General features: G+C 58.5%; 99 protein-coding genes and 3 pseudogenes. 51 read left to right on the top strand and 51 right to left on the bottom strand.

What is annotated here, in order from left to right; genetic code table 11:
* Nucleotides 1–352 (top strand): annotated as a pseudogene (locus E1297_RS30960) (long-chain fatty acid--CoA ligase); the annotation flags it as partial.
* 400 nt (nt 353–752) lie between these two features.
* On the opposite strand, the gene E1297_RS30955 reads toward E1297_RS30960, so the two are convergent.
* The 5 genes from E1297_RS30955 to E1297_RS30935 all read right to left on the bottom strand — a co-directional run bounded on the left by E1297_RS30955 (nt 753) and on the right by E1297_RS30935 (nt 7,340).
* Nucleotides 753–2,534: an alkyl sulfatase dimerization domain-containing protein gene (locus tag E1297_RS30955; RefSeq protein ID WP_155144848.1), complete on the bottom strand. Its 1,782-nt coding sequence runs from the start codon at nt 2,532–2,534 to the stop codon at nt 753–755.
* A gap of 19 nt (nt 2,535–2,553) precedes the next feature.
* On the bottom strand, nt 2,554–4,215 hold the full coding sequence (locus E1297_RS30950; protein WP_209016096.1) for an aldehyde dehydrogenase family protein: 1,662 nt from the start codon (nt 4,213–4,215) through the stop codon (nt 2,554–2,556).
* Nucleotides 4,208–5,824, bottom strand: a complete 1,617-nt coding sequence (locus tag E1297_RS30945; protein WP_155144847.1) for a GMC family oxidoreductase — start codon at nt 5,822–5,824, stop codon at nt 4,208–4,210. The genes E1297_RS30950 and E1297_RS30945 overlap by 8 nt, the downstream gene beginning before the upstream one ends.
* A gap of 33 nt (nt 5,825–5,857) precedes the next feature.
* Complete coding sequence (locus tag E1297_RS30940) at nt 5,858–7,015, bottom strand: outer membrane protein transport protein (RefSeq protein ID WP_155144846.1); 1,158 nt, start codon at nt 7,013–7,015, stop codon at nt 5,858–5,860.
* A gap of 103 nt (nt 7,016–7,118) precedes the next feature.
* Nucleotides 7,119–7,340, bottom strand: a complete 222-nt coding sequence (locus tag E1297_RS30935; RefSeq protein ID WP_155144845.1) for a hypothetical protein — start codon at nt 7,338–7,340, stop codon at nt 7,119–7,121.
* 463 nt (nt 7,341–7,803) lie between these two features.
* Here E1297_RS30935 and E1297_RS30930 point away from each other — a divergent pair, with 463 nt between their 5' ends.
* From E1297_RS30930 to tssH, 20 genes are all read left to right on the top strand, one after another.
* Nucleotides 7,804–9,306, top strand: coding sequence for a class I adenylate-forming enzyme family protein (locus tag E1297_RS30930; RefSeq protein WP_155144844.1), 1,503 nt, complete (start codon nt 7,804–7,806; stop codon nt 9,304–9,306).
* 104 nt (nt 9,307–9,410) lie between these two features.
* The gene (locus E1297_RS30925) at nt 9,411–10,139 is read left to right on the top strand and encodes an IclR family transcriptional regulator (protein ID WP_155144843.1); all 729 of its coding nucleotides are present in this window, start codon (nt 9,411–9,413) and stop codon (nt 10,137–10,139) included.
* A 19-nt stretch (nt 10,140–10,158) separates the two neighbouring features.
* Nucleotides 10,159–12,219 (top strand): 3-hydroxyacyl-CoA dehydrogenase NAD-binding domain-containing protein, encoded by a 2,061-nt coding sequence (locus E1297_RS30920; RefSeq protein WP_155144842.1) that lies wholly within the window; start codon nt 10,159–10,161, stop codon nt 12,217–12,219.
* A gap of 2 nt (nt 12,220–12,221) precedes the next feature.
* The gene (locus E1297_RS30915) at nt 12,222–13,409 is read left to right on the top strand and encodes an acyl-CoA dehydrogenase family protein (protein WP_155144841.1); all 1,188 of its coding nucleotides are present in this window, start codon (nt 12,222–12,224) and stop codon (nt 13,407–13,409) included.
* A gap of 3 nt (nt 13,410–13,412) precedes the next feature.
* Nucleotides 13,413–14,474 carry an acyl-CoA dehydrogenase family protein gene (locus tag E1297_RS30910; protein WP_155144840.1) on the top strand — a complete coding sequence of 354 codons (1,062 nt, stop codon included), beginning with the start codon at nt 13,413–13,415 and terminating at the stop codon, nt 14,472–14,474.
* A gap of 78 nt (nt 14,475–14,552) precedes the next feature.
* Nucleotides 14,553–16,154: a GMC family oxidoreductase gene (locus tag E1297_RS30905; RefSeq protein WP_155144839.1), complete on the top strand. Its 1,602-nt coding sequence runs from the start codon at nt 14,553–14,555 to the stop codon at nt 16,152–16,154.
* 607 nt (nt 16,155–16,761) lie between these two features.
* Nucleotides 16,762–17,709, top strand: coding sequence for a hypothetical protein (locus tag E1297_RS30900; RefSeq protein WP_155144838.1), 948 nt, complete (start codon nt 16,762–16,764; stop codon nt 17,707–17,709).
* 135 nt (nt 17,710–17,844) lie between these two features.
* Nucleotides 17,845–19,122: a hypothetical protein gene (locus E1297_RS30895; RefSeq protein ID WP_155144837.1), complete on the top strand. Its 1,278-nt coding sequence runs from the start codon at nt 17,845–17,847 to the stop codon at nt 19,120–19,122.
* Nucleotides 19,123–19,202: 80 nt separating this feature from the next.
* Nucleotides 19,203–19,535, top strand: a complete 333-nt coding sequence (locus E1297_RS30890; protein ID WP_155144836.1) for a hypothetical protein — start codon at nt 19,203–19,205, stop codon at nt 19,533–19,535.
* A 404-nt stretch (nt 19,536–19,939) separates the two neighbouring features.
* Nucleotides 19,940–20,941 carry a peptidoglycan-binding protein gene (locus E1297_RS30885; protein WP_155144835.1) on the top strand — a complete coding sequence of 334 codons (1,002 nt, stop codon included), beginning with the start codon at nt 19,940–19,942 and terminating at the stop codon, nt 20,939–20,941.
* Nucleotides 20,942–21,006: 65 nt separating this feature from the next.
* The gene (locus E1297_RS30880) at nt 21,007–21,879 is read left to right on the top strand and encodes a DUF3365 domain-containing protein (protein WP_155144834.1); all 873 of its coding nucleotides are present in this window, start codon (nt 21,007–21,009) and stop codon (nt 21,877–21,879) included.
* Nucleotides 21,872–23,230 (top strand): serine/threonine-protein kinase, encoded by a 1,359-nt coding sequence (locus E1297_RS30875; RefSeq protein WP_155144833.1) that lies wholly within the window; start codon nt 21,872–21,874, stop codon nt 23,228–23,230. Before E1297_RS30880 ends, E1297_RS30875 begins: the two co-directional genes overlap by 8 nt.
* Before the next feature lie 39 nt (nt 23,231–23,269).
* Complete coding sequence (gene tssA / locus E1297_RS30870; protein ID WP_155144832.1) at nt 23,270–24,313, top strand: type VI secretion system protein TssA; 1,044 nt, start codon at nt 23,270–23,272, stop codon at nt 24,311–24,313.
* A 332-nt stretch (nt 24,314–24,645) separates the two neighbouring features.
* Nucleotides 24,646–25,164 (top strand): type VI secretion system contractile sheath small subunit, encoded by a 519-nt coding sequence (gene tssB, locus E1297_RS30865; protein WP_155144831.1) that lies wholly within the window; start codon nt 24,646–24,648, stop codon nt 25,162–25,164.
* Nucleotides 25,165–25,176: 12 nt separating this feature from the next.
* Complete coding sequence (gene tssC / locus E1297_RS30860) at nt 25,177–26,670, top strand: type VI secretion system contractile sheath large subunit (RefSeq protein ID WP_209016101.1); 1,494 nt, start codon at nt 25,177–25,179, stop codon at nt 26,668–26,670.
* 61 nt (nt 26,671–26,731) lie between these two features.
* Nucleotides 26,732–27,268, top strand: coding sequence for a type VI secretion system tube protein Hcp (locus E1297_RS30855; protein ID WP_155144829.1), 537 nt, complete (start codon nt 26,732–26,734; stop codon nt 27,266–27,268).
* A 93-nt stretch (nt 27,269–27,361) separates the two neighbouring features.
* Nucleotides 27,362–27,859, top strand: coding sequence for a type VI secretion system baseplate subunit TssE (gene tssE / locus E1297_RS30850; protein ID WP_155144828.1), 498 nt, complete (start codon nt 27,362–27,364; stop codon nt 27,857–27,859).
* Nucleotides 27,860–27,865: 6 nt separating this feature from the next.
* Complete coding sequence (gene tssF, locus E1297_RS30845; RefSeq protein ID WP_155144827.1) at nt 27,866–29,740, top strand: type VI secretion system baseplate subunit TssF; 1,875 nt, start codon at nt 27,866–27,868, stop codon at nt 29,738–29,740.
* Nucleotides 29,704–30,720 carry a type VI secretion system baseplate subunit TssG gene (tssG, locus tag E1297_RS30840; RefSeq protein WP_155144826.1) on the top strand — a complete coding sequence of 339 codons (1,017 nt, stop codon included), beginning with the start codon at nt 29,704–29,706 and terminating at the stop codon, nt 30,718–30,720. Before tssF ends, tssG begins: the two co-directional genes overlap by 37 nt.
* A 25-nt stretch (nt 30,721–30,745) precedes the next feature.
* Nucleotides 30,746–33,454, top strand: coding sequence for a type VI secretion system ATPase TssH (gene tssH, locus E1297_RS30835; RefSeq protein WP_155144825.1), 2,709 nt, complete (start codon nt 30,746–30,748; stop codon nt 33,452–33,454).
* An 89-nt stretch (nt 33,455–33,543) separates the two neighbouring features.
* Here the strand turns inward: tssH and E1297_RS30830 are convergent.
* The 5 genes and pseudogenes from E1297_RS30830 to E1297_RS30810 all read right to left on the bottom strand — a co-directional run.
* Nucleotides 33,544–33,750: pseudogene (locus E1297_RS30830) on the bottom strand (IS3 family transposase); the annotation flags it as partial.
* Nucleotides 33,662–34,063 carry a DDE-type integrase/transposase/recombinase gene (locus tag E1297_RS51350; protein ID WP_368669751.1) on the bottom strand — a complete coding sequence of 134 codons (402 nt, stop codon included), beginning with the start codon at nt 34,061–34,063 and terminating at the stop codon, nt 33,662–33,664. The gene E1297_RS51350 and the pseudogene E1297_RS30830, both read right to left, overlap by 89 nt.
* 9 nt (nt 34,064–34,072) lie before the next feature.
* Nucleotides 34,073–34,498, bottom strand: a complete 426-nt coding sequence (locus E1297_RS30820; protein ID WP_155144823.1) for an IS3 family transposase — start codon at nt 34,496–34,498, stop codon at nt 34,073–34,075.
* A gap of 300 nt (nt 34,499–34,798) precedes the next feature.
* Nucleotides 34,799–35,494: a guanylate kinase gene (gene gmk, locus E1297_RS30815; RefSeq protein ID WP_155144822.1), complete on the bottom strand. Its 696-nt coding sequence runs from the start codon at nt 35,492–35,494 to the stop codon at nt 34,799–34,801.
* Between the two features lie 118 nt (nt 35,495–35,612).
* On the bottom strand, nt 35,613–36,320 hold the full coding sequence (locus E1297_RS30810) for a glutathione S-transferase family protein (protein WP_155144821.1): 708 nt from the start codon (nt 36,318–36,320) through the stop codon (nt 35,613–35,615).
* 249 nt (nt 36,321–36,569) lie between these two features.
* On the opposite strand from E1297_RS30810, the gene E1297_RS30805 reads away from it, so the two are divergent.
* Nucleotides 36,570–36,872 carry a helix-turn-helix domain-containing protein gene (locus E1297_RS30805; RefSeq protein WP_244327948.1) on the top strand — a complete coding sequence of 101 codons (303 nt, stop codon included), beginning with the start codon at nt 36,570–36,572 and terminating at the stop codon, nt 36,870–36,872.
* Nucleotides 36,873–36,953: 81 nt separating this feature from the next.
* On the opposite strand, the gene E1297_RS30800 is transcribed toward E1297_RS30805, so the two are convergent.
* The 6 genes from E1297_RS30800 to fabD form a co-directional block, all read right to left on the bottom strand.
* A complete protein-coding gene (locus E1297_RS30800) occupies nt 36,954–37,847 on the bottom strand; it encodes a YicC/YloC family endoribonuclease (protein ID WP_155144819.1) in 894 nt (297 codons plus the stop codon).
* Nucleotides 37,848–37,951: 104 nt separating this feature from the next.
* Nucleotides 37,952–39,064, bottom strand: a complete 1,113-nt coding sequence (gene mltG / locus E1297_RS30795) for an endolytic transglycosylase MltG (RefSeq protein WP_155144818.1) — start codon at nt 39,062–39,064, stop codon at nt 37,952–37,954.
* Between the two features lie 129 nt (nt 39,065–39,193).
* The gene (fabF, locus tag E1297_RS30790; protein WP_155144817.1) at nt 39,194–40,459 is read right to left on the bottom strand and encodes a beta-ketoacyl-ACP synthase II; all 1,266 of its coding nucleotides are present in this window, start codon (nt 40,457–40,459) and stop codon (nt 39,194–39,196) included.
* Between the two features lie 69 nt (nt 40,460–40,528).
* Nucleotides 40,529–40,765 (bottom strand): acyl carrier protein, encoded by a 237-nt coding sequence (locus E1297_RS30785; RefSeq protein ID WP_155144816.1) that lies wholly within the window; start codon nt 40,763–40,765, stop codon nt 40,529–40,531.
* A gap of 249 nt (nt 40,766–41,014) precedes the next feature.
* Complete coding sequence (gene fabG, locus E1297_RS30780; RefSeq protein ID WP_155144854.1) at nt 41,015–41,752, bottom strand: 3-oxoacyl-[acyl-carrier-protein] reductase; 738 nt, start codon at nt 41,750–41,752, stop codon at nt 41,015–41,017.
* Between the two features lie 34 nt (nt 41,753–41,786).
* A complete protein-coding gene (fabD, locus tag E1297_RS30775) occupies nt 41,787–42,749 on the bottom strand; it encodes an ACP S-malonyltransferase (RefSeq protein ID WP_155144815.1) in 963 nt (320 codons plus the stop codon).
* A 477-nt stretch (nt 42,750–43,226) separates the two neighbouring features.
* Here fabD and rpsF point away from each other — a divergent pair, with 477 nt between their 5' ends.
* From rpsF to E1297_RS30730, 9 genes are all read left to right on the top strand, one after another.
* Nucleotides 43,227–43,649: a 30S ribosomal protein S6 gene (gene rpsF, locus E1297_RS30770; RefSeq protein ID WP_155144814.1), complete on the top strand. Its 423-nt coding sequence runs from the start codon at nt 43,227–43,229 to the stop codon at nt 43,647–43,649.
* 6 nt (nt 43,650–43,655) lie between these two features.
* On the top strand, nt 43,656–43,904 hold the full coding sequence (gene rpsR, locus E1297_RS30765; protein WP_155144813.1) for a 30S ribosomal protein S18: 249 nt from the start codon (nt 43,656–43,658) through the stop codon (nt 43,902–43,904).
* Nucleotides 43,905–44,015: 111 nt separating this feature from the next.
* The gene (rplI, locus tag E1297_RS30760; RefSeq protein WP_155144812.1) at nt 44,016–44,597 is read left to right on the top strand and encodes a 50S ribosomal protein L9; all 582 of its coding nucleotides are present in this window, start codon (nt 44,016–44,018) and stop codon (nt 44,595–44,597) included.
* Nucleotides 44,598–45,008: 411 nt separating this feature from the next.
* Entirely contained in the window at nt 45,009–46,493 is a 1,485-nt protein-coding gene (locus E1297_RS30755; protein WP_155144811.1) for a replicative DNA helicase, read from the top strand.
* A gap of 147 nt (nt 46,494–46,640) precedes the next feature.
* Nucleotides 46,641–47,810, top strand: a complete 1,170-nt coding sequence (gene alr / locus E1297_RS30750; RefSeq protein WP_244327947.1) for an alanine racemase — start codon at nt 46,641–46,643, stop codon at nt 47,808–47,810.
* Nucleotides 47,811–47,826: 16 nt separating this feature from the next.
* Nucleotides 47,827–49,221 (top strand): DNA repair protein RadA, encoded by a 1,395-nt coding sequence (gene radA, locus E1297_RS30745; RefSeq protein ID WP_155144809.1) that lies wholly within the window; start codon nt 47,827–47,829, stop codon nt 49,219–49,221.
* Nucleotides 49,222–49,284: 63 nt separating this feature from the next.
* Nucleotides 49,285–49,896 (top strand): CvpA family protein, encoded by a 612-nt coding sequence (locus E1297_RS30740; RefSeq protein ID WP_155144808.1) that lies wholly within the window; start codon nt 49,285–49,287, stop codon nt 49,894–49,896.
* Between the two features lie 125 nt (nt 49,897–50,021).
* Nucleotides 50,022–51,494: an amidophosphoribosyltransferase gene (gene purF, locus E1297_RS30735; protein WP_155144807.1), complete on the top strand. Its 1,473-nt coding sequence runs from the start codon at nt 50,022–50,024 to the stop codon at nt 51,492–51,494.
* 12 nt (nt 51,495–51,506) lie between these two features.
* Nucleotides 51,507–52,250, top strand: a complete 744-nt coding sequence (locus tag E1297_RS30730) for an SDR family NAD(P)-dependent oxidoreductase (RefSeq protein WP_155144806.1) — start codon at nt 51,507–51,509, stop codon at nt 52,248–52,250.
* A gap of 60 nt (nt 52,251–52,310) precedes the next feature.
* Here the strand turns inward: E1297_RS30730 and E1297_RS30725 are convergent, their stop codons facing one another.
* The 10 genes from E1297_RS30725 to E1297_RS30680 all read right to left on the bottom strand — a co-directional run bounded on the left by E1297_RS30725 (nt 52,311) and on the right by E1297_RS30680 (nt 63,714).
* Nucleotides 52,311–53,468 carry a nucleoside hydrolase gene (locus E1297_RS30725; RefSeq protein ID WP_155144805.1) on the bottom strand — a complete coding sequence of 386 codons (1,158 nt, stop codon included), beginning with the start codon at nt 53,466–53,468 and terminating at the stop codon, nt 52,311–52,313.
* A 176-nt stretch (nt 53,469–53,644) separates the two neighbouring features.
* Nucleotides 53,645–54,436: an inositol monophosphatase family protein gene (locus tag E1297_RS30720; protein ID WP_155144804.1), complete on the bottom strand. Its 792-nt coding sequence runs from the start codon at nt 54,434–54,436 to the stop codon at nt 53,645–53,647.
* 117 nt (nt 54,437–54,553) lie between these two features.
* A complete protein-coding gene (der, locus tag E1297_RS30715) occupies nt 54,554–55,969 on the bottom strand; it encodes a ribosome biogenesis GTPase Der (protein WP_368669748.1) in 1,416 nt (471 codons plus the stop codon).
* A gap of 38 nt (nt 55,970–56,007) precedes the next feature.
* Complete coding sequence (locus tag E1297_RS30710) at nt 56,008–57,363, bottom strand: PQQ-binding-like beta-propeller repeat protein (protein ID WP_155144802.1); 1,356 nt, start codon at nt 57,361–57,363, stop codon at nt 56,008–56,010.
* On the bottom strand, nt 57,363–58,046 hold the full coding sequence (locus tag E1297_RS30705) for a tetratricopeptide repeat protein (protein WP_155144801.1): 684 nt from the start codon (nt 58,044–58,046) through the stop codon (nt 57,363–57,365). The genes E1297_RS30710 and E1297_RS30705 overlap by 1 nt, the downstream gene beginning before the upstream one ends.
* A gap of 162 nt (nt 58,047–58,208) precedes the next feature.
* The gene (locus E1297_RS30700) at nt 58,209–58,787 is read right to left on the bottom strand and encodes an NnrU family protein (RefSeq protein ID WP_155144800.1); all 579 of its coding nucleotides are present in this window, start codon (nt 58,785–58,787) and stop codon (nt 58,209–58,211) included.
* A 303-nt stretch (nt 58,788–59,090) separates the two neighbouring features.
* Nucleotides 59,091–59,810 (bottom strand): TfuA-like protein, encoded by a 720-nt coding sequence (locus E1297_RS30695; RefSeq protein ID WP_155144799.1) that lies wholly within the window; start codon nt 59,808–59,810, stop codon nt 59,091–59,093.
* Nucleotides 59,807–60,985 (bottom strand): YcaO-like family protein, encoded by a 1,179-nt coding sequence (locus tag E1297_RS30690; RefSeq protein ID WP_155144798.1) that lies wholly within the window; start codon nt 60,983–60,985, stop codon nt 59,807–59,809. Before E1297_RS30690 ends, E1297_RS30695 begins: the two co-directional genes overlap by 4 nt.
* A gap of 361 nt (nt 60,986–61,346) precedes the next feature.
* A complete protein-coding gene (locus E1297_RS30685; RefSeq protein WP_155144797.1) occupies nt 61,347–61,760 on the bottom strand; it encodes a hypothetical protein in 414 nt (137 codons plus the stop codon).
* Nucleotides 61,761–61,782: 22 nt separating this feature from the next.
* Nucleotides 61,783–63,714 carry a BTAD domain-containing putative transcriptional regulator gene (locus tag E1297_RS30680; RefSeq protein WP_196223446.1) on the bottom strand — a complete coding sequence of 644 codons (1,932 nt, stop codon included), beginning with the start codon at nt 63,712–63,714 and terminating at the stop codon, nt 61,783–61,785.
* A gap of 526 nt (nt 63,715–64,240) precedes the next feature.
* Between E1297_RS30680 and E1297_RS30675 the strand changes: the two genes are divergently transcribed.
* Nucleotides 64,241–65,557: a diguanylate cyclase gene (locus tag E1297_RS30675; protein WP_196223445.1), complete on the top strand. Its 1,317-nt coding sequence runs from the start codon at nt 64,241–64,243 to the stop codon at nt 65,555–65,557.
* A gap of 92 nt (nt 65,558–65,649) precedes the next feature.
* Entirely contained in the window at nt 65,650–66,582 is a 933-nt protein-coding gene (locus E1297_RS30670; RefSeq protein ID WP_196223444.1) for an MBL fold metallo-hydrolase, read from the top strand.
* Nucleotides 66,583–66,654: 72 nt separating this feature from the next.
* Here the strand turns inward: E1297_RS30670 and E1297_RS30665 are convergent, their stop codons facing one another.
* Both E1297_RS30665 and E1297_RS30660 read right to left on the bottom strand, forming a co-directional pair.
* Nucleotides 66,655–67,788 carry a Gfo/Idh/MocA family protein gene (locus E1297_RS30665; protein WP_155144793.1) on the bottom strand — a complete coding sequence of 378 codons (1,134 nt, stop codon included), beginning with the start codon at nt 67,786–67,788 and terminating at the stop codon, nt 66,655–66,657.
* A 9-nt stretch (nt 67,789–67,797) separates the two neighbouring features.
* The gene (locus tag E1297_RS30660; RefSeq protein ID WP_155144792.1) at nt 67,798–68,544 is read right to left on the bottom strand and encodes a sugar phosphate isomerase/epimerase; all 747 of its coding nucleotides are present in this window, start codon (nt 68,542–68,544) and stop codon (nt 67,798–67,800) included.
* Nucleotides 68,545–68,712: 168 nt separating this feature from the next.
* On the opposite strand from E1297_RS30660, the gene E1297_RS30655 reads away from it, so the two are divergent.
* From E1297_RS30655 to E1297_RS30645, 3 genes are read left to right on the top strand one after another with little or no spacing between them, the layout of a single operon-like run.
* Nucleotides 68,713–69,738 carry a LacI family transcriptional regulator gene (locus E1297_RS30655; RefSeq protein WP_155144791.1) on the top strand — a complete coding sequence of 342 codons (1,026 nt, stop codon included), beginning with the start codon at nt 68,713–68,715 and terminating at the stop codon, nt 69,736–69,738.
* 28 nt (nt 69,739–69,766) lie between these two features.
* Nucleotides 69,767–70,828: a sugar phosphate isomerase/epimerase gene (locus E1297_RS30650; RefSeq protein WP_155144790.1), complete on the top strand. Its 1,062-nt coding sequence runs from the start codon at nt 69,767–69,769 to the stop codon at nt 70,826–70,828.
* A gap of 25 nt (nt 70,829–70,853) precedes the next feature.
* The gene (locus E1297_RS30645; protein ID WP_155144789.1) at nt 70,854–72,026 is read left to right on the top strand and encodes a Gfo/Idh/MocA family protein; all 1,173 of its coding nucleotides are present in this window, start codon (nt 70,854–70,856) and stop codon (nt 72,024–72,026) included.
* Between the two features lie 91 nt (nt 72,027–72,117).
* On the opposite strand, the gene E1297_RS30640 is transcribed toward E1297_RS30645, so the two are convergent.
* Nucleotides 72,118–73,092, bottom strand: coding sequence for an NAD(P)/FAD-dependent oxidoreductase (locus E1297_RS30640; protein ID WP_155144788.1), 975 nt, complete (start codon nt 73,090–73,092; stop codon nt 72,118–72,120).
* 205 nt (nt 73,093–73,297) lie between these two features.
* Here E1297_RS30640 and E1297_RS30635 point away from each other — a divergent pair, with 205 nt between their 5' ends.
* Nucleotides 73,298–73,825 carry a glutathione peroxidase gene (locus E1297_RS30635; RefSeq protein WP_209016095.1) on the top strand — a complete coding sequence of 176 codons (528 nt, stop codon included), beginning with the start codon at nt 73,298–73,300 and terminating at the stop codon, nt 73,823–73,825.
* A 15-nt stretch (nt 73,826–73,840) separates the two neighbouring features.
* On the top strand, nt 73,841–74,338 hold the full coding sequence (locus E1297_RS30630; RefSeq protein WP_155144787.1) for a DUF3429 domain-containing protein: 498 nt from the start codon (nt 73,841–73,843) through the stop codon (nt 74,336–74,338).
* An 11-nt stretch (nt 74,339–74,349) separates the two neighbouring features.
* On the opposite strand, the gene E1297_RS30625 is transcribed toward E1297_RS30630, so the two are convergent.
* From E1297_RS30625 to E1297_RS30605, 5 genes are all read right to left on the bottom strand, one after another.
* A complete protein-coding gene (locus E1297_RS30625; protein ID WP_368669747.1) occupies nt 74,350–74,688 on the bottom strand; it encodes a transcriptional repressor in 339 nt (112 codons plus the stop codon).
* 109 nt (nt 74,689–74,797) lie between these two features.
* Nucleotides 74,798–75,595, bottom strand: coding sequence for a metal ABC transporter permease (locus tag E1297_RS30620; protein ID WP_155144785.1), 798 nt, complete (start codon nt 75,593–75,595; stop codon nt 74,798–74,800).
* Nucleotides 75,585–76,427, bottom strand: a complete 843-nt coding sequence (locus E1297_RS30615) for a metal ABC transporter ATP-binding protein (protein ID WP_155144784.1) — start codon at nt 76,425–76,427, stop codon at nt 75,585–75,587. Before E1297_RS30615 ends, E1297_RS30620 begins: the two co-directional genes overlap by 11 nt.
* Before the next feature lie 315 nt (nt 76,428–76,742).
* On the bottom strand, nt 76,743–77,672 hold the full coding sequence (gene pcaQ / locus E1297_RS30610; RefSeq protein WP_155144783.1) for a pca operon transcription factor PcaQ: 930 nt from the start codon (nt 77,670–77,672) through the stop codon (nt 76,743–76,745).
* A 25-nt stretch (nt 77,673–77,697) separates the two neighbouring features.
* A complete protein-coding gene (locus tag E1297_RS30605; protein ID WP_155144782.1) occupies nt 77,698–77,931 on the bottom strand; it encodes a hypothetical protein in 234 nt (77 codons plus the stop codon).
* 152 nt (nt 77,932–78,083) lie between these two features.
* Here E1297_RS30605 and pcaF point away from each other — a divergent pair, with 152 nt between their 5' ends.
* Together pcaF and E1297_RS30595 are read left to right on the top strand one after the other, a co-directional pair.
* Nucleotides 78,084–79,289 carry a 3-oxoadipyl-CoA thiolase gene (gene pcaF, locus E1297_RS30600; protein ID WP_155144781.1) on the top strand — a complete coding sequence of 402 codons (1,206 nt, stop codon included), beginning with the start codon at nt 78,084–78,086 and terminating at the stop codon, nt 79,287–79,289.
* A gap of 466 nt (nt 79,290–79,755) precedes the next feature.
* Nucleotides 79,756–82,332, top strand: a complete 2,577-nt coding sequence (locus E1297_RS30595) for a plasma-membrane proton-efflux P-type ATPase (RefSeq protein ID WP_155144780.1) — start codon at nt 79,756–79,758, stop codon at nt 82,330–82,332.
* 179 nt (nt 82,333–82,511) lie between these two features.
* Here E1297_RS30595 and E1297_RS30590 read toward each other — a convergent pair whose 3' ends face one another.
* A complete protein-coding gene (locus tag E1297_RS30590; protein WP_155144779.1) occupies nt 82,512–82,877 on the bottom strand; it encodes a hypothetical protein in 366 nt (121 codons plus the stop codon).
* A 335-nt stretch (nt 82,878–83,212) separates the two neighbouring features.
* On the opposite strand from E1297_RS30590, the gene E1297_RS30585 reads away from it, so the two are divergent.
* The 4 genes from E1297_RS30585 to E1297_RS30570 all read left to right on the top strand — a co-directional run bounded on the left by E1297_RS30585 (nt 83,213) and on the right by E1297_RS30570 (nt 90,120).
* Complete coding sequence (locus E1297_RS30585; protein WP_155144778.1) at nt 83,213–83,764, top strand: PadR family transcriptional regulator; 552 nt, start codon at nt 83,213–83,215, stop codon at nt 83,762–83,764.
* 19 nt (nt 83,765–83,783) lie between these two features.
* Nucleotides 83,784–84,884 carry an efflux RND transporter periplasmic adaptor subunit gene (locus E1297_RS30580; protein WP_155144777.1) on the top strand — a complete coding sequence of 367 codons (1,101 nt, stop codon included), beginning with the start codon at nt 83,784–83,786 and terminating at the stop codon, nt 84,882–84,884.
* Nucleotides 84,884–88,456 carry an efflux RND transporter permease subunit gene (locus E1297_RS30575; protein ID WP_155144852.1) on the top strand — a complete coding sequence of 1,191 codons (3,573 nt, stop codon included), beginning with the start codon at nt 84,884–84,886 and terminating at the stop codon, nt 88,454–88,456. The genes E1297_RS30580 and E1297_RS30575 overlap by 1 nt, the downstream gene beginning before the upstream one ends.
* A 188-nt stretch (nt 88,457–88,644) precedes the next feature.
* Nucleotides 88,645–90,120 (top strand): NCS1 family nucleobase:cation symporter-1, encoded by a 1,476-nt coding sequence (locus E1297_RS30570; protein ID WP_155144776.1) that lies wholly within the window; start codon nt 88,645–88,647, stop codon nt 90,118–90,120.
* A gap of 7 nt (nt 90,121–90,127) precedes the next feature.
* Here E1297_RS30570 and pssA read toward each other — a convergent pair whose 3' ends face one another.
* The 3 genes from pssA to E1297_RS30555 all read right to left on the bottom strand — a co-directional run bounded on the left by pssA (nt 90,128) and on the right by E1297_RS30555 (nt 92,829).
* Complete coding sequence (gene pssA / locus E1297_RS30565; RefSeq protein WP_368669750.1) at nt 90,128–91,003, bottom strand: CDP-diacylglycerol--serine O-phosphatidyltransferase; 876 nt, start codon at nt 91,001–91,003, stop codon at nt 90,128–90,130.
* Nucleotides 91,004–91,033: 30 nt separating this feature from the next.
* A complete protein-coding gene (locus E1297_RS30560) occupies nt 91,034–91,738 on the bottom strand; it encodes a phosphatidylserine decarboxylase (protein ID WP_155144774.1) in 705 nt (234 codons plus the stop codon).
* Nucleotides 91,739–91,875: 137 nt separating this feature from the next.
* Nucleotides 91,876–92,829 (bottom strand): LysR family transcriptional regulator, encoded by a 954-nt coding sequence (locus tag E1297_RS30555; RefSeq protein ID WP_155144773.1) that lies wholly within the window; start codon nt 92,827–92,829, stop codon nt 91,876–91,878.
* Between the two features lie 96 nt (nt 92,830–92,925).
* Between E1297_RS30555 and E1297_RS30550 the strand changes: the two genes are divergently transcribed.
* Nucleotides 92,926–93,120, top strand: a complete 195-nt coding sequence (locus tag E1297_RS30550) for a hypothetical protein (RefSeq protein ID WP_155144772.1) — start codon at nt 92,926–92,928, stop codon at nt 93,118–93,120.
* A gap of 32 nt (nt 93,121–93,152) precedes the next feature.
* Here the strand turns inward: E1297_RS30550 and E1297_RS30545 are convergent, their stop codons facing one another.
* The 3 genes from E1297_RS30545 to E1297_RS30535 all read right to left on the bottom strand — a co-directional run bounded on the left by E1297_RS30545 (nt 93,153) and on the right by E1297_RS30535 (nt 97,065).
* Nucleotides 93,153–95,072 (bottom strand): ABC transporter ATP-binding protein/permease, encoded by a 1,920-nt coding sequence (locus E1297_RS30545; RefSeq protein WP_368669749.1) that lies wholly within the window; start codon nt 95,070–95,072, stop codon nt 93,153–93,155.
* 68 nt (nt 95,073–95,140) lie between these two features.
* Nucleotides 95,141–95,530 (bottom strand): helix-turn-helix transcriptional regulator, encoded by a 390-nt coding sequence (locus E1297_RS30540; protein ID WP_155144770.1) that lies wholly within the window; start codon nt 95,528–95,530, stop codon nt 95,141–95,143.
* A 116-nt stretch (nt 95,531–95,646) separates the two neighbouring features.
* Nucleotides 95,647–97,065 (bottom strand): LysM peptidoglycan-binding domain-containing protein, encoded by a 1,419-nt coding sequence (locus tag E1297_RS30535; protein ID WP_155144769.1) that lies wholly within the window; start codon nt 97,063–97,065, stop codon nt 95,647–95,649.
* A 213-nt stretch (nt 97,066–97,278) separates the two neighbouring features.
* On the opposite strand from E1297_RS30535, the gene E1297_RS30530 reads away from it, so the two are divergent.
* On the top strand, nt 97,279–97,902 hold the full coding sequence (locus E1297_RS30530; protein ID WP_155144768.1) for a TIGR00730 family Rossman fold protein: 624 nt from the start codon (nt 97,279–97,281) through the stop codon (nt 97,900–97,902).
* A 35-nt stretch (nt 97,903–97,937) separates the two neighbouring features.
* On the opposite strand, the gene rarD (E1297_RS30525) is transcribed toward E1297_RS30530, so the two are convergent.
* The 6 genes from rarD (E1297_RS30525) to cysS all read right to left on the bottom strand — a co-directional run bounded on the left by rarD (E1297_RS30525) (nt 97,938) and on the right by cysS (nt 104,400).
* Entirely contained in the window at nt 97,938–98,891 is a 954-nt protein-coding gene (gene rarD / locus E1297_RS30525; RefSeq protein WP_155144767.1) for an EamA family transporter RarD, read from the bottom strand.
* 398 nt (nt 98,892–99,289) lie between these two features.
* The gene (rarD, locus tag E1297_RS30520; protein ID WP_155144766.1) at nt 99,290–100,216 is read right to left on the bottom strand and encodes an EamA family transporter RarD; all 927 of its coding nucleotides are present in this window, start codon (nt 100,214–100,216) and stop codon (nt 99,290–99,292) included.
* A gap of 47 nt (nt 100,217–100,263) precedes the next feature.
* The gene (gene cimA / locus E1297_RS30515) at nt 100,264–101,868 is read right to left on the bottom strand and encodes a citramalate synthase (protein WP_155144765.1); all 1,605 of its coding nucleotides are present in this window, start codon (nt 101,866–101,868) and stop codon (nt 100,264–100,266) included.
* On the bottom strand, nt 101,865–102,353 hold the full coding sequence (locus E1297_RS30510) for a GFA family protein (protein WP_155144764.1): 489 nt from the start codon (nt 102,351–102,353) through the stop codon (nt 101,865–101,867). The genes cimA and E1297_RS30510 overlap by 4 nt, the downstream gene beginning before the upstream one ends.
* 26 nt (nt 102,354–102,379) lie before the next feature.
* Nucleotides 102,380–102,856 (bottom strand): GFA family protein, encoded by a 477-nt coding sequence (locus tag E1297_RS30505; RefSeq protein WP_155144763.1) that lies wholly within the window; start codon nt 102,854–102,856, stop codon nt 102,380–102,382.
* Nucleotides 102,857–102,972: 116 nt separating this feature from the next.
* Nucleotides 102,973–104,400 carry a cysteine--tRNA ligase gene (gene cysS, locus E1297_RS30500; protein WP_155144762.1) on the bottom strand — a complete coding sequence of 476 codons (1,428 nt, stop codon included), beginning with the start codon at nt 104,398–104,400 and terminating at the stop codon, nt 102,973–102,975.
* A 441-nt stretch (nt 104,401–104,841) separates the two neighbouring features.
* Between cysS and E1297_RS30495 the strand changes: the two genes are divergently transcribed.
* From E1297_RS30495 to E1297_RS30480, 4 genes are all read left to right on the top strand, one after another.
* A complete protein-coding gene (locus E1297_RS30495) occupies nt 104,842–105,537 on the top strand; it encodes a phosphatase PAP2 family protein (protein WP_155144761.1) in 696 nt (231 codons plus the stop codon).
* A 208-nt stretch (nt 105,538–105,745) separates the two neighbouring features.
* Nucleotides 105,746–107,407 carry a murein L,D-transpeptidase gene (locus E1297_RS30490; RefSeq protein WP_209016092.1) on the top strand — a complete coding sequence of 554 codons (1,662 nt, stop codon included), beginning with the start codon at nt 105,746–105,748 and terminating at the stop codon, nt 107,405–107,407.
* Nucleotides 107,408–107,545: 138 nt separating this feature from the next.
* Nucleotides 107,546–107,734: a sugar transporter gene (locus E1297_RS30485; protein ID WP_155144760.1), complete on the top strand. Its 189-nt coding sequence runs from the start codon at nt 107,546–107,548 to the stop codon at nt 107,732–107,734.
* 145 nt (nt 107,735–107,879) lie between these two features.
* Nucleotides 107,880–108,227 (top strand): helix-turn-helix transcriptional regulator, encoded by a 348-nt coding sequence (locus E1297_RS30480; protein WP_209016091.1) that lies wholly within the window; start codon nt 107,880–107,882, stop codon nt 108,225–108,227.
* A 50-nt stretch (nt 108,228–108,277) separates the two neighbouring features.
* On the opposite strand, the gene E1297_RS30475 is transcribed toward E1297_RS30480, so the two are convergent.
* The 3 genes and pseudogenes from E1297_RS30475 to E1297_RS30465 form a co-directional block, all read right to left on the bottom strand.
* Nucleotides 108,278–108,790, bottom strand: a complete 513-nt coding sequence (locus E1297_RS30475; protein ID WP_155144759.1) for a CreA family protein — start codon at nt 108,788–108,790, stop codon at nt 108,278–108,280.
* A gap of 579 nt (nt 108,791–109,369) precedes the next feature.
* Nucleotides 109,370–110,317, bottom strand: a pseudogene (locus E1297_RS30470) (MBL fold metallo-hydrolase); the annotation flags it as partial.
* Nucleotides 110,318–110,366: 49 nt separating this feature from the next.
* Nucleotides 110,367–110,657, bottom strand: a complete 291-nt coding sequence (locus tag E1297_RS30465) for a hypothetical protein (protein WP_155144758.1) — start codon at nt 110,655–110,657, stop codon at nt 110,367–110,369.
* Nucleotides 110,658–110,691: 34 nt separating this feature from the next.
* Between E1297_RS30465 and E1297_RS30460 the strand changes: the two genes are divergently transcribed.
* Nucleotides 110,692–111,216: a MarR family winged helix-turn-helix transcriptional regulator gene (locus E1297_RS30460; RefSeq protein WP_244327946.1), complete on the top strand. Its 525-nt coding sequence runs from the start codon at nt 110,692–110,694 to the stop codon at nt 111,214–111,216.
* Between the two features lie 63 nt (nt 111,217–111,279).
* Here E1297_RS30460 and gltX read toward each other — a convergent pair whose 3' ends face one another.
* Nucleotides 111,280–112,644, bottom strand: coding sequence for a glutamate--tRNA ligase (gene gltX, locus E1297_RS30455; protein WP_155144757.1), 1,365 nt, complete (start codon nt 112,642–112,644; stop codon nt 111,280–111,282).
* Between the last annotated feature and the right edge of the window lie 257 nt (nt 112,645–112,901).

Genomic DNA, 112,901 nt, shown 5'->3' with positions numbered 1-112,901 from the left:
GGTCGACCGCATCAAGGACCTGATCCTGTGTTCAGGCTATAACGTCTATCCGCGTGTGATCGAGGAAGCAATCTATCAGCATGCAGCAGTCGCCGAGACCATCGTGATTGCGGTTCCCGACGACTATCGCGGCCAGGCACCAAAAGCCTTCATGAAGCTGAAAGACGGTCACAGCCTGACGGGAGAGGAACTGAAGAAGTTTCTGAAAGAACACCTGTCACCCATTGAAATGCCACGTGATTTCGAGTTCCGGGACGAGCTGCCGAAAACCATGGTTGGCAAACTCTCCAAGAAGGAGCTGGTCGAGGAAGAAGCCGCCAAACGCGCAGCAACCCTGGCAAAAAGCGCCTAGCGCATTGTCAGCCGAACTGGCCACCTGAAAATGGCCCAGAGACCGGACGGCCCGGTCTTTGGGCAACACTGCAAAAGACAAAAAGGGCAAACATCAGTGCCTTACCGCACAGGCCAAGCATTTGCCGTTTCAAATGCAGACTTCTGCCAGTTAGCAACCTCTATTCACAAAATGAGTGAAGGAACAACGGAACGCCTTTCGAATCGGCTTCCGTCTTGAAAAATCTCTTTATTATTTTAATTTAAAATATTGTTTATATTGAATATTCTTCAAAAACTATAAACTCAATACCATGTCCGATGACCGTTGACGACCATCCCGGAGACCTCTGATATCGGAACGGCGCTCCATTCATAAGATCACCGGCCGGAATGGCGCATGATACCGGCCGGTTCCTTGCTCAAACGGGTGGATTGAAATGGCCCAGGAAAGCATTGAGATCGCTGATGCTGCCTTCGACCTCCATATCGCCGCTCAGCAACAGCTTTGCCGGATTGAGCCGTCCGACAGCCATGCCCGCGAATGTATCCGTCGTCGTCACCAAAGTGCCGATACGATCGTCGGCCAACCCGTCTTCGACAAACGAGATGCCACGGCGAATACGGACCGTCAGCGGGCGGTCATCGGTAAAGCCGAAGCCATAAGCAACTTCCTGGTCCAGCAACTCCTCCGATTTGACGTTTACGGTCAGCGCGGACAGGAAATTGCGGATCGGAATGCCGTAGATCACCTCGTCAGGGGTATTGGCGACCACCGCACCAGGGATCTGGAACCCTTCGGCTTCCGCCGCACTGGTGAGGAAATAGTTCCGGCCCGACGAGGAGGTTTCCTGAGCCGCCAAGGCGCGCAAAGCTTCCACTTTCAGCGCGACAGCGTTTTCATCCTGAAGACGCTCGAGCTGAGAGGCGAGCTTGAGTGCCCAGGAGGGCTCTCCCGTGTCGAGCGCCTTGCGCGCCGCAGCGACCATGCCTTCGGTACCGCCTGCCATGTCCGCCATCAATTCGGCTTCCCGTTGCCTGGGAACCGGCAGGAGATCCACCGGATCGCCCGAGAACCAGCCAAGCGTTCCGGAGAAGATCGACCGGGCAGACCATTCAACGCGCCCGTAAAACTCCTGCAAGTAGGGTGCATTGGCCAAATGCGGCGGCAGCTTGATCCGTTCGGCGATGTCGTCAGGGGTCAGCCCCTCGTTGATCATGCGGATTGTTGCATCATAGACATACTGGATCGCATCCCGGTAATTGCGGAGCTGCTCTTCAATGACCTCCGCACCGTAGACGGGCGCCGAATGATGGGGAACCATGACTTCGGCGTCGTAGCGCCGCATCTTGTCGATGGACTCGGCCCAAAGCCTCGGATCACGATAAGGCGTACCGCGAATGGTATAGAGGTTGGGAAAGGCGTGGTAATAGTTGTCGGCCGGAAGCAGGACCTTGCGTTCCGGCAAATAGATCATCAACTGGTCGGAGGTCTCGCCCGGCGCATGTTCGATGACCACCGTCTCGCCCGCTATGTTCACCTCGAGATACTCGCCGATGATGTCGGTGGGCGCGACGAAGAAGATCCCGTCCTGATCGTCATTCAACAGGCGCGGCCCGATGCCGTTGTTCGAGAAGACATCGTCCGGAAGATAATTGCCGAACATGCGCATGGCACGCTGGGCGGTAATGGGCGCCAGAACGTTGATGACTTCGTGAACGCGGTCTTCCGTTGTCACCTGGGCCCAGATTCTCGGGGCCGTTTCCTGGCTTTCGACGAACACACCGGCCCCGAACACATGGTCTGCATGGTTATGGGTGTAGATGATGTCGGTGATGTCTTTTCCGGTCCGCGCACGCAGGTCATTCACCCAGGGCAACAAACCTTCCGCCGCACGGATGGACTCCAGCGTATCGACCATGATCAGCCCGTCCGGGGCCTCGATCATCACGACATTCGCCAAGCCGTAGCCAATCGCCACATAAACCCCGGGAGCAGGCTCCTCTACCCGCTTTTCAAAGATCTTTGTGTGCTCGGCAACGTCAGGGCGTGCCGTTACATCGGCAACTTGCGCAAAGGCCTTGCTCTTGCGCTCAAACCCGCCGCCGCCGGATTTCAGCCAGGCGTATCCACCCGCACCCAGTCCGGCGCCGGTCAGGACAACACCACTCGCGAACCCCGCAAGAAAGTATCTTCTATTCATTATGTGACTTCCTCCCTCGTCACGCCCGCATGCTTGCGGTTAGTATTTTTATGAGTTCCAGCGGTGACTTCGCCGCTTCGAACTTCGTCACCGCGCGTCCCGCCTTGAGTGCTTGCCTGTGGGTCACGAACCAGGGCGGCATCGGTCTTTGACGGAACGGTGCCCAGAGCACCGTGCGCTCCGCCGCATCGAACATCATGGCATTGTGCACTTTACCGATCCCGCTCTCGGCATTGTCGAGGCTGTGGCCGGGAAAGGCTCCCCAGGCCGCCCCCGGCATCGCAAAGGCCGCACCTGCCCATGTGTTGATCGCGATGGTTCCATAGCGCAGCTGGCCAATCAGTTGTTCGAACCTTTCCTCCCCGATCTCCATGACCGATTTTGGATGCACAATGATGTTGGCACCAAGCGTTCCATAGAGACTGTCATTGGCATAATTTATGGCGGTTTCAAGGAAAGCTTCGGGCGATGGTGCGGGCAGCCGCGTTGCTGTCAACACCGGGCCGAAGACTTCGGTCCGCTCGAATGGCTCCGCGGTTCCCGGCTGAAACGTCACGACCGCACGCAAGCCGGTATCCTGATCGCCAGCACCAACTCCGAATGCGGCCGCACGGCTTGCAGCCCCCGGATAGTAGGCCGGCCGTTCCGGGGCTGCTTTCATTTGCTGTTCGACAGCCTTTAGAAGAGCCTCGGATGTGTCCCAGCCATCCGGCAGGATCAACACCTGACAGGCGACACAGACATGACCCGAATTTTGGAGTTTTTGCGTGGCGATATGCGCGGCATGATAGGCGATATCGCTCTTGCTCCAGGGGCCCGGCACCACGATCGTGGGCCCGACACCGCCAAGTTCGCTTTCGATAGGCCGGGGATTCCTTGGCGTACCCGCAGCCTTGTTGCGCGCGGCCTCTTCGCCTGCCCCCCAGACAATCAGGTCATGCACGGCCTGACTGCCGGTAATGAACAGGGTTTCGACGTCCGGGTGCGTGCACAAGTATTCCCCGACCTCCGCGCCTCCGGCCACAATGGCGAGCACATTGCGATCAATCAGCGGGCGCAGTGCGGCTTCGAGATAGGGCTTCAGATAGGCATTCACCGGATTGAGCTTCAGCAGCACAACCTCGTTTTCAAAAAACAGCTTGTGCAGGCAATCCAGCGGCGCGATGGAAGACACATTGCCCGCCCCCAGAACGACGCAAAGCCGGGGCGCCGGCGGATTGCGGAACGCCCCGGCCACATGACCGGCCAGAGTGTCCCGCGTGACATGCGGCTCCATCCAGACATCCATCCGGGTTCCGGGCAGGATCAGTTTGTCCATGAACTTTTCCGGAAACACCTGCGCGGCAACCTGGCCATTGGGCAACTCGCGGAGGCGTATCCCCTCCATCGCCCGGCCGGTCGCAGCCTTGCGCACTCTGGAGCCCAGCTTCCTGGCATAGGAAATCAGAACATATGGCCCCGTTAGCCATTCTTCACCGGCAAGCGGAGACCACGAGGGGATGCGTTTGCCGCGTGCACTGGCTTCCGCCCACCCTTCGGCAATTGCCGCCGTTGCCGCACTGATTTCGAAGAGCAACCGGGACCGCTCGTCCCAGGATGTCGCAGCCCAATCGGCCTTTGCCGCTTGAAGCCGCGAAATCACCGCATCCATCTGTTCGCTCGGGAAGCCCGGATTATCCAACAGCGTTCTCCTTGATAATCATGTCAGCCGCCTTTTCCGCGATCATCATGGTCGGCGCGTTGGTATTGCCGCCGATCAAACGCGGCATGACCGATGCATCGACGACACGAAGGCCCTTGACGCCATGGACCCGGAGCCGGGAATCCACGACAGCCATCGGGTCCTTGCCCATCTTGCAGGTTCCGACGGGGTGATAAATTGTATCGGCATATTGGCGGATATAGGCTGCCCAGTCGGCATCGGTCTCGACGTCCCTGGAATACATTTCCTCGCCGCGATAAGGATCAAACACGTTGCTCGCCAGAACTTGCCGGGCCAGCCGGGCGCCCTTGATCATCAACTCCATGTCCCGCTCGTCGGTCAGATACCCCATGTCGATCCCGGGCGCGCTCAGAGGATCACCATCCAGCAGGAAAACTTCTCCGGCCGAATGCGGTCTCAGCGCGCAGACATGCAGTGAATAGCCATAGCCCAAATGCGGTGTGCGGCCGTGATTGTCCAGAATGCCGATAGTGAAATGCATCTGCAGATCAGGGCGTTCCAGACCGGGCTCCGATTTGACAAATGCCCCGGCTTCGGCCAGCGGCGATGTCAAAAGCCCGGTTCCGTTGCAGATGAAGGGTTTGACCGCCTTGGCCATGTTCCAGAGGCCGCTTGCGCCAAGCCCGACAAGGCTCCTGTCGGGGGAGCGGAAGTTCAGGACAACATCCAGATGGTCCTGAAGGTTCTGCCCGACCCCGGGCAGATCAGTCTTGACCGGAATGCCGTGGCGTTCGAGCTCGTGCCCGGGCCCGATCCCGGAAAGCATCAGGATCTGAGGCGACTGAAGTGCACCGGCGCTGACTATAATCTCCCTTGCCGCCTCGACTTGCCGGGGTTTTCCGTTCTGCAGGAAACGGACGCGGGCCGCGCGCCCCTCTTCGATATCGATGCCGGTAACACGTGCTTTCGTGAGCACCGACAAGTTGGCACGATCTATGACCGGCACAAGATAGGCGGCAGCAGCAGAGCACCTCTCGCCCCTGCGGTCGCCGGAATGGTGATGGGTCACCTGATAGAGACCGGCCCCTTCCTGGACCGGACCGTTAAAGTCGTCATTTGCCGGGATTTGCAATTCCGTTGCCGCCCTGACGAAGGCCTTGCTGATCGGATGCGGCGCGTTTTGATTGGCAACCTGCAAAGGTCCATCGCCGCCATGCAATGCATCGCTGCCCCGCTGGTTGTTCTCGGATTTCTTGAAATAGGGCGCGACATCCGCCCAGGACCAGCCGCTGCAGCCGAGATCTGCCCAGTCGTCATAATCGTTTTGATGGCCCCGCACATAAAGCGAGGCGTTGATCGCGCTGGAACCACCGAGGCATTTGCCCCGGGGCTGATATCCTTCGCGTCCGTTCAGTCCGGGCTGAGGGGTTGTCTGGAACTGCCAGTTGTTGTGTCCGATCAATCCGGGAACGGTCGCCGCGATGCCGAGCTGGGCGCGCACGGTAATGTCTGACCCGGTTCCCCCTGCTTCCAGCAGGCAGACACGTGTCCGGCCATCGTCCGTCAGCCGGCGTGCAAGAACACAACCGGCCGACCCTCCTCCTACGATGACATAATCAAATAGCATGATGCCTGCCTTGAGCCATTCACTCCCAGCTAACTACCAATTGAACCCGACATCGAGGCCGAAACTCACAGCACCGCTGTCGGTGAAACTCCCGTTCGTGACGGTGGTCGCATCATCCAGCCAGCTATAGGCCCCGCCGGCTGCGATATGAAGCTTGTCGGTTGCCTGATAGCGAACGCCCACACCCCAGCTCTTGCGATCCTCATAAGGCGAGAAACTCCCTGTCGGGCTTTCGTCTCCAACCTGCCATTGGAAGCTGGTCGACAGAAACAGGTCTTCGGTAAAATTCCGTCCAATGCCGATCGTGTACAAACTCACGTCAGGAAAGTCGGTAAAAGCGGTTCCCGCAATATCAATATTGGCGTTCGACCACTGGGAATAGCGATAGCTGCCAAAAAGAAGCGTTTCGGGCATGACACCGACCTGAAAGGCCAGTTGGATCTGATGCGGTGACCTGAAGGTGGCATCATAAGACCCCCCCGTATCATCGCTGGACAGGGTGGTATCGTTTTTGACTGCGGAGGTGTATGTCAAAGCGACCCGCATCGCGATTTCCTTGCGCTCATAGGCAATCCCCGCGAGATATCCGAGCGCAAAGTCATTTTCATCGGCATCTAAAGTGTCGTAAATTCCGATCTGATTGATCTCGTTCCCTGCGAAATAGTCCTGGAGGTACCCAGACAAGGTGCCGCGAAATCGCTGAATACGCGGCCCGCCGTAGATACTAAAACGGTCATTGAACTTGTAGCGCGCAAAAAAGGTCAGGGCATCCGATTGCACGTCAATGCTGGCGCCGGACAAGACCAAGTCAAATGGAGCAAGAACCGTCCCTACGGGCGTTACCAAAGGCACCTGCACTGCCATGTTGTCGGAGTAAGCGACGTTAATACCGTGTGGCTGCCCGAAATCGACCGCAAAGGACCATTTGTCCGTGATGTCCATTTTGAAGGCGGCACCAAAACGGTTGTAGCTTTTGAAAATGTCGCCTGCATATACATCCCCCAAGGCGCCCGCGTCGACCGTCCCGGAGGTAAACGGGTTAACTGTCGCGTAGCGGAACTCGAAGTAGCGTCCGTCTTTGAAAAGAAAGGTCGGCGGGATCGAAATCCGGTCCAGGCCATTGGCCTGTGCTGTACCGGCTCCCGACAGGACGGCTACAGAAGCAAAAACTGCTGCAAGTGTATTCCTCATTAATCACTCCCCCCTCGGGACCGGATTTCGGCTTCACTGCGAATATCCGTTCCCAGATTGGTCATTGCTGATTGACTGCTCCCGCCGGCATCTGTCCCGGCAATCAAGGGCATGCCATTTCAAGCCGCCTTGCATGGGCTTCCAGCAAACGGGCAAACGCTGCCACGTCCTGGTAAACCGGGTCTCCCGTTCCGGTTTTCCTGCTGTCGTGCCGGGCTCCTAATTCCTCCACCAGCCCGGCACACACCCAATACAATTGCTGCTTGTTGATACTTGCAACAATCACCAATAGCTGCAAGCGTATTTCCAAGTTCAGCATCAGCATAAACGCAAGCTCTCACACTCCTTCTGCGAGCGTTTCGCTGTCCTTCTGAAAGTTTCTGCCAGAATCGGAATTATATGTCAATTTGCGGTTTATAATTCCGCAATGCGGAACAATTTTCGCCTTATTTGTTTTATTTCCCGCCGGCTTCCGCGATTTTTACCGTGCCAAAATCTGCATGTGGCTCTGCTCGATTCGCCTTTGTTTCCGGCTCATTCTCCAGAACTTGAATGCGACAGCCCGACTTCCAGGGTCCGCGTTGACCACCCGCCAACGCAACCGGCGGACATAACCGGCCAGAACACGCTCAAGTCTAGGTTGCAGCACGCCCGGGAGATTCGGACAGGTCCGTAAAACATGATGAAAAAACGATATGTTTTATAATGCGGAACACCATCCCGCAAATTGACATGCGTTTTTTGATCTGGCAGGAATTGGACAAGGAAACAGAAACGCGGAGGGAGGAATGCGGCGACTTCACGAACTCGTTGACACGAGACCGGGTGATGCACTTGCGATCGTTGACATCGACGGAACCCGTTTGACCTATTCCGACATGCAGCAAGCCGGAGCCGGTATTGCCGGCATGCTCAGCGCACATGGCGTACGGGCCGGTGACCGGGTCATTCTGCTCGCAGAAAACTGCGCGGTCTATGTCGCCGCCATTCTGGCACTGAGCAGGCTGAGCGCCTGGATTGTTCCGCTGAATGCGAGAGCATCCGCGCAGGAAGTCGATCATGTGATCGCCCACTCCGGCGCGCGCTGCGTCCTTGCAACCACGGCTGCCTCTCCGGCGGCGCTTGCCCATGTAAAGCGCCTCGGCGCAACATCCATCGGCAAGACCGTTGCCGGAGAAGCCGTCGTATCGCCAGTTGTCGAGGTGGAAGTCGAGCCGGTTACAGACAGCGCTGATCAGGTCGCGGCATTGCTCTACACCTCCGGGACAAGCGGAGCCCCGAAAGGGGTGATGCTGACCCACGAGAATTTGCTGGCTTCCGCCACCTCCGGCGTCAAGGCACGCGGGATCAGGCCGACGGATCAAATGCTGCTGGTGTTGCCAGGAACCCATGTTTATGCCTTTTCCGGTGCCTTTTTGGGAATGTTCACCGCTGGCGGCAGCATTCGTTTCCTGCCGCGTTTCGACCCTGCTCTGGTGCTCCAGGCGTTTCAGCAAGACGTCACACTGTTTCCCGCAGTCCCTCAAATGTATGCATTGATCCTGAAGCATTGCCGCGAGCACGGAATTCAGGAGATGAAAACAGGCTTGCGTTATATGTCTTCAGGCGGATCGCCGCTTGATCCGGGCTGGAAGAAGATGATCGAGCACATTTTCAAGCTGCCCATGCACAATGGCTACGGACTGACGGAGGCTTCTCCCGGTGTTGCTGCAACACGGATGGAAAATCCGCCGAAGGACGAGTGCGTCGGCCCGCCGATGCCCGGCATCGAAGTCAAGTTGCGCAACCGGAACGATGAAAACATCGGCGAATTGCTGGTGCGCGGCAAGAACATCATGAAGGGCTACTACAAAAACCCCGGGGCCACTGCCGAGGCGATGACCGAAGACGGGTTCCTGTGCACCGGTGACCTTGCCAGGATCGAGGAAGACGGCTCGATCTACATCGTCGGGCGTTGCAAGGAGCTTATCATTCATTCAGGCTTCAACGTTTATCCGCCCGAAGTCGAAGCCGCGCTGAATGCCCATCCTGCCGTTGTGCAGGCCGCCGTTGTCGGACGGGAAAGGGACGGCAATGAAGATGTTCTCGCCTTTGTCACTCTAAGGACCCAGGCAACCTCAGACGACCTCAAGGCGTTCCTGAGCGAAAAACTGGTTGGCTACAAGGTGCCGCATCACATCGTCATTGTTTCGGAACTGCCGCAGGCAGCGACCGGAAAAATCCTCAAGAACAAGCTGGCCGAAACCTTTGCCGGCGAACTCAAGACACTGGACGGGATCCAGTTTGCATAACGGCGAAAGTCATCGCGGGAAACGGACGCGAAGCGCTTCGCTTTCCCGGTTTCGCCCAATTATACGATGTCGATTTCAGTTGATCAGACATCGCAGGAGTAAAAATGACAGAAAAACCCGACAGAGATCGCCGGTTTGCCTCCACCCTCGCGAAAGGCTTGCGGATCATGCAAGTCTTCAAGCCGAGCGATCAGTCGCTTGGGAACAGGGAATTGGCACGCCGCACCGGCATGCCGCCTTCGACCGTGTCGCGATTGACGTTCACGCTGGCATCCCTCGGGTTTCTTGAGCAGCTGCATCCATCCGAGACCTACCGTCTGGGACCGTCCGTGATGGCACTCGGGTATACGGCCAGGGCCGGTCTTTCCTTCCTGCCCATGGCTGAAATCACCATGCAGCAACTGGCCGATGATACCGGTGTTCTGGTCGCCCTGACCATGCGTGACCAGAACGCGGTGATGTTTACCAGATGCTGGCGGCCGCGGCATGCGCCGTCAATCTGGCTCAGCGAGGGGCACAGGATTCCTTTTGAAGGCACGGCCCCGGGACGGGCGATTGTCGCGGCCCGCAACGGCAATGGGGACCTGACCGACGCCCAGAAAGCGGATCGTGACCGATTGGAAGCCGTCGGTTTCCTGTCCGCATTCGGCGCATGGAACCCGGAAGTGAACGGCTGCGCGGTCCCGTTTCAAAGCGATGCCGGGACCGAGCCCTTCGCCTTCATTTGCGGTGCCATGGCCGAAGTGCTGAACGAGAAACGGATTGAAGAAGAAGTCGGGCCAATGCTGCGCGACCGCGTGCAAACACTCAGGCAAAGCCTAGGCTATCAATAAGGACAAAGTGGGGAGAAACATGACCGAAGTCGCCGTGCGAAGAGAGGCAGATATTGCGCTGATCTGCCTGAACAACCCTCCAGTCAATGCGGCCAGTTTCGCACTCCGCAAAGGCTTGTCGGATGCTGTCGGGGAGCTGGGGGCGGACAGCACGGTCAAGGCCATCGCGCTTTATGCGGCGGGGCGTACTTTTGTCTCCGGTGCCGATATCAAGGAATTCGGCAAGCCGCTGCAATATCCGATCCTGCCGGAGGTCTGTAGCACCCTGGAAAAGTGCCCCAAGCCGATTGTCTGTGTGTTGCATGGCAACGCCCTTGGCGGCGGGCTGGAGATCGCGCTGGCGTGCCATGCCCGTGTCGGCATCACGGGTGTGAAACTCGGTCTTCCCGAAGTCAATCTGGGTCTTCTGCCAGGCGCGGGCGGAACCCAGCGGCTTCCGCGTCTGGTCGACGGACACACAGCCCTGACCATGATCACAACCGGCAAGCCGGTGTCCGCCGAGGCAGCCCTCGACGCGGGGCTTCTGGATGATGTGCGTGAGGGCGCGCCGGAAGAAATCGCCCTCGCCTGCGCCAGGGACGTGGCTGCCGGAACACTTGCAACGAAGGTGACCGCAGAGCAGGCCAACAGGCTCACGCAAGAGACCATCGGCCAGTTCCGGACCAAGGCCCGCAGCGAGGTGGCAGAGCGCGCGATCAAGGCCGCGGAAGCCGCCGGCCTGCCGCTGGAAGAAGGTCTCAAGATCGAACGCGCCCTGTTCAAGGAAGCTATGGCCAGCGATGTTCACAAGGGCATGAAACATGCCTTTTTCGCTGAACGGGCGGTTGCAAAGATCCCCGAAGCCGATGCACAGCCACGGGAGCTGAAGTCCGCAGGCGTCATAGGTGGTGGTACGATGGGATCGGGCATCGCGACGGCGATGCTGCTTGCCAAAATGCCGGTTGTTCTGATTGAAATGCAAGAAGAGCGCGTTGAGTTTGCAAAGCAAACCATCGCAAAGAACCTGGACGGAGCGGTCAAGCGCGGGAAACTGAGCGAGGCCGGGCGCGACGGGCTTTTGGCCATGGTGACCTGCACCACCGACATGCAGGCACTCGCCGGGGTGGACATCGTGGTTGAAGCCGTGTTCGAAAGCATGGCGGTCAAGCTCGACGTCTTTGGCGAGCTCGACAAGATCTGCAAGCCCGGCGCGATCCTGGCCACCAACACGTCCTACCTGAATGTCGATGAAATCGCGCAGGCCACCGGCCGTCCGGAGGACGTGATCGGCCTGCACTTCTTCTCTCCGGCCCATGTCATGCGGTTGTTGGAAGTGGTTGTCGGCAAGGACACCGCCCCGGAAATCGTCGCGACAAGCTTCCGGCTCGCCAAGCGCCTGCGCAAGATTGCGGTCCGCTCTGAAGTCTGCGACGGCTTTATCGGCAACCGGATCCTCGCCCATTACCGCAAGTCGGCCAACTACATGCAACTGGATGGTGCACCGTTTGAGCAGATCGACAGCGCGCTGGAAAAATTCGGTTTTGCCATGGGCCCCTTTGCCGTTGGCGATCTGGCCGGTCTGGACATCGGATGGGCCACCCGCAAGCGTCAGGCAGAGTTCCGCCCGCCCGAGGAGCGCTATGTCGAAGTCGGCGACCGGGTGTGCGAACAGGGATGGTTCGGCCGCAAGACCGGCATGGGCTTTTATGTCTATGACGGCAAGGACCGGACGGTGAACCCTGCGGTTCACGAATTTGCGGAAAATGAGCGCGAGGCCAAGGGAATTGCGGCTCAGGAATTTGACGATCAGGAAATCGTGGACCGTTACATGGCGGCGATGGTCGTTGAATCGGCCCGTGTGGTCGAGGAAAAAATCGCTCTGCGCCCGATCGATGTCGATGCCGTCTTTCTGTTCGGCTACGGCTTCCCGCGCCACTGGGGCGGCCCGCTGCAATATGCCGACATGACCGGTCTGGATGTTCTGGTTGAGCGTATCGAAAATTACTCAAAAGAAGACCCGTTCTACTGGCAGGTGCCCGGTCTCCTGCGTGAACTGGCCGAAACCGGAAAGACTTTCAACGATCTGAACAAGGGCGCCTGATTATGGATCTGCGTTATACAGCGGAAGAAGAGGCATTCCGCACCGAAGTCCGTGAATTCCTCGCCGAAAACCTGCCGGATGACCTCGCGGCCAAGGGCCGCAATGGTGTCAAGCTGACCAAGGCGGAGATGGAAGGCTGGCACGCCAAACTCCAGAGCCGGAACTGGCTCGCCGTCACCTGGCCGGTTGACTATGGCGGATCCGGCTGGACTGCGGTCCAGCGCCACATCTTCGAAGAGGAATGCGCCCTCGCCAACGCACCAAAGGTCGTCCCGTTCGGTGTCGGCATGCTCGGGCCTGTCCTGCTGAAATTTGGCACAGAAGAGCAAAAGCAGGAGATCCTGCCCCGTATTCTCAACGGAGCCGACTGGTGGTGTCAGGGCTATTCCGAACCCGGTGCCGGGTCCGACCTTGCCAGCCTGAAAACCCGCGCCGTGCGCGAAGGCGAGGACTATGTCATCAACGGGCAAAAGACCTGGACCACACTCGGCCAGCATGCCAACAGGATCTTCTGCCTTGTCCGCACATCGACCGAAGGCAAACCCCAGGAAGGCATAAGCTTTGTTTTGATCGACATGGACACACCCGGTGTTGAACTGCGTCCGATACGGCTGCTTGAGGGCGGGTACGAGGTAAACGAGATCTTCTTAACCGACGTGCGTGTTCCAGTGTCGAATCTCGTCGGCGAGGAAAACAAGGGCTGGACCATCGCCAAATACCTGCTGACCCACGAGCGCACCAATATCGCAGGTGTTGGCAATTCGACAAAGGATCTGGAAAAACTCAGGACCCTTGCACAGCACATGGTCCGCAACGGCAAGCCGCTGGCGCAGGACCCGGTATTCATGTCCGAGGTGGCCGAGGTTGAAATTGATCTGGAGGCCATGCGTGTCCTGAATTTGCGGGCGCTGTCAGCAGCCAAGGATGGTGCGGCACCGGGCAGGGAAAGTTCCATGCTGAAAATCAAGGGAACGGTGATCCGCCAGCGTATCCAGAGCCTGACCCGCTCGGCGCTCGGCGCTGCCGCGGCCCCCTTCCCGGCGTCAGACCTGCCCGAGAACGCACGCACCGTGCCGGAAGACGCAGCAGATGCTGCCGCAGACTACTTCAACCATCGCAAGCTCTCGATCTTTGGCGGATCGAACGAGATCCAGCGTAACATCATCGCCAAAGACCTGTTCGGAGCCTGAGCCATGGATTTCAACCTGACCGAAGACCGGCAGATTCTGTCCGACACCGTGCGCCGCTACCTTGCGGATCAATACGGTTTCGAATTCCGCAATTCCGTGATTGAAAAAGCCCCTTATCACGCGCCTGAAAAATGGGCCGAACTGGCCGAGTTGGGTTTGGTCGGAGCCTTTGTCCCGGAAGACCGGGGCGGTTTTGGCGGCAGCGCTTTCGACATCACGACGGTGTTTGAAGAGATCGGCCGCGGGCTTTGCCCGGAGCCCTTGCTGGGCGCGCTGATGGCGGTCCGGGCGGCGGCGGCGTGCGGCGCGGACGCGCTGGTCGAAGCGCAAATCGCCGGAACGAAGCGCCTGACATTTGCCGTGTCCGAAACGGAAGCCGGCGAAACACTGGATTTGCTTCGCACGGTGGCAGGCAAATCGGGGGACGGCTGGGTTCTGAACGGCCGCAAGACAGTCGTTTACGGCCTCCCCGGTGCAACCGGCGCCCTGGTGGCCGCGCGCACTGAGGCCGGCATCGGTCTGTTTCTGGTCGAAGATCCGGTAACCATCGACTATGCCGTGATCGACGGAGGCGGCGCAGGCGAGCTTATTCTTGAAAACACCCCGGCAACCTGCCTGAAGGAAAACGCAGCAGGCATCATCGAGGCGGCGTTGAATGCAGGCCGTCTGGCCTTGTGCTCAGAAGCGGTTGGCGTCATGGAAACGCTGGTTGCCATGACGGTCGACTACCTGAAGACCCGGCGACAGTTCGGCCGCCCGATCGCAACCTTTCAGGCCTTGCAGCACCGGGCCGTCGACATGGCCATCGAAATCGAGCAGTGCCGTTCGATCACCATTCTCGCGGCCAGCAAGCTGGATGGCCATGAGGCGGGTCGCTTTGTCTCCATGGCCAAAAACCTGATTGGCCGGACGTGCACACTGGTCAGCGAAGAGTCGATCCAGATGCATGGCGGGATCGGCATGACCTGGGAATATCCGGGATCGCACTACGCCAAGCGCCTGACCATGATCGATCACCAGCTGGGTGACCGCTACGCCCATCTGAACCGTGTCATGGCGGCCTGATTTCGGCCCGACCTAAAATGGAATGGACGTGCCCTCGCCCGCGTAAACCGCGAAGGGCACAACACGCGGAGGCTCCCGTTGCAGTTTGACTACGTGATTGTCGGAGGTGGATCTGCAGGCGCGACACTGGCTGCCCGCCTGAGTGAAGATCCGAAAAAAACGGTCTGCTTGCTGGAAGCCGGTGGCGAGGGCAAGAACCTGTCCATACGGGTTCCGGCGCTTGTGCCTGTTGCTCTTTTGAGCGGCAAGGAACTCAACTGGGGCTACAAGACGGTTCGTCAGCCGGCGCTGAACAACCGCAGGACCGGTCAACCCCGTGGAAGGGGCTTGGGCGGGTCGTCTAATGTCAACGCCATGGTCTATATCAGGGGGCATCGGAAGGACTATGACGGCTGGGCCGATCTGGGATGTCCCGGCTGGGCGTATGAGGACGTGCTGCCCTATTTCCGCAAGTCGGAAAACAACATGCGCGGCGGCAACGCTTTTCATGGCGACAGCGGGCCACTTCATGTCGCCGATCCTGCCTATACGACCCCGATCAGTCTGGATTTCGTGGGTGCCTGCAACGAAAACCAGATCGGCCCGAACGATGATTTCAACGGCGCCCGGCTGGATGGGGCCGGGCTTTTTCAGGTTACCCAGTTTCATGGCGCAAGGCGTGGCGAACGGTGTTCGGCCGCTGCCGGTTATTTGCACCCGGTCACAAACCGGCCCAACCTGCATGTCGAAACCTACGCACAGGCGGGACGGATCCTGTTTGAGGACCGCAAGGCCAAGTCGGTTGAATATCGAAAGGATGGCGAGACCCGGACCGTTTCCGCGCTCAGCGAAGTCATCCTTTGTTGCGGCAGCTTCACCTCTCCTACCCTGTTGATGCAGTCAGGGATCGGGAATGCCGGCCATCTCAAGGAATTCGGCATCACGTCCCTGGCGCATCTTCCTGAAGTTGGCGAAAACCTGCAAGACCATCCCGACATGACCATCGGCTACAAGGTCAATGACACGGAAGTCATGGGGGCTTCGATCCAGACCGCCCTGCGCGGCCTCAAGGGCCTTTGGGAGTATCGCCGCAAGGGCACGGGGTTTTGGGCTGCCAACATCGCCGAGGCAGGAGCCTTCTTTTCCGTCGGCGAAGAGGCCTCGGACTGGCCGGATGTCCAGCTGCATTTTTCGACCGTCTATGTTCAAAATCATCGCGGCAAATGGATGAGGGGACACAATGTCTGCAGCCACGCCTGCATCCTGCGTCCCGAAAGCCGGGGCACGGTGACAATCGGATCCGCAGACCCCGCCGAACCGCCGGTCATTGATCCGGGTTTTCTTGGAAGTGAAACCGATGAACGCAACATGCTGAAGGCGGTCAAGAAACTGCGCCAGATCATGGGCAGCAAGCCGATCTCCGCGAAGATCGTCAAGGACATGACGACCGGCCATGTCACAAATGACGAGGAGCTGATGGACGTGATCCGGAGTGCGACCACCACCATCTATCATCCCGTCGGCACTTGCCGGATGGGCTCCGACGAGAGTTCCGTTGTCGATACGGAACTCCGGGTTCGCGGGGTCGATGGCTTGCGTGTTGTTGACGCCTCGATCATGCCCCGGATTGTCAGCGGCAACACAAATGCGCCCACCATCATGATTGCGGAAAAGGCAGCCGACATGATCCACGCCTCCTGAGCCGCCTGAACATCAAGCTGACAATCAAACGCACCCGGTTGACCGCAAAACACCCGTCTGCCGTCTCTTCTGTACTGAAATGAACCCGCCGGTCGAAACCGATCAGGCGGGTTTTCATTTGTTCCGCGATCATCTTGCCAGAGCGCGGGAGTAACCCCTCTCCGGACAGCCGAAGCAATCAAATGAACCCAATGCGTGCATTTTGGCACCCAGACTCCAGAAGTTACAATTCACGCTCATTGATTGCTTAACTCACCAATCCGATCAAAAGAACATGGTTCGAGTTATGCAGCCCAACCTTTCCGGGGGCATCGCAATGGAAGCCGAAAAAAACACGGAATTGAAGGACCTCTTGAACGCAGCAAGAAAACGCAGCCTCGCGTTTGGTCTCTGCATTGGCAAAAAGCCCGAAGATACAGTCTTTCTCATCCACCGCAGCAAATCCGCGCCGGCTCTTCTGAAACAGGCAAAACAGCAAGGAAATACAAGCCGGCTGGCGAAAGGCCGGGTTACAGTCAAGGGCAGCATGGCCACCTTGACTTGTGAAGACGCCGTTCCCTCCGGACTTTCCAAACATGTTCAAAGATACCTCAAAAAATGCCGCGTCATGATGAAAGTCATCATCGCGGACGCCGATGGCAACGAGATTGAACACTCGGAAGATCCGGAAGACGAAGCCGATGGCGCTATTTCCGCCAACAAGAGCGAAAGTGCCTTGGCAGAACGCTGGGCAAAAATCAGGACCGCTTTCGCGCCCATGGTCAAGGCCCATGGAGAAGCTGGTGCTTCGAATGCGCAAAAAGTCCTCAGCGCATGGTCAGCGGCCATCAAGGCGGCTGAGGCCGGGCGCTATCAGGACGCTCTACAAGTGGCCGCGCGGCTGAAACCGGTGCTGGGTGGTTCCGGCAAACCGGATCCGAAAGCAGCGGCCTGGACACGGCTGGAACCGAACTACACCCGCCGGGTCAACGATCTGGAAAAAGAGGGATCCGGCGCTGCGGCAAAAATCGCAGCGGCCTGGTCAGCGGCACGGAAGGCAGCACAATCCGGCGATTTTGCAAAAGCCCTGATCATTGCCGCAAAACTGAAGCCCCATTTGACGGCACCACCCGCAAATGCCGTGAATGACGGCCTTTCGAGTTTGGCCAAAGAAGCAGCGGCAACAATTCCGGCCGGCATCGTTCAAAAACGCAAGTTCATGATTGATCGTTGGTCCAGGGTCCCGGGCGAGTTGCGCGAAGGGATCAGCGCCCTCGCTGCCGCCGTTCCCAAAATTGCACCATGGGAAGACGCCGGTGCCGTCAGCCGCCTCGTTGAAGACCATTTTGGCGGCATTGCAGACCGGATGCGCAACGACATCGGCGCATCCTTCGACCAGGATGTCAACGCCGGCGACAGCAGCTATGCAGCAACGAAAAGCACAATTTCCGGGCTGCAATCCGCTCTTGAAGCAGACCCGTTGCTCTCGGAACTGAAGAAAGGGCTGGTCACCTCCGGCGCGCCTTTCCTCAACGCCTTTGAGCAGGCTCTTGCGGAAATTGACGCAGCCCTTTGATCCGCTGGCGTGACACCGGGAACGATAGACCGCCACAAGCCGAGCGCCTCCCAAACTCCCCCCCGGATGGTGTCACCAAGACGCCGAGAAGCTTCCGGGTTCGACCTGATTTCAGAGACTATCCGGAGCACACCAATGGCAACGCTGAATGACGTCACCCAGCTTTACGATTTGATCAAGACCGCGCGGCCGGATCTCGCCAAAAAACTGAAAGACATCATTGATGCCCAGAGTTTTTTTGCGCAATTTGGAAAAGGTGCCGGAGAAGATCTGACTCCGGCACAGACGGTGATTTTCGAAACAGTTCGAGCGGACTGGAATTACGATCAAACAAAGCAGCCGAGCGAAGCTGCCAAGTCTCTTGCGCGGATCATCCACGCGGCGGGGGGAGCCCCGCGCACCCCGCCAGTTCCTGTCCTTGCGACCGCTGGCGGCAGCACCGGACATACCGCTGGGACCGGCGCCGGGGAACGTGAGGAGACACCGTCACCGATTGCCGATCTGGTTGCCAACTGCTCTCATGACATGCTCAAGGGCTTTTCGCTTTCAGAAAAGCTGCGGGCCCTGGAGATGGTCCGCGAACAATCCGCAGGCCCCCTCGGCAGCAAGGAACTTGTCATACTGCGCAAGATTTACCGCTGCATGGATCTGGATCCGGGATTTGTGGCCGATGACAAGCACCGTTTTGAGGGTGCCGCGAAAAACGTCGAGGCCGCACTGACACTAAAGGAAAGCCCTGAGCGTGAGACAATCAGCAACTGGGACGATGCTTACGCGCCGACAGGGCATACTCTCCGGCAGCGGACACAATCCAAGAAAGCCAAGCAGAAGGCCGCCCGGGCCCATATGGCCAATGACAATATCGATTGGGGCGACCTCGACAATGACACTCAGTTGCCCGCCGCCCTGAAGGCGGATCTTCTGGCAAAAAAACAGGTCGCCGAAAGGATCGTGGCCGAGCAGTGCGCAGCTTTCGGCATCCATCCCCCTCCCCCAATCGTTTTCACCAAGCCTGACGCACCTGGCAATGACAACAGCGTTTCAAGGGGGCTGTACGAACGCGTCAGCGGCACCATTCAACTCAATCCGGACCCGCAGGGGGCATTTGGCGATTTTGCCGATTTCGTGAACACGATGATGCACGAATGCGCCCACTTCTACCAGCATTGCCTGGTCAAACAGCTGGAGGACGACAGGCTTGAGAAAACGGACCCGCGCTACCTGCAGGCGAAAGTCTTTCAGATCAACTTTCTCGAAGGCGGCTACGTCCGGCCGGATCAAGACTGCGCCGACTACAAAAAACAGCCGGTTGAAGACCATTCAAATCTGGTTGGACGCGCAGCACAAGGGATCGGTGCCGCGATCCAAAAGCAGATCAGTGAAGAAGAACTCAATGACTTTTTCAAAGACTGATGCACGTGCTTCAACAGAACTGCAAAACCAAGATACCGGATCGTGCAAATCCACACCGAATATCCAGGAGATGAAATCAAATGACCGGGACAACACTTCGGATCAAGGGACTCGGCAATGCGGCGACCGCCAACCGCGAAATCGGCCGCTTGCTGTTTGGCGGGGCTGGTCATCTTGACCTAGTCGATGCAGATCCGGCTCATGCGTCAACCTTGAACTGGATCATCAAGGACACGAACGCCCGCACGGCACTCCGCCTTGAGGCACCGCCGCCGCCGGGCGCTGCCCAATTCAGTCTTTATGCGGTGGACGTCGACCGCTCCTCGCCCGATTTGCTCGCCTACATGATCCGGTTTCTCGACGAGTATCATGGAGTGACTGTCGAGATCCTTGATGAGAATGGCAAGAACTAGCCCTTCAACCGGACGCCCAAAGACATCGGCCCCTCCACGGTCTCCCGTGTGTTGTCCTGATGGTTTTCGCTGCGAATACACCCCACGAAGGCAAGCGACTGGTGAGTGAACCCATCACACTCGGTTTGGCACTCCGCTGACATCATGTGCCGGCGCATTTTATTGTCTGACTGGAACAACGCTGCCGGAATAGTTTTCGCGGCCATCTGATCAACACGTTTTCCGGGCCGTCCTCAGACCGGCTTTGGATAGGAAAATGCGCAGCAGTGCGTTCCGGGACATCTTTTTCCGGACCGAGATGAACCCAGGGGGATCCTGCAGGCACCCAAGTGATGAAGGTGCCAACGTCCCTCTCCGGACAAGGATCGGCGCCAAACCTCCAATTCAGAAAAGGACCATGAGTAATGGCGCGGGTCTTTCTATTCCTTTTTGCGCTTCTGTTGGCATTTCAGCCGGCCTCAGCACAGTCAAGCAGGCTCGTCGCTCTTGTTGTCACCGTGGGGGATGGCGAAAAGCGCGCCGACGCAATTCAGGCCGGACTTGTCGAACTGGGCGCCGAGACCTTGCGTGCCGACGAACCGCGGAATGCAGAGTTGCGCTCCATTCTGGCACGTCTTGCCCGGGAAGCTGCTTCCGCGCGCGCGACGCTTGTTTATCTGGACGCTCCCGTTGTCGACTATGAGGGGCGGTCCTTTGTTCTCCCCGCCGGAGCCGTTCTGGAGCGCGCCGAAGACCTGTTCACCCAGGCAATCCCGATCCAGGCGTTTTCCAGGTCCGCAGCCCAGGCCGATGAAGGCGGGCTGGTCATCGCGACGGTCAATGGCGCCATACAGTTTCTGCCGGACGGCATGACCCTGACACGCAGCGCGCCACAGCCGTCCCAAGGCGCCGCCCCGGTGGTTCTCAGCGACAGCATCGGATTTAACGGCGTGCGCGTCACTTTCGCAAAAGCGCTTCGTCAGCAAGACGTGGAAATCGGAGCAATGCTGGGCCGGATGCAGCAGCTGGAGCGTGTCACCCTTTCCGGACTGCCGGAATTCCCGGTTTATCTGCGGAAAGCGGCCAGTCCGGACAAATTCGATGTGGCTCCTGAAACGGCCATCGCCGTTGCCGGTCCGCAAACAACGCTGGAAACGGCCGCGGTTGAGACCAGCACGCCCCGGTCCGAGGATAAGACGCAAGCGTCTGAAACACTTGAAGAGCTCGAAATCCTTGAAAACTCGCTGTCGCGGGCGGCCAAACGCACCTTGCAGAGAAAGTTGCGGGATCAAGGCTTCTACAAGGGATTTGTCGACGGGATTTTCGGGCCGCAAACCCGGGCAGCCATCCGCGCCTTTCAATCAAACCGTTCCGAACAAGACACCGGCTTTCTCAGCCGCCGGCAGCTGCTGGATCTGAGCAGCTGAAACACACGCACAGCCCCGGCAAGCGGCTGCGTCGCGTCCGATATATCAAAGCAAGGATCTGACCCATGGGTCTGCGTTTCAAATACAACATTGTTCTGCTCTTCGCCTGCATCCTCGGGGTCATCGCGGCGACCGGTGTCTCCTACTTCATCGTCCAGAAGTCCGCCGTGGAGGAAATCCACCAATCGATCAACCTGGTGCGGGCCAACGCAAACGCTGTGCGCTCCTATACGGTCGGCAGCATCACGCCGCTGTTGTCCGACGACAATGACATCCTGTTTTTGCCCGAGACGGTGACCTCCTATGCTGCCCGTACGGTGTTTGCGAAGTTCAAGAGCCAGTTCCCGGAGTTCAGCTACAAGGAAGCAGCGCTCAATCCGACGAACCCGGCAGATCTGCCGAACGAGCTGGAAAAGTCGCTGATCGACAAGCTGCGGGCCGATCCTTCACTGGATCAGATATCGACCATTGTCGACAAGGATGAAGGCCGTTTCCTGACCGTCGCCTTCCCGGTCACCATCAAGCAGGAAGGATGCCTTCAGTGCCATTCGACGCCAGAGGCGGCACCACCTGCGATGGTTGACCTGTATGGTCCGGACAACGGATTCGGGTGGCAACTGGGAGAAACCGTCGGTGCCCAGATCATTTCGGCTCCCATGTCGATCGCCAACCGGCGTGCACAGGAAACCGGCCTCATTCTGGTCGCCGGATTCACCGTTGTGTTCCTGCTCGTCTTCATCATTACCAACATCATGCTCGGACGCATCGTGATCCGGCCAGTCCGGCGCATGTCCCGCTCGGCGGAAAAAGTCAGCATGGGCGACTTCTCGGAGCCGGAATACCACAAGCCCGGACGTGACGAGATTTCCTCACTTTCGGTTTCGATCAACCGTCTGCGCCGCAGCCTCGAACGCGCAATGAGCATGATCGATGACTGATCCAACCATTGTCACAACCGGCGGCGGAGCACGCCGGATGATCGGCAAATACCAGATCGAGGGGGTCCTTGGGGAAGGTGCCATGGGCCTGGTCTATGCCGGCCAGGATCCGGATATCGACCGCCCCGTTGCCATCAAGACGATCCACAAGCACCTGATCAACGCAGCCGGGAACGAGGATTGGCTGCAGCGCTTTGCAAGGGAAGCGCGCGCCGCCGGGCGGGTTCTTCATCCGAACCTTGTCACCATCTTCGAATACCTTCAGGAAGATGGCATCCCATTTCTGGTCATGGAACGGATCCGCTCCATCACACTGGAAGACCGGATTGCCGGGGATACACCTCTCGCTCTCGGGGAAGTTCATGCGATCACCGGACAGGTTCTGGCGGGGCTCTCCTGCATTCACGACGCGGGCATCGTTCATCGCGACCTGAAACCGGCCAATGTCATGCTGGCAGACGGCGGCACGGTCAAGCTGACGGATTTCGGCATTGCCCGCCTCACCTCCATGGAGGCGACCGGCGCAGGGATGATCGGAACCCCGGCCTATATGGCGCCTGAACAGCTCACCGGACAGGACGTCGACGGGCGGGCCGACATTTATGCCTGCGGGGTGACGCTCTATGAAATGCTGACCGGACGCAAACCCTACAAGGGCGGCGGCATCGAGGCCCTGTTCGACGCCCTCAGGAATGGCGAGGTTACGCGGCCGGGCGAAATCGTGCCAACACTCCCGGAGGCGCTGGACGATATTGTTCTGAAGGCCATGCATGTCGAGCCGGACAAGCGGTTTGAAAATGCACTGGAGATGCGTGCCGCGCTGGCCGGAGTACTACCGGCAGCCGATGCCACGGGCTTGATCAATATCCTTCCGTCAGCGCGCCCGCGGCATCAGCCGCCGGGGTCCGATCCGATGTCCGCGACCATGCTCGACCGGATGAGTTCTCAGACGCTGCGCAAGGTTGAACAGCATCTGACCACCAGTCTTGGCCCCATGGGCCGGATCATCGTGCGCCGGGCGGCTGCCGGAGCCACAAGCCCCGAACAGTTGATCGAAAATGTCCTCACGGACATCGAAGAGGGCCCGGAAAAACAACAGCTCAAACTGGCAATCGAGCGCGCCTTGTCTGATGCGCCACTCGCAAGCTCCGAGACTGTCTCCGAAGACCAGCTGAAGCAGCTCTGTGACCTGCTGAAGCCCCATCTCGGCCCGATTGCGCGGGTTCTGGTCAGCAGACTCGCCCGCAAGGCCGCCTCGCCCGGTGCATTGGCTGCCCTGCTCGCCGAACACATCGACAATCCGTCCGAACGCTCGCAATTCGTGAACGCCGCCGAGGAAAAACTCCGGTGACGGCACTTGCAAAACACACCGGATATTGAAGGAAACACAATGCTCGACCTGGACAGCCTGCTGCAATGCTTCGGCGAGGACACCCCATGCGGCGAAGACCTTGAGTACGACCCGGAATTCACCGACCTGGAACTTGCAAACCAGCCCGGCGAGGAAAAGGTCTCTGGCGATGCTGTCATCCCGGCCGAAGAGCCGGACTTTGCGGCGGTCAAGAGCGCTGCAATTGCACTGCTCGGCAGAACAAAGGATCTGCGTGTTGCCGCTATCCTCGCGAACGCGTCACTGAAAACGGATGGATTGCCGGCATTTGCCGAAACGCTCCGCTATGTTCGGCGCTGCCTCGAAAAGCATTGGGAACACGTTCATCCGCAGCTTGATCCGGATGACGACGACGACCCCACAATCCGCATCAACGCTGTTCTCGGACTGGCAGACCGCGCAAGCATCCTGTCATCCTTGCGCGGTGCCGCCTTGACCGAAAGCCGCGCATTCGGGCGGTTTGGCTTGCGTGACGTCCTCATTGCAGACGGAGAACTCTCCCCCCCATCGGAAACCGCCGACGTTCCGACGCCACAGGTCATCGCCGCAGCGTTCCAGGATACCGATCCCGACCATCTGGCGGCATTGTCACAGACGGTTCGCGGCTGCCTTGATGAAGCCAAAGCGATCGCGGCGGTATTTGACGACAGGATTGGAGCGCATGGACCGGACCTCGATCCGCTCGTCAACATGCTCCACGATATTGCCCGGCGGCTGGAGCCCTATCTAACCGACGAGGCCACGGCTTCGCCCATTGCCCCCTCGACACCGGTTGAACCCATGCAAGCACATGCGGTGATCCCTGCCAGTCCGGCTTTAGCAGCCCCGGGGGCAATCAACTCGCCCGAGGACGTCAAGCGGATAATTGACAAGATCGTCGATTATTACGCCCGCAATGAACCGTCCAGCCCGGTCCCTCTGCTGCTGACCAGGGCCCGGCGTCTCGTCTCGGCGGATTTCTTCACCATCATGAAGGACATGGCGCCGCAGGGCGTCGAGAACGTTTCGCTCATCGGCGGGATCGACGAGGACGCCGACGACTAATACCAACCGCCCGAATTATTGGCCCTTTCGATGGGAGCAAGGCAATTGCCGGCAAGGCGCGTCGCGCAGCGCGGCCTCTATGGCCGGGAAAGCGGTGCAACGACGACCGGCAGCTGCCCTGCCCCCACCGCAGGCCCGGTTTTCCGAAGGTTCGGACGGCGCACAGCTTCCCGAACGATGCCCCGCATCGGTCTTCGAAACTCTCCAGGCCGAACCGGCGGAAATCAAGGTCAAAAGCGTCAATAATTCGGGCGGTTGGTATAATTCCCCCACAGCGCAAACCTTCTCTCCCGTCCAAGGCACTCAAGGACAGAAAACACGGGAAATTCACCATGGCGCAGAGCAGTCAAAAGTTTATCGCGCGCAACCGCGCACCACGCGTACAGATCGAATACGACGTGGAACTCTACGGCGCTGAAAAGACCGTCGAGCTTCCCTTTGTCGTCGGGGTCATGTCCGACCTGTCCGGAAAGTCTCAGGAACCGCTTCCGGCGGTTGCCGACCGGAAGTTTCTGGAGATCGACGTCGACAATTTCGATGACCGCATGAAGTCCCTGAAACCGCGGGCAGCCTTCGCAATCCCGAACACGCTGACCGGCGAAGGCAACCTTTCAGTCGACATCACACTGGACAGCATGGACGACTTTTCACCGGCAGCCATTGCCCGAAAGGTCGAGCCGCTGAGGAAGCTGCTCGAGGCGCGGACCCAGCTTTCAAATCTGACGACCTACATGGACGGCAAGACCGGCGCCGAAGACCTGATGGCCCGGATCATTCAGGATCCGGCCCTTTTGAAGGCTCTTGCCGCCGCCCCTGCTACCACTGCCGATCATGCCGAGAGCGAGGACTAAGCCATGAGCGAGATGACATCACCTGTGCCCGCAGCTGCTCCGGCCACCGAAACCACATTTGCTTCTCCGGAATTTGCCGCCCTGCTGCAAAAGGAGTTCCGGCCGAAATCGGACCAGGCAAAGTCGGCAGTTGAAAGTGCCGTACGGACCCTTGCCGAACAAGCACTTCAAAACCAGTCGCTCGTTTCTGACGACGCGCTGCGCTCGATCGAGAGCATCATCGCGGAACTGGATCGCAAACTCACCGAACAGGTAAACCTGATCCTTCATCACGCGGACTTTCAGAAAATCGAAAGTGCCTGGCGCGGCCTGCACTTCCTGGTCAACAACACCGAAACGGACGAAATGTTGAAGATCCGGGTCCTCAACATTTCCAAAAAGGACCTGTCGAAGACCCTGCGCAAGTACAAGGGGACGGCGTGGGACCAGTCTCCGGTCTTCAAGAAACTCTATGAAGAAGAATACGGCCAGTTCGGCGGCGAACCCTATGGCTGTCTGGTCGGCGATTATCATTTCGACCACAGTCCGAAGGACGTTGAGCTGCTCGGGGAAATGTCCAAAGTGGCGGCCTCCGCCCATGCGCCGTTCATCACCGGAGCCAACCCGTCGCTGTTCCAGATGGACAGCTGGTCGGAACTCGCCAATCCGCGCGATCTGACAAAGATCTTCCAGACCCCCGAATATGCCGCCTGGCGATCCCTGCGCGAAAGCGAGGACAGCCGGTATCTCGGCCTTGCCATGCCCCGGTTTCTCGGCCGCCTGCCCTATGGCGAAAAGACCGACCCGGTGGAAGACTTCGCTTTTGAAGAAGACACGGAAGGTGCATCGTCAGACCGCTACAGCTGGATCAATGCCGCCTATGGCATGGCCCGCAACATCACCCGTTCCTACAAGGAATATGGCTGGTGCACCCGCATCCGTGGTGTTGAATCGGGCGGTATCGTGGACGGTCTTCCGACCCACAGCTTTCCGACGGATGATGGCGGCATCGACATGAAATGCCCGACCGAGATCGCAATTTCGGACCGTCGCGAGGCCGAACTTGCCAAGAACGGCATGATGCCGCTGATTCACCGGAAAAACTCGGATGTCGCCGCTTTCATCGGCGCGCAGTCCCTGCAGAAGCCGGCCGAATATGATGATCCGGATGCCACCGCGAATGCCAATCTGGCCGCCCGGTTGCCCTATCTTTTCGCGACCTGCCGCTTCGCCCACTACCTGAAGTGCATTGTGCGCGACAAGGTCGGCTCTTTCCGCGAACGCGATGACATGCAGCAGTGGCTCCAGAACTGGATCAACAACTATGTCGATTTCAACGCGGAAACCTCCCCTGAGGAAGTAAAGGCGCGTCATCCGCTCGCCGCAGCCGAAGTTCAGGTACAGGAAGTCGAAGGCAATCCCGGATACTACACATCGCAATTCTTCCTGCGCCCCCATTACCAGCTTGAAGGATTGTCCGTGTCACTCCGCCTTGTCTCAAAACTTCCCTCGCAAAAGAGCGAATAAAGACAGGCCGCTCCGGCTTCGGTCTCCAGCAAAACAGTCCAAGACTTGAAAGGAACCCAAAATGGCGTTTGACGCTTTCCTCTATTTTCCCAACGCAGCCACGCTCAAGGGCGAAACCCAAGATGACGAGATGGCCGCCAAAAACGCATTTGAGCTGCGCAGTTTCGAGTTTGGCGCCGAAAACAATGTGAACATCGGGTCTGAAACCGGCGGGGCCGGGTCCGCCGGCAAGGCAACCTTCAAGGACTTCACCATCAAGAAGCGGACCGACACAGCTTCCTGCGGCCTGTTTCACACATTGGTCACCGGCAACCATGCTACTGAAGCCATTATCGAACTGCGCCGCTCCGGCGGGTCCTCGGACCGCTCGGGCGCGACCTTCATGAAATTCCATTTCAAGATGGTCATGGTCAAGGACATGTCGTGGAACGGTCAGGAAGGTGACGACATTCTGGAAGAAGACATCACCTTCGAATACGGCGCCATCAAGATCGAGTACTTCAAGCAGAACAAGGACGGCAAACTGCAAAAGGCGTCCGGCGCACAGGGCGAAGTCAAGTGGAGCCGTGTGAAAAACAAGGCCGACTACGCTGTCTGATTGCAGTTTTTGTTTTTCTGCTCCCGTTCCCGAGCGCGGCCCGGCCGCGCCCGGAGAACCTCCTTATACCGTTGAGATGATGTGAGCCAAGCCATGGTTGACCGCATGCTTGCAGAGCGCCTGCAGCCGTCGCTCCTGGACCGGCTCACGGACGATTTTCCGGACGACGTTACGGAAGCCGGGTCTCATCGGGTGATCGACATCAACCGGTTGCGGGAGATCATCCAGAGAGACCTCGCATGGCTGCTCAACACGGCAAATATCGCAAGCGACCATGATCTGGCACCCTATCCGAATATTGCCAGGTCGGTGATCAACTACGGCATTCCGGGCCTGACCGGCGCTGTCCACACAGCCAACCGGGCCGCCGAGATCCGGCAGGCCATTCACGAAGCCATCCGCAACTTCGAGCCGCGCATCCTGCCCGAAGCGCTTGAGGTGTCGATCAATCACGAAAAGACCAGCAGCGGCAGCGTGATCGCATTCGACATCAGCGGCGAACTCTGGGCCGAGCCGCTTCCGATCGAGATCTATCTGCGCACGGCCCTCGACGTGACCACCGGTCAGGTCACTCTCAACAGGCAAAGGTAACCGGACATGGATACGAGACTGCTGCGCCACTACGAAGAAGAGCTCGACTACATCCGGGAGATGGGGGCCGAGTTTTCCGAGGCGTATCCGAAGATCGCCTCCCGGCTCGGCATGAAGCAGATCGAGGTGCTGGACCCTTACGTCGAGCGCCTGCTGGAGGGCTTTGCGTTCCTGTCGGCCCGCGTCCAGCTCGAACTGCAGATGCAGTATCCCGCGTTTACGCAGAACCTTCTGGAAATCGTCTATCCGCACTTCCTTGCGCCAACGCCGTCCATGACGATCGTGAGATTGACACCCGACGCGGCACAAGGTGGCATCTCGGAGGGCTACACGGTGCCTCGCGGCACAACCCTGCGTGGGCGCCTGCTCAAGGGAGAGACCACCGCCTGCCAGTTCACCACATCCCAGGATGTCACCCTGTGGCCGATAGAACTGGCGGAGGTTGAGTATGTCGAAGGACGCAGTGAGCTTGTAGCTGCCGGCCTTGCAAAAGGAAACTCCGCCAAGGCGGCAATTCGCCTGCGGATCCGCCGCAATGATGGTGGTCCTCTCAGTGAGCTGCCGCTTGACACGCTGACCCTCTATCTCTCGGGCGCCGGATCGGAGCCTTGGCGTCTCTACGAGGCCCTGACGGGAAAAAGTGCCGGAATTGCAGGTCGGTCGACAAATCGCAGGGAGGATTGGACAGTCCCTCTTGGCCAAAAGATCAATGCGCGCGGCTTTGAGCCGGAGGAAGCGCTTTTGCCCGTTCCCGGCCAGTCTTTTGAAGGCTACCGCTTGCTGCAAGAGTATTTTGCAATGCCGCAGCGGTTTTTCTTTGTGGATCTGGCGGGCCTGCGTCCGGCGCTGAGCCGGGCTGCCGGTGACGATCTGGATCTCTATGTGCTCCTGACAGACGAGTATCCGGCGTTGAAGGCGATCGGCACGGGCAGTTTTGAATTCCATGCTGTTCCGGCCATCAATCTCTTCACCAAACGCTGCGACCGTGTGCATATCTCGGGCACGGAAGTTGACCATCACGTGACTGTCGACCGCATGGCGCCTCTGGATTATGAAATCTACCAGCTAAACGAAGTGGTTGGCATTTCCGGGGATGGCACGGCGGACACGGCCTTCCGGCCCTTTTACAGCTCTCAGGATTTCACGCCCCACGGCGATAGCAATCAAGCCTATTACGCGGTCCGGCGCAGGTTGCGTCAACGCTCGGAAAAGCAGCGGCTGAAGGGCGGACGGACATCCTATCTCGGCACGGACATCTTCCTGTCCCTCTGCGACCGGTCGCAGGCGCCTTATCCGGGCGATGTCCAGCAATTGGCGGTCACCGCAATTTGCACGAACAGGGACCTGCCCCTGCTGACCCCCATTGGAACCGGAGAGACGGATTTTGTGCTTCCCGATGGCGGTCCGGTTTCGGAAGTGCGGGCGATCGTCCCACCGACGCGTCCAAACCATTGTCTGGCAGATGGCTCCAGGGCGTGGCAGCTGGTCAGCCATCTCAGCCTGAATTACCTCTCCATCGCGGATGCAGACCGCGGGTCGGGCGCCAGCGCCTTGAAGGAACTGATCGGCCTCTACACACCGCTGGGCGAGGCCGGATCCAGCAAACAGATGGAAGGGCTGCTGTCTGTGACCTCACGCCCTGTCGTCCGGCGGATCAGCGGAGAGGTCCTGTCGACCGCCGTGCGGGGGCTGGAAGTCCGTGTCGGCGTCGATGAAACCTGTTTCGAGGGGGCAGGCTGCTATCTGTTCGGAGCGGTTCTGGAGAACTTCTTTGCCAAATATGTTGCACTGAACAGCTTCACTGAAACCGTCCTTCACTCAAAGCAACGCGGAGACATCGCCAGATGGCCAGCACGGAGCGGGAAACGGATCCTGATCTGAGCCGAATTGATGCGCTCAGCCAGTCTCCGCAGACATTTCACTTGTTCCAGGCATTGCGTCTCATTGAGGTGGCCCACGCCGACCGGCCGCGTCTTGGCCGATCGCAGCGCCCGTCCGAGGACCCTGTCCGGTTGGCTCAAGCTCCGGACCTTGCCTTCCCGGCCTCGACCGTGGCCGCCTTCGACACCGATCCGGACACCGGTCGCCATACACTCAGCCAACACGTCTATGGTCTTTTCGGGCCGAATGGCGCCCTGCCCCTGCATCTGACCGAACATGCGCGCGACCGGTTGCGGAACCACCGCGACCCGACATTCACCGCCTTTGCCGACATGTTCCATCACCGGATGATCTCCCTGCTCTACCGGGCCTGGACGACGGGACAGCCCGCGCCTTCCTTCGACAGGCCGGACGATGATCCCTTCGGGCGTGCGGTCGATGCGCTTGCGGGTTTCTCGGGACAGGGCTTTGAGTACCGCGATGCCATGCCGGATGTTGCCAAACGCCACTTTGCCGGGTTGCTCGCCTCCGGGCCGCGCAGTGAAGCCGGACTGACAGCCATTTTGAAACAGTTCTTCAAAGCCGAGATCTCGATCGAGAGTTTTGTCGGCACCTGGCTTCATCTGGAGCCCGACGATCGGGGCCGCTTGGGAAACTCCGCTCTTGGGGGGCAGGCCTGTCTCGGAGAGAAGGTCTGGTCGCGCGAGGCCAAGTTCCGGATCAAGATCGGCCCGTTGCCGCTTGACGACTACAAGCGCCTCCTGCCCGGCGGGCACAGCCTCAAGCGCCTGGCTGCAATCATCCGCAACTATGCGGGCGACACGCTCGAATGGGAAGCAAACCTTGTTCTCAAGCAGGATGCAGTCCCGCCAACAGTGCTGGGCACCTGCGGAGAACTCGGACGGCTCGCCTGGATCGGGAAACGTCCGGCAGCCGATGCCGATGACCTCAATTTGCAGGCGCATGAAAACGCTGCCTAAACGCCAAAAAATCAGGAATTTCACCATGACAGATATCAGCCGTGTTGCCCTGTTTGGCAAACTGAACCAGCTGGCCTATCAATCGATCGAAAGCGCAACCGTGTTCTGCAAGATGCGCGGTAACGCCTATGTTGAACTGGCGCACTGGATCCATCAGATCCTGCAGCAGCAAGACAGCGACCTGCACCATCTGGCCGCCCACTACGATCTTGACCCATCAAGGCTCGCCGCCGATCTGACCCGCTGTCTCGACACCCTGCCCCGCGGCGCAACCTCGATCTCCGATCTGTCGCCGCATCTGGAAGAGGCAACCGAGCGCGCATGGGTCTATGCATCCTTGTTGTTCGGGAAAAGCGAGGTCCGCACCGGCCATCTTGTCGTCGGCCTCCTCAAGACGCAGTCCTTGCGCAATCAGTTGATAGCCATGTCTCAGGAATTCGGAAAAATCCGGATCGATGACCTTTGCCGGAATTTCGCGGCCCGCGCCGCAGGATCTCCGGAAAATGACCGGGCTCCCAAGGACGGCAACGCCAATGCTCAAACGGAACCAACCGGAATCCCACCTTCTGCACCGGCCCAGCTTGGGGGCGGCCATGCGCTTGCCCGTTTCTGCAGCGACCTGACCGAAAAGGCCGGCTCAGGCGACATCGACCCGATCGTCGGACGCGACGCAGAGATCCGGCAGATGATCGACATTCTGATGCGACGGCGCCAGAACAACCCGATCCTCACGGGCGAAGCGGGCGTTGGCAAGACCGCAGCCGTCGAGGGCCTTGCACTGCGCATTGTGCGCAAGGACGTCCCGCCAGCCCTGCGCAATGCCCGCCTTCTGGCTCTGGATGTGGGGCTCTTGCAGGCTGGCGCATCGATGAAGGGCGAGTTTGAAAACCGGCTCCGCAGCGTTCTCGAAGACGTGCAGGCAAGTCCGGTGCCGGTGGTTCTCTTCGTGGACGAGACACACACGCTTGTGGGCGCCGGTGGCGCGGAAGGAACCGGAGATGCGGCCAATCTCCTGAAACCGGCGCTGGCCCGTGGAACCTTGCGCACCATTGGTGCCACCACATGGAGCGAATACAAAAAGCATATCGAAAAAGATCCGGCCCTGACCCGCCGGTTCCAGGTGGTGCAAGTGGCAGAACCCGATGAAGCCCGTGCCGTCATGATGATACGTGGAACGGCCTCGTCTCTTGAAAGTCACCACAAGGTCCAGATCCTGGACGAGGCACTGGAAGCTTCAGTCAAGCTTTCCGCCCGCTATATCCCTGCGCGCCAGCTCCCGGACAAGGCTGTCAGCGTTCTCGACACGGCCTGTGCCCGCGTGGCCATCAGCCTGCATGCGCAACCTGCCCCCCTTGATGACTGCCAGCGCCGGATCGATGCCCTGAAGACGGAGCTCGACATCATCTCCCGGGACGAGACGGCCGGTGCCCGTGTCGCCGAACGCCGTGAGCGCGCTGCAGCCGGCCTTGCGGAAGAAACCGGACGGCTGGACACGCTCATCAAGCGCTGGGACGCGGAAAAGACCGCGGTCAACGGGATCCTCGACCTCAGGGCGAAGCTCCGCGCGCTCGGTGCGGCACCGGATCAGGAGCCGGAAAAACCGAACGAGGTATCTCCTCCGGCGTCCGCCGGATCCGCGGCAGCCCAAGCCGACTTGTTCGCGGAATTGAGGGCCAAGATGAAGGAATTGAACAGCTTGCAGGATGACGACCCGCTCGTCCTGCCCATCGTCGATGCCGCGGTCGTTGCATCTGTCATCTCGGACTGGACCGGTATTCCGGTCGGCCGGATGGTCAAGGACGAGATCCGTACGGTGCTCAACCTCGCACGCCACCTGTCAAAACGCGTGATCGGACAGGATCACGCCATGGAGATGATTGCCAGGCGGGTCAAGGCTGCACGGGCCGGGCTCGACAACCCGTCAAAACCGGTCGGTGTCTTTCTGCTTGCCGGGACGTCCGGCGTCGGCAAGACCGAAACCGCGCTTGCGCTCGCCGAAACGCTTTATGGCGGTGAGCAAAATGTCATCACCATCAATATGTCCGAGTATCAGGAGGCCCATACCGTTTCCAGCCTCAAAGGCGCGCCTCCGGGCTATGTCGGTTATGGCGAGGGCGGTGTGCTGACGGAAGCCGTGAGGCGAAAGCCCTATTCGGTCATCCTGCTGGACGAGGTGGAAAAGGCCCATCCCGATGTGCACGAGGTTTTTTTCCAGGTGTTCGACAAAGGACAAATGGAGGACGGAGAAGGCCGGATGATCGATTTCCGCAACACGCTCATCCTGCTGACCTCCAATGTGGGATCGGATGTGATTATGGATCTGTGTTCGGGGTCCGCCTTGACGCCGGAGCCGGATAGCCTTGCGAAAGCCCTTCGCGGGCCCCTGATGCAAGTTTTTCCGCCAGCTCTTCTGGGACGCATGGTAACAATCCCTTATTACCCTTTGAGCCGGGACATGATCTCGCAAATCACCCGGTTGCAGCTCGAGCGGATCAAGAAACGGGTGGAAGACACGTATGATGTCCCGTTCAGCTACAGCGATGGCGTGGTGGACACCATTGTCGCCCGCTGTCAGGACGTTGAGAGCGGCGGCCGGATGATAGACGCCATCATCACCAACACCATGCTGCCAGCGATCTCGACCGAATTCCTGAGCCGTAAAATGGAAGATGCCGCGATCTCATCTGTCGGCATAGACATCTCTGCAGGCGAGTTCACCTATCAAATCACCTGATAACCTCGTTTTACAGATTTCAGGACTGATGTTTCTGTAATATTGCGGCTTGACCTTGCCCCGTAATCCCGGACCAGTGACATATTCGGTTATGCTGCCATCGTGATTGCCAAGCCCATCCTTGCCTGAGCCGGCGTACTATATCCGATGCTCGAATGCCGTCGCTGGCGATTGTAGGCGATTTCGATGTATTCGAAGAGGGTGGCGTCAGCTTCTCGTCTGGTCCTGAACCGGGTGCGGCGCACCATCTCGGTCTTGAGTGCAGCGAAGAAACTCTCCATGGGTGCATTGCCGAGACAGTTTCCGTTTCGGGCTCATCGATGCGGTCATCCCGTTGAGATTGATCAGCTTTTGATACGCACCACAAGCGTATTGGGCGCCGCGGTCCGAGTGATGGATCAAGCCTTTTGTGGGACGGCGGCTCATGATCGCCCTTTTCAAACGATCTGACATCGACCACCCTACAACCTCCATGGTCCATAGATCTTTGACTGCCACCTGAAAGAACCGGCTCTCATCCGTGGAAATATGTGAAATATCAGCCAGCCAGAAGGTGTCGGGAGCCGTAGTATCGAAGTTCCTGTCGAGAAGTTTGTTGCGATGCCGTATCCTGGGCGGCTATCCGTGGTCATCGGCATTGCCACGCTTGCGTATGGGCGGTCGAATATCTTTCTCTGTCATGAGCTTGGCCACTAATCTGCGGGCGCCCCGGTAACCAAGGCCGCATAGCTTGGAATGGATACGCGATGCTCCGCAGCGCTGTTCGCTCTCGTTAAAGATCGATTTGATTTCATCAATCAGGGCATCGCGCCGGGCAGCACGTGCTCCCCGTTCAGCGGGAGTGCGCTGCCAACTGTGAAACCGGCTCCGGCTGACACCAAGCACACGGCAGTACAGGCGGGTCGAATGATTGCCAACATGGGCAGCGATGAACGCGAGCTTCGCAATCACGTTTTCGCTGCCATTTTGCGAAAAAGCGGATGCATCGCGCATCACTTCGTTCTCTTCCTTCAGCCGCTTGTTGTCACGGCGCAGTTGCGCCAACTCAGCTGCCGCAACTTTGCTCTGACCAAAAGCCGCAGCGAAACCGGCAATCGACAGATCAATGTGCCAGCTCTTCAGCTAACCTCTCGCCGCACCCAGTTCACCGGCAAGACTAGCAAATTTAACCCAGTTATCGGACAAACGGGCCACCGACTGCTCCTTGTACTCAGGCGTGAACCGCCGTCTCGTTTGTTACGTCGTCTGCGTCTCCGTTCCAGAGGGTACTATAACCACCGGGTCCGGGATCACGGGGAAAGTCAAACAAACCGAACATGATAGCCACCTCACCGTCACCGCCGGTCAGTCCGTTGCTTTCAGGGCCTGTTTCAAGTCGCCGACCATGCCGTCAATCAGGGGCGCAATCGCGGGTGAGCGGAACTGCTTGTGGCGCTCTGCCCGCAGGATCGCCCGAACGCTTTGAAACGCGCGCTCCAGATCGTCATTGACAACCACATAGTCATACTCCGACCAGTGGCGCATTTCCCCAACAGCGGTTTCCAGACGCTTCAGGATGATGTCCTCGCTGTCCTCCGCGCGGCGATTGAGCCGGGACTTCATTTCCGCGATGGAAGGCGGCAGGATAAAAATCGACACGACATCGTCCCGCATCTTTTCATAAAGCTGGAAGGTGCCCTGGATATCGATGTCGAAGAGTATGTCCCGGCCGCTCTCGATGGCGTTTTCAACCGGGCCGCGCGGGGTCGCATAATAGTTGCCATGTACCTCTGCCCATTCAAGCAGCTCGTCATGGTCACGCATCTGCTCGAAGCGCTTCGCTTCCGTGAAATGGTAATGGACACCGTCGACCTCGCTCGTCCGGCGCGGGCGTGTGGTGACCGAAATGGAGAGCTCCAGATTGTCTTCCTGCTCAAGCAGCAGCCGCGCAATGGTCGACTTCCCCGCACCGGATGGCGAAGACAATACGAGCATCAAACCACGGCGCTGCGCCTCCGCCTCTTCCGCGCTGACGGTGGTTCCCGAGGTGGCTGTGCTCATGTCCCTGCTCCAAATTCTTTGACTGTTCGCGCATTTGATCCAACACAGTCGTCAAATCAAGTCTCCGCGCAAGGAGATCCACGCCGTTTCCCCGAGACCGGTATAATTTAGGCGATGATCAGGTTTCTAATGCGCCAGCCAGCTGCAAGTCACCGGCATCGCCGGCGGCAAGATAGTCATCAAACCAGATAGGCGGCAGCGGGTCTGCCCTGGAAAGCCATTCGGACACCAACGGGTCGGCGCATATGTCCGCCATCCATTGCGCAGATTTTGGCCAGCTGGACAGATCCGGCTGATGGCGCAACAGCCGGATCGCGGCAGGTGCGAGCATGTAGTCGGAAAGCGAGGCCCGGCCGAAAAGATAAGGTCCGTCATGCTGCCGGAGGCACGGTTCGATTGCCGCACAAAACCGCGACACTTCGGTTTGCTCCTGACCCGTCAGTGGACGTTTGTATGGGTAAAAAGCACTCTCAAACGAAATTCGCGAACAGATCCCGGACAGGCCCGCATGCTGCCAGGCCATCAGGGAACGTGCCCTTGCCCTCTCGACCAGATTGGCCGGCAGCAAATCACCTCTGCAGGAGTCGTTTGCGAACTCCATGATTGCCATGGAGTCAAATATGACCTCACCATCAACCAGAAGCGCCGGCACCGTCGCCGAGGGAGAAAAGGCTGCAACCTTCCGCAAGTTCACGAAGCGTTGGGGCTTCCGGATATCGATTGGCACTTCTTCAAAATCGACTTTGGCGGCCCGCAGAGAAAGCCATGCCCGCATGGCCCAGCTGGAGGCGTTATAGGTTCCCGAATAAAATACCAACTTCGCCATACTGCGAGCTCCCGGACTGATAACTATTTTTTTAATAGCGATTTGATCCGGTCTCCGCAACCGCCTGATGCCAGCAATGTTCGGCCCCGACATCACAACGGAATTGCACTTCCCCTGCCATTCGGCGATACGATACCTGTCAGACCATATAAATCCCGAACACTATCCGGTTTGAAAACAATGGCACAACAGCCCAGCATCCCCCTTCCAGGTCAGCCGGTTCGCGGCTCCCAATCCGGAGCACCAATTATGGCTCTTCTGGATCTGCTGGGCCATCGTTGGGCTCTGGGCATCCTGTGGGTACTTGCAGAAGGCGGTCCTTGCAGTTTCAACACCCTGCAAGGCAAATGCAGCGGCATTTCCCCGGGTGTTCTCAACACACGCCTTAAAGAGCTGAAGCTCGCCAATCTGGTCGTACAATCGCCAGACGGTTATCAGGTCTCGCCGCTCGGCGGGGAGCTGTTCACCCTTATCGGGCCACTTGGCAACTGGGCCAGAGAGAGCTGGGCCAGGTCCTTTGAACCCGGCCCAAATGACAAGCAAGGCCAATAAACGACGGCGGGCATGAGCCGCCCTGCCATCTTCGTACCCTCGGCAGGTTCGCCAAGCTGCTGAGGTGGCTTTCACTACCGGTTATTCCAGATTCTGGATCTGCTCGCGCATCTGGTCAATCACTGCCTTCAAATCGAGCCCGATTGCCGTCAGATCGACATCATTGGACTTGGAACACAGCGTATTGGTTTCACGGTTGAATTCCTGCGCCAGAAAATCGAGGCGCCGTCCGACAGCTCCGCCGGTGTCCAGCAGGTCGCGCGCAGCCGAGATATGCGCGTGGAGGCGATCCAGTTCCTCGCGGATGTCGGCCCGGGTTGCCAACAGCACCGCTTCCTGATGAAGCCGCTGGGGATCCAGCTGACTCTCGGAAACATCGAGCAATTGCGCGACCTGCTCCGCCAACCGGCTCTTGATGGCTTCGGGACGGCGCCCTGGCAGGTCCTCCGCTGCACGGGTCAAATCCGAAATCCGGTCGATCTGATTCCGGATAATGCCGGAGATCTTGCCACCCTCGCCGTGACGCATATCGACAAGGTCGAGCAGGGCGGCATCCAGGGTTGTCAGCAGGCTTGCATGGAGGGCCGCCCGGGTCTCTTCGTCTTCCTCGGGCTCTTTCAGGTCAAACACACCTTTTTGGGCGAGGATGCCGTCGATCGTGGGTGCGCCCATATCGGGCATACGCTGCTTCAACAGATCAATGGCTGACAACACGGACTCCAGCGCGGCCTCATTGACCGTCAAGGCAACATCGGCCTGGTCCCTTTGCATCAACAGGCCGATGGAGACATTGCCCCGCCTCAACAGCTTGCTGCAGCGCTCGCGGACCTTTGGTTCAAGAACCTCAAGACCATTGGGCATGCGCAAGCGAATATCCAGAGATTTGCCATTGACGGACCGCAACTCCCATGTCCAGCGCACTGCCCCAAGTTCTGCCTGAACCCTTGAAAACCCTGTCATGCTGGCAAGTGCCATGGATGGTGTGCCCCTTCAAGTCCGCGGCTGGTCTAGCGGTCCAGCCGGATCATCTGATTTCATGAAAAAAACGGCCGCGGTGACCCGCGGCCGGATACCGGATCTCAGTTGGCCTGTTGCTGTTCGTCCGCCCTGCGTTCGCGTTCGATTTGCCGCCACTTGCGCACATTCTGCCTGTGCTGCTCGTAAGTTTCGGCAAATATATGCCCGCCAGTCCCATCAGCAACAAAGAAGAGATCCCTCGTGCGGGACGGATTGGCAACCGCCTCCATTGCAGCCTTGCCCGGGTTGCCGATCGGCCCCGGCGGAAGCCCGTCGATCTGGTAAGTATTATAGGCGTTTTCCTCACGCAATTGCGACTGGGTGATACCGGAACGGTCCTGTAGCCAAGCCTCACCGCCGAACAGCCCGTAAAGAATTGTCGGATCGGATTGAAGCCGCATGTTCTTGTTCAGCCTGTTGACGAACACTCCGGCAACGCGCGGCCGTTCATCCGCTTTCGCGGTTTCCTTTTCCACGATCGACGCCAGGATCACCAGGTCTTCCGGAGTGCCTACCGGCAGATCCGCAACACGCCGGCTCCAGACCTCTGCCAACAACTTCTGTTGCGCAGCTGCCATATCGTCGATCACCTTCTGCCGTGTTGCCCCACGGGTGAACGTATATGTCTCCGGCAACAAGGCTCCCTCTCCCGGAACCTCGGTGATTTCGCCGGTCAGAACCGGATGCTCTCGAACCCGTTGCAGGATTTGTGCGGTCGTCCAGCCTTCAGGGATTGTCACCGAATGGGTAACGGCATTGCCCTCAACCAGATCTTTCATGACCTGCTCCATGGACACGCCCGGCTGGAAGGCATACTCGCCAGCCTTCAGTTTGGCTTCGTTCTTGAAGAACCGCACACCCAGATTGAACACCCATTCATCCAGCAAACTGTCACCAATGACATCAGCGGCCGCGAGACGGTCGGTAATGCCGGACAAACCGGTTCCGGAAGAAATCACAACGGTCTGTTCCGTATCCAAAGGTCCGGGCCGCTCAAACTCCTGTTTGCCGAGATAGAGCGCCGCACCAATGGCCACGAGCGCAAAAACCGCCAACGTAATGGTGAGATTGATCAGGATAACGATTGGGTTGCGCACATGGCGGGAGCGCGCCGGAGGTCCGGGGGCCGGCTCCGGCTGCAATGCCTCGCGCGGGCTTTTAGGCTTGATGCCCATTTACATGCACCTCCAGATGCAAAGCCAAGACCTCATTGGCGCAGCAGATTCGAACCGCGCAGCCAACAATAGCCGGAAAGCACGGCGGCTCAAGCGAGCCGCCGGACGTCTTTCAGTTCACTCGCACGGTTATGCGGCGACTTTGCGGAACACAAGCGATGCATTTGTGCCGCCGAATCCGAAGGAATTCGACAAGGCGACATTGATGTCCATCTTTTTGGCCTTGTGCGGAACCAGATCAATCTCGGTTTCAACCGAAGGGTTGTCCAGATTGATGGTCGGAGGCGCCATACCATCGCGAATGGCAAGAACGGAGAAAATCGCCTCAACGGCACCGGCTGCGCCCAAAAGATGGCCCGTCGACGATTTCGTCGATGACATCGTCAGCTTGTGCGCGGCGTTGCCTGCAAGACGTGTGACCGCACCGAGTTCGATTTCATCACCAAGCGGCGTGGAGGTGCCATGCGCATTGATGTAGTCGACTTCCGAAGCGCTGATACCGGCCCGTTTCAACGCGGCATCCATGCACCGATACGCACCATCCCCGTCCGGGGTAGGAGCAGTGATGTGGTAGGCATCGCCAGACAGTCCGTAGCCAACGACTTCTGCATAAATCTTTGCCCCGCGCGCCTTGGCGTGTTCATATTCCTCAAGAATGACAACACCGGCACCTTCGCCCATCACAAAGCCATCGCGCGCCTCATCGTAAGGGCGCGACGCCTTTTCAGGCTGGTCATTGAAGGATGTCGACAGGGCGCGGCAAGCTGCAAATCCGGCGAGAGCCAAACGGCCGATGGGGGATTCCGCGCCCCCGGCCACCATGACATCCGCGTCGCCATAGGCAATCAGACGGGACGCATCGCCAATCGCGTGAGATCCGGTGGAACACGCGGTAACGACGGAATTGTTGGGCCCCTTGAGACCATGACGTATGGAGACCATGCCGCCTGCCAGATTGATCAATCTTCCGGCAATGAAGAACGGGCTGATGCGGCGCGGACCCTTTTCCTTGAGGGTATGCGCACCCTGCTCGATACCGAGCAGTCCTCCGATCCCCGAGCCGATCAACACACCTGAGCGGGTCTGGTCTTCGTAACTCTCGGGCTTCCAGCCGGCATCGGCGAGCGCCTGATCGGCGGCAGCCATGGCGTATACGATGAAGTCGTCAACCTTGCGCTGCTCCTTGACTTCCATCCAGTCATCCGGATTGAAAGCCCCCTCGTCAGAGGAATCGCGCGGAAGCTGCGCGGCGATCTGGCAGGCCAGATCCTCATACTCGAAACCGGCTACCTTGTTGGCACCGCTTTTTCCTTCAAGGATTCGTTTCCAAGAGACATCGACATTTCCGCCAAGCGGAGACACCATGCCCAAACCAGTTACGACGACTCGCCTCATATACCCGCACTTGTTTATGGGCGAGCGGGGAAACCCCCGCTCAGCCGCAAATTACAGTTCTGCCAGAAATTAACCGGCGTTCTTCTCAAGGAAGGAGACTGCATCGCCAACGGTCAAGATGGTTTCTGCAGCATCGTCCGGAATTTCAACGCCAAATTCTTCTTCAAAAGCCATGACGAGTTCGACGGTGTCGAGACTGTCGGCACCCAGATCGTCGATGAAGCTGGCTTCCTTGACAACCTTGTCGGCATCAACGCCGAGGTGCTCTACAACGATCTTCTTAACTCGATCCGCGATATCGCTCATTTTTCACTTCCTTAGGGTTTCAAACTCTATTGGTCCGCGCGAACAGCCATGGTGCCGTCGGGCAATCCCATGGCGCGACGTCGCGGTTGTCTTTACACGTGTTCTGGAAGGAGGAGACCTGAATCAGCCCACACCCGTCCCATCGGAACAATCGGCGGGTTGGTAACACACTTTGTTACCCTTTACCAGCCGCTCCAGGCTGCTTGAAAACAGCTCGGATTACGTTTGCCTGGTCGGCAAATTCTCCTTTTAGATCATAGCCATACCGCCGTTGACATGAAGGGTCTGCCCCGTCACGTAAGCGGCTTCTTCACTGGCAAGGTAAGCGGTGGCAGCGGCAATTTCGCCCGCACGTCCCAAACGCCCCGCAGGCACGCTGGTCAAAATCGAGTCTTTCTGCTTATCGTTCAAGGCATCGGTCATGGCCGTCTCGATAAAGCCCGGAGCAACTGTGTTGACCGTAATGTTGCGGCTTGCAACCTCACGCGCAAGGGACTTGTACATGCCGATCATGCCCGCCTTTGCAGCTGCATAATTGACCTGCCCCGGATTACCGGTCACGCCAACCACGGATGTGATCCCGACGATCCGCCCAAAACGGCGCTTCATCATTCCCTTGATCGCCGCGCGGCAAAGACGGAACCCAGATGTCAGGTTCACTTCCAGAACCTGATCCCATTCATCATCCTTCATCCGCATGAAGATGTTGTCGCGGGTAATACCGGCATTGTTTACCAGAATATCGACAGACCCCATCGCTTCTTCTGCAGATGGCAACAGCGCATCCACGGCAGCACGATCCGACAGGTTAGCAGCCACGACATGCACCCGCTCCTTCAGGTCAGCCGCCAAGCCTTCCAGCTTTTCCGCGCGGGTCCCGGAAAGGGTGACCGTCGCGCCCTGAGCATGCAAGGCACGGGCAATCGCCTCCCCGATCCCCCCGGTTGCACCGGTCACGAGCGCGTTTTTGCCCTCAAGCGTGAACATCATGAATTCCTTTCAGACTAGATTTTCTGAAGCCTTACTGGGCAGCAACCGCGCCAGCTCCAAAAGTTTCCAGCACAGCATCAATATCCTGTGCGGAATTCACGGCGATGCCTTTTGCATCCTTGGCGATCCGTTTCACCATACCCGTGAGGACCTTCCCGCTGCCGATCTCAAAGAATGTATCCACCCCGTTTTCCGCAAGCCAGGTCACGCTTTCGCGCCAGCGGACAGTGCCCGTCACCTGCTCGACAAGACGGCGGCGTATTTCGCCCGGGTCGGAAATCGGTTGCGCCAGCACGTTTGCAACAAGGGGGACGACAGGCGCCTTGATGTCGGCGTTCGACAAGGCCGATGCCATCGCGTCGGCGGCTGGCGCCATCAGTGAACAATGAAACGGCGCGCTGACGGGCAACATGACTGCCCGGCGTGCGCCACGAGCCTTTGCGATCTCCACCGCCCGCTGAATTGCAGCCAGATGCCCGGAAACAACAACCTGACCCGGCGCGTTGTCGTTGGCGACCTCGCAAACCTCACCCTGGGCTGCTTCCTTGTCAATTTCACAAGCCGTTTCAAAGTCGAGACCAAGCAGAGCTGCCATGGCGCCCTGCCCGACCGGTACAGCGCTTTGCATTGCGTTGCCACGGATGCGCAGCAGACGCGCAGCTGTTCCGATATTCAGGGAACCTGCCGCTGCCAATGCGGAGTACTCACCCAAGGAATGACCCGCAACAAAAGAAACCTTTTCAGCCAGATCCACACCACGCGCCTGCAAGACCCTGATGGCCGCAAGGCTAACGGCCATCAGGGCCGGCTGGGCATTTGCGGTCAGCGTCAGCTCCGCTTCCGGGCCATTCCACATGACATCGGACAGCTTCTGATCAAGGGCGTCATCGACTTCCTGAAAGACTGCCTTGGCTTCGGGAAATGCATCGGCAAGCTCCTTGCCCATACCGACAGCCTGACTTCCTTGCCCGGGAAACGTGAATGCGACCTTCATGGAGCGCGCCTCCGTATTATTGTTTCTTTGGCCGGATGCGGCCTGTCTTTGAAAACCGTGCGGAAAAACCGCACACCAAATGCCGTTGGCGCGAGGCTATGGTACGGACGACCCCCGAGTGTCAAGGCCCCATGCCTATTCTGCGCTGATGAGAACCCCTTACAAACATGAATTGGCCCTGCAAAAAAATGACAAGGGCTAATATCACGCCCTTGCCCCGTTACTTCAAGACTCCTGCCAGCACTTCCCGGTTTTCACTTGCATTTCGGCAAATCCGGGATATAAGCCGCAACTCGTCCGGGACCCAGGCTGGGGGCTGAACGGAAGAACGCTTGCGCCGCAAGAGTTAGGGGCTTGAAAAGGTACCCGTCTTCCCGTGTCTCCGCTCTCGTTAGAATTCTCGTTCCTTTCCGGAGGTCACGAGGAGGCTTTGCGCCAGGTCCCGATAGTGAAACCGAAGGAAAGGCACTTAAGCCCATGCCTCTTTATGAGCACGTGTTCCTGGCGCGCCAGGACATCTCTGCACAGCAGGTCGAACAGCTTGTCGAACAGTACAAGGGCGTCATCGAAAACGGTGGCGGTTCTATCAGCAAGGTCGAGAACTGGGGTCTGCGTGCGCTCGCATACCGCATCAACAAGAACCGCAAGGCTCACTACACTCTGATGAACATCGAGGCACCGCATGCTGCGGTTGCCGAAATGGAACGTCAGATGGGCCTCAGCGAAGACGTCATCCGCTTCATGACCTTCAAGGTTGATGAACATGAAGAAGCACCGTCTGCAATGATGCAGAAGCGTGACCGTGACGACCGCCGCGGCGGTGGCCGGGGTGATCGTGGTGACCGGGGTGATCGGGGTGATCGCGGCGACCGCGCACCGCGCCGTGCAGAAGCGGAGTAATATAAAATGGTTGATATCGCACAGCTTCCAAGCCGCCGTCCGTTCTTCCGCCGCCGGAAGACCTGCCCGTTCTCCGGTGCAAACGCTCCGAAGATCGACTACAAGGACGTTCGCCTTCTGCAGCGCTACATTTCCGAGCGCGGCAAGATTGTTCCGAGCCGTATCACCGCCGTTTCCGCAAAGAAGCAGCGTGAACTGGCCCGGGCCATCAAGCGCGCCCGCCTGCTCGGCCTGCTGCCTTTCGTGATCAGCTAAGACACCAAGGCAATTTGTCCGGAGCCTCAGGCTCCGGACACCCGAACTGGGGCCACGGGAACAGACCGGCCTCTAACCGCCTCAATTGGCGGGACAGTTAGGAGAAAATCCATGGAAGTCATTCTTCTCGAGCGCATCGCCAAGCTTGGCCAGATGGGCGACACCGTCCGTGTCCGCGACGGTTATGCACGCAACTTCCTGCTTCCGCAGGGCAAGGCACTGCGCGCCAACAAGGCGAACATGCAGCGCTTTGAAGAACAGCGCGCCCAGCTGGAAGCACGCAACCTTGAGCGCCGCCAGGAAGCTGAAGCCGTTGCTGCAAAGATCGACGGCGAAAGCCTGGTCATGATCCGCTCCGCTGGCGAAACCGGTCAGCTTTACGGTTCCGTGTCCACGCGCGACATTGCCGAAGGCCTGACTGAAGCCGGCTTCACCGTTGGCCGGGGCCAGGTCGAGCTGCGCCACCCGATCAAGACGATTGGCCTGCACAGCGTTGCCATCGCGCTTCACCCGGAAGTGGAAGTCTCGGTGACCGTCAACGTTGCACGGTCGGAAGACGAAGCCGCTCGCCAGGCTGCTGGCGAAGACCTCTCCACACCGGAACTCGACGTTTTCGAATTTGAAGAAGACGAAGAAGAAGGCTCCGAGGAAGACACTGCCGACGAAGCAGCTTCCGAGGAAGAGGAAGCCTGAGCTTTTTCTGTTTTCAGCATTCCTGGAAACGGCGCCCTTTGGGGCGCCGTTTTCGTTTGAATTGACCTCGCTCCCATCTGGCCACCAGTCCGATTATCCATGTGGCGACCGGGCAAGGTGATACACCGGAAAAACATTACGACGGCTTATGCGCGTTAACGATTTTTAATAGGAGGCAATCCGGATAACCGCCAATATTCATCGGGTCCCAAGCCACGGTAATATCAAAACTTTTTCCAATAACGGCTTCAACACCCCAAAAACTGTGGGTTTGCAACAGGTCAAGGCAAAACCGAATCTTTCCCCGTTGATCTTAACCTTTTTACGATAACTCTGTTTCCCGCTGATCGGCTCTTGAAGCATGGAAGCGCTTGGCTGTATTCCCAATGAACTGGGTCTTCGGGGGACAAAATGCAGGGAAAATTACAGACGGTGGAAACCGGGGCTGACGATCAGCGGCTCGCACCACATAATGCGGAGGCTGAACGGCAGCTTCTGGGGGCGATCCTGGTCAACAACGAGACTTACTACCGTGTTTCGGATTTTCTTGAGCCGCATCACTTCTTTGTTCCGCCGCATCAGGACATTTACGAGAAGATTGGCCACCTGATCCGGGCTGGCAAAACCGCGTCACCGATCACGCTGAAGACCTTTTTCCCGGCTGACGCCAAGATTGCGGACCTGTCTGCGACTCAGTTCCTGTTGCGCCTTGCGGCCGACGCGGCCTCCGTGATCAACGCCGAAGACTACGGCCGCACCATCTACGACCTCGCTGTGCGCCGGAACCTGATTCGCATCGGCGAGGACATGGTCAACATCGCCTTTGACGCCCCGATCGACGTTCCCCCAAACCAGCAGATCGACGATGCGGAAAGGCGCCTGTTCGAACTGGCCGAGAAGGGCCGGAGCGAAGGCGGCTTTGTCAGCTTTGGCGACGCCCTGACCGAAACCATCGAAATGGCTCACGCGGCCTGGAACCGCGAAGGAGCTTTGTCCGGTCTTTCCACAGGCCTGATGGATCTGGACCGGCTGATGGGCGGCTTGCAGCATTCCGACCTGATCGTCCTTGCCGGACGCCCCGCCATGGGCAAGACATCACTTGCAACGAACATCGCCTACAATGTTGCCCAAAACTATCAGGCGGAAGAACAACCGGACGGCACGATCAAAACCGTCAATGGCGGCATTGTCGGCTTCTTCTCGCTGGAAATGTCGGCCGAACAGCTTGCAACCCGTATCATTTCCGAACAGGCGGAAATCTCCTCCTCCAAGATCCGACGCGGCGACATCTCCGAGGCTGAGTTCGAAAAGCTTGCTGCCTGCGCGCAGATCATGCAGAGCGTTCCGCTCCATGTTGACCAGACCGGCGGCATCTCGATCGCCTCACTGGTGGCGCGGGCAAGGCGCCTGAAACGTCAACGCGGCCTCGACCTGCTGATTGTGGACTATATTCAGCTCCTGACAGGCTCATCCAAAAACAATGGCAACCGTGTTCAGGAAATCACTGAAATCACCACCGGCCTGAAGGCGCTTGCAAAGGAACTCAACGTTCCGATCATCGCGCTGTCACAGCTCTCGCGTCAGGTGGAATCACGCGACGACAAGCGTCCGATGATGTCGGACTTGCGCGAATCGGGATCCATCGAGCAGGACGCCGACGTTATCCTGTTCGTGTATCGCGACGAGTATTACCTCGGAAAGACCGAACCTGAAGATGGTACGCCGGAGCACGAGGTCTGGAAGGACAAGCTTGAGCGGGTCAAGGGCAAGGCCGAAGTCATCATTGCCAAGCAGCGTCACGGACCGACCGGCACTGCCAACCTGCACTTCCAGGGCGAGTTCACCCGCTTCTCCGATCTTGCGCATGACGAGTACCTGCCGGACCGGCACGACTAGTCTTATGCCACGCCACCCGGGCACTCTTCTTGGCAAAGCGCGGCGACCCATTTAAGACAGATCAGGGCAAGAGCCTCAGGACACGGGCACACACGTCTTTGTGCGTTCCCCGCATAAGCGCGCAAAGCAAGCAAAATGGCGGCGCAATTGGCAACAACAGCAGGACAGGGCAACAGATTGCCGGACCCGGACAGCATCTCCGAACTGCTGGCCGGTGGCCACCTGACCATCGACACGCAAGCGATCGCGCGCAACTGGCGCAGCCTTCGCGACCGCTTGCGTCCGGGATCCGCGTGCGCCGCAACAGTCAAGGCCGACGCATACGGGACCGGTCTGATTGAAACGTCCAAGGCGCTGGCAGATGCCGGTTGCACCACTTTCTTTGTCGCCCTGCCGCTTGAGGCCATCCGTTTGCGCAAGGCGCTGCCCAAGGCCACCATCTATGTGCTGAACGGACTGTTTCCCAACTGTTCCGACGCCTATGCAGTGAACCGGATCCGGCCCGTCCTCGGATCGATGCCGGAAATCATAGAGTGGGCATCGTTTTGCCGGGCAACAAAGGAAGCTCATCCCGCCGCAATCCACATTGACACAGGGATGAACCGCCTGGGGCTGCGGCTGGAGGCGTTCAAGGTCTTGATGGCGGACCCGGAACTCCTCGCATCTTTTGATCCCTGTCTGTTGATGAGCCATCTGGCCTGCGGATCCACACCGGACAGCAGCCTCAACGCCAAACAACTGGACCTGTTTACCGGGATCACCGGAAAATACAGCCACATTCCGCGCTCCTTGTCGAATTCAGCAGGCGTTTTTCTTGGCCATGAGTATCACTTCGATCTCGCAAGGCCCGGTATCGCGCTTTACGGCGGACGGGCCGTGGACACGCCAGGGACAGAACTCGAACCGGTTGCCAAGGTCGAAGCGCGCATTCTTGTCACCCGGGAGGTTCCGGCAGGCGAAACGATCGGATATGGCGCGGCCCAGACGGCGCAACGGGACATGACCATTGCCGTCGTTGCGTCAGGCTATGCAGACGGGCTCTTGCGCCGTGCCGGTTCTTCCGACAACGCGCCCGGAGCCTTTGCAGTGCTCGCCGGACGAAAAGTCCCCTTGGTCGGCAGGGTTTCCATGGACATGATCGCGATTGATGTCACGGACGTCCCCCAGCCGTTGGCACGCCGCGGCGCATTTGTGGAAATGCTCGGCCCCAATGTTGCCGCTGCCGACCTGGCCGCGTATGCGCAAACCATCGATTATGAATATCTGACAAGTTTGGGCCGCCGCTTTCTCCGGCACTATGGCCCGCTTGCCGCTTAGGAGCACGTTTTCGCGCATGGCCCGCCGGTCCACCAGTTTTGTTTGCCAGTCTTGTGGCGCGATCTCCACCAAGTGGCAGGGGCGCTGCGAATCCTGTGGCGAATGGAACACGATTGTCGAGGAACAAACCGGCGGCGGCATCGGCGGCGGGCCCGGCAAGGTTTCCAAGTCTCGCGGACGGGTCATCCCCTTGGTCGGACTGTCCGGAGACGCAAAGGAGGCGCCCCGCATTCAAAGCCGAGTTGCCGAACTGGACCGCGTTACCGGAGGCGGTTTCGTGCGCGGATCGGCTCTTCTGGTCGGCGGCGATCCGGGGATCGGGAAATCGACCCTTCTCATCCAGGCAGCATCCGCCCTCGCCTCTCTGGGACACAAGACCGTCTATATTTCCGGCGAGGAAGCGATCGGACAGGTGCGGTTGCGCGCGGAACGCCTCGGGCTGGCCAATGCACCGGTGGCACTTGCCGCCGAAACCAGCGTCGAGGATATTCTCGCCACACTGGAGGCAGGAAACCCGCCTGCCCTCCTGATCCTTGATTCAGTGCAAACACTGTGGACGGATCAGGTCGATTCGCCGCCCGGCACCGTCACACAGGTGCGCGCCTCCGCCCAGGCCATGGTCCGCTATGCCAAGAAACACGGCACCACATTGGTTCTTGTTGGACACGTAACCAAGGACGGTCAGATTGCAGGCCCGCGCGTGGTCGAACATATGGTCGATGCGGTGCTCTATTTCGAGGGCGATGGCGCTCACCAGTACCGGATCCTGCGCTCCGTCAAGAACCGCTTCGGCGCCACCGACGAAATCGGCGTTTTCGAGATGACCGGCAAAGGCCTCGTGGAAGTGGCCAATCCCTCAGCCCTTTTTCTGGGGGACCGGACCGGCAATGCACCGGGTTCTGCGGTTTTTGCTGGTCTTGAGGGCTCGCGCCCGCTTCTGATCGAGATCCAGGCCTTGGTTGCCCCGTCCACCCTTGGAACACCCCGGCGGGCGGTCATCGGATGGGACAATGCCAGACTGTCGATGATCCTCGCCGTTCTGGAAGCCCGGTGCGGGGTACGATTTTCACAACACGACGTCTACCTGAATGTCGCCGGCGGACTGAAGGTCAATGAACCCGGCGCCGATCTCGCCGTTGCGGCAGCACTCGTGTCGTCCCTAAGCGGTCTTGCCCTTCCCGCCGATTGCGTTTATTTCGGCGAAGTCAGTTTATCGGGAGCGATCCGTCCGGTCGCTCAGGCGCAATCCAGATTGAAGGAAGCGCAGAAACTGGGTTTCGATCAGGCATATTGTCCTGATGGCAATCTGAAGGACGGCGTTTCAGGGGGGCTGCAGGTCACCGGCCTGCAGGAACTTGGGGATTTTGTTGCCAAACTTTCGGCGGCAGCAAGTGCCAAGAAAGCTTCCTGAATTAACGCTCAACGAAAAAACGGCCTGAAATTGGCCACGACAGGAAAAGGACACCTCAAGACCATGCCGATCACGTTGCTCGACGGTATACTACTCGTGATCATGCTTATGTCGGCATTCCTGGCCATGATCCGGGGGTTTGTCCGCGAAGTTCTTTCGATCGTGTCCTGGGTCGTCGCGGCTGCGGCAGCCTATTTCCTTTATGAAAGCGTTCTGCCCTACGCCAAGCAATACATCAATCACGACCTCGTTGCCCTCGGCGCATCGGTCGCGGTGGTGTTCCTGATCACATTGCTGGTGGTCAGCTATCTCACAATGCGGATCTCGGACTTCGTTCTCGACAGCCGGATCGGGGCCCTCGACCGCACGCTCGGGTTTGTTTTTGGAGCAGCCCGGGGATTGTTGCTGGTTGTTGTGGCCATGATGTTCTTCAACTGGTTTGTCCAGCCGGCCCAGCAGCCCGCCTGGGTCTTGCAAGCGAAATCCCGGCCCATCCTGATCTCGATCGGCGAACAGCTTGTGGCGCTCTTGCCCGAAGATCCGGAGCAGGAAATCATCGACCGTTTGCGCGGTCTCGACCCGGACCAGCAAGCCAGCCCGGTCACCGGCGAAGAGCCGGCCTACAGCGCTTCGGAGCGTCAGGGCCTCAACCAGTTGACGACAACGGGCAACTGAACAATATCAGGCAGGGAGTTCCCTGCCTTTTTTGTGACTGGATCACTGGAAATCACGTGCGCCATGCGCTAAGCGGGCGCTGTTTCCGGCCTTTGGCCGATGAGTAACATCACAAGGAGTTCGCCATGAGCGGCGGGACCGAGCTTATTGAACCACTCGATCTGGAAGAAGACCGTCTGCATGAGGAATGCGGCGTGTTCGGCGTTCTGGGGCACGAGGATGCCAGCGCCTTGACCGCGCTCGGGCTGCACGCGCTTCAGCATCGTGGCCAGGAGGCCGCCGGGATCGTGACATTTGACAATGGCCAGTTCCGCGCCGAGCGACATCTGGGTCTTGTGGGTGACAGCTTCTCCAGTGCGGATGTGATCGACAAGCTGAGCGGTCACGCTGCCATCGGCCATGTGCGCTACTCCACAAGCGGCGAGCCGATCATACGCAATGTCCAACCGCTGTTTGCCGAACTCGAAGGCGGCGGCGTTGCCATCTGCCACAATGGCCACTTCACAAATGCCATGACCTTGCGCAAGCAGCTGATCATGGACGGCGCAATTTGCCAGTCGACATCGGATTCCGAGGTCGTGCTCCAGCTTCTGGCCCGCTCGCGAGAAAAGAAGATCGTCGACAGGTTCATTGATGCCATCACCCAGATGGAAGGCGCCTATGCACTCGTCGCGTTGACCGCCAAGAAACTGATCGGTGCACGCGACCCGCTTGGCATCCGCCCGCTGGTGCTTGGCGACCTGAATGGCGCACCGGTCTTTGCGTCGGAAACCTGCGCCCTCGACATCATCGGCGCCAAGTTCATCCGGGAAGTCGAAAACGGCGAAGTCATTGTCTGCACACCAGGCGGCATCACCTCCCACTTCCCGTTCGGTAAACGTCCGGCCCGTCCGGACATCTTCGAATATATCTATTTCTCGCGGCCGGATTCCGTCCTCGCGGGCCGCTCCGTTTATGACGTGCGCAAGAGCTTCGGAATGGAACTGGCCCGCGAAAGCCACGTCGAGGCCGATGTTGTTGTTCCGGTGCCCGACAGCGGTGTTCCGGCCGCAATCGGCTACAGCCAGGAAAGCGGCATTCCGTTTGAACTCGGCATCATTCGCAACCACTATGTCGGACGCACGTTCATCGAGCCAACCCAGGCGATCCGCACACTCGGGGTCAAGCTGAAGCATTCGGCCAACCGCGCCCAGATCGAGGGCAAGCGGGTTATTCTTGTCGACGACAGTCTCGTACGCGGCACGACATCGGTGAAAATCGTCCAGATGATCCGCGAAGCGGGTGCCCGGGAAGTGCATTTCCGGCTGTCTAGCCCGCCGATCAAGTATTCCGACTATTACGGCATTGATACGCCCGTCCGGGAAAAGCTTCTGGCTGCGAAATACAATCTCGAAGAGATGCGCAGCTATATCGGTGTGGACAGCCTCGCCTTCCTCTCCATTGACGGTGTCTACCGGGCGATGGGGTATGAGGGCCGCAACAAGGCAGCCCCACAATTCACCGATCATTGCTTCACCGGAGACTATCCGACCCTTCTCACCGACATTGCCGAGGACAACGACGTCTCCCGTCCACCGCGGCTGGTGGAAGTACAGTAACAGGTCAATTGAATGGAACGAGATTTTGAAGGCCGCGTCGCGCTGGTAACCGGCGCTTCGCGCGGGATCGGCTATCAGCTGGCACGGCAACTTGGCGCCCGTGGGGCTCATGTGATTGCGCTTGCACGTACCGTCGGCGCTCTTGAGGAACTTGATGACGAGATCAAGTCCGCCGGTGGGGAAGCCGCCACACTGGTCCCGGTCGATTTGAAGGACTTCGAGGCGCTCGACCGCCTCGGAGCGGCCATCTACGAACGCTGGGGCAAGCTCGACGTCCTGATCGGCAATGCCGGCATGCTCGGCACATTGTCGCCGATTGGCCATATCAAGGTAAAGACCTTCGATGAGGCCATGGCCACCAACGTGACTGCCAACTGGCGGCTTTTGCGTTCTCTGGACGCGCTGTTGCGGCAGTCCGACGCTGGACGGGCCCTGTTTCTGACAGCTGCACAGGCTCACAGCTGCACACCTTTCTGGGGCCTGCAGGCGAGCACAAAGGCAGCACTTGAAGCCCTGGTGCGGACTTATGCGGCAGAAACGCAGAAGAGCTCCCTGAAAGTCAATCTGGCCGACCCGGGTCCAGTCCGGACCGGCTTGCGGGCCAAGGCCATGCCGGGCGAGGATCCGCAAACCGTGGCCGCTCCGGAAGAAATCGCCCCGGCCTTGCTGCAACTGGTGTCAACATCCTACCCCCGCACCGGATGCCTCTACGACCGGCTCTCGGATGACACGCTGGACTTTCTCGCCAGCGAGTAGCATTGCGAACAAGGGGGCTATCTCACCTGAGCTTGAGCCCCCATTCCCCCGGACGTTCCCCTACCGGTTCCCCCCGGAGGTCTTGCCGGCAGAATTGCCCGCATCGCTGCCATGGCTCATAGCCTTCAGGAAAAGCGCTTCATAGTCCGGTGGCGCGACATGCATGCAGACCGAGACTTCCGGAGCAGACGGAACGGACACCAGCGCGCCAGCCGCCGCCGGATCCAGCATGTGCCGGCGTTCACCCCGCCAGTTGGCCGCCGGGAAAGAACTCCGGAGCTCCCCGGAGGGCAGCGACGCGACTGTTCGGACATTCACGGTTAACCGGCGTTTTTCAAGACGGCAAATGCCCGTATGAAGACTGACCACCGCAGCAAGCGGGTCCCAGTTCTTGTATCCGCCAATCTGCGGGTCGTTGACGACCTTGTTCAAAACAGCCCCCAAAAAGCCCGCCACAGGGTCCTTTCGGTCGGCTGCTTCCAGCCGCTGGACGAACGCATTGGTGACCGGGACGACGTTGGTGGCGTCCAAAGGCACCAACAGGACCGGAACGCCGCTTTCAAACACGATTTTCGCGGCAACCGGATCAATGTAGACATTCCATTCGGCAGTCCGGTTCGGATTGCCATCCGTGAACCCCTCGACCCGGATATTGCCTGGAACCGCTACAGCACCGGCCATCGCAACGATCCGCTTGATTTTGGTAACGAGCTCCGGCCTCGCATAAAGCACAGATGCAATTTCGGTAAAGCCACCCAGAGACAGAATTGAGACCGGCTCAGGGCTGGTTTCGAGCAGTTCCGCCATCAAGCCGGAAGAAGACAGCACGGCCCTTTGCTCGGGCACGTCAGGAAGCCTGTCCGACAGACCCATCATGGTGTTTGCAGCCGTTCGCCAGGCTTTTGGATATCGCGCATAGCCCTCCAGAGGCCATGGCGAGCCGCAAGCGGTTTGAATTCCGCGTGTCCCAGCATGCGCCAATGCCATCAACCGCCGGACATTGACAACGCCATCAGGACAATAGTCCAGCCCATCCCCGGAAACGCTTATCGCCAGAATGTCCTTCTCGGCAGCGCGGAGCATGTAGCCGATCGCCAGCCAGTCATCAATTCCCATGTCGGTATCGATGATCCACTTGTCCCCGGCAGCACAAGGGCGCGCTACCAGCGCAAAGGCGAGGAAACAAGCACCTATCAACCGGGCTGCAAGTCTGCGCATCACCAGACTCCGGAGGTCAAGGGTCAAGCGGGTTTGTGTTTTTTTGATAACCTAACGTCCATTTGACTGCAAACGGCGCAGCAGTTCAAACGGTATGTACGACCAGCAGCAGAACACACCAATTGCGTGTTCTGCGCTCCGCAATAGTATGGCGTTTGGGAGAAGCCCGGCGGCCCTCAGGCAAGCGGTGCGAAGGATGCCTCGGCGATTTCCTTGAGATCCTCGAAAACACCCGGCGCACCGACAATGACCCGCGTTCCCTTGGCAACGACACTTGCGCCATCAAACGGATCTACCAGGCCGCCAGCCTCTTCGGTGATCAACATGCCCGCAAGACAATCCCAAGGGTTCATATGCGGCTCCAGATAGCCGATCAGCCGGCCGGAGGCCGCATAGGCAAGCATCAGCCCGCCGGATGCGTTCCGGAAGAAGACGCCGCCTTTCGAAACCAGCCCGCCGATGGCATTGATTGCGTCCGTTGCCTTTGTACGGCCGTTGAAGCCGATTCCGACGGACCCTCTCGAAAGACTGTCGCTCGTTGACGCGCTGATCGCCCGGTCATTGACATAGGCGCCCCCGCCGCGCTTGGCGCGAAAGGTTTCCCCGGCACTCGGATCGCGGATAACACCGATAATGGTCTCGTTGCCGAACGTACAGGCGAGAATCACACACCATTGCGGAATTCCGGCGACGAAATTTGCGGTGCCGTCAATCGGATCAATCACCCAAGTGTAACCGGACGTGCCTTCACGCGCGCCATGCTCTTCACCGACGACCCCGTCATCCGGAAATGCCTTTTCAAGCTCAAGCCGGATCAGCGTTTCCACATCCCGATCAGCTTCAGACACAAGGTCCTGATGACCTTTTTCACTGACTTGAAGCGTATCGAGCTGCCGGAAATACTGAAGAGCGAGGTCCCCGGCCTTTTCGGCAAGCGTGCAGGCAAACTCGTAGCGATCCAACGCCATATTCTCAAACTCCTGAAAGCCTTGAGAGGCCCATGAATATCGTGACCCAATCCGTCCTTACGGTCGGATTGGGGCACGGCTATCAATGTTTATTGGCGGGCCTATGAAATTCTAACGTCATTTTTTCCGAGAGACATAAGGGTTTTCGCCCTTTCGGTAGGAAAACCGGATCGGGGTTCCCTGAATGTCGAAGGTCTGACGCAGCGAGTTGACCAGATAGCGGGTATAGCTTTCCGGAAGCTGTTCGGGACGGGAACAAAACGCGACGAAATGCGGCGGGCGTGTCTTCGGCTGGGTCAGATAACGCAACCGGATCCGGCGCCCGGCCACTGCGGGAGGCGGATGGTTGACCGTGACCTTCTCAAGCCAGCGATTGAGTTTCGAGGTGGACACGCGCGCATTCCACGCTTCATAAGCCGTGAAAACACTTTCCATCAGCCGGTCGATGCCCTGGCCCTGCAAACCGGACAAGGTAGCAATCTTCACGCCACGGATCTGATTGAAATAGCGTTCGTTTGCGTCGCGGATCTTCTTCCAGGCCGCTTCCCGGTCCTCGACCAGATCCCATTTGTTGATCGCAATAACCAACGCCCGGCCTTCGCGGGCAACGAGATCAATGATCTGAAGGTCTTGTTTTTCAAAGGAATTCGTTGCGTCCAGCGTCACGACCACGACTTCGGCAAACTTGATCGCACGCAAGGCGTCGGCAACGGAGAGTTTTTCCAGCTTCTCCTGAACCCGCGACTTGCGGCGGATGCCGGCAGTGTCAAACAGCTTGATGTGGCGTTCGCGCCATTCCCAGTCGACCGAGATCGAATCGCGCGTGATGCCCGCTTCTGGCCCGGTCAGCATCCGGTCTTCCCCGAGCAGATTGTTGATCAGAGTCGACTTCCCGGCATTCGGGCGTCCCACAATGGCGACCCGCAGCGGACGGTCGGGAGTTCCGACCGGATCCTCGTCATCCACCAGCTCGCCGTCTTCATTGACATCGATGTTGGTGATGGCCTCTTCGCGCCTGGACTCTTCTTCCTCGTTCGCCTGATCGACATAGGGCTTCAGCGCATCATAGAGATCGGCCAATCCCTCGCCGTGCTCGGCAGAAACGGCAATCGGCTCGCCAAGACCCAGGGAATAGGATTCGTAGAGCCCGCTTTCGCCAGCGCGGCCTTCGGCCTTGTTCGCCAGAAGGATCACCGGGCGGGTGGTCTTACGGGCAACTTCGGCAAAATGGGCATCCAGAGGCGTGACGCCCGCACGGGCGTCAATAACAAACAAGACCGCATCCGCGGTCTCGATGGCTTCTTCGGTCTGGCGGCGCATGCGCCCTTCCAGACTGGAAGACTCCGCATCTTCCAACCCCGCGGTATCCACGATCGTGAATTTCAGGTCCCCCAGCCGCGCTTCGCCCGGGCGGCGGTCACGCGTCACGCCCGGCGTGTCGTCGACAAGCGCGAGGCGCTTGCCGACCAGACGGTTGAACAGGGTCGATTTGCCGACATTCGGCCGGCCGATAATGGCGACGGTTGCGCCCACAGTCAGGTACTCCTACTCCGCAATACTCTTGCGGATCATCAATTGAAAGCTGCGACCGACGAATCACCATCGAGGACGACCATACGGCCTCCGGCAACAATCGGGGTCACAAACACATCCGTATTGACGTTCGTCGTGGTCATGATCTGACCGGACTTTGCGTCGACAGCGACAAAACGTCCATCACTCGACATGGCAACCAAGGCGCCGTTGGCCAGAATCGGCCCGGCCCAATTGCGCCGCCGCTTCTTCTTTTCCGGCCGGGGCAGGCTTGTCGCCCAAAGCGTTTCGCCGGTCTTGCGGTCAAGTGCCACCATCCGGTCGTCGAGATCAACCAAAAACAGCGCATTTCCGGACACGATTGGCGTATGCACGCTGCCGAGGTCCTGATCCCATTGCCGCTGGCCCGTTTTAAGGGACGCTGCAATGGTCCGGCCGGCAACACCTGTCGCATAAACCGTGTCACCTGCAATCACCGGGCTCGCAGACACATCCGCCAGACCGGAAAGCGCCAAGGTGCGGAAACCACGGGCAACGCCGTCAATCCATTTCGGTTCGCCCGTCTTGATATCGATCGCCATGATCTCACCGGAGGAGAACGGTACAACCACCGTGTTTCCGGCGATGGCCGGGTCGGCTGCAGACAGAAGACCCGCCGTCTCGTCGATCCCGATATAGGTCCAGGCCTGCGTGCCGTCAGCAACATTCAGCGCATAGACCTCGTTTGACTGGGTCACGACAAAAACATGACCGCCGCCAACCGCCGGAGCCCCACGGGCCGGGGTATCAAGTTCGGCAGTCCACAACAACTGCCCCGAACTTGCATCCAGCGCGGACACCTGCCGGTAGCCGGTCGCGGCAAACACCTTGCCGCCGGAAACAGCAACGCCGCCCCCCGGGGCAATGTCGCGCTCGCCTTCAGGGCGGAGCTTCTGGCTCCAGACCCGGCTGCCCGACGTGGAGAGGGCAACAACTTCACCATCCGGCTTGTAGACGAAAATCCGGCTGCCATCGCTGACCGGCCTTGCAGACGGACGCAAGGCAGACGATGTCAAACCGCCGCCTGACGCACCGATATTGGCCTTCCACGCCCGTTGCCCGGAAATCGACACGGCAAGATTGCCCGGATCATTCCGCTCGCCACCACCAGCTGTCGGCCATGTCTGGCCGCCGGTTGCCGAACCGACTGCGGCAGCCTTTCCGGTCGCAGCTGCTGCCGGATCAACCCCTTCGAAAACGGGTTGCCGATCGCCTTCAAGAATCTCTTCCTTGCCCCCAAACGGATTCAGGGAGCCTGCAAATTCCGAAACACCCCCGCCGCAGGCGGCCAGTAGAGTGCTCAATCCGACCACGCAGCCGAGTGCGCGCATGCGGGCGCGAGTTGTACCTGTCATTATTGGCTGGCCTCCTCGCCAGAAGTCTCGGCGCTACCATGTTCGGACTGGATCACGTCGTTCAAAATTCCAATTCGGCGGGTTACATCCGTGGGTGTGCCCGCATCGTCCTCGATCTTGGAGATCCAGGACCGGGCGGCATTGATGTCGCCCCCCTTCCATGCGCTGACGGCAAGAATCTCGCGCGCAGCAGCCCGGAACGGCTCACCGTCGGCCGACAGGCCTTCCACACGGTCTGCAACCGCATTATAGTCTTCAAGATCGACCGCAAGATACCCGGCGCGCAAGGCCGCGATGTCCTGAAGGGTCTTTTCGACGCTGCCGTCACGGGAGATCTCGTCAAAGGCAACGAGCGCTTCTTCGCTGCGGCCTTCCTGGCTCAACATGGTCGCCTCGCGCAGGCGGGCCAGCACCGGATATCCGCCGGTCGACTTGCCGAGCGCATCGAACAGCGCCTTGGCTTCCTGATAATTGCCGCCATCCGCCAGACGGTTCGCCTCCACGAATGTATCGCCGGCTTCAGCCGCCTTTTGCGATTCCCAATAGAGCCAGCCGCGATAACCGCCAGTTCCAACGACAATCAGAACCGCGACAGCAATCACCCACACCCCGAAGCGATCCCAAAGCCGACGGTATTTCTCCTTGCGGATATCTTCATCGACTTCACGAAAAATGTCGGACATTCGTGTCTTATTCCTCAGTTCACTTCAGCGAATGGCCCCATCAGACCCGCCGCACAGGCCGCTCCGGAGACTCACCGGAGCCGACTGTTTTCAACGGTTTAATGGCGCAAATGGGGCAAAGAGCTGACAAGCCCCGTTTACGTGCCGTGTTGGAGTGCCTGATTAGGACAAGGGAACGCCAATGACAAGCCAGTGAAGCTTCCAAACGAACAATCCATAGAGAATCAACCCGGCCAAAATCACCAGACCGTCCACAAAGGGCCGGTTTTCATCGACGTGAATTGCAACCGAAGGCTCGCCCCCGTGGCGGCGCTTCACAGAGATCCGGTCCGCAACCGCCCAGACCAGAAAACTGCCGAACAGCAGAACGGACGCCAGGTCGCCACGGACCAGCAGATGCGCCAGCGCCCAGAACTTGACGGCAACCAGCATCGGATGCTTGGCAACGCGCTTGATGCGGCCTTGCACATATGCCGCAATCAGAAGCGGAAAAACCGGCAACATCAACAGCATCGTCAGGTGCCTGGCCCAGTGGGGCGGATCATAAAGGATCGGCGTCGTGCCCAAGACTTGCGCATAGCCATGGATCATCACAATCAGGCTGACCAGCGACACGATCGAATAGGAAATGCGGTAGGAAACCGGCCCCATGCCCGCCACAAGCCGCTGCCGCGTGACCGGAAACATCGGCACTGTATGCGCGACGAAAAACACAATCAGACCCAGTAGAAAATAAACCATCAGCTGCCCTCTCCCGCCTTGCCGGACCTTCCCGTAAAAAACTCTCCTTACGAGAAAACCTTCAGACTTTCGCATCCTCTTCGCAGCGCACACTCGGCAATATTGCCGAGAGGGTCAAGCCGCTGGAAAATGCATTGGAGTTCGCCTCGCTAACCTTGGCCTGCCGAACCGGGTCATCTGGCAGAGCAAGGCTGATGTCCGGCCGGGAACCGAACCTGCGCGATAAATGCTTCAGCCGACGTGTCCGCATTTCTGATGCCGCCGATTCGGCAGGTCTGGCCGACCCCACGGAACGGCCCTTGCCTAAAGGACCCCGTTTTGAAGATCGCGGAAGAACAGGGTGTGCTGGAATTGCCAATTCCGCTCGGGCACCGGGCCGTCCGCCGAGTGGTTCTGCCGGATGACGGTCAACAACGCCTCTGCGTCGCGGCGCTTCAAACTGTCGAACACGCACGGCAAATCCGCCTGAAACCGGCTTTTTTGCGCCTCTTCCAAGTCCACAAGGTTGAGAATCGCACCCCAAGTCCGTTCCTTGTAATGAAGCGCAGCCGAGGCTTGCAACAAGTCATCCCGGATACCGGCCGGAATGACCTCCTGCGCAAAAGCCGAGAGAATTACATCCTCGGCATCCACCTGCGCAACCGTCAGGGGCTGATACCCAAGTTCGGCAGGCGCATGGGTGACAGCCACGTCGGCGTCAGACACCCGGGCACCGGAGGCATAGTCCTGATAGATCTTGCCGACGCCCATCATCCCGAACGTGTCGCATTCGGCAGCCCTGAGCGCGCCCATGCTGGCAGCCCCGAGTATTAAGCAGCCGCCTTCAAGCGCAAACAGGATCTCCTTGTGCCACACGGCGGGTGCCGCATCGAAATAGCCATCGATCAGGCCGATGACCCGCGCGCCTCCCTCGAACGCCCGCAGGATGTCACCCCGGGCCGCAGGCGGGCGCATGTCCATCCCGTCCATGTGGCCAGGAGCCAGGCCGAAGATGCTCGGGCCCGCAAAAACAACAGGTTTCATACAGGTTCTCCCATGCTCTCGGGGCGGAACAGAAAGGACGATGCCGGGATCTCGTCAAAGATCCCGCCGGACGCTTCGAGGCCACTGGCCAGCACCCGCACCACATGAACCCCTTCAACCGGGGTTTTCAGATCGAACATCCAGACATCACCCGCCCCTGCCGCCAGCAACTTGTCAACAATCTGCCTCCAGTCGGGATCGTCCCTAACCGGACCTTGCGCATACTGCTTCTGAAGATCGGACAGGCTGATGGTCTTGCAGCTTTGCGTGATCATGCCCTTGCTGTGTTTTCTGTAGCGGTCGGCGGGAATGTCATCGCGGGACCCGGCTATGTCCGTCAGACGGGACTGGGCCGCCTCCAAAAGCGCCGAGACCATCGCATCATGGATGGTCAGGCGGCAGGAGGTGCCGCCCGGGGTCCGTTCCAGCTGTCCGGATCGCCCCCCGACCTTGCGGCTCATCACGGCGGCAATCACCGGCAGTCCGAACCGGCCCGGAAGCGAGAGAAACCGCATTTCCTGTCCGGCTGACCGCAGAAGCGCCAGAGCGGCATCAAGGCGCGCGTCTGCACCTTCATAGCCGGTCACTTCCCGTATACGTCCGTCCATCAGTCCGAACATGTCGAGGGAAACCGAGCCATCCTGCTCCGTCAGTTCCAGAAGCGCATGCCTGAGCGCCAGATCACGGTCAAAATGAGCTCCAAGCCCCTGAGATGTCATCTGAAAGCTTTCCCTGTCCCAGGGAAACTTCATTCGCATGTCGAGACCGACCAGCTCGTAAGGCGCGCTCACAGGCGCACCGGTCACCAGCGAGCGGCCCTCGACCCAGGCGCGCTCCGCATCACGGTCAAGTTTTGCCGCATGAACGCGCGCGAGTTCCGCCAAGGGCACAATCGCCCCGCCAGACCTCTCCATATCGTTGATGGACGCAAAGTTCACGACGTGTTGCCGTGTCTGTTCCGCAACCGCTCCCTCGATGGATTCCATCACCGCCGAAATCTTCGCCTGATATTCGCTCAGCCCCTTTCCCTGCGAGACAGAGAGGGACCGGGCATTGGGCCTCACTGCAAACCAGACCGGGATACCCAGCGTATCAAGACCGGTAATGTCGCCCAGACGGCTAATGCCGAATGCCTGCAGGAAAGCAGGATCAAAAGGGTCAGATAGTCTTGTCATGTTTTAAAACTGTGCTTTCAGGACTTCGTAAAAGGCCGAAACATGCTGGATCGGGCGGGTCACACAAATTGTCGTGACTTGCGGTCAGCCAGTGCATTCGTTTTTCCCGGCCACATTGCCCACACCGGGTCCTCAGGGATAAAATCCCAGGTTTTATCCGGCGCCGGAGAGCCCATGACCAGCCAGCCCCGTGGCTCTCCAATCCCGGCTCCGCGCTGCTCTTGTCTGGGATAACGGTCGGTCTTGTGGCAAGGCCCCGTCTTTGAGCCGCCGACCCGCCCTCATGGCACGACGATGAAATAGGCAAAGCACCGGAAAGAGCCGGGCCGGTCACCCGAACGGCCCGGCGGACGCGTGTTTGTTAGTCGGTCAGCACAGCGTCCTGAAGCGTTCCCGGCGTTGTGTTCTCGGCAATCTTGAATAAAGGATCACTCAAGGGCGAACATGTAACCGCGGTGCCCCCATCCCAGGTGGTATTGTCCGCTGTGCCGCTGAAGGCAAAATCGACATCCGACATGCGCACGCCGGAAGCGACTGTCCGGACGATGCCTTCCGCCATCGCGCTGTCGAGATCCGTATCGGGACTGTCATCCCCGATTGCGAACAGGATGCGCGCGCTCGCCGCCACTTTGGCATACCCATCCGTGCCGGGATGAGCCGCCTCAAATTGCCTGATCGCCTCATCGGACACAAAGGAACCCCTGAACGGGTCCATGCGCACAAAAAGCACGCCCTCGCCCCTTTTGCCGATGACATATACGTGCGACTTTCCCATGCAATTTTCTCCTCTTGCTGCGTTATTTGATTCCGGCGAGCTTCAGTCCGGACAAGACCGAATCGTGAAGTCCTATTGCTTCATCCGGAATGTGGCGTGCCATCTCTTCAGCACTCATTCCGGGGTAGATGTCTAAGAGACGCCGTGCATAGTGCCGCGCCTGTTGCAATTGGCCGTCCAATGCGTGGGTCACGGTCAGGAGCCTCAATGCCGGTTCGTCATCCTCCATCCGCTTGCACAAACGTATAGCCTCCCGAAATTCTCTTCGAATAAGCGCAATACTTGCACCTTTCCACCAATAATCATCGGGCGCCAAAGGGTTGAGATCGACTGCGTGTCCAAACCGGCGCCAGGCAGTTTCGGTCTGACCGGAAAACGCGAGCACGCCCGCCTGCTCAATCAAGAGATCCGCCGAATTCGGGCAGAGCGCTTCGGCTTCACCAAACTTTTTAACCGACGTACTAGCATCTCGCTGGAAGATGGCGGTTGTGGCCGCGACCCAATGCCCGAGCCCAACCGCCGGATCACACTCGATGGCCGCCTCGGCTTCAGCCCTTGCCTGATGCAAGAGCTCCGGGTCCGCCCCCCCCAGCAGCAGCCACTCAATGTTTTGCGTCTGGGCAATCCGGGCCCGTGCAATTGCAAAATCCTGACTGAAGGCCAACGCCATGCGGAATTCCTTTCGGGCCCGCCGGACCATCGGCAAGGTGCAGGTCTTCATCAGATTCTGTCCGCGCAAAAGGTGCACATAGGCGTCCGGGCTGTCTGGTCCGGATGTGTCCAGCATATGGCGCTCGATTTCGCGGGCCAGATTGGTCGCCACCATCTTGGACACAAGCCGGAACGTGTCCTGCATCGCAGCAGGATCGAGCGCATATTCCGCCGACCAGACGATCTCCCCGCTATCTTCCTCGATCACCGTAAAGGACACCCGGCCGGTGCCGGGCATCAGGAACCCCTTGACCAGAAAATCGAACCGAATCTTTGCCCGCAAGGCCGGATCGTTCGAGGCCAGCGCCTTCATCGAGCTGTGCGGCGCAATCACCTGAAACGTGCGGAACCGGGACAGACTGTTGGCGACATCCTCGACAAAGGCATGTGCCAGTGTCTGTTGCGTCAGATCCCCCAGCCCGCCAAGCGGCGCAAAGGCAACACGCGGAACGCGCTTTTCCTGTTGGGCCGGTTCCGGTGCGCCCGCCATTGCGGCATCAACGCTGGCGCGCAGCGCGTCCGGAACGGAGCGGTTTTGTGCCTGGGGGACGGACGGTTGCGCTTTCACCTCCTCCGGCAGAACCTGTGCCATCCGGTCCAGCACCCGCGCCGCACTGGCCTGATCCCCGCAGCGCGCATATGCCCTAGCAATGGCGCGGTAATGATCCGCAGTGTCAGGCTCGACGCCAAGCAGACGGTCGGCGATCATCGGGATCTGCCGGTCCTTGTCCCGGCCGAATCGCGTCAGGTCTTCAAGTGCGGACCGTGATGCATCGGCAAGCTTTTGCCGCAAATTGGCCCGTTCGCTCAACAGCCACAGGGTGACCTGCTCGCCCTCGGCCTCGATCCCGTCAAGCAGGTCGCCGCCAAACTCCGCAATCGCTGCGGCCTTTTTCTGACTGTCGGGCGATTGCCAATCGTTCAGGAAAACCGCCAGATCCGACCGCGCGGCTCCGGCGCCGAGTTCGATCTGCGTCGGCGAGACTGTGACAAGCGGTGTTTCCTCCGGCTGTTCCGCCTGCATGCGCACCAGAAGCTGACGCAGATTTGCCATGGCGCGGGACTGACCGGTCTCCTCCCACAACAAGGTGGCCGCCCTTTGCCGGGTCATCCCGGACGGTGCAGATGTCAGAAGATTGGCAAGAAGGAGATATCCCTTGACCGGAAACGGCTTTTTACGCGGGAAACACACCCGCGGGCGCCCCATCAGCCTGACCAGTATTTCCCGATGCCCCGAATCCATCCCACAGCCCCTGCGAATCGAAGTATTACCACTCGCCATACGTTTAAAACACTATCAAAAGTTATGGGTATCGCAGGGTAATATTTCAGATTGCGCATGAATTTGGCAAACTGCCAGCAGCTTTCTGTGCGGCAGGACATATCAGGCCACCCGCCAGACGCGCGTTTGCCGACGCCTCCCCCGCCAGCCGGGCGCAAGACCGCCCCGCCGAATCCGGGCAACCGCTACCAATTCCCAAGCCGCACATGCTGCCGTCACGCAGGTGCCGTTCGCGTCACGGCTGTGTGACGCCAGCCGTCTCAAATCTCAAATCAAGAATTGCCAGTGGCATAAACGCCAATGCGCAGGCTCCATCGAACACGCTGCATATTAATATCGTCCGCCAAACACGGGGATCGCCATGACACGACCTGCACATGATAGACTTGCTGTCCCAGCCTCCGCGGCCGCTGTGCAAGCCAGACCGGCCGGCCTTGAAACGCCCGCCCTCCTCAACCGGCCTTGCATGCCGGGCCACTGTTGTCCGGTGTCTGCAACTGCGCAAAACAATGTCATCGACATGATGGAAATGGCTTATCATCGCCTCAAGTGGCAGGTCGAACAGGACGAACTGACCGGATTGGGCAACCGGACGAAACTCTCCGAATTCCTGAAGACCCGTCTGGCCCACGCAGCGCCAGAGGGGGAATTGATCGGCCTGCTGCATCTGGATCTTGATCACTTCAAGCACATCAATGACTACTACGGCCATCCGGCAGGAGATCACGCACTCAAACATGCCGCCAAAAGCCTTCGAAGAAGCGTTGGAACGTCAGGTTTGACATGCCGCATTGGCGGCGATGAACTCATCGCCGTGATTACAGATCTCAAGGGATTGCAGCAGCTCGAAACACTTGCCGAGACGGTCTTGCGCCTGCTCGACCAGCCTCTGCCATGGGACCTGCATGAATTGCAGTTGTCCGGGAGCATCGGGCTTGCCATTGCGCCCGCTGAAACGGCGAACGCGGACACGCTGCTTTCCCGGGCCGATATCGCCCTATACGCCGCCAAGAACGCGGGCCGGAACCAGTATCGACACTACACCGCAGAACTCGGTTTTGGGCACCGGCAAAAACAGCAAGTCATGAAGCGTCTCGATATCGCAATCGAAAACGAAACCCTTGATGTGGAATTGCAACCGGTCCTTTGCAGCAAGACCGGCGAGACTACGTACTTCGAGGCAATCGCACACTGGCCGGATGCCGGTGAAGGTCCGATCGACCCCGCCCGGCTGCTGTCGCAGGAGGCGGACTTCAAGCGGCTTGCCCGCCTGGAGGGGATCCTGCTCAAGAAGGGCTGCTCGGAACTCAAGCGCGTTGGCAAAGCGCACGGAGAACCTGTCAAGCTGGAGGTGAACATCTCCAATGCAAGTCTCAACAATCCAGCCTATCCGTCTGAAATACTTGCGATGATCACGGAAACCGGATTGACTCCGGACCGCATCATTCTGGGTTTCAACGAAACCTTGATCCGGTTCGACCAGGTCAGGGTTATGGCCGCAATCAAAGACCTGTCGGAGCTTGGATTTCTCGTGGCAATCACGGGAATCGGCGGCGGCCTTCAGGCAGCCGGCCTGCCGATCTACGCAAAAGCCGATTTCTTGAAGATCAGCCCCAAGCTGGTCCGGGAAGGCGAAACAAATACATCGGCCGCGCAGGACCAAATTGTTTGCACCGCCCATATCGGAGCGGCGCTCGGCGTCAAGACCATTGCCTGCGGCATCACCAACAAGGATCAAATCACGTCTCTGGAGGCGCTCGGGTTTTCCCTTTTCCAGGGGCCGTTTTTTTCAATGCCCCGTTGATGCCTCCCCACTCAGAGTTTTTCGTTGATACGGACGACGAATTGCCCTCAAATATTCCGCTACGGAAGCATATATTTGAGGGATCTGAATCTATGCGGACATTGCTTCGAAATTGCGTTTCTGCTGCGGCCGTTGCGGCAACATTTGCGATTGCCATCACAAACGCATTTGCCCAGATCAGTCCGCCTTCGGTCTGTGCAAACCTGCAGCCCGGCACGTTCCCAAAAGTCTGGAATTACGGCGCGAATTGCGAGAAAGAGCCGAAATATCAGGTCCACCAATACAACAAAACGACGTTTGTGCTCCGCCAGTCCCTTTGCACCACGTTGGAAGGTCCGTTGAACTACCTTCTGTTCGGAGAAAACCGGGTCCTGCTGATCGATACCGGTACGGGTACTGCCCCGATCCGGGAGACGGTGGACCATGTCATTGAGACCTATTTGAGCGACAACAATCTGAAACCGATGCCCTTGATCGTGGCCCATTCACACAGCCACAAAGATCATATTGGTGGCGACCCCCAATTCAAGGACCGGCCAGACACGACCATCGTCAAATACACACCCGAAGACGTCGCTGCATTTTTCGGGATCAAGGACTGGCCGCACGGCATATCCGAACTGGACCTTGGTGACCGGAAACTCCAGATCCGGGCAATCCCCGGGCACGAACCGGCCCACATTGCATTTTATGATTTCAACACGGGGCTGTTGTTCTCCGGTGACACGCTTTACCCAGGCCGTCTGTATTTCCCCAAATTCGCTTTCAACGACTACTCTGCCAGCGTCAAAAGGCTGGCCAACCTCGCCGATTCGCATCCGGTTTGCCATGTTTTGGGCGGACATATCGAGGCAACCAAGACGCCCAAGGTCACGTTTCCATTTCTTGCCCGATACCACCCGAACGAACACCCCTTACAGCTATCGCAGTTTCACATTTTCCTTCTCGACAGCGTCGTATCGGCGATGGATGAGGACCCAGACCTCAGTATCCAGGATTCCTTTACAGTCTACCCGCTGCCGTGACCTGATCGTCGCGGATGATCCGCCATCGCAATACTCCCTCGCCACCTTCGGGTTCTTTCCTACTCAGCCATCTCAAATTAACATCGCGAGCGCGGCGCCGGCGGATAACGGGGCAGGCCTTTCGCAAGTGGTTTGAAGGTCCACAAACCGGCCGCTTTCGCCCGATTGCAGGATCGCCAGCATGACGTCGACGGTGTGCATCGCCAGTTCCAGAGAACAGCGTGGCTTCCGACTTGTCAAAACGGCTTGCGCCATGTCGGCGAGACCGGCTGCGCGGTAGTTCGCAACCGGTCCAAATCCGTAATCCTGATTGGGAGCGCCGAACGGGTGGGCCGCGACATTCTGAAGCTTTGCCGGACCATCACGCTCCGTGATCATCACCGCCCCGCCAAAAAAATTGGGATCCGCTGCATAAAGCGATCCGTCCGTGCCATAGAGCTCCATCGGGTGATGCCGATGGGCCCAGACATCCCAGCTGGCCGACAAGGTGATCGTGGCTCCGGCTTCAAATTCCAGCAAGGCATGGATATTGGTCGGCGTCCGGACAGGAATTTCCTCGCCGAACCTTGCGCCATTGCCGATTGTCCGCGTTTCCGCGCCCTTGGAAGCGAGCGCCCCGACGCGCCGCACCGGGCCAGCCAGATTGATCAGATTTGCGATATAGTACGGGCCGAGGTCGAGGACAGGACCGCCGCCGGGCAAAAAGAAAAAGTCCGGATTGGGATGCCAGGCCTCCATGCCGTGGCTCATGACGTGACAGGTCCCCGCGACGATCCGGCCGAGCCGGCCCTCGTCAATCGCCTGCCGCGCCACCTGATGCGCCCCGCCCAGAAACGTGTCGGGCGCCGAGCAAACCAGCCGGGATTGAGCCGCCGCGAGACTTTTCAGGCCGCGCGCCTGATCAAGCGTCAGGGCAAACGGCTTTTCGGAATAGACATGCTTGCCCGCTTTCAGGGCCTGTTCGGAAACCGGAAAATGGGCCTCAGGAACCGTCAGATTGACCACCACATCGACATCGTCAGCCGAAAGAAGTGTTTCGACCGTTTCGGAGCGCACGCCGTAATGTGCCGCCTGTTCTGCTGCAGCCTGAGCATTGAGATCGGCACACGCGCGGATTTCCAGCCCCTTGAACAGCGGAACGAGATCAAAATAGGTCGTTGAAATGTTGCCGCAGCCGATGATGCCGACACCAAGTGTATCGCTCATGGGACTTCCTCACATGGATTTGACGGACGCGATGGACCGGGCCGCGAACCGGGCGGCATCGCTGGGGTTGTCATGTTCAAGAACAAAGATGTCCACGGGACAGGCCTTTAGCGCGCGAAACAGTCCCGGCCAATCAAGCATACCGTCGCCGATATCCGACCAACCGTCCTCTTCCCCCCCCTCTCCGCCCCGGGCAATGTCCTTGACATGAACGGCCCGGATCCGGCCGCCATATCGCTCGATCCATGGGAGCGGGTCCTGCCCGCCCCGGACGATCCAGGCGATATCGGCTTCCCAGTTCAGATCCTCTCCCGCCCCCATCAGGCAGTCCATCGGCAGGGACCCGTCGGAAAGCGGCTGAAATTCGAAATCATGATTGTGCCAGCCGAAGGACAAACCGGCATCGCGCAAAGGCTTCACCAGCTGGTTCAACCGCTCTCCGAGAGCCTGCCACCCAGCTGCATCGCCCGGGCGCTCGCTCTCATCGAGATAGGGGCAATAAACGGCCTTCATGCCAAGCACCTGTGCCACGGCAATCACCTCGGACAGGTTGTTTTCCAGCATGTCCAACGGAAGGTGCCCGCTCGGCATGGAAAGGCCAGCATCATCCAGTTGCCTCTTCAATGTATGCGGCTCCGCAAACAGACCGGAATAGCCCTCGACCTGTGTGTAGCCGAGGCCGGCCAGAACCGTGAGAAACGGCGCCAGCGGCACGACATGCCGGGCGCTGTAAAGCTGGAAAGAAACATCACGCATCTCGGACCTCTGCGTTCAGCGGCAGGATTTACGGCATCTGTATCGTTACAGTTTAGCGGACGTTAGAATTTTCAAAACGAGGATGCAAGCGTTACATTTGGCAAAATTGTCTTGTTTGGAGACTTGATCAGGTTAATGATGTGACATCTGAAACGTTTTAGATTGATCATGCCCGCACCCATCCCCACCTCCGCCGGCCCCACGCCGAAGCCGACCTTGAAGACAATTGCACGGATGACCGGTCTCGGTGTCACCACGGTGTCCAAAGCCTTGAAAGACGCTCCCGATATTGGTGCCGAAACCAAGCAGCGTGTCCGGATGACAGCCGAACAGATCGGCTACAGGCCCAACCGCGCCGGGCTCCGGCTTCGCACGGGAAAGACCTATGTGATCGCCCTGATCCTCGACACGGAGGAGGAAATCATGGGGCTGACGACGGATCTGATCAGCGGTATCACAAACGGCCTGCGCGGCACGCCCTATCACCTTGCGGTCATTCCCTACAGCCATGATCAGGATCCGATGGAGCCCGTGCGGCAGGTGGCCGAAACCGGAATGGCCGATGCGATCATTCTGTCGCGGACGGAGCCACGGGACCCGCGTGTGCGCTATCTGGCTGAAAAACAGATCCCGTTTACCACCCATGGCAGAACGGAACTCGGTATCGCGCACGCTTTTCATGATTTCGACAATTCCGCTTTCGGACGCGAGGCGGTCGACCGGCTTGTCTGCGTCGGCCGGACACGGATCGCACTGATCGGAGCGCCAAGCGGGCTTACATATGAAACGCATCTTCGGGAGGGCTTCCTTGAAGGGTTGTCCAGCCATGGCCTGGCGCCGATGCCATCCGGTTCTGTCACCACGGACAGCCGGATCCAGGAGGTTGCGGCACAAGTCCGCAGCCTGCTGGCCTCTTGCGCACCGCCGAACGGTTTTGTCGCCGCAAGCGCTGGCGCAGGCATCGGTGTGGTATACGGAGCTGAGCAGGAAGGGCTTGCCCTTGGCCAGGATTTCGATGTGGTCGCGAAACAAACCGCCATTGATCTCCTGAGATGGGTACGCCCCGGATTTCAGGTTGTGAATGAAGATTTCAAGGCAGCTGGTGAAGACCTCGCTCAACAGGTTCTGAAACTGATTGAGGGCACCCCACCCGAAACCCTTCAAACAATCGCCTATCCCGGGCATCAGACCTGACAGTATCCGGCAAAAGGGAGGAGTGTTCATGAAGACGATGAAGGGTCCGGGCCTGTTTCTCGCCCAATTCGCAGGAGACACGGCTCCTTTCAATTCCCTTGAAGGCATGGCCGGATGGGCGGCGGGCCTCGATTACAAGGGCGTGCAGATCCCGACCTTCGACACGCGCCTGTTCGACCTCGAAACCGCCGCTCGGTCAAAAACCTATTGCGACGACCTCAAAGGCATGCTCGCGGACAACGGGCTGGAAGTCACGGAATTATCGACCCATCTTCAAGGCCAGCTGATTGCAGTCCATCCTGCGTTCAACGAAGCTTTCGACGCCTTTGCGCCCAAGGCCGTTCACGGCAACCCGTCCGCCCGAACGCAATGGGCAACCGACCAGATGCATCTTGCGGCCAATGCAAGCCGGAACCTCGGGCTGGACGCCTCGGTCAGTTTTACCGGCGCGCTCGCATGGCCCTATTTTTATCCGTGGCCGCAACGGCCTGCCGGGCTTGTCGAAACCGCCTTCGACGCACTCGCTCAGCGGTGGCGGCCGATCCTTGACACGTATGAAGACCACGGCGTCGATCTCTGTTTCGAAATCCACCCCGGCGAGGACGTTTTTGACGGCGCAACATTCGAGATGTTTCTGGATGCACTTGAAGGCCACCCGCGCTGCTGCATCAACTATGATCCATCCCATTTCCTGCTGCAGCAGCTGGATTATCTCGCCTTCATCGACCTCTATCACGAGCGCATCAAGGCATTTCACGTCAAGGATGCCGAGTTCAATCCGGACGGACGCCAGGGTGTCTATTCGGGGTACCAGCCCTGGATCAACCGAGCAGGACGGTTCCGGTCCCTTGGCGACGGGCAGGTTGATTTCGCGGCGATTTTCTCAAAGCTCGCCGCCTTGAACTATGACAGCTGGGCGGTTCTGGAATGGGAATGCGCGCTCAAGAACCCGGAAGACGGCGCTGCCGAAGGGGCTGCCTTCATTTCAGATCACATCATTCGGGTGACCGGAAAGGCATTTGATGACTTCGCAGGCGCGCAGGCCGACCAGGACAGGAACCGGCGCATGCTCGGCCTGGCGGACACCTGAAGACAGACAAGAGGGAGGTTGTAGCATGGAGGAACAACAGCAACATGCGCCTGAGCCCATTCGTCTTGGTATGGTGGGCGGCGGACAAGGTGCCTTTATCGGTGCCGTTCATCGCATTGCCGCGCGCCTAGATGGCGCTTTCTGCCTGACCGCGGGCGCCCTGTCATCGGACCCTGAGCGGGCGCTTGCCTCGGGCCTCGAATTGGGATTGGACCGGGAGCGGTGTTACCGGTCGTTTGAAGAGATGGCGCAGGCAGAGGCAATACGCCCCGGCGGAATCGAGGCTGTTGCGATCGTGACGCCGAACCACATGCACTTCCCTGTAGCAAAGGCCTTTCTGGAGGCTGGCATTCATGTGATCTGCGACAAGCCCATGACCGGGAGCCTTGCCGAAGCCGAAGCCCTTGCCGAAGCCGTGCGGCACTCGGGCAAGCTGTTTGTCCTGACACACAATTACTCCGGCTATCCGATGATCCGCCAGGCCCGCGAAATGGTGCGCCGCCGGGACCTCGGGACGATCCGTCTGGTTCAGATGGAATATCTCCAGGACTGGCTCACCGAAGGCCTTGAAGACACCGGGCACAAGCAGGCCGGATGGCGCACGGATCCGTCCAAGTCGGGTGCTGGCGGCTGCATCGGAGATATCGGCACCCATGCCTACCAGCTCGGCAGCTTTGTCAGCGGCTTGCACGTGACAGAAGTGCTTGCCGACCTGACGCGCTTCGTGCCCGGCCGCCGGGTTGATGACAATGCCAGCGTGCTGCTGCGCTATGAGGGCGGCGCGAAGGGCATGCTCTGGGCCTCGCAGGTTGCCCCCGGCAACGAAAACGGGCTCACCTTGAGGGTCTACGGCGACCGCGGCGGTCTGGAGTGGCAACAGCAACAGCCAAACCATTTGTGGTTCACACCGTTTGGCGAGCCGAAACGTCTGCTGACACGAGGCGGCGCGGGAGCGACCGAGGCAGGTTTGCGCGTCACCCACGTGCCCTCCGGCCACCCGGAAGGCTATCTGGAAGGCTTCGCAACGCTTTACAACGAAGCTGCTGCCATGATCCGCGCAACACGGCAGGGCCACGCCCCGGACAAGGCCGTCACAGCACCCGGCCTCGAAGACGGACTTTGCGGCATGGCCTTCATCGATGCCTGCATCCGGTCTTCCGGCGCTGGGAGCGTTTGGACCACGCCAGCCTTTACCTAACCGCCTGTCCCATATCACTTGCCGTTCCGGCTGACGAACGGGTTGGATCACCGCACTGCGCCGGGGTCCGTTGGCACAGTGCGCAGCAAAATCAGGTTTCAATCAACGCCAAGGCCGCAGCCCTGCCGCTTTCAAAAGCGTATTCGACCCGGGCGCCAAGACACCAATCCCCACACACCAGAACCGGCAGGGTTTCCGAAGCCAGAAAGGCACGCCCGGCGGGAATGCGTGTCTTGGCATATCGCCACCGATGCGCCTCGAGATAAACCGGCTCCGGCAAAGGCTGTCCGAACCGCTCAGCCGCGAAGCCCAGCAGCCGTTGCGCTGCATCCGCCTTGTCCAGTTCGAGGTTTACACGGCTCCAATCCGGGCTTGCATGGATGACAAGAGAGGTCCCGTCCCGGGGCCGGCCGGGCTTGGAATTGTTGAAGGCCATCCATGCAATCGCTCCCTCGGCCGCTGTGAAGACGTCATACCCCGGGTCGAGCGGCTCCCTGAAGCCCGCCATCACCGCCCAGCACGGATCAATCGCGACACGCCTGATCGTGTCTGCGAGCGGACCGTCAAGACCAGCCGCCAAGCCCAGCGCCTGGGGAGCCGGAACCGCCAGCAAAACAAGGTCAAAAGGCCCTTCCCGCTCCCCCGCTCCCGTCCGCAACTTCCATCCGTCTGCATCAAACTGCAGAGAAACGACCTGTGTGGCGACACGCAGGTCCAGCCCGGCAGCCAGTGCCTTCGGCAGCGCGTTCATGGCCGGAACACCGACCCTCCAGCCGTCCGTATCAAGAACCCTGCTTGATGCCATCACCGGGTGCCAATCCGACACGGCCTCATGTCTTCCAAGCAACTCATGGAAATCGGGGTTTCGGGCCGTGAAAAATTGAGCGCCATGGTCAAAAGAGAACCCGCTATCTGTCCGCCTTACCGCCATGCGGCCTCCAGGGCCCCTGCCCTTGTCGAAAACGGTGACCCTGAAACCCGCCTCCTGCAACATTCCGGCGGCCGTCAGCCCGGCCATCCCTGCACCAATGACTGCAATGGCGGATTGAGAGATTTTCTGAAGCATTCCGTGAAGCTCCTAAAACGCGACTTGAAACGCAACGTGGTTCCAGGACTTGCCGGTGAACCGGCCGCAGCTTCCACGCGTAAGATCCGACATAATCATCAATAGGGTGGAGATTTGATAAATGCCATCGCAGCCGATACGGATTGGCGTCACGGCAGTGGCCTTGATGATTTGGACTTTTGGGACCGGATTACAGGATAAGGCGATGGCGCAATCAACATCCTCCGCTCATGACTTTGTTTTCGAGATGCCAAATGGCGAGACACTCGATCTCGGATCGCTTTCAGGCAAAGCACTACTGATCGTGAACACGGCAACCGAATGCGGTTTCACGGGGCAAATCGGCGGGCTTCAGGAGCTTCATGACCGGTATGGCGACAAGGGCCTTGTCGTGATCGGAGTGCCCTCCAACGATTTCGGAGGACAGGAACCGCGGTCGGATGATGAAATCGCTGCGTTCTGCGAGGCTCGCTTCGGGGCCAGTTACATAATGACCGCTAAGACCCACGTAAAAGGTGCGCAGGCGCACCCGTTCTACAAATGGGCCGTCTCTGAACTTGGTGTCGTGGCCCGCCCCTACTGGAACTTTCACAAGTATCTGATCAGCCCCGAAGGCGGAATTGCAGCCTGGTTTTCAACGCCAACCAAACCCATGGCGCCCAAAGTTACCCGCAGAATCGAGAGCCTGTTGGCAAATCTGCCGCAGGACATGGCGGGCATCACACAGGATTAGGGGCTTCCGGATTTCATGCCAGTTCAACCGCTTTCCCAAAAAGAGCTTGGAACCGCACCGGACGGTCACTCGAACAATGCCATTCCAAAGTCTGCGTTACTCCTCGGCGTGGCCGGCTTTTTGCCATTTGCGGTGTTTTGCATCGCGGTGATACTGGCGCCCCCACGTTATGTGATTGAAGCCCAGTTCGCGCTGAATTTTTACGGCGCGGTCATTCTTTCTTTTATGGGCGGAATACACTGGGGGCTTGAAATGGCGCGGCAAAAGGAAAACGAAGACGCGCCAGCGCTCGGTGCGCTCACCTTGTCGGTCCTGCCATCGCTCGCGGCGTGGGCATCACTTGCCTTGCCGGTCCGGTTCGGATCGGCCGCGCTGGCAGTGTTTTTCGCGCTGACGCTGGCTTACGACCTAAGCTGCGCGAAGTCGGGAAGAACACCGCCCTGGTACCCGAAGCTCCGCATCCCTCTGACAGTCGCCGTGTGCGTGGCGCTGCTTTTGCCCAGTTTGTTCTGACAAGCGCAGCGTCAGGCCGAGGGGGCGCCAAAACACCTTGAACAGGTGCCCCTCAGTTCAATCGTCGTCTTGCTCAATATGAACCCGGCATCCTCCGCCCAGGCGCTCAGACTTTTGACAGCCTGGTCCGCGGCAAACTCTTCCGCATTCCCGCAATTGCTGCAGATGGCAAAGGCTGCGGCCGTGTGGCTACCGCAATCAACAGGATGGCTGCACGCCACAAATGCATTCAGGCTTTCAAGACGATGCACCAAGCCAAACTCGACAAGCTTGTCCAATGCCCGATAGACCTGCAGCGGAGCCCGGAACCCCTTGTCCCGCAGACTGTCAAGGATGGCATAGGCTGTCATCGGACCGGATGCCTCAGACAGGGTGCTGAAAACAAAATCTTGGTTCTTTGTAAGTTCTGGATGGGAATGAACGTGAGCCATGGCGTCTTCGATCTTGCTTAAAACTGGTTCAGGAATATGACTTCCTATATAGTGGCAGCACACTTAGGATAAAGATCATAAGCGCCGCCACGACGATGGACGGACCGGAAGGCGTGTCGAATTTCAGCGATCCGAACAATCCTCCCACAACCGAAACCACTCCAATTCCGGCTGCCCACAGGGCCATGACTTCCGGACCCGACGAAAACCGGCGGGCTGTTGCTGCCGGAATGATCAGGAGCGCAGTGATCAGGAGAATACCGACAATTTTCATGGCAATTGCAATGACGCCAGCCATCAGGACCATGAACACCAGATTGGCGCGCTCCGGCCGCATCCCTTCAGCCTCTGCCAGTTCCGGACTGACCGTACCTGCAAACAGCGGACGCCAGATGGCACACAGGGCCGCGAGCACAAGCGCCCCTCCCGTGTAGATCACACCAAGATCACTCTTGGACACCGCAAGGATATCCCCGAACAGCAATCCCATCAGATCGATCCGAACGAAGGTGAGGAACGCCAGGCAGACAAGCCCGATCGCGAGTGCCGAATGCGACAAGAGCCCTAGAAGGGCATCGGAAGACAGGGTCTCGTTGCGCCGAAGGACCATCAACAGTAGCGCCAGCCCGATGCTGACAACAAATACCGCAAGCACCATGTTGACCTCGAGGAGCAAGGACAACGCCACGCCCAGCAAGGCAGCATGAGACAATGTATCGCCGAAATAGGCCATGCGGCGCCAGACAATGAAACAGCCAAAGGGGCCGGCAACCAGTGCAACGCCAATCCCGGCCACCAAGGCACGGGTGAAAAAATCATCCAGCATTGGCAGCCCTTTCCGGTTTCTCCTGATGCGCTTGCGTATCGTGGCTGTGACCGGACCCGTGACAGTGATCGGTAACCGAGCCGTCCGCGTGGCGCACCCGGCCATCCGGCAGATGAACGTGATCGTGGTGATGCTCGTAAAATGCGATGACGCCCCCTGCCCGGTGCCCGAACAACGCCTGAAAGCCCGGATCGCGGGATACATCGGTCGGCGTGCCCCGGCAACAGACATGGCCGTTCAGGCAAACCACCTGATCGGTCGCTGCCATGACGACATGAAGGTCATGAGAGATCATCAGGACCCCGCACCCCAAGCGGTCCCGAATATCCTGAATCAACTGGTAGATCGCCGTTTCTCCGGAATAGTCCACCCCCTGCACCGGCTCGTCCAGAACCAGAAGGTCCGGATTGCGGGCGATTGCGCGCGCCAGAAGCACACGCTGCATTTCGCCGCCCGACAGATTGCGCAATTCCGAACGCGCAAGGTGGCCGGCTCCGGTCTCGTCCAGCGCTGCCATGGTTTGGGCATCCGACAGCCGTTCAGTCAGGCGCATGAACCGGTTGACGGTCAGCGGCAAGGTCCAGTCTACCATCAGCTTTTGCGGAACATAACCGATTTTCAGTCCGGGCCGCCGCCGTGCCGAACCTTCGGTCGGCTTGACGATGCCCAGCGCCATCTTGGCACTGGTCGATTTGCCGGACCCGTTCGGCCCAATCAGCGTGACAATCTGTTTCGGCTCGACACTCATGTCGACCCCGCGCACCAGCCATTGCACACCACGCCTTACGCCCGCCTGTTCCAGACTGACGAGCGCTGACCTGTCCTTTGTCATGGACGCAGAATTCCTGTTCTTGCTTGTCTTGAGCGGACGGGATTTCCGATTGCTCAAGGAGTAACGTTATAGTGTTTCACTTCCATTCGCGCAATGGCGGCCCGTAAATGACTGAGGCCCAACCCAAAAACAAATTTAGAACAAAATAAGAACAAATTGCGCCTTCGGTGTACAAGGACGAACGCTGCCGGAGCCGCGCGAAGCGAAACGTGATCACATCCGGACAGGCTTGATCGGCGATACGCTCGCACAATTGGCCCATGCCACATGCAACCGAACCTATCGCGGTAGGGCCAATACCCCTCGCAATGGTCTTCAAAATTGCCTTGCCCCACCTTCAGCTGCAGACCGAAGGGCGTTGGTGAACAGCAAAAGCGCAGGCGTCGGCGTTGCATCCGCACATGTGGTCAGGCCGACCGGACCGGCTGCTGGCTCGGTTGCGACGTCAAGCTCTTGCAAAATCCCAGCCTGAAGGTCCCGTTCGACCACACCACCAGAGATGATCCACACCGCATCACTGTCCAGTGTGAAGGCCCGGCCAAAGGCATTCGATATTGTCTCGATCCGGTTGGGCAACCGGGTAACTGAATGGGCAATCATCAAGCGTTCGGCATACGGCCGGATGATCGACTCCTTCGTCGGAAACAACACCGGATAGTCGGGCAGATAGACCATCTGGTTTTCCGGAAGCAGATCAAGCAGAGGGTGTCCGGTCCGTGCGACCATACAGACCCGCTCGGAATAAAGATGCGCAAACGCGAGCCCGCCCATTTCGCCTGGGTCCGCAAGACGCCCGACGACAAGGTCGAGCTCCCGGTCCCGCAATCTTGAAAGCAGCAAGGAATTGGGGCCGGTCACCAGGTTCAGGGTCGTTTCGGTCTTTTCCGCCTGAAACAGCCGAACCGCTTCTGGCACGATGCTGGCCGCAACGCTCGGCAACGCTCCGACATTGAGATAGGTTTCGCCGGACATCCGGGCTTGCGTGACACTATCGACCCCCTGCCTGAGTGCAGCCAGACTTGAGGCAGCATAGTGCTGAAACACCTCCCCGTACCGGGTCAAGACAACGCCGCCGCGGCTGCGCTCCAGCAGCCGCACATCAAGGATCAGCTCCAGTTCCTTGAGCGCTTTCGACACAGCGGGCTGCGTTACAGACAGGGCATCGGCAGCTCTCACAACGCTCTTGCGCCGGGCCACTTCGAGAAAACACTGCACATGCCGGAATTTCACACGCCCATCAATCATGTACATTCCGTTTCGTTATAAAAAATCAGAAAGCAATCATTTTACATAACCTAACTCTGCGGAAAATATGAACACCAATGGCAATATAGGCAAGACCTTTCTGCTGGGGCTGTTTTTTTTCATCCGAACGACCGGAAGCGCTGCGCAATAGGACTGCGGTGATCAGACCCAACTGCCCGATTGAAACCGGCAGCATCAGCGTAGTCGCAAGCTGAAAACTCGGTGAGCCCGCAAAATGTTTCACATCGGCAACTTGCATACGGACACGACTCGCGCCCAAATAACCCGAAACGGTTGACTGACAATCCCAATTCGCGGCAGCTGTCAGAGAGCCGCCACCAACAGACACCGAACCTTCGGCCTTGCGTGACCACCATGTGCAAACCAAGGCTGCATATCAGGGAGCCTGAAATGAAGCGCGCCTTTATCTGCGACTTCGTACGAACCCCCATTGGACGCTATGGCGGCGGCCTGTCCGGTGTCAGGACGGATGACCTTGGAGCCATTCCGATCGAGGCCCTGATTGAACGCAACCCGGATGTCGACTGGGCAGCCCTCGACGAGGTCTATTACGGCTGCGCCAATCAGGCTGGAGAAGACAACCGCAACGTCGCCAGAATGGCAGCTCTGCTTGCCGGGCTGCCCGACACGGTTCCCGCAGTGACCCTCAACAGGTTGTGCGGCTCGGGAATGGATGCAATTCTCAGCGCTGCAAGAGCGATCACGGCCGGTGAAATCGACATCGCCATTGCCGGGGGTGTCGAATCCATGTCACGCGCGCCGTTCGTCATGCCAAAATCCGAAACCGCGTTTTCCCGCGATCACGCGATCTACGACACCACCATCGGCTGGCGTTTTGTCAATCCGCTCATGAAACAGCAATACGGCATCGATTCCATGCCGGAAACAGCCGAGAATGTTGCAGCAGAGTTTCAGATCTCCCGAGCGGATCAGGATGCTTTTGCGGCCCGAAGCCAGGAGCGTGCCGGACGGGCCAGGGAACAAGGGCGGTTTGAGAAAGAAATCGTACCGGTTACCATTCCACGTCACAATGGCGACCCGGTGCTTGTTGGCAAGGACGAACACCCGCGTCCCGGGACAACGCAGGAGATGCTAGCAGCGCTCAGAACCCCGTTCCGGGAGGAAGGCTCCGTGACTGCCGGCAACGCATCCGGCGTCAATGATGGCGCTGCGGCGCTCCTGATTGCTTCCGATGACGCCATCAAGAAATATGCCCTGACCCCGATAGCCCGGATACTCGGCGGGGCAACCGCCGGAGTGCCGCCGCGCATCATGGGCATGGCCCCGGCGCCAGCAACCCGGAAGCTGTGCGACCGGCTGGGGTTTGCCCCGAGGGATTTTGACGTGATTGAGCTGAACGAGGCTTTTGCAGCTCAGGCAATTGCCGTCCTGCGCGACCTCGACCTTGCAGAGGACGCTCCGCATATCAACCCGAACGGCGGCGCCATCGCTTTGGGCCATCCCCTTGGTGCATCGGGCGCGCGCATAACCGGCACCGCCGCTCTTGAACTCAAGTTACGACAACAAAAGCTGGGTCTCGCGTGCATGTGCATTGGAGTGGGTCAGGGGATAGCAATTGCATTGGAGGCGGTCTGAACCATCACCTGACGTCGTTGACAGGCCGCTTAGGACGTGATCCACGCACTAAACGGCCCAAATTTTTGATATTTCATAACAAATTCATTTATTGGAGATATTTTTTAATTAATTTATTTCACATCTTGCAGACTGAGGAAACACTGTGCCGCCCTGCCTTTTGTTTGGCACGTCGCCCTGACGGGCTTTGGGCAACCAGACCCTCCGATGACCGCTTGTGCCATCATCCCTTGGGAAAAATACTGCGACCATTCGCACGCAAAGCACGCCTTGATTGAAGCATCACAATCACTACGTCTGACCTGAAGACCAGCCCGCGACCATTTTGGATTTCCAACACCCTGGCGCACTCTTCACCAGCAATCCTTCGCGCCAGTATCCATATCGCATCGTCATTCATTCCGGTTTTGCGCCGCGAAATCCTTTGGTCCATACTGCCCGCACCAACCGGGCACGGGGAGATCGCATGACTACGACAAGTGCTGCATCCGACACATCCCAAAGTGAAGACCTAGAAACCATGGACGTCGCTGAAGCGATCAAAACGCTTGGCGCCAATACCGAAAACGGGCTCACCACAGCCGAAGTCAATCAGAGGCTGGAAAAATACGGTCCCAATGCCCTTCCCGAAAAACACGAGAGCCTGGCCCACAAGATCCTGAAGTATTTTGTTGGCCCGATCGCTTTCATGATTGAGGCAGCGGCCATCGTCTCCGCCTTTCTCGGCCGGTGGGACGATTTCATCATCATTTTTGCGCTTCTGGTTTTCAACGCAGGGCTGGAACTCTGGCAAGATCTGAAGGCATCCAATGCGCTGAAAGCACTTAAGGAAAGCCTCGCACCACACGCCACAGCACTCCGGGACGGCAGCTTCCAGCAAATAGACGCCGCGACACTTGTGCCCGGGGACGTTGTCCGGATCCGGCTCGGTGAAATCGTCCCGGCCGATCTCAGGCTCGTGTCGGGGGATTTCGCGTCGATTGACCAAGCCGCCCTTACCGGCGAATCCCTGCCCGTTTCGAAAAAAGTCGGCGACGAAGCCTATTCGGGGTCGGTGGTCAAGCAAGGGGTGATGGAAGGACTTGTGATCGCGACCGGCGGCAACACCTTCTTCGGAAGGACAGCCAAACTCGTAGCCGGAGCCGGAGCTGTCAGTCACGCCCAGCGCGCCATGTTCCAGATCGGAAACTTCCTGATCATGGTCGCGGTTGTGCTCGCACTGATCATGGTCGGGGTTCAGGTCTGGCGGGATATCGTCGTTGCCGACACCTGGGGCGTGGCCGATGCCCTCAACATCTTGCAGTTCGTTCTCATCCTGCTGGTCGCCTCGATCCCGGTGGCCATGCCGGCCGTGTTTTCGATCACCATGGCGCTGGGCGCACTCGCGCTCTCAAAAGAAAAGGCGATTGTCTCGAAACTGTCCTCGATCGAGGAAATGGCGGGCGTCGACATTCTGTGTTCGGACAAGACCGGCACATTGACCAAGAACATCCTGACACTGGGAGATCCCATCCTCCTCCAGGCGTCGGACCCGCAAGACGTAGTGCTTGCCGCAAGTCTTGCATCGGAGACCGAACACAGCGACGTCATCGACAGTGCCGTCATAGAGGCCCTCAAGGATCGCTCCACCCTGAAGCCATTCACCACCACCCAATACACACCTTTTGACCCGGTTTCGAAGCGCACACAGGCGACCGTAACCGACGCGGATGGAAATGTGATCATGGTGTCAAAGGGCGCTCCGCAAGCCATTGTCGACCTCGTGACCCCGGCCAAGGATATCGCAGACAAGGTCAACGAACATGTGGCCGAACTCGGCTCACGGGGGTATCGGGCTCTGGGCGTCGCCCGCTCCGCAGACCAGGGCAAGAGCTGGTACCTCCTCGGCATTCTTCCCATGTTTGACCCGCCGCGCGACGATTCCAAGGAAACCATCGAAAAGGTCCGCGCCCGGGGCGTTGCGGTCAAAATGGTGACAGGGGACGATACGGCCATTGCCCGCGAAACAGCGCGCCAGCTTGGGCTTGGGACGAATATTGTCCCTGCTGCGGAAGCGTTTCCCAAGGACATGGATCCGGATCACGTTCCGAAAAAAATCGCCGACGCCATCGAGGAAGCCGACGGTTTTGCCCGCGTGTTCCCGGAGCACAAATATGCAATCGTCAAGGCCCTGCAGCAGCGCGGCCATCTGGTTGCAATGACCGGCGACGGCGTAAACGATGCCCCCGCCCTCAAGCAGGCTGACTGCGGCACCGCGGTTTCAGGCGCGACCGATGCGGCGCGCGGAGCTGCCGCCCTGATCCTCACCGCTCCCGGTTTGTCGGTCATCGAAAACGCCATCGAGGAAGCCCGGCGGATCTTCGGGCGGATCACGTCCTACACGATCTACCGTGTGGCCCTGACCATGGACATCATGTTCCTGGTGGTGCTCTCGACAATTTTCCTTAATTTTCAGCCCCTCACAGCAATCATGATCGTGATCATGTCCCTTCTGGATGATGTGCCGATCATGACGATTGCCTATGACAACACCCCGGTCACCAGGGACCCGATCCGATGGCGGATGACCCGGTTGCTGACGGTCTCGGCCGTGCTCGGATTTGCCTCGATCGTACAATCCTTCGGATTGCTCCTGATCGGATTTACGGTAATGTCCGTTCCGGCTGCGCAGAATTTCTTCGGCCTGCACGATCAGTCCCACCTGCAAACGGTCATGTTCCTGCAGCTTGTGGCAGGTGGCCATTTGATGCTTCTGGTGACCCGCACGGAAAAGTGGTTCTTCGAAAAACCCTACCCGGCCCGGCCGCTATGGCTGGCCATCGTTTTGACCCAGGCTTTCGCAGTCCTCATGTGCGGCTTCGGCTGGATCGTGCCCAAGATTTCATGGATGACCATCGCCTGGATCTGGGTGTACCTGCTTGTCTGGCTCGTCATCCTGGGCGCCGTCCGGATTGCCATGGAAAGGTTGATGGACAATCAGTTGTCCCGCCGCGCAGAAGCCAAGAAAATAATGAATACGCCGCTCGGCGGAGGGATGAGCTGAGAGCCCGGATGCTTCACGGGCCTCGTAGCCACAATAATGTGCCGCAGATTACAGTGTGCGGCACATGAACAGAAGATAATAAGTTTCTGTTTTGTTAAATTAATTTACATCTCAAACATACCGCAAACAGAACGGCTCTTGACGTTCGCCGGTACCGGACACAAGAACCGGAAAGGTCATCACCGCTTCGGCCTGACCGCGATCGGCTGAAGGACGTGCGCGTTGACAGAATTCCCCGCCTGCAGTTTCTGCCGCAAACCACCTCCGGGGCGGCGATCATCGCTTGAGCCGAGCATCATGATCGCTGATCCCATGACGACCGATCCCAGCGTAATGACCAAGCCGGCGATCAGCATGAGAACAGGCAGGACCGGATTTTCAGAATTGAGGATCAAGACCCGCAAATTGCCGATATTCAAGACCAGCACGGCAACCGCGAAGGCCAGGGAAATAATAACCCCGATACCGCCGTTGACGGCCAGCAACCTGAGCAACGGATCCCGAGGCAGCCATTTAAGTTGCTGAAACTCTCTCAAATTGCCCATTTCTTCCCCCCTGCACCGATTTTGAAACGTGTGACTTCAATCTGGAACAATTTTCAGATCCGGCAAGCCGTCAAAAGCGCGCACTGACGACCCCCAATACACTCAAACGCACATCCCCATCATTACGGACCGGTAACATTTTGGCTTGATATATATCAAGTGAGTATATAGGATCGATATATAGCGACCTTGAAATGCTGGCGCTGGATGTCATCCGGCCATGCCCAGGGTCCGTAATTGATGCATTGATGCGACCGACATGGGAGGCTGCCGGAGATCCGATGCTATGAGGATCTGGTCGGTGCATCCCCCGAATGATGAACTGGAATACACGAATGAGCGTCCGCAGCCTGTGCCTGGCGATCCTGACCTTCGGCGATGCGACGGGGTACGAAATCCGAAAAGAATCGACAGAAGGCCGGTTCAGCTATTTCGACGATGCCAGCTACGGGTCGATCTATCCCGCACTTGCCCGGCTGGAAGCCGACGGCAAGGTGACCGTCCGGGAAGAGCAGCAGCACGGCAAGCCCGCACGCAAGGTCTATTCCATCACCGAAGCAGGCCGTGACGAGTTTCTCGCCTCGCTGTGTGAACCTCAGGCCCCCGACACGTTCAAGTCCCCCTTCCTGCTGATTGCGATGTATGCCTCGGACCTCGGTCCCGATGTGATCCGGCGCGCGCTTGACCGCCGCAAGCAACAGATTCTTGCGGAACTCGGTAAAATGCAGGAATTCGGATACGACGACCCCAGAACGGGCGAACGCTGGATCAACGAATACGGCATCGCCTGCATGAAACTCACCCTCGCCTATCTCGAAGAGCATGGCGACGATCTGATCAATATCGCAAAGGGGGCAGATAAAGCCGCTCCCGTCGCTGCCGAGTGAGAGAGAGCGGAGTAGCCAGATGCGTTTCAAGTTTTCATACATCCTCGCTGCCGGTCTCGCCGCCGGTGTCGGCGTCTGGATGTACAGTGGCTCCCTGGTCGTTGGCGGTGTCGGCGACAACGAAAATGCGACCCCGCCTCCCGCCGAGCGCGTGGCCGAGACCCAGAACGACATCTTTTCAGTCAAGGTAACCGAGCTGGTTGCCGAAGAGCGCCAGCCTGTTCTTGAAATTCGGGGCCGGACAGAAGCCGATGCGAAGATCCCCGTGCGGGCGGAAACAACGGATATCGTCGTTGAACGTCCGGTGCGTGAGGGAGAACATGTCGACGCCGGTGACATTTTATGCGTGCTCGATATTGGCCCGAGAGAGGCCAGGGTCCTGGAAGCCAAGGCCCACCTCGCACAGGCCGAACTTGACCATTCTGCGGCCTCACAGCTGGCAACAAGGGGCTTCACCGCCCAGACCCGAGCCGCTGCCACGCAGGCGCAGCTGGATGCAGCCAGGGCACGGCTCAAGGAGCAGGAAATCGAGCTGACACGGACCATTGTCCGCTCGCCGATTTCAGGGATCATTGAAAGCCCGATGGCCGACATCGGATCGCGGCTGCAGGAAGGTGAAATCTGCGCGACCGTGGTTGATCTGGATCCGATGCGCGCAATCGGCCAGGTGTCCGAAATCAATATCGGCCAGGTGTCCATCGGCATGCCGGCTGAAGTGGAACTCGTCACTGGCGAGAAACTGGAGGGCAAGGTCAACTACATCGCGCCTGCAGCCCACCCGGATACCCGCACTTTCCGGGTCGAAGTGGATTTCCCCAATCCAGACCATGCCGCCCGTGACGGCGTCACCGCAGCCACCCGCTTGCCCTTGCCCAAACAACAGGCACACAAGATCTCACCCGCATACCTGACCTTGAATGATGCCGGGCAGGTCGGGGTCCGCGCAGTCGACGAGAACGACGTGACCAAATTTCTTCCGGTCACGGTTCTGGGCGGCGAGGAAGACGGCATGTGGGTCGGCGGGCTTCCCGACAAGGTGACCGCGATCATCGTCGGGCAGGACTATGTCTCGGACGGCCAGAAAGTGGCCCCGGTTTTTGAAACCGTAGAGGTTCAATGATGTTGTCGATGCTTGAAGCGGTCCTGAGGCGGCCGAAAACGGTGTTCGTCCTGATGCTGGCGCTGATCGCAGCCGGCGTCATGTCCTATCTGTCGATCCCGAAGGAAGACAGCCCGGACATCGATGTTCCGATCTTCTACGTGTCCATATCACAGCAGGGCATTTCGCCGGAAGATTCAGAACGCCTGCTCGTGCGGCCGATGGAAAAGGAGCTGCGCGGGCTGGACGGCTTGAAAGAGATCACCGCCATTGCCTCGGAAGGTCATGCCGGGATCATCCTTGAGTTCGACATCTCCTTCAACAAGGACGAAGCGCTCGCGGATGTGCGCGACAAGGTCGATCAGGCCAAGGGCGAATTGCCCTCCGAAGCTGACGAGCCGACCATCACCGAGACCAATTTCGCGCTTGTGCCCGTGATGTGGGTGACCTTGTCGGGCAATGTGCCCGAACGCACACTGTACCAGCATGCCCGCCGCCTCAAGGACCAGATCGAGGCGATCGATACGGTCAGGTCGGCAGAACTGTCGGGACACCGCGAAGAGCTTCTGGAAATCCTGATAGATACCCAGAAGCTCGAAGCCTATTCGATCACCCAGGAAGAACTGTTCAACACGCTGACCGCCAACAACCAGCTGGTTCCTGCAGGCTTTCTTGACGGCGGCGCCGGCCGGTTCAACGTCAAGGTTCCGGGGCTGGTCGAAACAGCTGCCGACGTTTACTCCCTGCCGATCAAGCAGAGTGGTGAGGGCGTTGTGACCCTGTCGGACGTTGCCGAAATCCGGCGGACGTTCAAGGATTCGAACTCCTTCACACGGGTCAACGGCCAACCGGCGATCGCGCTGGAAGTGACCAAGCGTATCGGTTCCAACATCATTGAAAACAATGATGCCGTTCAGCATATCGTCACTGAGGCGACCAAGGACTGGCCGAAATCGATCCATGTCAACACGATGCTCGACATGTCGGCGAACATCTATGAAGTGCTTGGCTCGCTGCAATCCTCGATCCTGACCGCGATCTTCCTTGTTATGGTGCTCGTTCTGGCGGCCCTTGGCCTGCGATCCGCGCTGCTGGTTGGTCTTGCGATCCCGACCTCCTTCATGGTCGGTTTTCTGATCCTCGGGGGCATTGGGTACACCGTCAACACAATGGTGATGTTCGGCCTGGTGCTCACCGTCGGTCTGCTGGTCGACGGAGCCATCGTCATGACCGAATATGCCGACCGGAAAATCCATGAGGGCATGGAGGACAAGGAAGCCTATATCCGGGCCGCGAAACTGATGTTCTGGCCAATCGTGTCGTCCACTGCCACGACACTGGTCGCCTTCCTGCCGATGCTCCTGTGGCCGGGTGTTGCAGGCGAGTTCATGAGTTACCTGCCGATCATGGTGATTATCGTTCTGACCGCATCTCTGGTCACGGCGATGGTGTTCCTGCCCGTTACAGGCGGCATTTTGGCAGACGTATCGCATTGGCTCGACCGGCACGCCTCTGCTGTTCTTGCCATCGTCATTGGAGCAGTTACCGCGATTGCCGTAGCGAACGGGCCGTTCGTCCCCGCTGCCTTGTCAGGCACTGTTCCCGCCCAAGCACTCGGCACAATCGCGATAGCATTGGCTGTCGTCGCCTTTGCTGTTGCGGGACTTGCAGCGTTTTATATCCTGCGTCCCTTCGTGCGCTGGTCACAAGCCCGTGCCCGCAGGCGTGCAGAGACGGAGCGTGCCGAAGCCGCAGCTCTTTCGGGAGCGGAGTCATTTGACCCGAAAGAAGTCAAGGGCTTTACCGGGCTCTATGTCCGGGTGCTCCGTGTACTCGCCGGACATCCGCTCGGAACGGCAGCAACAGTTGCGTTGCTCGTCGGCGGGTGTTTTGCAATCGTCTCGGCCTTTATCGCAAACCCGACCGGTGTAGAGTTCTTTGTCGATGAAGAACCCGATCAGGCGGTGGTTCTGGTCTCAGGCCGGGGCAACCTTTCGGCCAGCGAATCCCTCGCTCTGGTCAAGGATGTCGAAGACATTGTGCTGACCATTCCGGGCATCGAGAACGTCGTCACGGTTGCGAATGCGCCGGGTGGCAGCGGCGGTGGCGGTCCGTCAATCGGTGGCATTCAGGACAAACCGGCCGACGTCATCGGGGAACTGCAACTGGAACTGGCCGACTTCTGTTGCCGCCGGGAAGCCAAGGAAATATTTGCCGAAATCCGTGAACGGACGGCACCATTGCCGGGCATCAAGGTCGAAACCCGCAAGATCGAGGGCGGACCACCGACCGGAAAGGACCTTCAGCTTGAACTGAAATCCACCGACTATGATGTTCTGGTCGAAAATGTAGCCCGGGTGCGCAATCACCTGAACCAGATGGACGGCCTTCTGGATCAGGAGGATGACCGTCCCCTGCCCGGCATCGAATGGCGGCTGGACATCGACCGGGAACAGGCAGGCCGGTATCAGGCGGATATCGCCTCCGTCGGCAACATGGTCCAGCTTGTGACCAATGGCGTGTTGATCGGCAAATACCGGCCGACAGACTCCGAAGACGAAGTCGATATCCGTGTCCGGCTTCCCGAAACCGAACGGACCGTTGACCGGTTCGACCAGCTGCGCCTGCAGACACCGCTTGGGCTTGTCCCGCTTGCGAATTTTGTCGACCGCACACCGGCGCAAAAGGTCTCGGAAATCACCCGCCGCGACGGTCTTTACTCGATGATGCTGAAGGCAAGCGTCGATCCGGCTTCGGGTGCAACGCCGGATGACAAGGTCCGGGAATTGCAGGACTGGCTCGACACTCAGGCGTGGCCGGACAATGTGTACATGCAATTCCGCGGTGCGGACGAGGACCAGAAGGAATCGGGCGCGTTCCTGATGCGGGCCATGTTTGCCTCCCTGTTCCTGATGTTCATCATCCTGCTGACCCAGTTCAACTCCTTCTACCAAACGTTCTTGACACTCCTGACCGTGGTCCTGTCGGTGTTTGGCGTGCTTTTGGGCATGTTGGTGACGGGTCAGATGTTCTCGATCATCATGACCGGAACAGGTATCGTGGCTTTGGCGGGGATTGTGGTCAACAACGCCATCGTCCTGATCGACACCTACAACCGTTTTCTCGAGGACGGTCTGGATCCTCTGGACGCCATCCTGAAAACCTCGGCGCAACGGATTCGCCCGATCCTGCTGACCACGATAACCACCATCGCCGGCCTGTTGCCAATGGCGACCAAGATCAACTTCGACTTCTTCAATCAGGTGACATCCTATGGCGGAACCGTCGCAGTTTGGTGGGTGCAGTTGTCGACGGCGATCATTTCCGGCCTCGCCTTCTCGACCATCCTGACCTTGATCGTCATCCCCGTGATGATCGCAGCGCCCAGTGTCTGGTCGCAGTTCTTCCGCAGGATATTCGGCCGTGACCGCCTGCGTGCCCCCGCAGCAGGTCCGGTTGGCGCCGGTGGTTTGGAGCAGGATGTGGCTGATACCAGCAGCGGTGAAAAACGTCCGGCGGCCCGGGTGGTATCCTTGCCAAAGAACACCGAATCAAGGCTGCCCCCACGTGATCTGCCACATGCAGCCGAATGATCACAGGGCACTCCAAAATCACAAACCGCCGGTTTTGCCGGCGGTTTTTTTTGCCGCCTGCCGGAGGATTGCCAACTATGTTAGGGTCTTGAACGGCCTTCCCCGGAACTTTTCTTGCCGCCCTTGCCCAATCCGGGACACACTCGAATTCAGGGAATCATCCGTCGCGCGAGGGAAAGGTCCAAAGCTTGAGCAACCGTTACACCGAGCGCAGCAGCGACACCTACGTTCCCGCAGATCCCCATCCGCGGCTTTACAATTACGATCTCGCCCCTGTGCCCGGCAGGGCGCGCCACTGGACCTGGGCTGCCTTGTTCAACACCTGGGCCAACGGCGCACAAAGTCTGCTTGGCTATACGCTCGCGGCATCGCTTTTCTTCAATTACGGGCTCAACGGATGGTGGGTCTTCACCGCAATCGTCCTGTCCGGGTTCATTGCCGCCTTCTTGATGAACCTGATCGGAGCGCCAAGCGTCCGGTACGGGATTCCCTTTCCGGTATTCGCACGCGCCAGCATGGGGGTTTACGGCGCAAATGTTCCGGCAATGATGCGCGGCGTAGTCGCCATTTTCTGGTACGGCGCACAAAGCTATGTCGGCTCGACTGCAATCCTGCTTCTGATCACCGGCCTGTTCGGTCCCGGCCCTCAGGCAACGTTCCTGGGTGTCACCGCTTTCGGCTGGGTCGCGCTGGTGATCGTCAGTGTGGTTCAGGTGATGTTGTTCTGGAAGGGAATGGAGTGGATCCGCCGGTTTTTAAATCTCGCCGGTCCGATCGTGTATCTCGTCATGCTGGTGCTGCTGGTCAGCCTTTGGGTCGCGGCAGGTCCGGGCTTTACCGATCATATCGGGCGCGCCTTTGAAGGCCGGGGCAGCCACCCGAACGGTCCCGTGGCTGCGTTTGTCACGGTCATGGGCATCATGATCGCGTTTTATGCACCCATAATCCTGAATTTTGGTGATTTTTCGCGCTTTGTGAAAAGCGAACGCCAGATGCGCCTGGGGAACCTGATCGGCCTGCCCTTCAACATGGCTCTTTTTGCGGCGATGTCATTATGTATCACTGCGGGGACGACCGCCGTTTTCGGCGAGCACCTGACAAATCCGGTCCAAGTCGTTCAAAGGGTCGACAACACGCTCCTGACGGTCGTTGCAGGGCTTACGTTCTTTGTCGCAACGGCTGGTATCAACGTCATCGCCAATTACGTCCCGCCTGCAAATGATCTGTCGAACCTGTGGCCGGGCCGGATCAGTTTTCGCACGGGCGGCCTGATTGCCGCCTGTGCAGCCTTTGTGGTCAGCGCCTTTTGGGTCAGCTTCATTTCCGAGTTCGGTATCAGCCGCTTCGTTAACACGCTCGGTGCTTTTCTCGCGCCCGCCTACGGCATCATCGTCGCCGACTACTATGTCGTGAAACGGCGCAAGGTCCTGGTCGAAGAACTTTACTCAGCGGCAAGGAACGGTCTTTACGCCTACTCAGGAGGCTATAATGGCCGCGCCCTGATAGCACTGGCCATCGGAGCGTGTTTTTCGATCCTGTCGGTCTGGTGGCCGGCGCTCGAGAGTCTGAGCGGCTTTGGCTGGATCCTCGGCGCGGTTCTGGGCGGCCTTGTCTACTGGCTTCTGGTCCGGCTTGGAACGCGTTCAGACCGCCGCGCCATTTGACCCCAAGTCAGCTATGGTCGTCCTTGTCGCGGTCACCGAGATGATCGAGATCGGTATCCTCGCAATCGCCATCATCGTCCGCGCCCTGCAACACGGCATCAGCTGCGAGATGTTTGCGATGCGACCGCCAGGCAAACGGAATCGTTGCCAGATAGAGCGCGCTGCCAATCGTCAACATGCGAAGCGGATAGCTGACCACAAGAGCCACGAGCAGAACAGCCACGAGGATCAACGGCAGCACCAGGTCGCGCCGGACGCGATTGCCCAGTGTCTTGCCCGAAAAGGTCGGCAGCCGGCTGATCATCAGGAAGGCGATCACGACGGTATAGGCGGCAACCGGAAGCGCGACTTCCGGCGCATCAGGCAAGAGACCGAGAAATTCCAGATAGAGCGGCATCAGTACCGTCAGCGCTCCGGCCGGAGCCGGAACGCCGGTAAAGAACTTCGCCGCCCAGACGGGTTTCAACGGGTCATGCAGCGCCACATTGAACCGTGCGAGCCGCAAGGAAGCGGAGATCGCAAAGATCAGCGCAGCAATCCAGCCGATAGACCCCGCTTCATTCAAAGCCCAGACATAGAGCATCAGGGCCGGTGTCACGCCGAAATTGACAAAATCGGCCAGGGAATCCAGTTCCGCGCCGAATTTTGACGTGCCTTTCAGCAAGCGCGCGACACGGCCGTCCAGCGCATCCAGAACAGCTGCCACCAGAACAGCCCCGATCGCAAATTCCCAGCGCCCTTCGAACGCCATGCGAATCGCGGTAAGGCCGGAACACAGAGCGAGCAGCGTCACCATGTTCGGCAGGATCAACCGGATGGGCACCTGCCGGAACCTGGGGTCGCGGCGCGGCGGGACTGTCTGTTGATCCCCCTCCGGGGTAATGCCGTCTGGATGCTTGGTCACCATCGTTCCTCAGCTTGCCCGTGTGAGCGGCCCGGTACCTTCAGCACCCGGCGTCAGATCCGCCAGCACGGTTTCGCCAGCAATCATGCTCTGTCCGAGCGCCACCCGCGGCGCAGCACCATTCGGGAAATAGACATCGAGCCGCGATCCGAACCGGATCAACCCGAACCGGTCACCCGCTCCCAGGTTTTCCCCCTCACGGACGAAACAGACAATGCGCCGCGCCACAAGACCGGCGATCTGGACGACACCGATCTTCGTGTGTTCGGTCTCGATCACGAGGCCATTACGTTCGTTATGCTCGCTCGCCTTGTCGAGTTCGGCATTCAGGAACTTGCCGGCACGATACGCGACCCGCGTCACCTTGCCTGCCATCGGCGCACGGTTCACGTGGCAATTGAAGACATTCATGAAGATCGAAATGCGCAACACCGGCTCTGTGCCAAGTTCCAGCTCCTGCGGCGGGCGTGCCGGGCCGATATGGCTCACAACACCATCTGCGGGCGAGACGACAATTCCCTCCTGCACAGGCGTTACCCGCTTGGGGTCTCGGAAAAAGTAGCAAATCCAGCCGGTAAAGATCAGGCCGATCCAGAACAGCGGATCGACGAAATAGCCGACCACGAGGGTTGCAACCAGAGAAATGGCAATAAACGGCCAGCCTTCCCGGTGCACCGGGACAAAGGCCTTGGTTACGGAATCAACAAGCGACATCAACACGTCCTTCGCGACAGCGGGCCCGCCGGAAACCGAACTGGCTTCGGCTTCGAAACGGCAACCCCGGCAAAACCTCTCTTGAACCGGGTCTTCTAGTCGGTTTCGGCAATGAAATGAAGCGGTTTCGAGACGGCCTACATAAGTATGCCCTTTTGTCTCAGGATTTCCGCGTGGTCTGCATAGAGTTTATCAAGATCAAATTCCCAGTAGGCGGGCCGTCCATATTTGTTCAGCAGAAAATCGATCAGAACCCTGGTTTTCGGCGGCGTGAAATTTCCCGGTGGCGAGACCGCCCAGACGGCTCCGGTACGCGCGACCGGATACTCCGGCAGGATCGCAATCAACCGCCCGTCGCGCAGCTCTTCCCAGATATGGGCCCCGGACTTCACCGCAATCCCGAGCCCCTGCAAGGCAGCGTCACTTGAATATCCACCGCTGTCGCCGGCGATATAAGGCGTCACCTGTTGGGCAATTTCGCCATTTGGGCCTTCAAAGTACCAAACCGGGATCTGGCTGATCCCGATACAGTCGTGATTGGCCAGATCTGCCGGTGTCTTCGGGACGCCCTTGCGCGCCAGATAGTCCGGGGAAGCACACAAGACACGCTGGTTTGCGCCGAGCCGCCGCGCCTTCAATGACGAATCCGGCAATGGCGCCCCGCGAAAGGCGAGATCATAGCCCTCCTCGACGATATCAACGATACGATCACTGAAACTGAGTTCGAACCGGATATCGGGATAAAGCTCCATGAACTCGTTCAAAAAGGGCAGAACATGCTTGTGGCCGAAAAACACATTGCAGGAGATTTTCAACAATCCACGCGGCGCATCGCGGCCGGCCTCCAGAGCAGCCAGACCCGCATCCAGGGTTGAGAGCGCGGCGGTTGTGCTCTCGAGCAAGACTTGCCCGGCTTCGGTCAATGCAGCACTTCTGGTGGTACGGAACACAAGCTGCGCTCCGACCGCCTTTTCAAGAGACGTCAACCGGGCGCTGGAGGCCGAGGGCGAAAGACCGATTTCCTTGCCAGCCGCCGACAGGCTGCCAAGTGCGGCCACTCTTGTGAAAAACCGAAGATCATCGACACGCATTATTCGAAATTATCGAAAGACGTCTTCGATACAAGACCAATTCTTCCAACATCTGAAAAAAGCGATGGTGCAGACATCCAATGAGGAGACAGCACCATGCACAATATCGAGCCCTCACTCACCCCAGAACTGATCCGGTCCTACGACGCCCGCGCCCGCACATTACGAAGCAGAGCCTTCCTGTCGCTGTTCAGGATCAGAAAACCCGGCAGAAAACAGGGGAACGCTGCCGTCCCATGTCTGCCCGCAAACGATCCGGGCCCTGCCAATGCCAGCTGTGATGCGGCATAAGACAGGCGTCACTCCAGATCCTGCAAAGACCTTCAGACTAGGCTTTCTTCAGCCTTGGCGCCACGCCGGACGAACCCTTTTTCATCCTGTTCTGTTGCTGCCCGCAAGCGCTCTTCCGCCTCGTCCGCCTCGCGCTGGCGGGCCCACATGGATGCATAAAGACCACCCTTGTCCAGAAGCTCGGCATGGGTTCCCCTCTCGGCAATATGTCCCGCCTCCAGAACTATGATCTGATCTGCGTTCACGACCGTCGACAACCGGTGCGCGATCACAAGCGTTGTCCGGTTTTTCGACACCTGATCAAGGGCAGTCTGGATCTCGCGCTCCGTGTGGGTGTCCAGAGCCGAGGTCGCCTCGTCGAGAATCAGAATCGGAGGTGCTTTCAGGATCGTTCGCGCGATGGCCACCCGTTGCTTTTCGCCGCCGGACAGCTTCAGCCCGCGTTCGCCAACTTCCGTGTCATAACCTTCCGGCAGATGCTCGATGAACGCATGGATTTGCGCCATCCTTGCGGCTTCACGCACCTCCTCGTCCGTCGCATCCGGACGGCCGTAGCGAATATTGTAGGCAATCGTGTCGTTAAACAGAACCGTGTCCTGCGGAACCATCCCGATGCAGTGGCGGACGCTTTCCTGCGTCACATCGCGGACGTCCTGACCGTCAATCAGCACCGCGCCACCGGTCACGTCGTAAAACCGGAACAACAGCCGGGAGATGGTTGATTTCCCGGCTCCCGACGGCCCGACAATCGCAACCGTCTTGCCCGCAGGCACCTCAAAATCAATTCCCTTCAGGATGGGCCGTTCGGGATTGTAGTGAAACCGGACGTCCTGAAAATGAAGAGAACCCTCAACCGCCCGCAGCGCCGGCGCACCGGGTTTGTCCTGAATTTCGGCGGGCACATGCAGGATATCGAACATGGACTCGATGTCGGCAAGCCCCTGGCGCACCTCCCGGTAGATGAAACCGATAAAATTGAGCGGGATCGACATCTGCATCAATAGAGCATTGATCAGGACAAAATCGCCGATGGTCTGGGTTCCAGCCATAACGGCACGGGCCGACAACACCATGCAGGCCGCCATGCCGATACCGAGGATCACCGTCTGGCCGAGGTTCAACCACGCGAGTGATGTCCAGGTACGCGTGGCTGCACTTTCATACTTCGCCATGGAGCGGTCGAACCGCGCCGCTTCCATCTTCTCATTGCCAAAGTATTTGACTGTCTCGAAATTCAGCAGACTGTCGATGGCCTTGGAATTGGCCTCCGTATCGCTGTCATTCATTTCCCGGCGAATGCCGATCCGCCAGTTCGACGCCTTGATGGTGAACCACACATAGGCAACGATCATCAGTGCGACGATGCCGAGATAGCCAAAACCGAACTGATACCAGATCACGACGGCCATGATGGCGAATTCGAGTATGGTCGGAATGCCGTTCAAGATGGTGAAGCGGACAATCGACTCGATCCCTTTCACACCACGCTCGATCACCCGGCTCAGGCCACCTGTTCGCCGTCCAAGGTGAAAGCGAAGCGACAGGGCGTGCAGATGGCGGAAGGTGATGTTGCCAAGTTGCCGGACGGCATATTGCCCCACACGGGCAAACATCGCATCACGCAGCTGATTGAAGGCGACCGCCAAAACCCGTGCCGCATTGTAGGCAAGCACAAGCATGATCGGAGCAACCAGAAAGGCCGGGAGTGTCGAGGTCTCGCCGGTCAACGCATCCGACGCCCAGGCAAAGAAATAGGGCGACAAGACCGTAACGATCTTGGCGATGACCAGAATAACCATCGCCAGAACCACCCGCCGCTTCAAATCCGGGCGCTTCGTTGGCCAGATAAAGGGCCAGAGATTTTTGAGCGTCTCGAAAGTCGTCCCCTCGTCCGCGCTGACCGGCTTTCTGTTCCCGGGCGTTTCGGCATTCTTCCCGGAACTTTCTGCCACGCGGGCGCTGCCTTGCGCATAGGTGTGGTTTGTCAAAAAACTACTCCTTGTGGAAACACCTGATAATTTCAGTCAGGGTTTCCGGTTTTCTCGGCCAGACTTTCGCGCGGTGCTTCATCGCACAATCGGGAAAGGAACGCGTCTGACGCTTGTGCGGCGCGAACCAAAGTCGTCTTGTCCAGCGCATAATGACAGGTCCGGCCCTGCACCTTGCAGGCCAGAATACCGGCCTCTTTCAGCACCTGCAGGTGCTGTGAAACCGTCGACTGGGCCAGAGGCATGCAATCGACGATCTGGCCGCAACAAGCCCCGTTTTGCCGCGCGAGCTTTTCCAGAATCATCAGCCGTGCCGGATGACCAAGTGCGCGGTAGACTTTAGCAAGCCCGCATTGGCGTTCTTCATCGGCGGTGTAGGGTCCACCAGAACACTCGATTTCGGGTTGTTTTTCCGTATCCATGAACCAAGCATCCTGAAACGCGTTTCATCGTAAATATGCGATGGAATGCCTGTTCGGCAAGCCCCAACAAAAAAAGCGGGCAAGCCGCCCGCCTTTTTCCATCCGGTTTATCCGCGTCATTGCGCCGGGACTGCTTCCCAGCCGAGATCGCCATGCGGCGTCAAAAACACCTGACCCGGATAAATCAGGTCCGGGTTGCGGATCTGATGCTGGTTAGCCTGGTAAATGGTGGTGTAGCGCACTCCACTGCCATAAAGCCGCCGGGAGATCTTCCAAAGATGGTCGCCTTCCCGGATGATCACCATCGGCAACGGGTTTTCGACCGTATCAGCATGATGGCCGTCGCCTGCCGCCCCGCTTGCAGATACCTTGGTCAGAATAATCTGCTGGTCCGCTTCCTTTGCAAAGGTGACGGCAGCCCGTGCCTCAACGTTATCCGTGCCCTTTTCGACAAGATCCACCCGGATTTCAACGTTGCCCGCGCCCACTTCACGGTCTTCTTCCAAAAGCCACCGGCCGGAACCGGAGACATTTGCCTGCCCCGCAAACTCATCTCCGACATAGACATTGACCGATGTACCTGGTTCCCCGGTTCCAGCCACATACATCTTGCCTGCTTCGGTCTCGACCGCCTCCACGGTCACAGACGGTGTATCTCTTTCAGAATCAGATGTTGGCGTGCCTTCGGTTTCTGCTGAGGCAGCTGCATCCGTTTGCGCATCTGTAGCGGAGCCGGTAGCCCGGCCTGCAGTTTCGGAAAGGCTTTGCCCGCCAGCCTGTGTGATGCCGCCGGGTTGAGTATCCGCAGACGCTGCCGACACATCGCCGGTTTGTTGCCCGGCGGCCGTTTGCTCCGAACCGGTTGGCGTTTCGCCGGCCACAGCGGAAGCGTCAGCCACCCGTTGTCCGGCCGGCATCTGAAGGATGTTTGACGGCTGTTCCGGCGCATTCAAAACCACAAGAGGCTGCTCTTTCCCGTCTTCGGGGACCGAAACAACCACACGCTGCGGGCTTTCCGACTTGGTTTGGCCGTCTTCATTCAGGACTGACAGGCCAACATCGTAGTTTCCAGGCGCCAATGGCTGGTCCAGAACAATGGTCCACTCACCGCGGGCATTGGCAATGGTCTTGCCGACCACTTCGCCATTTGCCGTCAGTGCGACAATTGCTCCCGCATCCGAGCGCCCTGCCACAACGGTGTCGCCCGTCGGCTCGACACCGACAACATCAAAGCGCAAATCCGGCTCTGCGTTGCCGGCGTCAGCTGCCCCCTGCCCGTCATTGGACTTCGGCGGCTGAGTGTCTTGCGGTTCGGAGGAGACCACAGTTTCAGGCCCGGTTGCCACCGATATTCCCGCCGCATCAGAATCCGCCTGCACGCCCGCCCCGGACCCGGCATTTTCGGAGGCCACCTGTTCTTTTACCGGCGCAAGACCGTCACGCTGGCGGTTTTCGAAAACACCCGCCGTGATCATGGCGGCAATCCCGACGACAAACGCCAACCCTACTGCCCAAGTCAGTGTTTTTCTTGTCATTTCAATCCTGCCCCGGAAACCGGCCCAACTTCCGGCCTCGCGGTCTGTTCAACACTGCAAGCTCTTCTGCACGTTTAAAGAGCTTTTGATTTAGATCCCTTACCGAAGCATGAATAAACGGCTTTTCAGTTTGCAGCAAGAAAACAGCATATTGCCGAATTCTGGAACACTACCGAACTTGACCTGATGCGGGACCGATGCAAAACATGCTGCATGACCAGTCTGAATTCCAATCAAATCAAAAGCGTTTGTGTCTATTGCGGTGCGGGCCTCGGGTCCGATCCGTCCTATGAGGCTGCCGCAAGACTTCTCGGCCAACGTCTGGCGTCTGAAAACATTCGTCTGATCTACGGCGGCGCCTCCATCGGCCTGATGGGCACGGTGGCCGAGGCGACCCTTGAGGCAGGTGGTCAGGTGACGGGCATCATCCCCCATTTCCTGAAGGAACGCGAGGTCATGCTGGCTTCGCTCAAGGACTTGGTCATTACCAGGGACATGCACGAGCGCAAGCAGTTGATGTTTGAGAAGTCGGACGGGTTCATCGCGCTTCCCGGCGGGATCGGAACGCTCGAGGAAGCCGTCGAAATGATGACCTGGGGCCAGCTTGGCCAGCACCGCAAGCCGATCGTACTTGCAAATATCAACGGGTTCTGGTCGCCGCTTCTGGAATTGCTCGATCACATGCGCGCTCAAGGGTTCATACGGCCGGAAACCGAAGTCCCCTATCTGGTTGCCAGAAGCGTCGACGAGACAATCCCGCTTCTGACACAGGCCATCAGCTGCCCCGAAACGGACAGCGCTCCCGAATACGGCGTGGCGCCTGTTCAAGAACTCTAGGGGACATATACCAACCGCTCGTCAGCGCCCCCCGGTCAGGGGGAGGCGGTCCTGGACACAGTTCCCTGCACCGTTTTGAAGCGCCGCCAGCTGTCAAAACTGAAGACGCCCAGCGCAATCCAGATGACCGAGAATGTCATCAGGGTCGCCGGTTTCAACGGCTCGCCCCAGACAAAAACTGCCATGATAAAGTGCAGGGACGGCGCAAGATATTGCATCAGTCCGATCATCACCATTGGAAGGCGCCGGGCGGCAGCAGAAAAGCAAACCAGCGGAAAAGCCGTCACGATACCGGTCCCCATCAGCGCGAGCAAAAGCAATGGGTCGGAGACCGATAGCGCATCAATGCCCCAGGACGCATTCAACGCCAGATAACCAACCGCCACAGGCAGCAGGAGCGAGGCTTCGACAAACAGACCCGGCGTTGCGCGCACCGGCGTGACTTTCCTGACATAGGCGTAGCCTGCAAAGGAAACCGCGAGGAATAGCGAGACCCAAGGCAAGCCCCCGGCCAAAATCGCCTGCACGGCAACCGCCATGCCAGCGAGCCCGACGGCGAGCCACTGGAGCGGCCGCAAATGCTCCCTCAGAACCACAAGGCCAACGAGAATGCTCACGAGCGGGTTCACGAAGTAACCGAGGGACACATCCAGAACCCTGTTGTTTTCGATCGCCCATACAAACACCAGCCAATTACCGCCGATCAACAATGCAGACGCGCAAAGCTGGGCCACCATGCGCGGTTGCTGCAGGATTTCGGCAATCTCATGTACTCTCTTTTTTGCGACAAGAAACAGACCGACAAACAGTACCGACCAGAGGATCCGATGCGACACCACAAGATCGGCAGGGACTGAGGAGGTCAGCTTGTAATAGGCCGGCAAAAAACCCCACATGCCGTAGGCCGCCAGCGCCAGCAGCAGGCCTGTTCTGAACTCATCGGACTGCGCACGATCAGCGGATACCGCTGCGCTTGTCGCTTCGGTCATGCATCATTCTTTCGGCAATGCGTTTGCAGGCGACAAAGTTCCGGCACAACGCGAGAGATGTCATTTTGTTCGAGACAGCTCAGACGGAAGCAGCTCCCGTTTGACCAACCCGATGCGCGATCCCCTGAAAGGCTCACTGGGCCCAACCTGCAAAATTCATCGTCAAAGCAAATCGGCCATCGTGAGCTGTACCACCGACCATGCAAGATGAAAAAGCTTTAATTCGATTCGCAAGATCCCATACTCAGCGCCGAGCATCCTTGAGGGAAATGCCTCTCCATCGAATTGCGCAGTCGGTTCCGGCAATTCCGGCCAAACTGGACAGTGGAAAAACGAGACAGCATGCATCGTCCAAGGTGCAAGCCGAGCGGAAGTCCCCGGCTTGATCCGGCGGACACCTACGTGCTGGTACCGGGGTTCGTCGGGCGCCCCCGTGCTGACCAGCTGCCATAGCTGAAGATGGCAAGGGATATCCAGATCAGCACAAATGAAATTTCGCGCGAGACAAGGAGCGGCTCGCCAAATACTGTCAGCCCAACCAGAAAATGGATGGATGGCTCGATGTTTTGGAGCATGCCGAGGCTGATCAACGGTATGCGCCGCGCCGCCGCTCCGAAACACAAAAGCGTCGTCATGGTCGCAAGACCGGTTCCTGCCAGAATGGCACCCAACAGCATGGACTGCCCAGACAATTCAACACCACCCCCGAGCCACAAACGCGTCCCGATGAACCCGAGCGCTATCGGCGAAAGCATCAACAATTCAATAAGGATCGCAGGCGCTGCGCGTACAGGAACTTTTTTCCTGACCAGTGCATATCCGGAAAACGACAGGCCAAGATAGACAGACACCCACGGCAGACGGCCTGCCCCGGCTGTTTCCAGAACAAAGGCAAACACGGTCAATCCGGCTGCAATCCACTGGATCCTTGTCAGTCTCTCTCCGAGAAAAAACCGCCCGAGCAATATGTTGAACAAGGGGTTCGCAAAATATCCAAGCGAAACATCAAGCACCCGATTGTGCTCTATCGCCCAGACATAGACAAGCCAGTTGCTCCCGATCAGCAAGGCAGAACCAAAAAGCAGAAATTGGTTTCTGGTCGCTCTTAGCGCTTGAAGCACCTCTTGCAATCGTCCGGAAAGCACAAGCCAACAACCAAGAAAGACCGCCGCCCAGAGGACCCGGTTGGCAACGACCATATATATGGAGGCGGCATCCGCGAGCCGGTAGTAAACCGGCAGCAAACCCCACATGACAAATGCCAAAACGGCCAATGTGACGCCAAGGCGCACTTCACGCCCGTCAGAATAACTTTCCGGAACCATGGGGTTGATCAATCCAGGGAATTGACGTCACCCATGGTGAAAAAAGATCAGGGCGCGTCTGCTTTCAACAGAGCGTATGTAATGGAGTCAGTGAGTGCTTGAAAGGAGGCGTCGACAATATTGCTCGACACGCCGACCGTGAACCAGCGTTTGTGGGTCCGTGAATCGTGGCTCTCGATCAGGACGCGCGTCACTGCTGCAGTGCCACCATTCAATATGCGCACCTTATAATCGACCAGTTCCAGCCCCGCTATGGCCGACTGGTATTTGCCAAGGTCCTTGCGCAGGGCGACATCCAACGCGTTGACCGGACCATTTCCCTCCGCAACAGACATGCGCGTTTCGCCGTCAATAACCACCTTGACCACTGCTTCCGACACAGAGACCAGTTGCCCAATGGCATTATAGCGCCGCTCAACCATCACCCGGAAAGACTGAACTTCATAGAAGCTCGGAACTCCCCCCAAGGCACGCCTGGCCAACAACTCGAAAGACGCATCAGCTGCCTCATAGGCATAGCCCTCGGCCTCCCGTTGCTTCACATCTGCAAGCAAACCGTCGAGACGCGGATCGGACTTGTCGACGTCTACGCCGAGCCGGGCCAGCTCACCGAGCAGATTGCTCTTGCCTGCCTGATCCGACACAAGAACCCGGCGTTTATTGCCAACCGATTCCGGCGCAACATGTTCGTAGGTTTGCGGGTCCTTCAGGATCGCGGACGCGTGGATGCCCGCCTTGGTCGCAAAGGCTGTTTCACCGACATAAGGCGCATGACGGTCAGGGGAGACGTTGAGAATTTCATCGAACGTCCGCGAAATCGCGGACAGCTCACCCAGTTGCTCTTCGGTAACCCCGAGCTCGAAGCGCTCACCATATTGCGGTTTCAGCATAAGGGTCGGGATCAACGTCACCAGATTGGCATTGCCACACCGTTCCCCGATCCCATTCAACGTTCCCTGGATCTGGCGTACACCGGCGTCCACGGCGGCCAGCGCATTTGCGACCGCATGTCCCGTATCATCGTGGGTGTGGATGCCCAAGTGATCGCCCGGCACCACCTTTTGAATCGCGCCGGCGATCGCCTTGACCTCGTCCGGCAACGTGCCGCCATTCGTGTCGCACAAGACAACCCAGCGTGCGCCTGCATCGTATGCGGCTTTGGCGCAGGCGAGTGCATAGTCCGGATTGGCCTTGTAACCGTCGAAGAAATGTTCGCAGTCGATCATCGCTTCCCGGCCTGCCGCGACAGCCGCCTTCACACTATCGGTGATCGATTCAAGGTTTTCATCATTTGTGCAGCCCAGCGCGACCCGGACGTGGTAGTCCCAGGACTTCGCAACAAAACAGATCGCATCGGACTGCGCAGCCAATAACCCCTGAAGCCCTGGATCATTCGAGGCGGACCGGCCCGCCCGCTTGGTCATCCCGAAGGCTGTAAATGTTGCGGATTGGGTCCGCTTCTTGGAAAAGAACTCGGTATCCGTCGGATTGGCTCCCGGATATCCGCCTTCGACATAATCAACCCCCAGCCGCTCGAGCAGCCCTGCAATCACGATCTTTTCGGTGACCGAAAAATCAACACCGCTGGTTTGCGCCCCATCGCGCAAGGTCGTGTCAAAGAGGTACAGTCGTTCTTTTTTGTTTTGGCTCATTCTTTTCGATCCGGGGTAAATTCGGCCGGGGGCCAGATTTCAGTGTCGTGGTCCGGGTGCTGATAGGATATCAGCCCCTCATAATACTTGTCCGCCAGCACGTCTTCATCTGTCGTGCACGCCGGTATGCCGGGCAATTCGGGACACCACGACAGGCGCCCCTCGGTTCCCGCCTGAATTGTCGGCGGTGCAAGCTCCGGATTGTCCAGAGACGCAATCACGATCAGGCGCTTGTCGAAATGGTCATATGTCAGGGACGTTCCACACTCCCGGCAAAACCCGCGCTTGACCTTGTTGGAACTCCAGAAATACGCAGGCGTTCCGCGTGTCCACTCGATTTCCTCATATCGTGCCTGCGCCGTTATGAAACTCCCGATTGCCTTCTGGCACATCCGGCAATAGCAGATGGCAGCGCGGCCCAGACCGCTCAACTTGTACCGAACCGCACCGCATTGGCATCCGCCTGACAACACCTTCCTGTCCATCGTCTCTACTCCGGAGTACTAGCAAGTTAATTGCCCTGACCTCTTCCGGGAGGCCAAGTGTCGGTGTCATGGTCCGGATGCTGATAGGAGACAATACCGGCATAAAAACCGCCGTTGTCATCAGTGCTGGAACGCTCCGGCAATTTCGGCATGGATGGACACCAATCGAGACGTCCTTCCATACCCACCTGTATCGCGGGAGGTGTTCCATTCGGGTCATCGAGCGTTGCGATGGCGACTTCTACCGCTCCGCCTTCGGGTTCGTAGGTCAAAGGTGTCCCGCACGCGCAGCAAAACCCGCGGCGTACCTTGTTCGAACTATGATAGTGCCTGGGTGCTCCACGGGTCCATTGAAGGTCATGGCCTGTGACAAGGGGCCCGAACGCATTGCCGAACGCCTTCTGACACATGCGGCAATGGCAAATCGAAGCCCGTCCGAACTGACCGACCCTATACCTTACCGCGCCACACTGACATCCTCCCGAAAAAACCCGATTGCTCATGACTTTCCTCCATCGTCGAGACGAAACCGAAAGTTTCCGGCAATCGCCTTGCGCTGAATTTGGCGCTGCAAACCGCCGGCCGAGTGCGAAACCCGACCGGCGTTACAGATGGTCCCCTACCGCTTCACATCCCATGTCGTGATCCGCTCCCCGGTCTCGGGGTCCTTGCCATCCTTCAGCTGAATCCCATCCGCGGTCAGCTCGTCGCGGATAGCGTCAGCCTCTGTGAAGTTTCTCGTCTTGAGATGCTCCAGCCGCATGGCAACACGGGCGTCAATCGATGCCTTGTCCAGACCCGAGGTATCCACCATGACCGGTTTCAAACCCAACAGCGCGGCACTTGCAGAGTATTCCTCAAGGCTGGCGTCTCCCTTGCCGGCAGCTATCGCCAAGGCATGAAGCGCCTGGATCGCGACAGCTGTATTCAGATCATCAAGCAAGGGTTCAACAACAGATGCGGCGGGCGCAACATCGGTCGCAACAACATCCGGCCATTTTGCCAGCAGCCGTTCCGCCTCTTCCAGCTTGCGCACGGAAAAATCGATCGGCTCGCGATAATGCGACATCAGCATGGCGAGACGCAGCACTTCGCCCGGCCATTTCCGGCCACCGAAATTCTCCGTTTCCAGAAGCTCGTGGATGGTGAAGAAGTTGCCCTCGGATTTGGACATCTTCCTTCCCTCGATCTGAACGAAGCCATTATGCAACCAGACATTTGCCATACGGTCTGTTCCGTGCGAGCAGCATGACTGGGCAATTTCGTTTTCGTGGTGCGGAAAGATCAGGTCGAGCCCGCCCCCGTGAATATCGAACACCTTGCCAAGATGAAACGCGCTCATCACGGAGCATTCAATGTGCCAGCCCGGACGCCCCCGGCCCCACGGGCTGTCCCAGCCCGGCTCTTCGTCGGATGAGAGTTTCCAAAGGACAAAATCCCCCGGATTTTTCTTGTGAGCGTCAACCGCGACCCTGGCACCGGCTTTCTGCTCGTCCAGATTGCGCTTAGACAACCCACCATAGGCGGCCATGGAGCCAACATCAAACAGCACCTCGCCCCCAGCCGGATAGGCATGGCCACGGGTGATCAGGTTGCCGATCATCTCGATCATGCCCGGAATGTGATCGGTCGCCCGGGGTTCATGGGTCGGCGCAAGATTGCCGAGCGACAAGACGTCCTTGTGATATTGATCCGCCGTCGTTTTCGTAACCTTCGCAATAGCCTCATTCAGCGGCAGCTCGGGAAAGTCCCGCAGCGCACGTGCGTTGATCTTGTCATCCACATCCGTGATGTTTCGCACATATGTGACGTGCTCCGCGCCATAGAGCTCTCTGAGCACGCGAAACAGGACATCAAACACGATTGCCGGGCGCGCATTCCCGATATGCGCAAAGTCGTAAACGGTCGGACCACAGACATACAGGCGCACGTTTTCGTCATTGATCGCAAGAAACTCCTCTTTCTTGCGGGTCAATGTATTGGTCAGCCGCAAGCCCTTGAAGCTTCCGGTAATCGCTGTCTCTGAAACGGTTTCAGGCGCGCGCATGTCAAACAGTCTCCTGGCCGGCTGGCCGGGCGATCCGTCTCAAGGTGTTGCGCAAGAAGGAACGGCCACAGCCAGCGGTGTCGCTAGCTGCAAATAATGGTGATCGAAATGATGTTCCGTGTGGCCGTCATCATGGCTGCCGTTATGACCCGCTTTTGATTTCGCGGTCAAGGCCACAATTGATCCACAAATGGAGGGCCTAGGGAATTAAGTGACTATTCGGCGGACGAAGAGGTCCGCAGAGCTCCTTTTGGAAGCCTGTGCTCCTAATCAATGCACGACCGCCAACTTTCGTAGCGCACAGAGTTCGCTCGCCTGATATTTCTGCACAAATATAAGCGCTCAATTCTTCGAAAACGCCCCTCACTCCCAAACCAACCACAAAAAGACCACAGTACCCCTGAAATGCCACCGCCGCCTCAAAAATGACATGGAGCCAAAATGTTCAAGCGCGCGGTCCTTCCCTTTCTGCTAATCGTCACCATCGCCTTTTCCGGAGCCCTGCAGGCAAAGGATATTCCCGCACACAATGGGCTTTCGATCGAAGCTGTTGACGGAGCCCAATTGATAGGTCCACCACCTGAAAACGGGTCGGTCGAAGATCAGGCAGATCTTGCAGTCGTGCTTTGGATGCAAAGGACAAGGACAACAGAGCAAATCGCATTTGCAATTGAAACCGCCGATTTCTCATTGGAGACCTTCGCACCAATCCTGTCCGAAGAGTTGCTGAGCGTAAACGGCGCAGCGTTGCAAGGCCTTGTTGATGCCGCGTGGAAAGACATTTATCCGCATTATCGCAGCGTGAAAGACACCTACGCCCGCCCGCGGCCTTTCCTGCGAAGCCCGTCGGTTCATCCTCTCGTAGAGCCCAGCAAGAGTCCAAGTTATCCCAGCGGCCATTCAACACACGCCATGTTTTATGGGCAGGTTCTTGCAGACATTTTCCCGGACCGCGCGGAGGAACTCGTTGCGTTTGCCGAAAAGCTCGGCCACGCAAGAGTGGTTGCCGGCGTTCACTACCCAAGCGACGTCATTGCCGGCCAAAAACTGGGTAAAGCCTACGCGAAAGCAATCAAACATGATCCTGGGTATGCTGAGGGTCTGAGCAGAGTTTTTGCTTCAGACATCGCGAATTAAAGGCCCCACTTGCGATAATTTCGATACTTGTCGCCTCGCCCGCATTCAGCTCTTTGGATGCGGGTTTTTCTGCTGTCAACAACGCACAAAAACGAAGCAAAAACACCATGACCAATCAACTTGGGTAATGAACCCGCTTTCGCAACTGGACAGCGCCAATGACTTGGATACGCTAAGTCACCCAAGGGAATCATCGGGAGGGTGATAAATGCGCGTGGTGACCAGACTTGCGGCTGCCGGGATGAGCGTGGGGCTTTGCTTTTACGGCCTCTCCATACCGGCATCTGCGCAGGCGACAGCTCCAGCCGGAAGTGCATTGCCTTCGGCAACTGGCACACATCAGCCCAAGACCCCGATCGCGGCGGCCGTCAGGGACACACTGCCCGAGACAATCGATGAAAGCCTGCTGAACTTCTATGTCAGCCGCAACTATGATCCGGTCTGGCTCAGCCCGAACGGCTTGACCGAAAACGCAAGACTGACGCTGGAAGCCTTTGCGGACGCCAATGTCCATGCACTCAACCCGCAAAACTACGACCCGATAGGGCTTTCTGAACGGGCAAGAACCGCAAAAACAGCCGCCGACTGGGCGACACTCGATATCGATCTCAGCATACAGTTCCTGCGTTATGCGACCCACCTGTCTTCAGGACGCGTCCAGCCGAACAAGATCAACAAGGCATTGAACCTATTTCCGGACAGGCCAGTCGCCGCGGAGCTGTTCTCCAATGCAGAAGCTGCCATCGACTACAGCGCATTTCTGACGAGCCTCGCACCGCAGACCCCCAATTACAGACGCCTTCAGTTACGCCTGCAGGATTACCGCGGCAAGGCAGCTGCCGGCGGCTTTACTCTTGTCCCGGATGGCGACGTTCTCAAACCCGGAATGAGCGACCCCCGGCTTGACATATTACGCCAGCGCTTGACAGAAGAGGACTACTTGCTTGCCGGCGGCCACACCGGAGACATTTATGACGGCAGCCTCTATGACGGCAGCCTCGTGGAAGCGGTCGAAACCTTCCAGTCCTATCACGGGCTTGAAACAGACGGCGTAATTGGCCCCGCCACCCTTGCCGCATTGAATACCCCGATCCGGGACAAGCTGATCCAGATGGAACTGAACATGGAGCGGCGGCGCTGGATGCCGGACTACTTCGGCGACACCTACGTGTTCGTTAACCTGGCCGACCAGAACCTTAAAGTCGTCAAGGGCGACCAGACCTGGCACACCGCCCCTGTTGTTGTGGGGAAGCCCTATCATGCGACCCCGGTCTTTTCCAACGAGATGTCCTATGTGGAAGTCAATCCGTACTGGAATGTGCCGCGGTCAATCGCCACCAACGAATACCTGCCCTCCCTTCAAAGGAATCCGTCCTCGCTCTCCGGCAAGGGCATCCGCGTGTTCCAGAACGGTGCCGAGATCGCACCGGCACAGGTCGCGTGGAACAGCTATTCGAAATCGAACTTTCCTTTCCGTTTGCGTCAGGATCCCGGCAACGGAAATGCGCTCGGCCGGATCAAGTTCATGTTCCCGAACAAGTTCAACATCTACATTCACGACACACCGGCCAAATCCCTGTTCAATCGGGCGCAACGCGATTTCAGCCACGGCTGCATCCGGGTTTCTGATCCATTTGCGCTCGGGGATGTGCTGCTGGCCAGCCAGGGCTATGACCGCGCAAAGCTGGAGAGCTTGCGCGACAGCGGTCAACGGCATGTCATCACGCTTGATCAGAAAATTCCGGTGCATCTGACCTATCTGACCGCATGGATGAACAAGGACGGCTCCACGCACTTTCGGGAAGATATCTACGGACGCGATGAAGTCCTGCAAAACGCACTTGCCAAAGCCATGACAGAAAATTATTAAATCTTATATATTTCAATACTCTACCAAGAATTAATAATGCTGAACGCGACCTGAACGCGCCACTCACCAAGGGTTCAAGCGCCCGCCACTAAGGTTTCCTCAATGACGCTTAACCGCCGTCCTTGAGGAGACCGTCCCATGTTGAACCGCCTGTTTGTCCTCGCCTTCCTGCTTGCATTGTTCGCCGCTCCGATTGGCGGTCTTGTGACCTTTGCCCTTGGCGCAGGCGCTACCCAATCCGAACTCCAGCAAAAAACAATGTGCCTCACCACCGGAATCGGTTGCGGATCGGGGTATGTCATTCTGCCAGCTGTCGGGCGTCTGTAACAATTATTGTCGTATCTTCGGACCGATTGGTCGTTATCGATTATCGACACTGAAGGAGAAAGATATTAAACCAAACAATGATAATTCCGGTGGGAACAGTATCCAGCCGCAGGTGGGGCGGCCTATTTAAAGACGGCAATATAAAATGATGGATCAAAAAGCCCTTGAGGAAAAAGCGGAGAATGCCGCGCAGTTCCTTAAGATGCTCGCTTCTGCACCCCGGCTTCTGCTCATGTGTCAAATGTGGGACAGGGAATGCAGCGTCGGGGATCTCGCTGAAAAGACCGGCATGCGCATGCCGACGGTTTCTCAACAGCTTTCCCTGTTGCGCGCACAAGGTCTCGTCGTGACCCGCCGCGAAGGCACTACCATTTACTATCGTCTTGTCAGCGACGCGGCACATGACATCATGGCCGTGCTGTACAAGCACTTCTGCGACGATTCAGAGGTGAAGAGAGTTGAGCGGCTGGCTGCCACTCCGGTGGAAAGCTGACCCCGGCACCTGGAACATGGTGGCGCAGGTTCCAGGTACCAATCTTCAGGTCAGTCGATAAAGTCCGCACAATGCGGCGGGTCCAATTCGCCCCACCTCATGATCGGAACCGTCGATGTCGAGTTCTTCGGACTGCCCTCGACCAACTTGTCTGAATAGACCACGTAAACCAGCACATTACGCTTGGTATCGCAGCCCCGGACGATCCGCATTTTCTTGAAAAAGATAGACCGGCTCTGGCGGAACATTTCGTCGCCCTGATCAAAAGTGTCCTTGATCTTGATCGGCCCGACCTGCCGGCACGCCAGCGAAACGTCCGACACTTCTTCCGCAACCCCTATCCAACCGGAAATTCCGCCCTTCTCAGGTACGGTGAAGTAACAGGCCACACCATCAACCAGCGGATCGTCGATCGCATAAGTGGCCAGTTTGTGATCCGGGGTCAGGAACTTCCACACAGTGGATTTCTTGAAAATCAAATCCGGTTCTTCGGCGGCAGGTGCCGTTGAAACCAGGGCAACAAATGCTGCCACTGCAAGACCGGCACGAGCTAGAAATCGCATTACCTATCTCCCAAACAAACGGACCGCTCACATGCGGGTGAGCGGTCCAGCGATCTTCAAACTACCGTTCGTGCGGCTGCCTGCGCAAGCTCATACAACCGGGTCAGCCGTTTTCTTGTCCTGATCTTCTGTTTTGTCCTGCGGTTTTGACGGAGCCACTTCTCCGAGACTTTGGGCCATTTCCTTGCTCAAGGCGTCCTGTAGCTGCATTTCCAGTTCCTTGACAGAAATTTCAGGCTGTTTCGGCTTTGAAGTGTCCTCGTGCCTCTCAGACGTCTCGACTGCTTTTTCTCCGGGCTTGCTGCTATCCGAACGGCCTTGTGCGCCCGCATCGTTTTGAGCCGGAGTTTGAGATGCCTTGCCTTCCGGCTTCCGATCCTCGTCCCGAATGGTTTCAGGCGCACCCGTCGAAGCCTTGCCGCCGCCGTCCTTGCGCGCCTCGGATGCCGGATCCCCGTCCTTCGGCGCGTCCTGACCACCCTCTTTCGGTTCCGGACCTGCCTCATTTCCGTGGCCTTTCGGCTTGGGGTCCTGTTTTCCCTGTGCCGGTTCCTGTCCGGAGCCGGTCTGCTTCACCACCCCTTGAAGACTGCTCCAAAGCTCCTTGTCGCGCGCCGTCGTCCAGGCTTTCGGAAAATCAATGCCGGACGCTTCATCAAAAGCACGCGCGACATTGAACGGCAGGCAATGCTCATAAATCGCATAGGTCCCGAATTTCGGATCCATCACATCGCGCACCGCCAAAAACGTCTCTTTCAGGTTCAATCCGGCTTCAACAGAAGCCGCCGTGGCATCACGCAGGGTCTCAATGAAGTCACGTGTCAGTCTGATCGCCTCAATGACTTTTTCCGGTCCTACAAGCGCCGCGCCACGTCCCGGCATCAGAGCTTTTGGACGGAAGGCAGCAATTCGGTCGAGCGCGCGCGGCCAATCGGCCAAATGCGCATCTCCGCAATAGCAGGCAGATTTGTACTCCACCAAATCACCCGAATACATCACGCCGGAGCCCGGCACCCAGACGACCACGTCGCCCATCGTATGCCCCCGGCCCAAATGCATGATCCGCACTTCCAGATCACCGAGATTGACCGACATCGACGACGCAAAACTCATTGTCGGCCGGGTCAGGCCCGGAATGCTGGCAGCATCTTCGAACAAGCGCGGGAACCGTTCCTGTTCCGACTTCCGGTCTGCTTCCCCGCGTTCCTCGACCATTCGTTTCGTCAAATCCGAAGCAATGATTTCGCTGGCCCCATAGGCACTCGCACCCAGAGTACGCACCGCGTGATAGTGGGTGAGAACGACGTGCTTTATAGGCTTGTCAGAGACCTTCCGGATCTGCTCGATCACCTTTTCAGCCATGGCCGGTGTCGCTTGTGCGTCCACAACCATGATCGCATCACGGCCGATGATCACTCCGGTATTCGGATCCCCTTCGGCAGTAAAGGCATAACAACCTTTTCCGATATTCTGAAAGGTGATTTTCTTTTCGACCGTATCATCGGTTGATGCGAAACTTTTGCTCATGGCAGCACTCTTATGATTGTGTCAGGGCGTTTTAAAACCCGTAACATCGCTATCGATCGCAAATGATCAATTTTTCCCTAAGTTCCGGCGACGTTCTCAGCTTTTCACCGCGTTTCGCAAATTCACGCGCCTCAAAGCCCTGCACCATTCCGGTTTTCAACAGTTTGCTCAGGCCGCGGAAAAGAATACAAGATATAGACAATTTAGAGGCAAAACGCATCTCACGTGTTTTACCCAAAGTTCCGGCGTCTCTTTTTCTTGAGACAAAACCCGGGAATGCAGCCGGAACAACCACAATCATGCCAAGGAGCTTGGCAATTGGCAAACTGTCCAGCGGCATTCTTTACACAGGCGGCCCGGCGAGACGCACCATCATGACACATTCCCCCAAGCACCCCACCGGAACGGACCCAATGGCAGAACAGGCGGCCGGGATGCCTGACGTCCTCAGCCTCGAGACATTTCTTCCCTATCGACTGAACATCCTGGCGGAGCGCGTCAGCCTTTCCTTTTCCAAAATATATGCTCAACAGTTCGGGATCAGCGTTCCGGAATGGAGGGTGATGGCAATCATCGGTCAATACGGCACAGTGACTTCAAGGGAAATCGGCCGCCGAAGCCACATGCACAAGACCAAAGTCAGCCGCGCCGTAACCGCTCTCGAACGGCGGACCTTGATCCACCGGCAAAACAACCCAGGCGACCAGCGCGAAGTCTTTCTGCAACTGACCCGCAATGGCCGCGCCACCTATGAAGAACTCGTCCCGCAAGCCCTCGCTTTTTCCAATGAACTGATGAACAGCCTTGATGCGGCCCAGCGACAAGCACTGGACGGGATTTGCAACCAGCTCCTCGAAGCGGCTGACAAATTCAATCCAGACGCACCGGGGAGCGGCTGACCAAAAAACACTGCATCGGTCAGCCACAATTCGCGCTGGAAACGTCAAACCGCCAAGGTCAACTCAGGGCTGAAGACGCTGCAAAACGCTCTGACGGCCGATCAAAGGCAGAAGAACCTTCATGTCCGGGCCATGCTCCAGCCCCGTCAACGCCTTGCGCAACGGCATGAACAGGGCCTTGCCCTTCCGGCCGGTCCTGGCCTTGAGATCACCGGTCCATGCGGACCAGGTTTCTTCGGTGATATCCCCATCAGGCAGGGCTTCCCGGGCCGCTGCGATCAGATCCTGATCATCATCCCCGACAATGCCTTCAACAGGGCCTGTGACAATCTGCCAATAAACCTGCGCGTCAGCAACCTTGCCGCAGTTGCCGCGCACAGCAAGCCAGAACGCCTCGCCACCAACAATCCCGAGCCGCGTCAACCGTCCCGAAACAGCAGTATAGGGCATGTCGTGGACAAGACGCGCGTTCAGACCATTGACCTCTTCGGGATCAAACTTGGCCGAGGACCGGGACACGGAGGCAAGATCGAAAGCTTCCGCCAACGCCTCAAGATCCGCCATGGGTTCAACCGCATGGCTCGTGCCGGTCAATACGGCAAGAGATGCCACCGACATTGGCTCCAGCCCGGCATCGCGCAACGAGCCGATGGAGAGTGCACCCTTGCGTTTGGACAACCCCTCCCCGTCCCGGGTCGTCAGGAGATTGTGATGACCAAAGACCGGCGCTTTGGCTTCCAGCGCCTCGAATATCGCGATCTGGACACCCGTATTGGCGACATGATCCTCGCCGCGGATCACATGACTGACACCCATGTCGATGTCATCCACAATGGACGGCAGCGTGTAGAGATAGGTGCCGTCTTCACGGATCAGCACCGGGTCGGAAAGACTTGCCAGATCGACAGACTGCGCACCGCGGCACAAGTCCTCCCAGCTCACCTCGGTTCTTCGGGTGACGAAAGGGTCGCCATCATGATTGGGAAGCACAAACCGCCAATGCGGACGGCGCCCCTCCGCTTCAAATGCTGCCCGCTCGTCATTCGTAAGCTTCAGCCCGGCGCGGTCATAGACCGGTGGCCGCCCTAGCGCCCGCGCACGGGACCGGCGCCGGTCAAGCTCTTCAGGTGTTTCATAGCACGGGTAAAGAAGCCCAGCCGCCTTGAGCTTTTCAGCGGCCAGATCGTAGCTCTCGACACGAGCGGACTGGCGTTCGATCCGGTCCGGATTGATCCCGAGCCATTGCAGGTCTGTTGCAATGGCGTCGGCAAACTCGGCACGCGAACGCTCCGTATCGGTATCGTCGAAACGAAGAATGAACGTGCCGCCGGACTTTTTGGCGTAAAGCCAGTTGAACAAGGCGGTGCGGCTGTTGCCGATGTGAATATGGCCCGTCGGTGACGGCGCAAAGCGAACGGTTGTAGTCATGGCGCTGGGTTAGCCGCCCGCTCGTTCAACGGCAAGAGGGAACTGAAAAATTATCCTATGGAATGTACCGCCTGCGAGCCGAATTGGCAGACAAATGCAAAACCCCGCTGAACAACACGCAATAGGCTCCCATGGCAGCAACGAGATGATTATAGTTTACACCCAGATCAATCATCCAGAGGTACATCTTTATGGCGGGTGGCGATTGCGTTTGCCATCGGACCCATTCTGTCCTGCTTTAGTAATCCCCTGACAGT

This window comes from Roseibium sp. RKSG952 (assembly GCF_009711355.1).
Note: the sequence above shows the minus strand (reverse complement) of the source record. Positions and strands in the feature narration are given on the sequence as shown.

Excerpts from the sequence above, each read along its gene's own strand:
- E1297_RS30560 (WP_155144774.1), bottom strand. The coding sequence starts at position 91,738 with ATGTCGCTTGTTGATTCCGTAACCAAGGCCTTTGTCCCGGTGCACCGG.
- E1297_RS30605 (WP_155144782.1), bottom strand. The coding sequence starts at position 77,931 with ATGCAAGTTGCCGATGTGAAACATTTTGCGGGCTCACCGAGTTTTCAG.
- E1297_RS30740 (WP_155144808.1), top strand. The coding sequence starts at position 49,285 with ATGCCGATCACGTTGCTCGACGGTATACTACTCGTGATCATGCTTATG.
- E1297_RS30955 (WP_155144848.1), bottom strand. The coding sequence starts at position 2,534 with ATGAATAGAAGATACTTTCTTGCGGGGTTCGCGAGTGGTGTTGTCCTG.
- E1297_RS30665 (WP_155144793.1), bottom strand. The coding sequence starts at position 67,788 with ATGAGCGATACACTTGGTGTCGGCATCATCGGCTGCGGCAACATTTCA.
- E1297_RS30540 (WP_155144770.1), bottom strand. The coding sequence starts at position 95,530 with ATGGATACGGAAAAACAACCCGAAATCGAGTGTTCTGGTGGACCCTAC.
- E1297_RS30925 (WP_155144843.1), top strand. The coding sequence starts at position 9,411 with ATGACAGAAAAACCCGACAGAGATCGCCGGTTTGCCTCCACCCTCGCG.
- E1297_RS30895 (WP_155144837.1), top strand. The coding sequence starts at position 17,845 with ATGGCAACGCTGAATGACGTCACCCAGCTTTACGATTTGATCAAGACC.
- E1297_RS30615 (WP_155144784.1), bottom strand. The coding sequence starts at position 76,427 with ATGACAAAGGACAGGTCAGCGCTCGTCAGTCTGGAACAGGCGGGCGTA.
- rarD (WP_155144766.1), bottom strand. The coding sequence starts at position 100,216 with ATGGTTCCGGAAAGTTATTCTGACGGGCGTGAAGTGCGCCTTGGCGTC.
- rarD (WP_155144767.1), bottom strand. The coding sequence starts at position 98,891 with ATGACCGAAGCGACAAGCGCAGCGGTATCCGCTGATCGTGCGCAGTCC.
- E1297_RS30655 (WP_155144791.1), top strand. The coding sequence starts at position 68,713 with ATGCCCGCACCCATCCCCACCTCCGCCGGCCCCACGCCGAAGCCGACC.
- E1297_RS30885 (WP_155144835.1), top strand. The coding sequence starts at position 19,940 with ATGGCGCGGGTCTTTCTATTCCTTTTTGCGCTTCTGTTGGCATTTCAG.
- E1297_RS30900 (WP_155144838.1), top strand. The coding sequence starts at position 16,762 with ATGATGAAAGTCATCATCGCGGACGCCGATGGCAACGAGATTGAACAC.
- E1297_RS30935 (WP_155144845.1), bottom strand. The coding sequence starts at position 7,340 with ATGCTGATGCTGAACTTGGAAATACGCTTGCAGCTATTGGTGATTGTT.
- E1297_RS30800 (WP_155144819.1), bottom strand. The coding sequence starts at position 37,847 with ATGGCACTTGCCAGCATGACAGGGTTTTCAAGGGTTCAGGCAGAACTT.
- E1297_RS30650 (WP_155144790.1), top strand. The coding sequence starts at position 69,767 with ATGAAGACGATGAAGGGTCCGGGCCTGTTTCTCGCCCAATTCGCAGGA.
- tssH (WP_155144825.1), top strand. The coding sequence starts at position 30,746 with ATGACAGATATCAGCCGTGTTGCCCTGTTTGGCAAACTGAACCAGCTG.
- E1297_RS30495 (WP_155144761.1), top strand. The coding sequence starts at position 104,842 with ATGTTCAAGCGCGCGGTCCTTCCCTTTCTGCTAATCGTCACCATCGCC.
- E1297_RS30690 (WP_155144798.1), bottom strand. The coding sequence starts at position 60,985 with ATGACAAGACTATCTGACCCTTTTGATCCTGCTTTCCTGCAGGCATTC.
- E1297_RS30475 (WP_155144759.1), bottom strand. The coding sequence starts at position 108,790 with ATGCGATTTCTAGCTCGTGCCGGTCTTGCAGTGGCAGCATTTGTTGCC.
- tssA (WP_155144832.1), top strand. The coding sequence starts at position 23,270 with ATGCTCGACCTGGACAGCCTGCTGCAATGCTTCGGCGAGGACACCCCA.
- E1297_RS30945 (WP_155144847.1), bottom strand. The coding sequence starts at position 5,824 with ATGCTATTTGATTATGTCATCGTAGGAGGAGGGTCGGCCGGTTGTGTT.
- E1297_RS30640 (WP_155144788.1), bottom strand. The coding sequence starts at position 73,092 with ATGCTTCAGAAAATCTCTCAATCCGCCATTGCAGTCATTGGTGCAGGG.
- cimA (WP_155144765.1), bottom strand. The coding sequence starts at position 101,868 with ATGAGCCAAAACAAAAAAGAACGACTGTACCTCTTTGACACGACCTTG.
- E1297_RS30510 (WP_155144764.1), bottom strand. The coding sequence starts at position 102,353 with ATGGACAGGAAGGTGTTGTCAGGCGGATGCCAATGCGGTGCGGTTCGG.
- rpsR (WP_155144813.1), top strand. The coding sequence starts at position 43,656 with ATGGTTGATATCGCACAGCTTCCAAGCCGCCGTCCGTTCTTCCGCCGC.
- E1297_RS30660 (WP_155144792.1), bottom strand. The coding sequence starts at position 68,544 with ATGCGTGATGTTTCTTTCCAGCTTTACAGCGCCCGGCATGTCGTGCCG.
- E1297_RS30785 (WP_155144816.1), bottom strand. The coding sequence starts at position 40,765 with ATGAGCGATATCGCGGATCGAGTTAAGAAGATCGTTGTAGAGCACCTC.
- pcaF (WP_155144781.1), top strand. The coding sequence starts at position 78,084 with ATGAAGCGCGCCTTTATCTGCGACTTCGTACGAACCCCCATTGGACGC.
- tssC (WP_209016101.1), top strand. The coding sequence starts at position 25,177 with ATGACATCACCTGTGCCCGCAGCTGCTCCGGCCACCGAAACCACATTT.
- E1297_RS30575 (WP_155144852.1), top strand. The coding sequence starts at position 84,884 with ATGTTGTCGATGCTTGAAGCGGTCCTGAGGCGGCCGAAAACGGTGTTC.
- tssB (WP_155144831.1), top strand. The coding sequence starts at position 24,646 with ATGGCGCAGAGCAGTCAAAAGTTTATCGCGCGCAACCGCGCACCACGC.
- E1297_RS30705 (WP_155144801.1), bottom strand. The coding sequence starts at position 58,046 with ATGTCCGACATTTTTCGTGAAGTCGATGAAGATATCCGCAAGGAGAAA.
- rplI (WP_155144812.1), top strand. The coding sequence starts at position 44,016 with ATGGAAGTCATTCTTCTCGAGCGCATCGCCAAGCTTGGCCAGATGGGC.
- E1297_RS30490 (WP_209016092.1), top strand. The coding sequence starts at position 105,746 with ATGCGCGTGGTGACCAGACTTGCGGCTGCCGGGATGAGCGTGGGGCTT.
- E1297_RS30855 (WP_155144829.1), top strand. The coding sequence starts at position 26,732 with ATGGCGTTTGACGCTTTCCTCTATTTTCCCAACGCAGCCACGCTCAAG.
- E1297_RS30725 (WP_155144805.1), bottom strand. The coding sequence starts at position 53,468 with ATGCGCAGACTTGCAGCCCGGTTGATAGGTGCTTGTTTCCTCGCCTTT.
- E1297_RS30585 (WP_155144778.1), top strand. The coding sequence starts at position 83,213 with ATGAGCGTCCGCAGCCTGTGCCTGGCGATCCTGACCTTCGGCGATGCG.
- E1297_RS30505 (WP_155144763.1), bottom strand. The coding sequence starts at position 102,856 with ATGAGCAATCGGGTTTTTTCGGGAGGATGTCAGTGTGGCGCGGTAAGG.
- cysS (WP_155144762.1), bottom strand. The coding sequence starts at position 104,400 with ATGCGCGCGCCTGAAACCGTTTCAGAGACAGCGATTACCGGAAGCTTC.
- E1297_RS30595 (WP_155144780.1), top strand. The coding sequence starts at position 79,756 with ATGACTACGACAAGTGCTGCATCCGACACATCCCAAAGTGAAGACCTA.
- E1297_RS30930 (WP_155144844.1), top strand. The coding sequence starts at position 7,804 with ATGCGGCGACTTCACGAACTCGTTGACACGAGACCGGGTGATGCACTT.
- E1297_RS30630 (WP_155144787.1), top strand. The coding sequence starts at position 73,841 with ATGCCAGTTCAACCGCTTTCCCAAAAAGAGCTTGGAACCGCACCGGAC.
- purF (WP_155144807.1), top strand. The coding sequence starts at position 50,022 with ATGAGCGGCGGGACCGAGCTTATTGAACCACTCGATCTGGAAGAAGAC.
- gmk (WP_155144822.1), bottom strand. The coding sequence starts at position 35,494 with ATGAGCACAGCCACCTCGGGAACCACCGTCAGCGCGGAAGAGGCGGAG.
- E1297_RS30880 (WP_155144834.1), top strand. The coding sequence starts at position 21,007 with ATGGGTCTGCGTTTCAAATACAACATTGTTCTGCTCTTCGCCTGCATC.
- fabF (WP_155144817.1), bottom strand. The coding sequence starts at position 40,459 with ATGAGGCGAGTCGTCGTAACTGGTTTGGGCATGGTGTCTCCGCTTGGC.
- rpsF (WP_155144814.1), top strand. The coding sequence starts at position 43,227 with ATGCCTCTTTATGAGCACGTGTTCCTGGCGCGCCAGGACATCTCTGCA.
- fabD (WP_155144815.1), bottom strand. The coding sequence starts at position 42,749 with ATGAAGGTCGCATTCACGTTTCCCGGGCAAGGAAGTCAGGCTGTCGGT.
- mltG (WP_155144818.1), bottom strand. The coding sequence starts at position 39,064 with ATGGGCATCAAGCCTAAAAGCCCGCGCGAGGCATTGCAGCCGGAGCCG.
- E1297_RS30805 (WP_244327948.1), top strand. The coding sequence starts at position 36,570 with ATGGCTCTTCTGGATCTGCTGGGCCATCGTTGGGCTCTGGGCATCCTG.
- E1297_RS30730 (WP_155144806.1), top strand. The coding sequence starts at position 51,507 with ATGGAACGAGATTTTGAAGGCCGCGTCGCGCTGGTAACCGGCGCTTCG.
- E1297_RS30720 (WP_155144804.1), bottom strand. The coding sequence starts at position 54,436 with ATGGCGTTGGATCGCTACGAGTTTGCCTGCACGCTTGCCGAAAAGGCC.
- E1297_RS30810 (WP_155144821.1), bottom strand. The coding sequence starts at position 36,320 with ATGGCGAAGTTGGTATTTTATTCGGGAACCTATAACGCCTCCAGCTGG.
- tssG (WP_155144826.1), top strand. The coding sequence starts at position 29,704 with ATGGCCAGCACGGAGCGGGAAACGGATCCTGATCTGAGCCGAATTGAT.
- E1297_RS30635 (WP_209016095.1), top strand. The coding sequence starts at position 73,298 with ATGGCGCAATCAACATCCTCCGCTCATGACTTTGTTTTCGAGATGCCA.
- tssF (WP_155144827.1), top strand. The coding sequence starts at position 27,866 with ATGGATACGAGACTGCTGCGCCACTACGAAGAAGAGCTCGACTACATC.
- E1297_RS30915 (WP_155144841.1), top strand. The coding sequence starts at position 12,222 with ATGGATCTGCGTTATACAGCGGAAGAAGAGGCATTCCGCACCGAAGTC.
- E1297_RS30680 (WP_196223446.1), bottom strand. The coding sequence starts at position 63,714 with ATGGATTCGGGGCATCGGGAAATACTGGTCAGGCTGATGGGGCGCCCG.
- E1297_RS30700 (WP_155144800.1), bottom strand. The coding sequence starts at position 58,787 with ATGGTTTATTTTCTACTGGGTCTGATTGTGTTTTTCGTCGCGCATACA.
- E1297_RS30910 (WP_155144840.1), top strand. The coding sequence starts at position 13,413 with ATGGATTTCAACCTGACCGAAGACCGGCAGATTCTGTCCGACACCGTG.
- E1297_RS30670 (WP_196223444.1), top strand. The coding sequence starts at position 65,650 with ATGCGGACATTGCTTCGAAATTGCGTTTCTGCTGCGGCCGTTGCGGCA.
- E1297_RS30620 (WP_155144785.1), bottom strand. The coding sequence starts at position 75,595 with ATGCTGGATGATTTTTTCACCCGTGCCTTGGTGGCCGGGATTGGCGTT.
- fabG (WP_155144854.1), bottom strand. The coding sequence starts at position 41,752 with ATGTTCACGCTTGAGGGCAAAAACGCGCTCGTGACCGGTGCAACCGGG.
- E1297_RS30580 (WP_155144777.1), top strand. The coding sequence starts at position 83,784 with ATGCGTTTCAAGTTTTCATACATCCTCGCTGCCGGTCTCGCCGCCGGT.
- E1297_RS30465 (WP_155144758.1), bottom strand. The coding sequence starts at position 110,657 with ATGCCGCTGGACAGTTTGCCAATTGCCAAGCTCCTTGGCATGATTGTG.
- radA (WP_155144809.1), top strand. The coding sequence starts at position 47,827 with ATGGCCCGCCGGTCCACCAGTTTTGTTTGCCAGTCTTGTGGCGCGATC.
- E1297_RS30755 (WP_155144811.1), top strand. The coding sequence starts at position 45,009 with ATGCAGGGAAAATTACAGACGGTGGAAACCGGGGCTGACGATCAGCGG.
- E1297_RS30645 (WP_155144789.1), top strand. The coding sequence starts at position 70,854 with ATGGAGGAACAACAGCAACATGCGCCTGAGCCCATTCGTCTTGGTATG.
- E1297_RS30530 (WP_155144768.1), top strand. The coding sequence starts at position 97,279 with ATGACCAGTCTGAATTCCAATCAAATCAAAAGCGTTTGTGTCTATTGC.
- E1297_RS30535 (WP_155144769.1), bottom strand. The coding sequence starts at position 97,065 with ATGACAAGAAAAACACTGACTTGGGCAGTAGGGTTGGCGTTTGTCGTC.
- tssE (WP_155144828.1), top strand. The coding sequence starts at position 27,362 with ATGGTTGACCGCATGCTTGCAGAGCGCCTGCAGCCGTCGCTCCTGGAC.
- E1297_RS30460 (WP_244327946.1), top strand. The coding sequence starts at position 110,692 with ATGACACATTCCCCCAAGCACCCCACCGGAACGGACCCAATGGCAGAA.
- E1297_RS30710 (WP_155144802.1), bottom strand. The coding sequence starts at position 57,363 with ATGACAGGTACAACTCGCGCCCGCATGCGCGCACTCGGCTGCGTGGTC.
- E1297_RS30920 (WP_155144842.1), top strand. The coding sequence starts at position 10,159 with ATGACCGAAGTCGCCGTGCGAAGAGAGGCAGATATTGCGCTGATCTGC.
- E1297_RS30555 (WP_155144773.1), bottom strand. The coding sequence starts at position 92,829 with ATGCGTGTCGATGATCTTCGGTTTTTCACAAGAGTGGCCGCACTTGGC.
- E1297_RS30550 (WP_155144772.1), top strand. The coding sequence starts at position 92,926 with ATGCACAATATCGAGCCCTCACTCACCCCAGAACTGATCCGGTCCTAC.
- E1297_RS30625 (WP_368669747.1), bottom strand. The coding sequence starts at position 74,688 with ATGACAGCCTATGCCATCCTTGACAGTCTGCGGGACAAGGGGTTCCGG.
- E1297_RS30890 (WP_155144836.1), top strand. The coding sequence starts at position 19,203 with ATGACCGGGACAACACTTCGGATCAAGGGACTCGGCAATGCGGCGACC.
- E1297_RS30590 (WP_155144779.1), bottom strand. The coding sequence starts at position 82,877 with ATGGGCAATTTGAGAGAGTTTCAGCAACTTAAATGGCTGCCTCGGGAT.
- E1297_RS30940 (WP_155144846.1), bottom strand. The coding sequence starts at position 7,015 with ATGAGGAATACACTTGCAGCAGTTTTTGCTTCTGTAGCCGTCCTGTCG.
- gltX (WP_155144757.1), bottom strand. The coding sequence starts at position 112,644 with ATGACTACAACCGTTCGCTTTGCGCCGTCACCGACGGGCCATATTCAC.
- E1297_RS30480 (WP_209016091.1), top strand. The coding sequence starts at position 107,880 with ATGATGGATCAAAAAGCCCTTGAGGAAAAAGCGGAGAATGCCGCGCAG.
- E1297_RS30485 (WP_155144760.1), top strand. The coding sequence starts at position 107,546 with ATGTTGAACCGCCTGTTTGTCCTCGCCTTCCTGCTTGCATTGTTCGCC.
- E1297_RS30875 (WP_155144833.1), top strand. The coding sequence starts at position 21,872 with ATGACTGATCCAACCATTGTCACAACCGGCGGCGGAGCACGCCGGATG.
- pcaQ (WP_155144783.1), bottom strand. The coding sequence starts at position 77,672 with ATGATTGATGGGCGTGTGAAATTCCGGCATGTGCAGTGTTTTCTCGAA.
- E1297_RS30695 (WP_155144799.1), bottom strand. The coding sequence starts at position 59,810 with ATGAAACCTGTTGTTTTTGCGGGCCCGAGCATCTTCGGCCTGGCTCCT.
- E1297_RS30685 (WP_155144797.1), bottom strand. The coding sequence starts at position 61,760 with ATGGGAAAGTCGCACGTATATGTCATCGGCAAAAGGGGCGAGGGCGTG.